Annotated in this window: 103 protein-coding genes and 1 tRNA gene (2 of these 104 cut by a window edge); 66 read left to right on the top strand and 38 right to left on the bottom strand. The window is 70.9% G+C overall.

Translation table 11 applies throughout. The annotated features are described in order from the left end of the window. The 6 genes from BLU02_RS05285 to BLU02_RS05260 all read left to right on the top strand — a co-directional run. A protein-coding gene (locus tag BLU02_RS05285; protein WP_060923055.1) for an ABC transporter permease crosses the window boundary here: on the top strand, positions 1–283 show its end. The gene continues 602 nt to the left of window position 1, outside the view; the window shows 283 of its 885 coding nt (coding positions 603–885); its start codon lies beyond the left edge, outside the window; it ends in the stop codon at positions 281–283. Further along, complete coding sequence (locus tag BLU02_RS05280; protein ID WP_060923056.1) at positions 280–1,908, top strand: dipeptide ABC transporter ATP-binding protein; 1,629 nt, start codon at positions 280–282, stop codon at positions 1,906–1,908. The genes BLU02_RS05285 and BLU02_RS05280 overlap by 4 nt, the downstream gene beginning before the upstream one ends. Beyond that, positions 1,905–2,972 carry a putative FMN-dependent luciferase-like monooxygenase gene (locus tag BLU02_RS05275; RefSeq protein WP_060923057.1) on the top strand — a complete coding sequence of 356 codons (1,068 nt, stop codon included), beginning with the start codon at positions 1,905–1,907 and terminating at the stop codon, positions 2,970–2,972. The genes BLU02_RS05280 and BLU02_RS05275 overlap by 4 nt, the downstream gene beginning before the upstream one ends. Beyond that, positions 2,969–3,658 carry a CMD domain protein gene (locus BLU02_RS05270; RefSeq protein WP_082750138.1) on the top strand — a complete coding sequence of 230 codons (690 nt, stop codon included), beginning with the start codon at positions 2,969–2,971 and terminating at the stop codon, positions 3,656–3,658. The genes BLU02_RS05275 and BLU02_RS05270 overlap by 4 nt, the downstream gene beginning before the upstream one ends. Continuing rightward, entirely contained in the window at positions 3,655–4,263 is a 609-nt protein-coding gene (locus BLU02_RS05265; RefSeq protein ID WP_060923058.1) for an alkylhydroperoxidase domain protein, read from the top strand. The genes BLU02_RS05270 and BLU02_RS05265 overlap by 4 nt, the downstream gene beginning before the upstream one ends. Positions 4,264–4,387: 124 nt before the next feature. Then, positions 4,388–4,891, top strand: coding sequence for a hypothetical protein (locus BLU02_RS05260; protein ID WP_157547018.1), 504 nt, complete (start codon positions 4,388–4,390; stop codon positions 4,889–4,891). 81 nt (positions 4,892–4,972) lie between these two features. Here BLU02_RS05260 and BLU02_RS05255 read toward each other — a convergent pair whose 3' ends face one another. Continuing rightward, positions 4,973–5,917, bottom strand: a complete 945-nt coding sequence (locus BLU02_RS05255) for a quinone oxidoreductase family protein (RefSeq protein WP_060923060.1) — start codon at positions 5,915–5,917, stop codon at positions 4,973–4,975. A gap of 23 nt (positions 5,918–5,940) precedes the next feature. Beyond that, a complete protein-coding gene (hrpA, locus tag BLU02_RS05250; protein WP_083370899.1) occupies positions 5,941–9,954 on the bottom strand; it encodes an ATP-dependent RNA helicase HrpA in 4,014 nt (1,337 codons plus the stop codon). A 66-nt stretch (positions 9,955–10,020) separates the two neighbouring features. On the opposite strand from hrpA, the gene BLU02_RS05245 reads away from it, so the two are divergent. The 7 genes from BLU02_RS05245 to BLU02_RS05215 all read left to right on the top strand — a co-directional run bounded on the left by BLU02_RS05245 (position 10,021) and on the right by BLU02_RS05215 (position 17,870). Then, a complete protein-coding gene (locus BLU02_RS05245; RefSeq protein ID WP_157547016.1) occupies positions 10,021–11,271 on the top strand; it encodes a heparan-alpha-glucosaminide N-acetyltransferase domain-containing protein in 1,251 nt (416 codons plus the stop codon). Between the two features lie 55 nt (positions 11,272–11,326). Next, on the top strand, positions 11,327–12,163 hold the full coding sequence (locus BLU02_RS05240; RefSeq protein ID WP_060923596.1) for an aldo/keto reductase: 837 nt from the start codon (positions 11,327–11,329) through the stop codon (positions 12,161–12,163). 165 nt (positions 12,164–12,328) lie between these two features. Continuing rightward, positions 12,329–12,898: an FMN reductase gene (gene msuE / locus BLU02_RS05235; RefSeq protein ID WP_060923653.1), complete on the top strand. Its 570-nt coding sequence runs from the start codon at positions 12,329–12,331 to the stop codon at positions 12,896–12,898. A 40-nt stretch (positions 12,899–12,938) separates the two neighbouring features. Next, positions 12,939–14,741, top strand: a complete 1,803-nt coding sequence (locus BLU02_RS05230; RefSeq protein ID WP_083370898.1) for a thioredoxin domain-containing protein — start codon at positions 12,939–12,941, stop codon at positions 14,739–14,741. A 165-nt stretch (positions 14,742–14,906) separates the two neighbouring features. Next, a complete protein-coding gene (gene hisC / locus BLU02_RS05225) occupies positions 14,907–15,974 on the top strand; it encodes a histidinol-phosphate transaminase (protein ID WP_060922806.1) in 1,068 nt (355 codons plus the stop codon). Between the two features lie 11 nt (positions 15,975–15,985). Next, a complete protein-coding gene (locus BLU02_RS05220; RefSeq protein ID WP_060922815.1) occupies positions 15,986–17,389 on the top strand; it encodes an amino acid permease in 1,404 nt (467 codons plus the stop codon). A gap of 1 nt (position 17,390) precedes the next feature. Continuing rightward, the gene (locus BLU02_RS05215) at positions 17,391–17,870 is read left to right on the top strand and encodes an Lrp/AsnC family transcriptional regulator (RefSeq protein WP_060922807.1); all 480 of its coding nucleotides are present in this window, start codon (positions 17,391–17,393) and stop codon (positions 17,868–17,870) included. A 28-nt stretch (positions 17,871–17,898) separates the two neighbouring features. Here the strand turns inward: BLU02_RS05215 and BLU02_RS05210 are convergent, their stop codons facing one another. Next, complete coding sequence (locus BLU02_RS05210; RefSeq protein WP_060922808.1) at positions 17,899–19,452, bottom strand: dolichyl-phosphate-mannose--protein mannosyltransferase; 1,554 nt, start codon at positions 19,450–19,452, stop codon at positions 17,899–17,901. 96 nt (positions 19,453–19,548) lie between these two features. On the opposite strand from BLU02_RS05210, the gene rsmI reads away from it, so the two are divergent. From rsmI to BLU02_RS05160, 10 genes are all read left to right on the top strand, one after another. Next, positions 19,549–20,370, top strand: a complete 822-nt coding sequence (rsmI, locus tag BLU02_RS05205; protein WP_060922809.1) for a 16S rRNA (cytidine(1402)-2'-O)-methyltransferase — start codon at positions 19,549–19,551, stop codon at positions 20,368–20,370. A 140-nt stretch (positions 20,371–20,510) separates the two neighbouring features. Then, positions 20,511–21,167: a class I SAM-dependent methyltransferase gene (locus BLU02_RS05200; RefSeq protein WP_060922810.1), complete on the top strand. Its 657-nt coding sequence runs from the start codon at positions 20,511–20,513 to the stop codon at positions 21,165–21,167. Between the two features lie 250 nt (positions 21,168–21,417). Further along, positions 21,418–22,512 (top strand): LacI family DNA-binding transcriptional regulator, encoded by a 1,095-nt coding sequence (locus BLU02_RS05195; RefSeq protein ID WP_082750111.1) that lies wholly within the window; start codon positions 21,418–21,420, stop codon positions 22,510–22,512. Positions 22,513–22,668: 156 nt separating this feature from the next. Then, a complete protein-coding gene (locus BLU02_RS05190; protein ID WP_060922811.1) occupies positions 22,669–24,333 on the top strand; it encodes an ABC transporter substrate-binding protein in 1,665 nt (554 codons plus the stop codon). After that, complete coding sequence (locus BLU02_RS05185; protein ID WP_025105608.1) at positions 24,330–25,310, top strand: ABC transporter permease; 981 nt, start codon at positions 24,330–24,332, stop codon at positions 25,308–25,310. Before BLU02_RS05190 ends, BLU02_RS05185 begins: the two co-directional genes overlap by 4 nt. After that, the gene (locus tag BLU02_RS05180) at positions 25,307–26,239 is read left to right on the top strand and encodes an ABC transporter permease (RefSeq protein WP_025105609.1); all 933 of its coding nucleotides are present in this window, start codon (positions 25,307–25,309) and stop codon (positions 26,237–26,239) included. The genes BLU02_RS05185 and BLU02_RS05180 overlap by 4 nt, the downstream gene beginning before the upstream one ends. 5 nt (positions 26,240–26,244) lie before the next feature. Next, a complete protein-coding gene (locus BLU02_RS05175) occupies positions 26,245–27,945 on the top strand; it encodes an ABC transporter ATP-binding protein (RefSeq protein ID WP_060922812.1) in 1,701 nt (566 codons plus the stop codon). A gap of 41 nt (positions 27,946–27,986) precedes the next feature. Further along, complete coding sequence (locus BLU02_RS05170) at positions 27,987–29,156, top strand: glycoside hydrolase family 1 protein (protein WP_060922813.1); 1,170 nt, start codon at positions 27,987–27,989, stop codon at positions 29,154–29,156. A gap of 49 nt (positions 29,157–29,205) precedes the next feature. Continuing rightward, the gene (gene metG / locus BLU02_RS05165; protein WP_060922814.1) at positions 29,206–30,783 is read left to right on the top strand and encodes a methionine--tRNA ligase; all 1,578 of its coding nucleotides are present in this window, start codon (positions 29,206–29,208) and stop codon (positions 30,781–30,783) included. Between the two features lie 17 nt (positions 30,784–30,800). Beyond that, positions 30,801–31,745 carry a TatD family hydrolase gene (locus BLU02_RS05160; protein WP_083370897.1) on the top strand — a complete coding sequence of 315 codons (945 nt, stop codon included), beginning with the start codon at positions 30,801–30,803 and terminating at the stop codon, positions 31,743–31,745. Here the strand turns inward: BLU02_RS05160 and BLU02_RS05155 are convergent. Beyond that, the gene (locus tag BLU02_RS05155; RefSeq protein ID WP_060922915.1) at positions 31,724–33,010 is read right to left on the bottom strand and encodes an MFS transporter; all 1,287 of its coding nucleotides are present in this window, start codon (positions 33,008–33,010) and stop codon (positions 31,724–31,726) included. The genes BLU02_RS05160 and BLU02_RS05155 overlap by 22 nt on opposite strands. Before the next feature lie 27 nt (positions 33,011–33,037). Between BLU02_RS05155 and rsmA the strand changes: the two genes are divergently transcribed. The 7 genes from rsmA (at position 33,038) to BLU02_RS05120 (ending at position 41,276) form a co-directional block, all read left to right on the top strand. Next, on the top strand, positions 33,038–33,907 hold the full coding sequence (gene rsmA, locus BLU02_RS05150) for a 16S rRNA (adenine(1518)-N(6)/adenine(1519)-N(6))-dimethyltransferase RsmA (protein ID WP_060922916.1): 870 nt from the start codon (positions 33,038–33,040) through the stop codon (positions 33,905–33,907). Between the two features lie 9 nt (positions 33,908–33,916). Continuing rightward, positions 33,917–34,984 carry an L-glyceraldehyde 3-phosphate reductase gene (gene mgrA / locus BLU02_RS05145; RefSeq protein ID WP_060922917.1) on the top strand — a complete coding sequence of 356 codons (1,068 nt, stop codon included), beginning with the start codon at positions 33,917–33,919 and terminating at the stop codon, positions 34,982–34,984. Between the two features lie 7 nt (positions 34,985–34,991). After that, complete coding sequence (locus tag BLU02_RS05140) at positions 34,992–35,924, top strand: 4-(cytidine 5'-diphospho)-2-C-methyl-D-erythritol kinase (RefSeq protein ID WP_060922918.1); 933 nt, start codon at positions 34,992–34,994, stop codon at positions 35,922–35,924. A gap of 119 nt (positions 35,925–36,043) precedes the next feature. Next, a complete protein-coding gene (locus BLU02_RS05135) occupies positions 36,044–37,057 on the top strand; it encodes a LacI family DNA-binding transcriptional regulator (protein WP_082750126.1) in 1,014 nt (337 codons plus the stop codon). 60 nt (positions 37,058–37,117) lie between these two features. Further along, on the top strand, positions 37,118–38,731 hold the full coding sequence (gene mmsA, locus BLU02_RS05130) for a multiple monosaccharide ABC transporter ATP-binding protein (RefSeq protein WP_456264860.1): 1,614 nt from the start codon (positions 37,118–37,120) through the stop codon (positions 38,729–38,731). Continuing rightward, on the top strand, positions 38,728–40,098 hold the full coding sequence (gene mmsB, locus BLU02_RS05125; RefSeq protein WP_025105620.1) for a multiple monosaccharide ABC transporter permease: 1,371 nt from the start codon (positions 38,728–38,730) through the stop codon (positions 40,096–40,098). Before mmsA ends, mmsB begins: the two co-directional genes overlap by 4 nt. 59 nt (positions 40,099–40,157) lie before the next feature. Next, the gene (locus BLU02_RS05120; RefSeq protein WP_060922920.1) at positions 40,158–41,276 is read left to right on the top strand and encodes a substrate-binding domain-containing protein; all 1,119 of its coding nucleotides are present in this window, start codon (positions 40,158–40,160) and stop codon (positions 41,274–41,276) included. A 107-nt stretch (positions 41,277–41,383) separates the two neighbouring features. Here BLU02_RS05120 and BLU02_RS05115 read toward each other — a convergent pair whose 3' ends face one another. Together BLU02_RS05115 and BLU02_RS05110 are read right to left on the bottom strand one after the other, a co-directional pair. Continuing rightward, positions 41,384–42,565 (bottom strand): Cmx/CmrA family chloramphenicol efflux MFS transporter, encoded by a 1,182-nt coding sequence (locus BLU02_RS05115; protein ID WP_060922921.1) that lies wholly within the window; start codon positions 42,563–42,565, stop codon positions 41,384–41,386. Between the two features lie 105 nt (positions 42,566–42,670). Continuing rightward, positions 42,671–44,191, bottom strand: coding sequence for an HNH endonuclease signature motif containing protein (locus tag BLU02_RS05110; protein WP_060922922.1), 1,521 nt, complete (start codon positions 44,189–44,191; stop codon positions 42,671–42,673). Positions 44,192–44,293: 102 nt separating this feature from the next. Here BLU02_RS05110 and BLU02_RS05105 point away from each other — a divergent pair, with 102 nt between their 5' ends. The 6 genes from BLU02_RS05105 to BLU02_RS05080 all read left to right on the top strand — a co-directional run bounded on the left by BLU02_RS05105 (position 44,294) and on the right by BLU02_RS05080 (position 51,670). Beyond that, positions 44,294–45,058, top strand: a complete 765-nt coding sequence (locus tag BLU02_RS05105; RefSeq protein ID WP_060922923.1) for an alpha/beta fold hydrolase — start codon at positions 44,294–44,296, stop codon at positions 45,056–45,058. A 42-nt stretch (positions 45,059–45,100) separates the two neighbouring features. After that, positions 45,101–47,041 carry an ATP-binding cassette domain-containing protein gene (locus BLU02_RS05100; RefSeq protein WP_083370896.1) on the top strand — a complete coding sequence of 647 codons (1,941 nt, stop codon included), beginning with the start codon at positions 45,101–45,103 and terminating at the stop codon, positions 47,039–47,041. Positions 47,042–47,080: 39 nt separating this feature from the next. After that, entirely contained in the window at positions 47,081–48,856 is a 1,776-nt protein-coding gene (locus BLU02_RS05095) for a Na+/H+ antiporter (RefSeq protein WP_060921470.1), read from the top strand. Between the two features lie 102 nt (positions 48,857–48,958). Beyond that, the gene (locus BLU02_RS05090; protein WP_060921471.1) at positions 48,959–49,861 is read left to right on the top strand and encodes a MetQ/NlpA family ABC transporter substrate-binding protein; all 903 of its coding nucleotides are present in this window, start codon (positions 48,959–48,961) and stop codon (positions 49,859–49,861) included. A gap of 106 nt (positions 49,862–49,967) precedes the next feature. Beyond that, the gene (locus BLU02_RS05085) at positions 49,968–51,011 is read left to right on the top strand and encodes a methionine ABC transporter ATP-binding protein (protein WP_060921472.1); all 1,044 of its coding nucleotides are present in this window, start codon (positions 49,968–49,970) and stop codon (positions 51,009–51,011) included. Continuing rightward, entirely contained in the window at positions 51,011–51,670 is a 660-nt protein-coding gene (locus BLU02_RS05080) for a methionine ABC transporter permease (RefSeq protein WP_025105629.1), read from the top strand. Before BLU02_RS05085 ends, BLU02_RS05080 begins: the two co-directional genes overlap by 1 nt. 6 nt (positions 51,671–51,676) lie before the next feature. Here the strand turns inward: BLU02_RS05080 and BLU02_RS05075 are convergent, their stop codons facing one another. Both BLU02_RS05075 and BLU02_RS05070 read right to left on the bottom strand, forming a co-directional pair. Further along, entirely contained in the window at positions 51,677–52,600 is a 924-nt protein-coding gene (locus BLU02_RS05075; protein ID WP_060921473.1) for a pseudouridine synthase, read from the bottom strand. A 106-nt stretch (positions 52,601–52,706) separates the two neighbouring features. Continuing rightward, complete coding sequence (locus tag BLU02_RS05070; protein WP_060921474.1) at positions 52,707–53,456, bottom strand: SDR family oxidoreductase; 750 nt, start codon at positions 53,454–53,456, stop codon at positions 52,707–52,709. Positions 53,457–53,519: 63 nt separating this feature from the next. Here BLU02_RS05070 and BLU02_RS05065 point away from each other — a divergent pair, with 63 nt between their 5' ends. Then, positions 53,520–53,990, top strand: a complete 471-nt coding sequence (locus BLU02_RS05065) for an RrF2 family transcriptional regulator (protein WP_060921475.1) — start codon at positions 53,520–53,522, stop codon at positions 53,988–53,990. A 45-nt stretch (positions 53,991–54,035) separates the two neighbouring features. Here BLU02_RS05065 and BLU02_RS05060 read toward each other — a convergent pair whose 3' ends face one another. Together BLU02_RS05060 and BLU02_RS05055 are read right to left on the bottom strand one after the other, a co-directional pair. After that, a complete protein-coding gene (locus BLU02_RS05060; RefSeq protein WP_025105633.1) occupies positions 54,036–54,530 on the bottom strand; it encodes a MarR family winged helix-turn-helix transcriptional regulator in 495 nt (164 codons plus the stop codon). Further along, the gene (locus BLU02_RS05055) at positions 54,527–55,036 is read right to left on the bottom strand and encodes a GNAT family N-acetyltransferase (RefSeq protein ID WP_060921476.1); all 510 of its coding nucleotides are present in this window, start codon (positions 55,034–55,036) and stop codon (positions 54,527–54,529) included. The genes BLU02_RS05060 and BLU02_RS05055 overlap by 4 nt, the downstream gene beginning before the upstream one ends. 123 nt (positions 55,037–55,159) lie before the next feature. Here BLU02_RS05055 and BLU02_RS05050 point away from each other — a divergent pair. From BLU02_RS05050 to BLU02_RS05025, 6 genes are all read left to right on the top strand, one after another. Further along, a tRNA-Gln gene (locus tag BLU02_RS05050) sits at positions 55,160–55,231 on the top strand. Position 55,232: 1 nt separating this feature from the next. After that, positions 55,233–56,663 (top strand): bifunctional UDP-N-acetylglucosamine diphosphorylase/glucosamine-1-phosphate N-acetyltransferase GlmU, encoded by a 1,431-nt coding sequence (glmU, locus tag BLU02_RS05045; RefSeq protein ID WP_060921477.1) that lies wholly within the window; start codon positions 55,233–55,235, stop codon positions 56,661–56,663. A gap of 7 nt (positions 56,664–56,670) precedes the next feature. Next, positions 56,671–57,705, top strand: a complete 1,035-nt coding sequence (locus BLU02_RS05040) for a ribose-phosphate diphosphokinase (RefSeq protein WP_025105636.1) — start codon at positions 56,671–56,673, stop codon at positions 57,703–57,705. 92 nt (positions 57,706–57,797) lie between these two features. Then, complete coding sequence (locus BLU02_RS05035) at positions 57,798–58,274, top strand: FMN-binding protein (RefSeq protein WP_060921478.1); 477 nt, start codon at positions 57,798–57,800, stop codon at positions 58,272–58,274. Positions 58,275–58,289: 15 nt separating this feature from the next. Next, positions 58,290–59,183, top strand: a complete 894-nt coding sequence (locus tag BLU02_RS05030; protein WP_060921479.1) for an FAD:protein FMN transferase — start codon at positions 58,290–58,292, stop codon at positions 59,181–59,183. Next, complete coding sequence (locus BLU02_RS05025; protein ID WP_060921480.1) at positions 59,180–60,754, top strand: FAD-dependent oxidoreductase; 1,575 nt, start codon at positions 59,180–59,182, stop codon at positions 60,752–60,754. Before BLU02_RS05030 ends, BLU02_RS05025 begins: the two co-directional genes overlap by 4 nt. 33 nt (positions 60,755–60,787) lie before the next feature. Here BLU02_RS05025 and BLU02_RS05020 read toward each other — a convergent pair whose 3' ends face one another. Together BLU02_RS05020 and BLU02_RS05015 are read right to left on the bottom strand one after the other, a co-directional pair. After that, entirely contained in the window at positions 60,788–62,281 is a 1,494-nt protein-coding gene (locus BLU02_RS05020) for a sensor histidine kinase (protein WP_060921481.1), read from the bottom strand. Between the two features lie 26 nt (positions 62,282–62,307). Further along, a complete protein-coding gene (locus BLU02_RS05015; protein ID WP_025105641.1) occupies positions 62,308–63,036 on the bottom strand; it encodes a response regulator transcription factor in 729 nt (242 codons plus the stop codon). Between the two features lie 164 nt (positions 63,037–63,200). On the opposite strand from BLU02_RS05015, the gene BLU02_RS05010 reads away from it, so the two are divergent. The 3 genes from BLU02_RS05010 to BLU02_RS05000 all read left to right on the top strand — a co-directional run bounded on the left by BLU02_RS05010 (position 63,201) and on the right by BLU02_RS05000 (position 66,758). Further along, positions 63,201–64,664 carry an ABC transporter permease gene (locus tag BLU02_RS05010; RefSeq protein ID WP_060921482.1) on the top strand — a complete coding sequence of 488 codons (1,464 nt, stop codon included), beginning with the start codon at positions 63,201–63,203 and terminating at the stop codon, positions 64,662–64,664. A gap of 47 nt (positions 64,665–64,711) precedes the next feature. Next, complete coding sequence (locus tag BLU02_RS05005) at positions 64,712–65,431, top strand: ABC transporter ATP-binding protein (RefSeq protein WP_174521418.1); 720 nt, start codon at positions 64,712–64,714, stop codon at positions 65,429–65,431. Between the two features lie 76 nt (positions 65,432–65,507). Further along, the gene (locus BLU02_RS05000; protein ID WP_082749971.1) at positions 65,508–66,758 is read left to right on the top strand and encodes an FAD-binding oxidoreductase; all 1,251 of its coding nucleotides are present in this window, start codon (positions 65,508–65,510) and stop codon (positions 66,756–66,758) included. Between the two features lie 51 nt (positions 66,759–66,809). Here BLU02_RS05000 and gndA read toward each other — a convergent pair whose 3' ends face one another. Continuing rightward, the gene (gene gndA / locus BLU02_RS04995; protein WP_025105645.1) at positions 66,810–68,264 is read right to left on the bottom strand and encodes an NADP-dependent phosphogluconate dehydrogenase; all 1,455 of its coding nucleotides are present in this window, start codon (positions 68,262–68,264) and stop codon (positions 66,810–66,812) included. A gap of 163 nt (positions 68,265–68,427) precedes the next feature. Between gndA and BLU02_RS04990 the strand changes: the two genes are divergently transcribed. Further along, on the top strand, positions 68,428–69,486 hold the full coding sequence (locus tag BLU02_RS04990) for a D-2-hydroxyacid dehydrogenase (protein WP_060921483.1): 1,059 nt from the start codon (positions 68,428–68,430) through the stop codon (positions 69,484–69,486). A 17-nt stretch (positions 69,487–69,503) separates the two neighbouring features. After that, the gene (locus BLU02_RS04985) at positions 69,504–70,028 is read left to right on the top strand and encodes a gluconokinase (RefSeq protein ID WP_060921484.1); all 525 of its coding nucleotides are present in this window, start codon (positions 69,504–69,506) and stop codon (positions 70,026–70,028) included. On the opposite strand, the gene BLU02_RS17840 is transcribed toward BLU02_RS04985, so the two are convergent. Beyond that, positions 70,013–70,138: a hypothetical protein gene (locus BLU02_RS17840; protein WP_255218687.1), complete on the bottom strand. Its 126-nt coding sequence runs from the start codon at positions 70,136–70,138 to the stop codon at positions 70,013–70,015. The genes BLU02_RS04985 and BLU02_RS17840 overlap by 16 nt on opposite strands. A gap of 224 nt (positions 70,139–70,362) precedes the next feature. On the opposite strand from BLU02_RS17840, the gene BLU02_RS04980 reads away from it, so the two are divergent. Both BLU02_RS04980 and pth read left to right on the top strand, forming a co-directional pair. After that, on the top strand, positions 70,363–70,980 hold the full coding sequence (locus tag BLU02_RS04980; protein ID WP_025105648.1) for a 50S ribosomal protein L25/general stress protein Ctc: 618 nt from the start codon (positions 70,363–70,365) through the stop codon (positions 70,978–70,980). A 96-nt stretch (positions 70,981–71,076) separates the two neighbouring features. Then, complete coding sequence (pth, locus tag BLU02_RS04975; RefSeq protein WP_025105649.1) at positions 71,077–71,658, top strand: aminoacyl-tRNA hydrolase; 582 nt, start codon at positions 71,077–71,079, stop codon at positions 71,656–71,658. Positions 71,659–71,677: 19 nt separating this feature from the next. Here the strand turns inward: pth and BLU02_RS04970 are convergent, their stop codons facing one another. Both BLU02_RS04970 and trpS read right to left on the bottom strand, forming a co-directional pair. Beyond that, a complete protein-coding gene (locus tag BLU02_RS04970; RefSeq protein ID WP_157547012.1) occupies positions 71,678–72,319 on the bottom strand; it encodes a hypothetical protein in 642 nt (213 codons plus the stop codon). A 26-nt stretch (positions 72,320–72,345) separates the two neighbouring features. Beyond that, positions 72,346–73,350 (bottom strand): tryptophan--tRNA ligase, encoded by a 1,005-nt coding sequence (gene trpS / locus BLU02_RS04965; protein WP_082749972.1) that lies wholly within the window; start codon positions 73,348–73,350, stop codon positions 72,346–72,348. Between the two features lie 62 nt (positions 73,351–73,412). On the opposite strand from trpS, the gene BLU02_RS04960 reads away from it, so the two are divergent. Beyond that, complete coding sequence (locus BLU02_RS04960; protein ID WP_231919642.1) at positions 73,413–74,078, top strand: DUF4166 domain-containing protein; 666 nt, start codon at positions 73,413–73,415, stop codon at positions 74,076–74,078. Here the strand turns inward: BLU02_RS04960 and BLU02_RS04955 are convergent. The 6 genes from BLU02_RS04955 to sdhC all read right to left on the bottom strand — a co-directional run bounded on the left by BLU02_RS04955 (position 74,072) and on the right by sdhC (position 79,747). Continuing rightward, the gene (locus tag BLU02_RS04955) at positions 74,072–74,911 is read right to left on the bottom strand and encodes an exodeoxyribonuclease III (RefSeq protein WP_060921487.1); all 840 of its coding nucleotides are present in this window, start codon (positions 74,909–74,911) and stop codon (positions 74,072–74,074) included. The two genes, BLU02_RS04960 and BLU02_RS04955, sit on opposite strands and share 7 nt — an antisense overlap. Positions 74,912–74,920: 9 nt before the next feature. Further along, entirely contained in the window at positions 74,921–76,126 is a 1,206-nt protein-coding gene (locus BLU02_RS04950) for a YihY/virulence factor BrkB family protein (RefSeq protein ID WP_060921488.1), read from the bottom strand. A 130-nt stretch (positions 76,127–76,256) separates the two neighbouring features. Continuing rightward, positions 76,257–77,024 (bottom strand): succinate dehydrogenase iron-sulfur subunit, encoded by a 768-nt coding sequence (locus tag BLU02_RS04945; RefSeq protein WP_025105655.1) that lies wholly within the window; start codon positions 77,022–77,024, stop codon positions 76,257–76,259. Between the two features lie 2 nt (positions 77,025–77,026). Continuing rightward, a complete protein-coding gene (gene sdhA, locus BLU02_RS04940) occupies positions 77,027–78,853 on the bottom strand; it encodes a succinate dehydrogenase flavoprotein subunit (RefSeq protein ID WP_060921489.1) in 1,827 nt (608 codons plus the stop codon). A gap of 19 nt (positions 78,854–78,872) precedes the next feature. Further along, entirely contained in the window at positions 78,873–79,313 is a 441-nt protein-coding gene (locus BLU02_RS04935; protein WP_060921490.1) for a succinate dehydrogenase hydrophobic membrane anchor subunit, read from the bottom strand. Next, positions 79,313–79,747 carry a succinate dehydrogenase, cytochrome b556 subunit gene (gene sdhC, locus BLU02_RS04930; RefSeq protein ID WP_082749973.1) on the bottom strand — a complete coding sequence of 145 codons (435 nt, stop codon included), beginning with the start codon at positions 79,745–79,747 and terminating at the stop codon, positions 79,313–79,315. Before sdhC ends, BLU02_RS04935 begins: the two co-directional genes overlap by 1 nt. Before the next feature lie 165 nt (positions 79,748–79,912). On the opposite strand from sdhC, the gene BLU02_RS04925 reads away from it, so the two are divergent. The 9 genes from BLU02_RS04925 (at position 79,913) to BLU02_RS04885 (ending at position 90,332) form a co-directional block, all read left to right on the top strand. Continuing rightward, entirely contained in the window at positions 79,913–81,028 is a 1,116-nt protein-coding gene (locus tag BLU02_RS04925; protein ID WP_060921492.1) for a mannose-1-phosphate guanylyltransferase, read from the top strand. A gap of 147 nt (positions 81,029–81,175) precedes the next feature. After that, positions 81,176–82,294: a BMP family lipoprotein gene (locus BLU02_RS04920; RefSeq protein WP_060921493.1), complete on the top strand. Its 1,119-nt coding sequence runs from the start codon at positions 81,176–81,178 to the stop codon at positions 82,292–82,294. A 105-nt stretch (positions 82,295–82,399) separates the two neighbouring features. Continuing rightward, on the top strand, positions 82,400–83,914 hold the full coding sequence (locus tag BLU02_RS04915; protein ID WP_060921494.1) for an ABC transporter ATP-binding protein: 1,515 nt from the start codon (positions 82,400–82,402) through the stop codon (positions 83,912–83,914). Beyond that, entirely contained in the window at positions 83,911–85,218 is a 1,308-nt protein-coding gene (locus BLU02_RS04910) for an ABC transporter permease (protein ID WP_060921495.1), read from the top strand. Before BLU02_RS04915 ends, BLU02_RS04910 begins: the two co-directional genes overlap by 4 nt. Beyond that, on the top strand, positions 85,218–86,501 hold the full coding sequence (locus tag BLU02_RS04905; RefSeq protein ID WP_082749974.1) for an ABC transporter permease: 1,284 nt from the start codon (positions 85,218–85,220) through the stop codon (positions 86,499–86,501). Before BLU02_RS04910 ends, BLU02_RS04905 begins: the two co-directional genes overlap by 1 nt. 28 nt (positions 86,502–86,529) lie before the next feature. Further along, on the top strand, positions 86,530–86,928 hold the full coding sequence (locus BLU02_RS04900; RefSeq protein ID WP_025105664.1) for a cytidine deaminase: 399 nt from the start codon (positions 86,530–86,532) through the stop codon (positions 86,926–86,928). Then, a complete protein-coding gene (locus BLU02_RS04895) occupies positions 86,925–88,238 on the top strand; it encodes a thymidine phosphorylase (RefSeq protein WP_060921497.1) in 1,314 nt (437 codons plus the stop codon). Before BLU02_RS04900 ends, BLU02_RS04895 begins: the two co-directional genes overlap by 4 nt. Before the next feature lie 48 nt (positions 88,239–88,286). Continuing rightward, positions 88,287–89,402: an adenosine deaminase gene (locus BLU02_RS04890; RefSeq protein WP_060921498.1), complete on the top strand. Its 1,116-nt coding sequence runs from the start codon at positions 88,287–88,289 to the stop codon at positions 89,400–89,402. Between the two features lie 60 nt (positions 89,403–89,462). Continuing rightward, on the top strand, positions 89,463–90,332 hold the full coding sequence (locus BLU02_RS04885) for a carbohydrate kinase family protein (protein WP_083370895.1): 870 nt from the start codon (positions 89,463–89,465) through the stop codon (positions 90,330–90,332). Here BLU02_RS04885 and BLU02_RS04880 read toward each other — a convergent pair. Genes BLU02_RS04880 through BLU02_RS04850 form a run of 7 tightly spaced genes read right to left on the bottom strand, consistent with a single transcriptional unit; the run spans position 90,329 to position 96,603 of the window. Next, entirely contained in the window at positions 90,329–91,075 is a 747-nt protein-coding gene (locus BLU02_RS04880; protein ID WP_060923502.1) for an alpha/beta hydrolase, read from the bottom strand. The two genes, BLU02_RS04885 and BLU02_RS04880, sit on opposite strands and share 4 nt — an antisense overlap. Before the next feature lie 37 nt (positions 91,076–91,112). After that, positions 91,113–92,267 (bottom strand): mannitol-1-phosphate 5-dehydrogenase, encoded by a 1,155-nt coding sequence (locus tag BLU02_RS04875; protein ID WP_060923503.1) that lies wholly within the window; start codon positions 92,265–92,267, stop codon positions 91,113–91,115. Next, entirely contained in the window at positions 92,264–92,698 is a 435-nt protein-coding gene (locus BLU02_RS04870) for a PTS mannitol transporter subunit IIA (RefSeq protein WP_025105671.1), read from the bottom strand. Before BLU02_RS04870 ends, BLU02_RS04875 begins: the two co-directional genes overlap by 4 nt. Then, on the bottom strand, positions 92,695–94,329 hold the full coding sequence (locus tag BLU02_RS04865; RefSeq protein ID WP_025105672.1) for a PTS mannitol transporter subunit IIBC: 1,635 nt from the start codon (positions 94,327–94,329) through the stop codon (positions 92,695–92,697). The genes BLU02_RS04870 and BLU02_RS04865 overlap by 4 nt, the downstream gene beginning before the upstream one ends. Then, positions 94,326–96,011 carry a phosphoenolpyruvate--protein phosphotransferase gene (gene ptsP, locus BLU02_RS04860; RefSeq protein WP_083370894.1) on the bottom strand — a complete coding sequence of 562 codons (1,686 nt, stop codon included), beginning with the start codon at positions 96,009–96,011 and terminating at the stop codon, positions 94,326–94,328. The genes BLU02_RS04865 and ptsP overlap by 4 nt, the downstream gene beginning before the upstream one ends. After that, on the bottom strand, positions 96,008–96,289 hold the full coding sequence (locus tag BLU02_RS04855) for an HPr family phosphocarrier protein (protein ID WP_060923563.1): 282 nt from the start codon (positions 96,287–96,289) through the stop codon (positions 96,008–96,010). The genes ptsP and BLU02_RS04855 overlap by 4 nt, the downstream gene beginning before the upstream one ends. Further along, a complete protein-coding gene (locus tag BLU02_RS04850) occupies positions 96,286–96,603 on the bottom strand; it encodes a PTS sugar transporter subunit IIB (protein ID WP_060923562.1) in 318 nt (105 codons plus the stop codon). Before BLU02_RS04850 ends, BLU02_RS04855 begins: the two co-directional genes overlap by 4 nt. A 163-nt stretch (positions 96,604–96,766) precedes the next feature. Between BLU02_RS04850 and BLU02_RS04845 the strand changes: the two genes are divergently transcribed. Then, positions 96,767–98,689 carry a BglG family transcription antiterminator gene (locus BLU02_RS04845; RefSeq protein WP_060923561.1) on the top strand — a complete coding sequence of 641 codons (1,923 nt, stop codon included), beginning with the start codon at positions 96,767–96,769 and terminating at the stop codon, positions 98,687–98,689. Positions 98,690–98,692: 3 nt separating this feature from the next. On the opposite strand, the gene BLU02_RS04840 is transcribed toward BLU02_RS04845, so the two are convergent. From BLU02_RS04840 to BLU02_RS04830, 3 genes are read right to left on the bottom strand one after another with little or no spacing between them, the layout of a single operon-like run. After that, positions 98,693–98,956: an HPr family phosphocarrier protein gene (locus tag BLU02_RS04840; protein ID WP_060923560.1), complete on the bottom strand. Its 264-nt coding sequence runs from the start codon at positions 98,954–98,956 to the stop codon at positions 98,693–98,695. A gap of 2 nt (positions 98,957–98,958) precedes the next feature. Further along, positions 98,959–100,629: a phospho-sugar mutase gene (locus BLU02_RS04835; RefSeq protein WP_083370893.1), complete on the bottom strand. Its 1,671-nt coding sequence runs from the start codon at positions 100,627–100,629 to the stop codon at positions 98,959–98,961. Beyond that, entirely contained in the window at positions 100,626–101,459 is an 834-nt protein-coding gene (locus tag BLU02_RS04830) for a purine-nucleoside phosphorylase (protein ID WP_060923622.1), read from the bottom strand. The genes BLU02_RS04835 and BLU02_RS04830 overlap by 4 nt, the downstream gene beginning before the upstream one ends. Before the next feature lie 48 nt (positions 101,460–101,507). On the opposite strand from BLU02_RS04830, the gene BLU02_RS04825 reads away from it, so the two are divergent. Next, complete coding sequence (locus tag BLU02_RS04825) at positions 101,508–102,956, top strand: NAD(P)H-quinone dehydrogenase (protein WP_060923621.1); 1,449 nt, start codon at positions 101,508–101,510, stop codon at positions 102,954–102,956. An 82-nt stretch (positions 102,957–103,038) separates the two neighbouring features. Here the strand turns inward: BLU02_RS04825 and BLU02_RS04820 are convergent, their stop codons facing one another. Together BLU02_RS04820 and BLU02_RS04815 are read right to left on the bottom strand one after the other, a co-directional pair. Continuing rightward, positions 103,039–104,805, bottom strand: coding sequence for an ATP-binding protein (locus BLU02_RS04820; RefSeq protein ID WP_083370892.1), 1,767 nt, complete (start codon positions 104,803–104,805; stop codon positions 103,039–103,041). A gap of 78 nt (positions 104,806–104,883) precedes the next feature. Next, entirely contained in the window at positions 104,884–105,519 is a 636-nt protein-coding gene (locus BLU02_RS04815; RefSeq protein WP_060923518.1) for a Maf family protein, read from the bottom strand. Between the two features lie 23 nt (positions 105,520–105,542). Here BLU02_RS04815 and BLU02_RS04810 point away from each other — a divergent pair, with 23 nt between their 5' ends. Genes BLU02_RS04810 through BLU02_RS04795 form a run of 4 tightly spaced genes read left to right on the top strand, consistent with a single transcriptional unit; the run spans position 105,543 to position 109,734 of the window. After that, complete coding sequence (locus BLU02_RS04810) at positions 105,543–106,787, top strand: class I SAM-dependent RNA methyltransferase (protein ID WP_060923516.1); 1,245 nt, start codon at positions 105,543–105,545, stop codon at positions 106,785–106,787. 43 nt (positions 106,788–106,830) lie between these two features. Next, positions 106,831–107,490: a response regulator transcription factor gene (locus tag BLU02_RS04805; protein WP_060923517.1), complete on the top strand. Its 660-nt coding sequence runs from the start codon at positions 106,831–106,833 to the stop codon at positions 107,488–107,490. Next, positions 107,480–108,715 (top strand): sensor histidine kinase, encoded by a 1,236-nt coding sequence (locus BLU02_RS04800; RefSeq protein ID WP_083370891.1) that lies wholly within the window; start codon positions 107,480–107,482, stop codon positions 108,713–108,715. The genes BLU02_RS04805 and BLU02_RS04800 overlap by 11 nt, the downstream gene beginning before the upstream one ends. Beyond that, positions 108,712–109,734, top strand: a complete 1,023-nt coding sequence (locus tag BLU02_RS04795) for a hypothetical protein (RefSeq protein WP_060923422.1) — start codon at positions 108,712–108,714, stop codon at positions 109,732–109,734. Before BLU02_RS04800 ends, BLU02_RS04795 begins: the two co-directional genes overlap by 4 nt. A 196-nt stretch (positions 109,735–109,930) precedes the next feature. Here the strand turns inward: BLU02_RS04795 and BLU02_RS04790 are convergent, their stop codons facing one another. The 4 genes from BLU02_RS04790 to BLU02_RS04775 form a co-directional block, all read right to left on the bottom strand. After that, positions 109,931–110,173 carry an acyl-CoA carboxylase subunit epsilon gene (locus BLU02_RS04790; RefSeq protein WP_306304915.1) on the bottom strand — a complete coding sequence of 81 codons (243 nt, stop codon included), beginning with the start codon at positions 110,171–110,173 and terminating at the stop codon, positions 109,931–109,933. Beyond that, positions 110,170–111,759, bottom strand: coding sequence for an acyl-CoA carboxylase subunit beta (locus BLU02_RS04785; protein WP_370670667.1), 1,590 nt, complete (start codon positions 111,757–111,759; stop codon positions 110,170–110,172). The genes BLU02_RS04790 and BLU02_RS04785 overlap by 4 nt, the downstream gene beginning before the upstream one ends. 87 nt (positions 111,760–111,846) lie before the next feature. Beyond that, positions 111,847–112,836, bottom strand: a complete 990-nt coding sequence (locus BLU02_RS04780; RefSeq protein WP_060923419.1) for a hypothetical protein — start codon at positions 112,834–112,836, stop codon at positions 111,847–111,849. A gap of 79 nt (positions 112,837–112,915) precedes the next feature. Further along, on the bottom strand, positions 112,916–113,134 hold the end of the coding sequence (locus BLU02_RS04775) for a phosphocholine cytidylyltransferase family protein (RefSeq protein ID WP_060923420.1). 474 nt of this gene lie beyond the right edge of the window; the window shows 219 of its 693 coding nt (coding positions 475–693); the start codon falls outside the window, past its right edge — the gene reads right to left on this strand; the stop codon is at positions 112,916–112,918.

The raw sequence follows: 113,134 nt of genomic DNA, 5'->3' as shown, positions 1-113,134 counted from the left end.
CTTCGTCGCCGTGCTGCGCCGGCATGTGCTCCCGAACGCCCTCACCCCGATCATCGCGCTCGCCGCCTTGCAGTTCGGCACGGCCATCCTCGCCATCTCCACCCTCGGCTTCCTCGGCTACGGGGCCCCGCCGCCCACCCCCGAGTGGGGGCTGCTGATCGCCGAGGGACGCAACTACATCGCGACCGCCTGGTGGCTCACGGCGCTGCCCGGCCTCGTCGTGGTCGCCGTCGTGCTCAGCGCCAACCGCATCAGCCACCGGCTCGGAAGGAGCACCCGATGAGCGCGCCAACCCCCGTCCTCACGGCGACGGACCTGCGGGTCTCGTACGCCGGCCGCGAGGTCGTGCACGGCCTCTCGTTCGCCATCGCCGAGGGGGAGACGCTCGCCCTGGTCGGCGAGTCGGGCTCCGGCAAGTCCACCACGGCGCACGCCCTCCTCGGCCTGCTGCCGGAGGGCGGACGGGTCGAGGGCGGCCGCGTCCGGCTCGGCGACCTCGACATCTCCGGATGGTCGGATCGGGCGTTCCGCGGTATCCGCGGGTCGCAGATCGGGCTGGTGCCGCAGGATCCGACGACGTCGCTCGACCCGGTGCGCCCCGTGGGCGTGCAGGTCGCCGAGGTGCTGCGCCTGCACGGGCATCGCGACCGTCGCTCCCGGAACGCCCGCGTGCTCGAGCTGCTCGAGCGCGTCGGGCTGGACGACCCCGAGCTGCGGGCGCGCCAGTATCCGCACGAGCTCTCCGGCGGCATGCGGCAGCGCGTGCTCATCGCGGCCGCGATCGCCCTCCGCCCTCGGCTGCTCATCGCGGACGAGCCCACCAGCGCCCTCGACGCCACGGTCCAGCGCCGCGTGCTGGACCTGCTGGACGAGCTGCAGCGCGAGGACGGCACGAGCATCCTGCTCGTGACGCACGACCTCGGCGTCGCCGCGGACCGGGCCGCGCGGATCGCGGTGCTGAAGGACGGCCGGATCGTGGAGCAGGGGCCGAGTGCGCAGGTGCTCGCCGATCCGGAAGACCCGTACACGCGGCAGCTGCTCTCCGACGCGCCCGCCTTCACGACCGGCTTCCGGCGTCCGGACGCGCCGCCGTTCCTCCGGGATGCCGCGGCGGTGGCCGCCGAGAAGCCCTATGAGATCGTGGCCGCGGGCCTCGTGAAGGAGTTCCGGGTTGCGGGTCGTGAGCGCTTCCGGGCGGTCGACGACGTCTCCTTCCGGGTACGGCGCGGGACGACCCATGCCCTGGTCGGCGAGTCCGGATCGGGCAAGTCCACGACCGCGCGCCTGGTCACGCGCTTCCTCCGTCCGGACGCCGGGACCGTGGAGCTCGCGGGGGAGGACGCGACGGCCGTCGAGGGGGCGCGACTGCGTGCGCTGCGCCGGCGGATCCAGCTCGTGTACCAGAACCCGTTCGCCTCCCTCGACCCGCGGCAGCAGATCGCCGACATCGTGGCCGAGCCGCTGCACAACTTCCGCATCGGCACCCGCTCCGAGCGTCGGGATCGGGCGGTCGCGCTGCTCGAACGCGTGGCGCTGCCGGCGGATGCGGCACGCCGCACACCGAGCGAGCTGTCCGGCGGGCAGCGCCAGCGGGTCGCGATCGCGCGGGCGCTCGCCGTCGACCCGGAGATCCTCGTGCTCGACGAGGCGGTGTCGGCGCTCGACGTGACGGTGCAGGCACGCATCCTCGAACTGCTCTCCGCTCTCCAGGCCGAGCTCGGACTCACCTACCTCTTCATCTCGCACGACCTCGCCGTGGTGCGCCGCATCAGCCACACCGTCTCCGTCATGCACCGCGGGCGCGTGGTGGAGGACGGGCCGACCGAAGAGCTGTTCCACGACCCGCAGCACGAGAACACCCGGGAGCTGCTGGCCGCGGTCCCCGGACGAACGGAGATCTTCGCATGAGCACCATCCCTCGTCCCACCGTCGCGTTCTTCACGCGGCTCCTCGACGACGCGTCCCCGGCCGATCGCTACCGCCTCGCCCTGACGCAGATCCAGCACGCCGAGGAGCACGGCGTGGGGAGGGCATGGGTGGCGCAGCACCATTTCCGGGCGGCGGAAGGCGGGCTTCCCTCGCCGCTCGTCTTCCTTGCGCACGCGGCGGCACGCACCTCGCGGATCCGCCTCGGCACCGGGATCATCACCCTTCCCCTCGAAGACCCGGTGCGGGTCGCCGAGGACGCCGTGGTGGCCGACCTGCTCGCGGACGGGCGGATCGACCTCGGGCTCGGCAGCGGCGGCACCCCGTCGTCCTTCGCGCCCTTCGGGGAGGACGTGCGCGACAAGGGGCCCACCTACGACCGCAAGCTGGGCGTGCTGCTCGACGCTCTCGCAGGCCGGGACATCGGTGCGGGGAACACGCTGTATCCGGACGCGGGGTCGCTGGCCGCGCGCATCTGGCAGGCGACGTTCTCGGCCCCCGGCGGTCATCGGGCGGGCGTCCACGGTCACGGACTGCTGCTGTCCCGCACACAGCCCCGCCCCCACGACCGGCTGCACGCGCCGCTGTCCGCGCTGCAGGACCCGATCATCGACGCGTACCTCGACGCGCTGCCCGCCGAGGCGACCCCGCGCATCACCGCCTCCCGCACCGTGTTCGTGGCGGACGACCGCGCCGAGGCGCTCCGGTTCGCCGAGGTCGGGTTGCGGCGCGCGGCCGAGGGCTTCCGTCGGCAGGGCCAGACGATCCCCGGAGACGACCTCGACGACCTCATCGCCGCTCTCGACACGCATCTCGGCACGCCCGAGGAGGTCGCCGCCTCGCTCGCCGCCGACGCCACGTTGCACCGCGCGACCGAGGTGGCGTTCCAGGTGCACTCGGTCGACGCGCCGCACGCCCACGTCCTGCGCTCGATCGAGCTGTTCGCGACGGAGGTCGCCCCGGCCCTCGGCTACGCGCTGAGTCCGCCGGATCCCGAGAGCACCCGCACTGCCGAGAACACCCCCACCGTGAAGGAGAACGCATGACCGCCGACATCGTCGACCAGCTGACGGGGGTGACGCCGGAGCTCGATGCGCTGCGGCGCCGCCGCCCCGTGACCAGGGAGCAGCTCCAGGCGAGCTTCGACGCGCTGTTCCACCCGGTCTCCGCGGAGCACGTGTCGCTCGCCGAGCGCGCGCTCATCGCGGCGTTCGCGACCGCTCTCGCCGGTGCCGACGACCGCACGGCGGAGTTCTACGCCGGGAGGGCGCGCGAGATCGACCCGGAGCGCGCCGCGATCGTCGCCCGGGAGGCAGAGGCCGCCGCGACCACCGGACCGTTCGGCGCCTACACCGAACGCGGGCTGGAGGCCGAGAGCACCGACGGCGCGCGGTACGTGCCGGACGAGGCGGCGTCGGCCGCCCTGGGGGAGCGCCTCGCGGCGGCTCTCGCGCACACGCACCTGCTGGTGTTCCGTCCCCGCGAGGCATCGGGCGCCGATCTCGGCCGCCTGCACGACGCCGGCTGGTCGACGGACGGCATCGTGACACTGTCGCAGCTCGTGTCGTTCCTCGCCTTCCAGCAGCGGGTCGTCACCGGCCTGCGGGTGCTCCAGGACGCCGGGCTGACCGCCACCGCCACAGATACCGACACCGACACCGACACGGACACGGACACCGCCACCGACACCGACACCGACACCGCTACCGACACCGCCGAGGAGGCCGCATGACCGCCGCCGACACCGTGCTCCGGCACGACGCCGCCCCCTATCCCGACGCCTTCACCCGCGCCGAGGTCGGCTGGACGCCGCACCTCGCGCCGCTGGCGGAGGAGGATCTCACTCCGCGGCATCTCGACGGCCTCGTCGACGCCGCCCGTGCGAAGAACGAGTACTTCCGGCTGCTCGTGCGCGACCCCGAGGTGCTCCGCGCGCGCACCCTCGTCGACAAGGACATCTTCTACAACACCGCGGAGGGCCTCCCACGCGCCGAGCGGGAGCTCGCGGCCACCGCAGCCTCCCGCCGCAACGGCTGCGTGTTCTGCGCCTCCGTGCACTCCCGGTTCGCGGCGCACCACGGCAAGCGGCCGGGGGACGTCGATACGCTCCTCGCCGAGGGCGTGAACGCGGATCTCGGGGAGCGCTGGAACGCGATCGTCGCCGCCGCGGTCGCGCTGACCGACACGCCCCGCGCGTTCGGTCCCGCGCACATCGCGCGCCTCCGTGCGGCCGGACTGGACGACCTCGAGATCGCCGACGTCGTGCACGGCGCGGCCTTCTTCAACTGGGCGAACCGGCTGATGCTCTCGCTCGGCCGCCCCGTCGCTCCCGCCTGACCGCGGGTCATGGGACCAAGATGATCTTCCCCGAGGCGGCGCCGGTCTCCATGAGCTCATGGACCTGGGCCGCCTCGGCGAGGGGCAGGTCTGGTGCTCCGAGCAGGAGCACTACGATCCGAACATGACGTCTCAGAACCAGCTCGACACCGGGGTGCCTGGTTCACCACACCAGGAGGCCGCGGCCGAGACCGAACGGGATTGGCTCCTGCTGGCGGCGCAGGTATTCTTCACCGGCTTGATCACGTACATAGCGATAGCGATCTGGTCGACCACCGCGGCCGGGTACACGGAGGGCTTGCAGATCATCGGATTCGCGGTCTTCTCCACTCCGCTCACGATCCTGGCGTTCCTGGCCGGGCTGCCTCTGCGTATCGTGCCGCGGGCACGTCGGTGGTGGTTTCGACACGCAGGGTGGTTCTTCGCCTTGTTCGGAGTCGCTGCGGGCGGCCTGCTTCTGTCCTACGTCGTCGGCGAAGCGGGACCGGTTCCCTATGCCCAGAGTGGATGGCCTGTGAGTGACGGTTATGTACCGGACGCGCGACTCTTCGTGCCATCCCTTGCCGTGCTGGCGTTCGCGACCATGCATCTTCGCCTTCCACCGCGCCGGAAGCCGAAAGCCGCCTGACCGATCAGTGTCTCCTGGGCGCGGCAGGACCCGCCCAACGCCGCGTGCGGGGTGCCGCCCGACGCTCTGTCAGGGTCGAGTTCAGGGGACGAGGATGATCTTCCCCGAGGCAGCGCCGGTCTCCATGAGCTCATGGGCCCGTGCCGCCTGGTCGAGGGGCAGCTCCGGGCCGAGTTCGATGGTGAAGTCGCCGGCGGCCAGCAGGTCGACCGTCTTCTGCAGCGCTTCTGCGCGCCACTCCAGCTCCTGCGGCGTGAGCGGCTCGGGCGAGCCGCCGGAGAACGCTCGGATGCCGAAGTCGGCGGCGTCGGGGCCACGGACGATGGTCGCGATGCGGTCGCGGTCGGTGACCAGGGCGAGGGAGGCCTCGATCGCCTCGTCGGTGCCCGCACAGTCCAGGACGACGGTCACGGGGGAGGGGGCCGCCGCGCGGACGCGGTCGAGCAGCCCGTCTCCGTAGGCCACCGGGATCGCGCCGAGCTCGCGGAGCTGCTCGTGCCGGGCGGGGCTCGCGGTGGCGATCACGGTCGCGCCCCAGGCGACCGCGAACTGCACGGCGGCCTGGCCGACCGAGCCGGAGCCCGCGTGCACGAGGAGCACATCGTCAGCCGTCACGGCGAGCGAGCGGAGGGACTGGTAGGCGGTGCCGGCCGGGATGCCGATCGCCGCCCCTTCGGCTGCGGTGACGGTGTCCGGGAGCTTCACGAGCTTGTCGGCCTCGACCGCGAGGGCGGAGGCGTAGGTCCCGAGCGTGTCGCGGATCGCGACGCGGTCGCCGACCTCGAACCCGTCCACGCCCTCGCCCAGCACCTCGATCACCCCGGCGCCGTCGAACCCGACCGGACGCGGCTCGGTGATCGGCGCGGAGGGGCGCTTGCCGCCGCGGAGCTTGGCGTCGATGGGGTTGGCGCCGGCCGCCTCGATGCGCACCAGCGCCTCGCCGCGGACGGGCACGGGGTCAGGCACCTCCATCAGGTGGAGGACAGCGGGGGATCCGAACTCGGTGTAGACGATCGCGCGGGCCATGCCCTCAGGCTACCCGGCGGGGGTCACTTCCCTGCGAGCGCCTTGGTGATCCGCTGCGGCGACACCGGCTGCGCGGTGCCGAGACGCTGGGCGAAGACGCTGACCCGGTACTCCTCCAGCAGCCAGCGCACCTCGACGATCGCGGGCGGAGCGTCGGGCGCGAGGGGGATGGTGCCCCCGGCGTCCGCGAACAGCACGGCCATCCGCTCGAACTCCGTCATCCGCGCGCGGTCCTTGCCCGGCTCGTTCGCGAGGGTCTTCAGCCGGTCGATCATGCCGTCGAGGTACCGGGGGAAGTGGGCGAGCCGGTCGACCCCGGTCGCCGCGACGAAGCCGGGGTGGAGCAGTCCGGAGAGCTGGCTGCGAATGTCGTTCAGCGGGCCGAGCAGCGCCAGCGCGTTCTGCGCCTTGATGCCGCGCTCCACCTCCCGCGCCTTCGTCAGGATGCGCGCGACGAGGGAGACGCAGGCGAAGAGCTCGTCGACGAGCACGGCGGAGACGGCGTCGCGCACCCGCGCGAACTCGGCCTCGGTGCGCACGACGCCGCGGTCCCGGCCGTCGGCGCCGCCGGTCGACGCGTCGATCACGCGACGGGCGACGGCGGCCCGGCAGTCCTCGATGAGCGCGGCCGCCGACGGATACGAAGAGGCGGCGAGTGCGAGCTTCTCCTGGCTGGTGAGGTGCTGCTGCACGTACGAGGACGGCGAGGGCACCGCGAGCAGGACGAGACGGAGCACGCCGTCGCGCGTGGCGGCGGCCGCGGCGTCGGGAGTCGCCTCGACCCGCACCGACACGCTCGTGCCGGCATCGACGATCGCCGGATACCCCCGGACGACGCCGCCCGCGACCTTGGTGTCGATGACCGCCGGGAGGTCGCCGAACGTCCACGCCGTCAGCCCGGTCTGTTCGACCGGAGCGGCGGCCACGCGCTCCGCCCCGCGCGGCCCCGGTGTCTCCGCACGCCCGGGGCGCGCGATGGAGCGGGCGACGCTGCTGCGCGCGCGGTCGGAGAGCTGAGCCTGCAGCGATCGGAGATCGCGGCCGGACCCGACCACGCGTCCCCGCTCGTCCACGGCGCGGAAGTTCATGCGCAGATGCGCCGGCACCCGTTCGTCGTCGAAGTCGGCGGCCGTGACCACCTGGTTCGCGAGCGGCTGCACGAGCCGCGCGAGCGCCTCCTTGAGGGTGCGCGGGGGGAGACCGCCGTGCACCTCAGGACCCTCGTCGGCCAGCGCCGCCCCGAACTTCTCCGCCCAGTCGGCGGCGGGGACGACGTGGCGCCGGATGGCCTTGGGCAGCGCACGCAGCAGTCCGGTGACGAGCTCGGCGCGCAGCCCTGGCACCTGCCAGTCGAAGCCGCGGTCCTCGATCTGGGCGAGCAGCGGCAGAGGCAGCACGACGCTCACGCCGTCGTCCGGTGCGCCCGGCTCGAACCGGTACGCGAGGCCGAGCACCTGGTCGCCCTGCGTCCACCGGGTCGGGAACTCGCGCTGGTCGGCGCGGTCCTCGTCGTCGATGAGGTCGCTCTCGCGCATCACGAGCAGCTTCGGTGTCGTCGTCAGCGCCTCGCGCCACCACTTCTCGAACGACCGCACGTCGAACACGTCGGCGGGGATGCGCTCGTCGTAGAAGCGGAAGACGGCCTCGTCGCCGGCCAGGATGTCGCGGCGCCGCTCGCGCTCCTCGAGCTTCTCGAGGCGGCGGCGGAGCTCGGCGTTGCTCCGCCAGAACGCGCTGACCCGCTTGTCGATGCGGGACGGGTCCCATTCGCCCTCGACGAGCGCATGACGGACGAAGAGCTCGCGCGAGGCGGCCCGGTCGATGCGGGCGAACTGCACCCGCCGGCGCGGGATGATCTCGACCCCGAACAGGGTGACCTTCTCGAAGGCCACGGCGGCTCCGGCGTCCTTGGACCAGTGCGGCTCGGTGACCTGGCGTTTCGCGAGGTCGCCGGCGAGAGGCTCGGCCCAGGCGGGGTCGATGGCGGCGACGGTGCGGGCGAAGGTGCGGGAGGTCTCCACGATCTCGGCCGCCATGACCGCCCGGGGGCTCTTCTTGCGCAGCCCTGAGCCCGGGAAGATCGAGAACCGGATGCCCCGCGCGCCCCGGTACTCCGTGATCCGGCGGCGCGCGTCCTTCGCAGGGGAGTGAGCCTTCCCCGCGGGGGCGGTGCGCTCGTCGAGGATGCCGATCTGCGACAGCAGGCCGGACAGCAGCGCGCGGTGGATGGCATCCGGATCGGCCGCGCCGCCCGGCTCCGCCCCGCGGTCGGGGTTCTTCACGAGCGTCCGGAGCTGGCGGTGCACGTCGAACCACTCGCGGACCCGCACGTAGTTGAGGTGCTCGCTGCGGCACAGCCGGCGGAACGCGCTGGAGCCGAGCTCGCGCTGCTGTTCGCGCAGGTGGTTCCAGAGGTTCAGGAGAGTGAGAAAGTCGCTCGTCGGGTCCACGAAGCGCGCGTGCAGCCGGTCCGCCTCCTCGCGGCGCTCCTCCGGTCGCTCCCGGACGTCCTGGATGGACAGCCCGGCCACGATCGCGAGCACGTCCCGCAGCACCGCCCCCTGGGTCCCTGAGCCTGTCGAAGGGCTTGCCCCCCTCTGGGTCCCTGAGCCTGTCGAAGGGCTTGAGCCCCGCTGGGTCCCTGAGCCTGTCGAAGGGCCTGCCTCGATGAGCATGCGCGCGAACCGCGGGTCCATCGGCATCCGGGCGATGTCGCGTCCGATCCGGGTGAGCCGGGGGCCGTCGTCCGGCCCCCGCGCCGGGCGGAGGGCGCCGAGCTCGGTGAGCAGGTCGAACGCCGCCTTCACGCCCCGGGAGTCGGGCGGGGTGAGGAAGGGGAACGCGGTGATGTCGCCGAAGCCGAGCGCGAGCATCTGCAGGATGACGGAGGCGAGGGAGGTGCGCAGGATCTCGGGTTCGGTGAACTCGGGACGCCGCGCGTAGTCCTCCTCGGAGTACAGGCGGATGGCGATGCCGTCACTCGTACGGCCGGCGCGCCCGGAGCGCTGATTCGCCGAGGCCTGGGAGATGGCCTCGATGGGCAGCCGCTGCACCTTCGAGCGGTTGCTGTACCGGGAGATGCGCGCGGTGCCGGTGTCGATGACGTACTTGATGCCGGGGACCGTGAGGCTCGTCTCGGCCACGTTCGTCGCGAGCACCACGCGGCGACGGACGCCGGCCACGGTGCTGCGCTCGAACACCCGGTGCTGCTCGGCGGCGGAGAGCCGGCCGAACAGGGGGAGCACCTCGGTGGGCGAACGGTCCTTCGCGTAGGCGGCGCGCACGGCGTCGGCCGCGTCCCGGATCTCCGCCTCGCCCGGCAGGAACACGAGCACGTCGCCGGGCGCCTCCCGGTCGAGCTCGCGGAGTGCCGCGACGATCGCGCTCACCTCGTCCTCCGGCTCGCCGACGGCGTCCTGCTCCGCGTCCTCGTCGACGAGCGGGCGATAGCGGATCTCGACGGGATACGTGCGCCCCGACACCTCGATGACGGGCGCGGGGGTGCCGTCGGCGGCGGCGAAGTGCCGGGCGAAGCTCTCCGGATCGATCGTGGCGGAGGTGATGATCACCTTCAGGTCAGGACGCTCCGGAAGGATGCGGGCGAGGTAGCCCAGCAGGAAGTCGACGTTGAGGGATCGTTCGTGCGCCTCGTCGATGATGATCGTGTCGTAGCGCGTCAGCAGCCGGTCGCGGTGGATCTCGTTGAGGAGGATCCCGTCGGTCATCAGCGCGATCCGCGTCTCATCGGAGACCTTGTCGGTGAAGCGCACCTTGTAGCCGACGAGGGTGCCGAGCTCGACCCGCAGCTCCTCGGCCACGCGCTCCGCGATCGTGCGGGCGGCCAGGCGGCGGGGCTGGGTGTGGGCGATGCGCTCGCGGCCCAGTTCCAGCGCGATCTTCGGGAGCTGGGTGGTCTTCCCCGATCCGGTCGCACCGGCGACGATGACGACCTGGTGGTCGCGGATGGCGTCGGCGATCTCGTCCCTGGCCGCGCTGACGGGCAGCTCCGGAGGGTAGGAGATCATGGGGGAGGACATAGCCCTCCATCGTATGCCGGGATGCGCACCGGGGTCGCCGCGATCCCCGCATACGATCATCGGGTGATGACTGCTCTCCGCCCCGTGCGCTGGTTCCGTGATTTCGGGCGGCCGCCGCGCATCCTCGGTCTCGACGTCGCGCGGGGTCTGGCGATCCTCGGCATGGCCGGTGCCCACGTCGGGGTGACGGAGGCGTTCGAGTGGGGCGACCCGACCACCTGGACCGACCTCGTGCACGGCCGCTCCTCGATCCTCTTCGCGCTGCTCGCCGGCGTCTCCATCGCCCTCATGACCGGGCGCGACGTGCTGCCGGAGCGGGAGCGCCTGCCGAGCATCCGCCTCAACCTCGTGGGCCGCGGCGCGGTGATCTTCGTGATCGGCCTCGCTCTGGAGCTCCTCAACACGCCGATCGCCGTGATCCTCACCCTGTACGGCCTGCTCTACGTCGCCGTCATCCCGGTGCTGCGGTGGCGACCGCGGCAGCTGCTCCTCGGCGCCGCCGTCCTCGCCCTCGCCGGTCCGGCGCTGCTCGCTCTGCTCAGTGCGGTGGCGCTGCAGCCGTTCGGCGCGGGCATCGGGTTCGTGCTCTACGGCACCTATCCGATCACCGTGTGGCTGGCGCTCGTGCTCGGCGGCATGGCTCTGGGGCGGCTCCGGGTGCAGGAGGTGCGCACGGCCGTCGTCGCCCTCGTCGTCGGCGTGGTCCTCGCCGCGATCGGCTACGGCCTGGGCGCCCTCGGCGCGGGCGCGGGGCTGGGGGGAGAGACGGGATCGATCGTCTCCTCGACCAGCGCCTCCTCCGGGAGTGAGAGCATCGAGATCCTTCCCGACGAGAGCCTGGACAGCCTCCCCGACGAGAGCCTGTCGTCGTCGTTCATCCCCGACGATGTGATGCCGCCGTCCGGCTGGGAGAGCTATCCCGAGGCGCTCGCCGCGACGGATCCGCTCGGCTCCATGGTCCGCGCGGTCTTCGCTGTCGACCCGCACAGCGGTGGCACCGCCGAGATCCTGGGCTCCGGTGGCTTCGCCCTCGCGGTGGTCGCGCTGTGCCTGCTGCTGAGCCGTCCGCTGCGCTGGCCGCTGCTGCCCCTCGGTGCGCTGGGGTCCATGCCGCTCACGGCATACAGCCTGCACGTCGTCTCCGTCGTCCTCGTCGCGGGTCCCGGCGGCTTCATCGCGGACAACGCCTTCTGGGCGCTCACCGCCGTGGGACTCCTGCTGGTCACGACGCTGTGGGCGATGTTCGTCGGCCGCGGCCCGCTGGAACGTCTCGTCGGGAAGGGGGCCGCCGCGATGGCCGCGGTCCCTCGGCGCTGACGCTTTTCGTCATCCGCACGGGCGCACCTGTCATCACAGGTCCTAGGCTGGGGGGATGACCATTCCTGCACTCGAACTGAACGACGGCAACTCCATCCCCCAGCTGGGCTACGGCGTCTTCAAGGTGCCGCCGGCAGAGACCGAGAAGGCGGTGAGCGAGGCCCTCGAGATCGGGTACCGCCACATCGACACCGCCGCGATCTACGGCAACGAGGAGGGCGTCGGCGCGGCCATCGCGTCCTCCGGCATCCCCCGCGAGGAGCTCTTCGTCACCACGAAGCTGTGGAACGACCGCCACCACGACGACGAGCCCCGCGCCGCCATCGGCGAGAGCCTCGAGAAGCTCGGCCTGGAGCAGGTGGACCTGTACCTCGTGCACTGGCCCACCCCGGCGAAGGACGACTACGTCCACGCGTTCGCGAAGCTCGTCGAGCTGCGCGACGCGGGCCTGACCCGCAGCATCGGCGTCTCGAATTTCCTCGTGCCGCACCTGGAGCGCACGGTGAAGGAGACCGGCGTCGTCCCGGCTGTGAACCAGATCGAGCTGCACCCGGCCTACCAGCGCCGCGAGGAGGTCGCGTGGGCCGAGGCCAACGGCGTCCGCATCGAGGCCTGGGGTCCGCTCGGCCAGGGCAAGTACGACCTCTTCGGCACCCCGGCGATCGCGGAGGCGGCCGCCGCCCACGGCGTGACCCCCGCACAGGCCGTCCTGCGCTGGCACCTGCAGAAGGGCATCATCGTCTTCCCGAAGTCGGTGCGTCCGGAGCGCCTGCGCGAGAACCTGGACGTGTTCGGCTTCGAGCTCACCGACGCCGAGATCGCCGCGATCGACGCGCTCGACCCGCTCGACGGCTCCGGCCGCGTGGGCTCGCACCCCGACGAGGTCAACTGATCCCGCCCTCATACCGGCCGCGGGCTCGGCACTGACGCCGTCACCGAGCCAGCACTGACCGGAGCCTTGCTCCCGAGCCCGCGGCCCGCGGCTCGTCTCCGTTCCACATGACGCCCCGTGTCGCTTCGCGCGACACGGGGCGTCCGCGTGGGTACCGTCGAGCCCATGACAGCTCCGCTCCGCGTCGTCGCCGTCTCGGGCTCCCTCCACGAGCCGAGCAAGACCACCGCCCTCCTCCGTGCGATCACCGCCGCGATCGCCGAGCGTGCCCCGGTCGAGGCGCAGCTGATCGAGCTCACGCAGGTCGGCCCCTCCCTCGCGGGTGCTCTCACCCGTGACCAGCTCCCGCCGGAGGTGGAGGCGAACCTGCGTGCGATCGAGACCGCCGACCTCCTCATCGTGGGCAGCCCGGTGTACCGCGCCTCGTTCACGGGGCTGTTCAAGCACCTGTTCGACTTCGTGGACCAGTACGCGCTGGTCGGCACGCCGGTGCTCCTCGCCGCGACCGGCGGGGGCGAGCGGCACGCCCTCATGATCGAGCACCAGCTGCGCCCCCTGTTCGCGTTCTTCCAGGCGCTCACCCTCCCGCTCGGCGTGTACGCGAGCACGACCGACTTCGACGGCTACGAGGTGGCGACCGACGTGCTGCGTGCGCGGATCGCGCTCGCGGCCGAGCGGGCCCTCCCGCTCGTCGGCTACACCCTGTCGCGCCCCGCGGAGCTGCTCGTCGGCTGACCCGGGTCCGGAGCCGGTGACCCCGGCGTAGCGTGGAAGCATGACGAACCGTCTCGCCGACACCCTCAGCCCTTACCTGCGGGCCCACGCCGACAATCCCGTCGACTGGTACCCCTGGGGGGAGGAGGCCTTCGCCGAGGCCCGCCGCCGGGATGTGCCGATGCTGATCTCGATCGGCTACTCCACCTGCCACTGGTGCCATGTGATGGCGCGCGAGTCGTTCGCCGACCCGGAGACCGCCGCCCGCATCAACGAGGGGTTCGTCGCGGTGAAGGTCGACCGCGAGGAGCATCCGCACGTCGACGGGGCCTACATGGCCGCCGCGTCGGCGTTCACGCAGAACCTCGGCTGGCCGCTCACGGTGTTCACCACGCCCGCCGGTCGCGCCTTCTACGCGGGGACCTACTGGCCGCCGGAGGCGCGACCGCCGATGCCCGCGTTCCGCGATGTGCTGGTGGCCGTCCGCGAGGCGTGGACGACGCGACGGGCGCAGGCCGAGGAATCCGCGGACGCAGTGACCGCGGCGCTCGCCGAGGCCGCGCAGGCCACGGCATCGACCCTGCCGGACACCGCCGCCCTCGCGGAAGCCGCCCGCGGCCTCGCTGCCAGGGAGGACGCGGAGTTCGGCGGCTTCGGCGGAGCTCCGAAGTTCCCGGTGGCCACGACCCTGCGGTTCCTCCAGGAGCCCCTCATCCGCGCGGCCGTACCGGAGGCGGCGGCTGCGGCCGAACGCGCCCTCGCGGCGATGGCGAACTCGGACCTGCGTGACGCCGACGGCGGGTTCTTCCGCTACGCGACCCGGCGTGACTGGACGGTGCCGCACTACGAGCGCATGCTGACCGACAACGCCCAGCTGCTCGAGGTCGCGCTCGACGCCGGCGACGAGGAGACCGCCCGCGGCATCGCCCGCTTCCTGCTCGGCACTCTGCGGCGCGCGGACGGGGGCTTCGGGGCCGCACAGGACTCCGAGTCGTGGATCGACGGCGTTCGCAACGAGGGTGGGTACTACCTCCGTCCGGTTGCGGATCGCACCGCCTTGGAGCCGCCGGCGGTGGACGGCAAGGTCATCACGGGATGGAACGGCCTCGCGATCGCGGCACTCGCCCGCGCGGGCGCGACACTCGGCGAAGACGCGTGGATCGCCGCCGCTGCGGAGGCCGCCGCCGCCGTGCTCGGCACCAATCGCGGGGCCGACGGCGCGCTCGTGCGGGCATCGCTGGACGGCCGGGCCTCCGCCGCGGTCGCCACGGCCGCCGACCTCGCGCTGCTCGCCGAGGGGCTGTTCGCCCTCGCGGCGGCCACCGGCGACGTCGCTCCGGCGGTCACGGCCCTGGGCCTCCTCGACGAGGTGCTGGACGGCGCCGCGGGGGACGACCCGTTGCTCCGCGCGCAGGGCATCGCCGCCTCGCCCGACCACACCGACGGCGACCTTCCCTCGGACACGGCCGCGGTCGCGCAGGCTGCGCTCACCGCCTGGCGGCTCGGGGCGGGGGACCGCTATCGCGCGGCGGCGGCCGAGCGGGTGGAGGCCCTCGCCTCCCGGGCCCTCGCCCAGCCCTTCGCCCACGGCAGTCTGCTGCGGGTCGCCGCCGGACTCGCCGCGGCACCGCGGCAGCTCGTCGTGGTGACGGAGGAGCCGGGTGGGGCGCTCGCCGCCGCCGCCCGCGGGGCCGATGCCGATGTCGTCGCGATCGTCACGCCGGCGCAGGCCGCGGGGTTCGCCGCCGCGGGGTTCGAGCTGTTCGAGGGCAAGGAGGCGACCGCCGAGCGCGCCTACGACTGCCGCGCCTTCGTCTGTCGCCTGCCGGTGAGCGATCCGGCCGCGATCTCGCGCGCACGGTGAGCGCCCTTCTCCGGCGCAGCGCTGTGCATTCTGCCTACCGTGCGGCGTCCGTCTGCCCGTCGAGTGCGCGCGATGCGCAGCTTCGAGTGCACGGTTTGCCCAGCGCCCGCGATCCGTTCTAGGGTGACGCGACCCCTCTCGGATCACAGCAAGGATGCTCTGACGATGACTCTCTCCGCCCGCGCCGGTCTCGACGCCGTGCCCGCCTACCGACAGGGGCGCTCCGCCCCGGCCGGTGCCTCCAAGCTCTCCTCGAACGAGTCCCCGCATCCGCCGCTGCCCTCCGTCGTGCGCGCCGTGCAGGACCGGGTGGCCGGCATCCACCGCTACCCGGACATGAGCGCCTCCGCGGTCCGGGAGGCGCTCGCCGCCCGGTACGCCGTGGACCCGGCGCAGGTGACCGTCGGGGCGGGGTCGGTGGAGATCGCCGCCCAGCTCATCCACGCGGTGGCCGGCGAGGGGGACGAGGTCGTCTTCGCCTGGCGGTCCTTCGAGGCCTACCCCTCGCTCGTCCGGATCGCGGGCGCGACGCCCGTCGCCGTGCCGCTGGACGCCGATCACGGCCACGACCTCGACGCGATGCGTGCCGCGATCACCCCGCGCACCCGTCTCGTCTTCGTGTGCAACCCCAACAACCCGACCGGCACCGTCGTCGACGCCGAGGCCCTGGAGCGGTTCGTCGCCGCGGTGCCGCACGACGTCCTCGTCGTCATCGACGAGGCCTACGTGCACTTCGACCGCACGGACAGTCGCGGCGCCGGCATCGAGCTGTTCCGTCGCCACCCGCACGTCGCGGTGCTGCACACGTTCTCCAAGGCCTACGGCCTGGCCGGGCTCCGCATCGGCTACGCGATCGCCCCCACCGTGATCGCCGAGGCGCAGCGCAAGGTGGCCGTGCCGTTCGGGGTCACCGACCTCGCCCAGGCCGCGGCCCTCGCCTCGCTCGCCGCGGAGGACGAGCTCGCCGTCCGCATCGACGAGGTCGTGGCACAGCGCGATCGGCTGTACACCGTGCTCACCGCCGCCGGCTGGCCCGCCGTGCGCTCGCAGGCCAACTTCGTCTGGGTACCCGCGGGGGAGCGCACCGCCGAACTCGACGCCCTCCTGCACGCCGGCGGCGTCGTCGCTCGCGCCTTCCCCGGCGAGGGCATCCGCATCTCGTCCGGCTCCGTGGAGGACATCGACCGGGTGGAAGCCGCCCTCGAGACCGAGCTCGCCGAGGTGAACGCATGACCGATGGACGCATGACCAACGATCCCGTGACCGAGGTCCCCGTCACCACGACGACCACGAAGGGCCTGCACCCGGGCCTCACCCGCCGCCAGATCTCCATGATGGGGCTCGGCGGCGCGATCGGCGCGGGGCTGTTCGTCGGCTCCGGGCAGGCGATCAGCATCGCCGGACCCGCCGTGCTCATCTCCTACCTCGTCGCGGGCGGCATCGTCGTGCTCGTGATGGCGATGCTCGCCGAGATGGTCGCGGCCCGCCCGAGCTCCGGCGCCTTCAGCTCCTACGCCCAGAAGGCCATGGGGCGCAGCGCCGGCAGCGCGGTGGGCTGGCTGTACTGGATCCAGCTCGTCGTCGTGATCGCCGCCGAGGCGACCGGCGCGGCCGGGATCGTGGCGAACTGGGTACCCGGGATCCCGGCGTGGGTCTGGGTGCTCGTGTTCGTCGTGGCCCTCACCGCGGTGAACCTCTTCGGCGTGCGCAACTACGGCCGCTTCGAGTTCTGGTTCGCGGCGATCAAGGTCGCCGCGATCATCGCCTTCCTCGTCGTCGGCGTGTGCGCGATCGTCGGACTCATCCCCGGCGTGCCGGCGACCGGCATCTCGAACCTCGTGGACCAGGGCGGCTTCGCGCCGCACGGCATCACCGGCATCGCCGCGGCGCTCCTCATCGTGGTCTTCGCGTTCGGAGGTACCGAGGTCGTCGCGATCGCGGCCGCCGAGTCGGACGATCCGTCCCGCAACATCCGCCGGATCGTGCGCGAGGTGCTCGTGCGCATCCTCATCTTCTACGTCGGCTCGATCTTCGTCATCGTCGCGGTGCTCCCGTGGGACGACCCCGCCGTGCAGGCCGGTCCGTTCTCGGCCGTGCTGGACACGCTGAACATCCCGGGCGTCGGCCTCGTCATGGACCTCATCGTCGTGATCGCGCTGCTCTCGGCCATGAACGCCAACATCTACGGCGCGTCGCGGATGGCGTACTCCCTGGGGGAACGCGGGCTGGCACCGCTGTCCGTCACCCGGACGAGCCTCAAGGGCGTGCCGTTCGTCGCCGTCCTCGCCTCGGTGGCGTTCGGCTTCGTCACCGTCGGACTCAACTGGGCGTTCCCGGACGTGGTGCTGCCGGCACTGCTGAACGTCGTGGGGTCGACGCTGCTCGTGATCTGGACCGCGACGGCGATCTCGCAGATCGTGCTGCGCCGGCGGGCCGACCGCGCCGGTGAGGCGATGCCCATGCGGCTCTGGGGCTTCCCCTGGGTCTCGTGGCTCTGCCTGGTGCTGCTCGCGGCCGTGATCGCGCTGGCGATGATCGATCCGGCCGCGCGCATCCAGCTGCTGCTCACGCTCGGGCTCACCGCCGTGCTGCTGGTCGTCGCCCGCGTGACGCGGGGTGTGGCCCGCCCCGGGATCGTCAAGGAGTGACGTGCGGATCGACCGCCTCGACGCCGCGTTGATCCGGCTGCTGACGGAGTCGCCGCAGCTGCCCCTGCTGGAGTGCGCACGCCGGCTGGGCATCGCGCGGGGGACGGCCACCAGCCGTCTCGCGCGCCTGCACGAGGGCGGGGTGATCGAGGCGATCGTGCCGCGCATCGACCCCGCCGGCTTCGGGTACGGCGTCGTGGCGTTCTGCCTCGTCGAGATCGATCAGAAGGTCGGACACGACGACGTCGCGACCGCCCTCGCGGACGCGGTGCTGGAGATCGTCGACATGCACACCGTCACGGGCGCGAGCGACATGCAGCTCCGGCTCGTCGCCCGCGATGCGACGCGGCTCCAGGAGGTGCTGGACCGGGTGGCCCTCGTGCCGGGCGTCGCGCGGACCGCGTCCTCCATCGCCATGCGCACGCACCTCTCCGGTCGCGTGCTCCCGCTCGTGGAGCACGTGGCCGACGAGACCCCCTGACAGGGCGCGGGGGCCGCCAGCCCGTCGGTCAGACCCAGCCGGGCAGCCAGTTGTGCAGGCGCCAGAAGTCGTAGGGAACGCTCATCCCCGTCCACAGCGGCAGGAAGAACGCCGAGACCAGGACGACGACGCCGAGGTAGATCAGGACGGTGCGCTCTCCCGACTGGCGGCGCGGGAGCGGATCCTCCCGGCGCCCGGCGATGATCCGCAGCGTGACGGTGAGCGCGAGCACGAGGAACGGCATCATCACGACCGTGTAGAACTGGAAGATCGTGCGGTCGGGGAACATCAGCCAGGGCAGATACGTCACCGCGAGCCCCACGAGCGGCAGGCTGAGCGCCGGGCCGACCGGCTGCCGCGTGATCCAGCGGCGGACGAGGCGGTAGAGCAGGTACACGCTGGCCGCGACGCCGCCGTACCAGATGAGCGGGTTGGGGATCGCCGAGATCACGCCGATGCAGCGGTCGACGCCGCAGCCGGTCGGATCGCTGTCCACCCACACCGCGGTCGGGCGGAGCAGGAACGGCCACTCCCAGGCCGGGCTCGCGTAGGGGTGCCCGCGGGTGAGGCCCACGTGGAAGCCGAGCATCGCCTCGTGGTAGTTCCACAGGGCGACGAGCGGGTTCGGGTCGCTGCCGCGGTCGTAGCCGTTCGCCGTCACCAGCCACCCGGTCCAGCTCGCGAGGTACACCGCGAGAGCGGGGAAGACGAGGAGGACGAACGACACCGGCCCCTGGCGGAAGACCGCGGACGCCGGCCACACGACGACCCCGCCGCGGCGCCGGGCGAGGGCATCGGTGATGACGACGTAGAGTCCGAAGCCCGCGAGCACGTACAGCCCCGACCACTTCACCGCCGAGGCGGCGCCGAGCGCGAGGCCCGCGGCGACGAGCCAGGGACGGCGCCAGAGGATCGGTCCCCACAGCGGGTGCTCGTCGTCGGGGTTCCGGCGTTCGAGCAGCGGGATCGTGCGCTGGCGGTCGATGAGCACGAACAGCACGCCCAGCAGCACGAAGAAGGTGAGGATGCCGTCGAGCAGCGCGATCCGGCTCATCACGATGCTGAGGCCGTCGATCGCGAGGAGGGTGCCGGCCACGGTCGCCGCCACGACCGAGCCGGTCAGGCGCCGGGCGATGAGGAACACCAGCAGCACCGATCCCGCACCGAGGAGGGCCGTCGCCAGACGCCAGCCGGCGCTGTTGTCCGGGCCGCCGATGGCCATGCCGAGCGCGATGAGCCACTTCCCGAGCGGCGGGTGCACGATGAACGCGCCCTTGTTCGTCAGCGGGAGCTCCTGCAGGGTGACGAAGGCGTCGTTCGCGTTCTCGCCCCACACCCCCTCGTAGCCGAGACTCCACAGCGACCAGGCGTCCTTGACGTAGTAGGTCTCGTCGAAGGCGAGCTGGTGCGGGTGGCCGACGTTCGCCAGGCGCAGGACCGCCGCGAGAGCGGTGACCAGCAGCGGGGCCAGCCAGCCGATCGCCCGGCCCCAGTCCGGCGCCTGCAGCACACGGTCGCGGAGCCGCTCGTAACGCGTGAGGCGCTCCTCGGGGAGGGGCAGGAGGGGCTCGGGCGCGGTCACCGGTCCAGCCTAGACACACTCCGCTCTGCGCTCCCGGTATGCCGGCTCCGGTCCCGTCTCGAGGGTCCACCAAGGGGCCGCGCCTAAGCTGGGCGGGTGATCATCCTCGCCGCGACCCCGATCGGAAACCTGGGCGATGCGTCGCGGCGCCTCGTGGAGGTGCTGGAGAACGCGGAGATCGTCGTCGCGGAGGACACCCGCACGACGCAGCGCCTTTTGCAGGCCCTCAAGATCGACAACCGGCCCCGGCTGATCGCGCTGCACGACCACAACGAGAAGCAGAAGGCCGCGGAGCTGGCCGCGCTCGCCGCGGAGACCGACCTCGTGGTGCTGAGCGATGCGGGCATGCCGACCGTGAGCGATCCGGGATACGGCCTCGTCGCCGAGGCGGTGGCGCAGGGGGTCACGGTGACCGCGATCCCGGGGCCGAGCGCAGTGCTCATGGCCCTGGCGATCTCGGGGCTGCCGACGGATCGCTTCACCTTCGAGGGGTTCCTGCCGCGGAAGCCGGGGGAGCGCCGGGCGACCCTCTCCGCCCTCGCCGCCGAGCCGCGAACGATGGTGTTCTTCGAGTCGCCCTCGCGCCTGGCGACGACCCTCACCGACATGGGGGCCGCCTTCGGCGCGGACCGCCGGATCGCCGTGTGTCGGGAGCTGACGAAGCTGTACGAGGAGGTCCGTCGTGGCACCGCGTCCGAGCTCGCCGCCTGGGCCGCCGACGGGGTGAAGGGCGAGATCGTGGTGGTCGTCGAGGGTGCGCCGCGGCGGGACGCCTCCCCGGAGGACGCCCTCGCCCAGGTGCAGGCCCTGGTCGCGGACGGCACCCGCCTGAAGGAGGCGGCCTCCGAGGTCGCGGCCCTGACGGGCTTGTCCTCCCGGGATCTGTATCAGGCGGCCCTCGCCGCCCGGTCGCGGTGACCCCCGTCGCAGATTCGCACCGGGGTCGCAGTGACCCGCGGGACGGCTGCGACATGAGCCCGGATCTGCGACCTCCCGCGGGGCAGGAGTCGGTCGCAGATTCGCACTCCGGTCGCAGGGATGCGGGGGACGGCTGCGACATGAGCCCGGATCTGCGACCTCCCGCGGGAGCGGACTCGGTCGCGCGCGCCTACGACGCGAGGGCTGAGGAGTACCGGGAGGTCGCGGGAGACCTGGGGCTGACGGATCCCCGTGACCGAGAGCTCATCCGGAAGTGGCGCGACGAGACCCCGGGACGGCTGCTCGACGCGGGGTGCGGCCCCGGCCACTGGACGGCCTTCCTGCACGGGGATGACGGCGCAGAGTTCGGAACCGGGCGGGACGTCGAGGGGATCGATCTCTCCACGGCCTTCATCCGCGGGGCGAGGGTGCAGTATCCGCACCTCTCGTTCCATCACGGGTCGTTCCGGACGCTGCCGCAGGCATCGGGCACCGTCGGCGGCGTCCTCGCGTGGTATTCCGTGATCCACACCCCTCCGGCCGAGCTCCCGGACGTATTCGCCGAGTTCGCTCGGGTGCTCGCCTCCGGCGGAGGACTACTCCTCGGCTACTTCGTCGGCGAACCCCGGGCGGTCTTCCCTCATGCCGTCGCACCCGCGTTCTTCTGGACCGCCGAGGCCCTGGCCCCGCTGCTCGCCGCGGCCGGTCTCGAGCTGCAGTGGTCCGAGACCCGCGAGCGCGAAGCCGGCGAGATCAGTTCTCGCCCCCACGGAGCCCTCCGCGCCCTCCGCTCCTGACCCGCCGCGTCCAGGCACACTCTCGCAGATCCGCACCCCGTTGCAGGTCTGCACCGTGTCGGACATATGCACTGTGTCGGACATTTGCACTGTGTCGGACATACGCATCGTGTCGCAGGTTCTGGCCCCGTCCCTGCGACACCGACGGGAATCCGCGCCCGCGCGCGGGAGGGGGCACCGGGAGAGACTGTCCTACGCTGACAGGACCAGGACCAGGACCAGGACCAGGACCGCGACGAGAGGAGTCCGCGTGAGCAAGGCCGCGACGGTGTACGACGTCGCCGATCGCGCCGGAGTGTCGATCGCGACCGTCTCGCGGGTGCTGCGCTCGCCGGAGGCCGTCCGTCCGGCGACCCGGGAGCGGGTGCTCGACGCGGTCTCCGCGCTGGGGTACGTCCCCAGTGGGAGCGCGCGGGGTCTCGCCGAACGCCGGACCGGGGTGCTGGGGCTGTACTTCCCGGGATTCGACGCCGCCGAGGACGCTCCGCCCCTCGACGTGCTGTCCGCCGCCGCCCGACCGCCGTTCACGGTGGTGTCGGAAGACCAGGACCCGCCGCACTCCTCGATGCTGTTCCTCGACGAGGTCCTCCGCGGCGCCGAGCTGGAGGCGTGGAAGCAGGGGTTCGTGCTCATGGTGGGCGTCGGCCGCGACGATCCCGACCGCTCCACCGTCCGCGACATGGCCGGCCGCGTGGACGGGCTCATGGTGCTCGCCCGCAGCGTGCCGGACGACGTGCTCGCCCGACTGGCCCGTCGTATCCCGGTGGTCGTGCTGTCCGGCCCGCCGCGCGGCGATGCCTACGACCACGTCACGGTGAGCAACGTCGAGGCGATGGGGGAGCTGACCCGCCACGTGCTGTCCCAGGTCGGGGAGGGGGAGATCGCGTTCCTCGCCGGCCCGGCCGACTCGCCCGACGCCGAGCAGCGGTGGGGGGGCGTGTCGACCGCGCTCGCCGCGGCGGGGCGCGACCCGGCAGCCGTGCGCGTGCTCCGGGGCGATTTCACCCGGGCCTCCGGTCGCAGGGCCGGGGAGGACCTCCTGCGTGATGGCGTGCCCGCCGCTCTCATCGCCGCCAACGACCAGATGGCCCTCGGGGCGATGGACGTGTTCCGAACCGCGGGCGTGCGGGTGCCGGACGACGTCCTCGTCACGGGGTTCGATGGCATCGAGGCGGCGACCCTGGTGTCGCCGCCACTGACCACGATCCGGCAGCCGATGATCGAGCTCGGGCGTGCGGCGGTGCAGGTGCTCGCGCGACGGCTGGAGCAGCCGGACGCCCCGCCGCTCACGACGCGTCTGCCCCTCCAGATCCTCCTCCGCGAGAGCTCCACGCGCCCGGCCTGAGTCGCCGCGACCGCGCCTCCCCGGAGGACCCCCTGGCTCACCACGGGGTTGCCGATTCAAAATGTATGCGCTTACAATCTGGTGTACGGCTTCGGCCGGCAGGACTCCCCACCCCCCGGGGCGCCCTTCATGACAGAGACGACATGAGGTCATCCAGTGGCAGAGACGCACACCTTCCGACGCTGGCGCCGCGCCGCCGTCGTGGGGCTCGCGGCCGCAGCGGTCGCGCTCAGCGGCTGCAGCATCCAGATCAGCTCGCAGCCCGACCCCTCGATCGGCGACGACACGATGCTCATCAACGCCGACAAGGGCAACCCGTTCTTCACGCAGAACTTCAACCCTTACCTCACGAACACCCGGACGGCGTCGCGGTGGATCTACGAGCCGCTCATCCTCGTGAACCCGCTCGACGGCGAGCTCACCCCGTGGCTCGCGTCCGAGTGGACCCAGCCCGACGCCCGCACGATCGTGATGACGGTCCGCGACGGCGTGGAGTGGAGCGACGGCGAGCCCCTCACCCCGGAGGATGTGGCCTTCACGTTCCAGCTCATCAAGGACGAGCCTTCGCTCGACATCAAGGGCGCATGGCAGCACATCGACCGCATCGAGGTCGACGGCGACGACGTGGTGTTCCACCTCCAGGGCGAGGACGCGCCGTCGCTGTCGATCCTCGGGCAGACCATGATCGTGCCCGAGCACCTGTGGGCCGACGTGGAGGACCCGGCCACCTGGCGCAACGAGGAGCCGGTCGGCACCGGCCCGTTCGTGCTCGGCAACTACAACGACCAGCAGTACTCGATGGACCGCAACCCGGACTACTGGCAGGCGGACAAGATCGAGATCGAGCACATCATCCTGCCGGCCACGAACACCCAGCTCGACACCGTGACCCGCGGCTACGACTGGGCCTACTCCTTCATCTCCGACGTCGAGGGCACCTGGGGAGCGGCGAGTCCCGACAACACCTGGTGGTTCCCGCCGGGCGGCGTCATCTCGCTCGTGCCCAACCTCGAGGTCGCCCCGTTCGACGACGTGAACGTCCGTCGCGGCATCGCGCTGGCGCTCGACCGGGAGGAGATCGCCGAGACCGCCTCCGAGGGCTACATGCAGCCCGCCGGACAGACCGGCCTCATCCTGCCCAACCAGGAGAAGTACCTCGACCCGGAGATCCCGGACCAGGGCATGCTCGCCCAGGACCGCGACGCCGCGCTGGCGGCGTTCGCCGAGTCCGGGTACACCCTCCAGGGCGATCAGCTCGTCGGCCCGGACGGCGAGCAGCTCGCGTTCTCGCTGACCACCGCCAACGGATACTCCGACTGGACGCGCGCCGCCCAGACCGTGCAGCGCCAGCTCGCGGACGTCGGCGTCAAGGTGTCGCTCAAGCTCCCGCAGCCCGCCGGGTATCAGAGCGCGATCGGCACCGGCGATTTCGAGATGGCGATCGGCGGCATGGGTAACGGCGACGTGTACCAGGCCTACAACAGCCTGCTCTCCAGCGACTTCTACGTGCCGGCCGGCGAGGTCACGACCAACAACTTCGAGCGCTACCGCTCCCCGGAGGCCGACGCCCTGCTGGAGGAGTACCGCGCCACGATCGATCCCGACCGCCAGACCGAGATCGTGCACGAGCTGCAGAGCATCGTCTACGAGCAGGTCCCCGTGATCGGCCTGTACTACGGCGGGATCTGGGGCCTGTTCAACGACGCGAAGTTCACCGGCTGGCCCTCCGCGGACGATCCGTACATGATCCCGCAGAACTACGATTCGGCGCCGCTGGGCATCTTCACCCACCTGAAGCGCACGGACGGAGGGGACCAGTGAAGTACGTCCTCCAGAAGATCGGCCTGTTCCTGCTCACCCTGTGGGCCGCGATCACCCTGAACTTCTTCCTCCCGCGACTCATGCCCGGCTCTCCCGCCGACGCCGCGATCGCGAAGCTCTCCCAGAACGGTCCGGTCTCGGACGCCACGCGCGCCGCGATCGAGGCGCAGCTCGGAGTGCCGACCGGTTCGATGTGGGACCAGTACGTGGCCTACCTCGGCCAGGTCGTCCGGCTCGACTTCGGCGTCTCGTACACGTTCTACCCGCAGACCGTGTCGAGCATGGTCTCCACCGCGCTGCCCTACACGCTCGGCCTCGTCGGCATCGTCACGATCCTCGCCTTCGTGATCGGCACCCTCATCGGCGTGATGGCCGCCTGGCGGCGCGGCACCTGGCTGGACTCCCTGCCGACGCTGACCGGGTCGTTCCTCAGCACGTTCCCGTACTTCTGGACGGCGCTGCTGCTGCTGTTCTTCCTCGGCTACGTGCTGCACTGGTTCCCGACCACCGGCGCCTACTCGGCGACGACCACCCCGGGATTCACCTGGGACTTCATCGTCGACCTCGTCCGGCACGCGTTCCTTCCGGCGCTGACGATCCTGCTCACGTCGCTCGGCGGCTGGATCATCGGCATGCGCAACGCGATGATCAACACGCTCGGCGAGGACTACATCACCTTCGGCGAGGCGAACGGCCTCCGCGGCCGCACCATCGCCCTCCGGTACGCGGCCCGCAACGCGATCCTGCCGAACCTCACCGGCTTCGGGCTCACGCTCGGCGGCGTGGTGGGCGGCTCGATCCTCGTCGAGCAGGTGTTCGGCTACCCGGGCATCGGCTACCTGCTCTTCAACGCCGTGATCGGGCAGGACTACCCGCTCATGCAGGCGCTCTTCCTGATGATCACCGTGAGCGTGCTCATCGCCAACTTCCTCGTGGACATCCTCTACGGGGTTCTCGACCCGAGGACTCGCCGATGACGACCCCGAACCCCACCCCCAGCACCGTGACCGTCAAGGTCCCCACCGCCCGCATCGCGGCGCCCAGCCCCTGGCGCGCCTTCGGCCGCATGGTCGGCACCCTGTGGTCCAACGGCAAGGCGCGTATCGGACTCTGCCTCCTCGCGTTCTTCGTGCTCGTCGCCGTGTTCGCCCCGCTCCTGGCTCCGTACGGGCCGAAGGAGAACGGGTTCCCGCGCAATGCGGATGCCTCGTGGGAGCACTGGCTCGGCACAACCGCGGCCGGGGAGGACGTGCTCAGCCAGCTCATCTACGGCGCCCAGGTCAGCCTCCTCGTGGGCTTCGCGGCCGGGCTCCTCTCCACGATCGTGGCCGTGCTGATCGGTCTGAGCTGGGGCTACATGCGCGGTTTCGCGGGCGAGGTCGTCGGGTTCATCGTGAACCTCTTCCTCGTGATCCCGGGCCTGCCGCTGATGATCGTGATCGCGGCCTACCTGCAGAACGGCGGCATCCTCATGATCATCGCCGTGATCGTCGTGACCGGCTGGGCCTGGGGCGCCCGCGTGCTGCGCAGCCAGACCCAGTCCCTCCGCGGCAACGACTTCGTCACCTCGGCGCAGTTCTCCGGCGACAGCAGGGCGCGGATCGTCTTCCGCGAGATCCTGCCGAACATGACGTCGATCATCGCCGGCACCCTCTTCGGAGCGGCGACGGCGGCGATCCTCGCTGAGGCGGGCCTGGAGTTCCTCGGCCTCGGCGACTCCAGCATCGTCAGCTGGGGCACGATGCTCTACTGGGCGCAGAACTCGAACTCCCTGCTCACCGGCCAGTGGCTGCTGCTGTTCGCGCCCGGTCTGTGCATCGCGCTGCTCGCCCTCAGCCTCACACTCATCAACTTCGGCGTGGACGGCATCTCCAATCCGCGCCTGCGCGAAGGGAAGGGCCGATGAGCGCCATGGAGCACGATGACATCCTCCTCGACGTCCAGTCGCTGTCCGTGGAGTACGCCTCCCCGGGGCAGGAGCCGGTGCCTGCCGTGCGCGACGTGTCGTTCGCGCTCCGGCGCGGCGAATTCGTCGGGCTCGTCGGCGAGTCCGGGTCGGGCAAGTCCACGCTGGGCTTCGCGCTGACGCGGCTGCAGAAGCCGCCGGCGCGCATCAGCGGCGGACGCATCCTCTTCGACGGCCGCGACATCCGCGAGCTCGACGCCGAGGAGCTGCGGCGCCAGCGGCAGGGCGGCTTCGCGATGGTGCTGCAGTCGGGCATGAACGCGTTGAACCCCGTGCGGACCGTGGGCAACCACTTCCGCGACATCTTCGCCGCGCACGGTCATGTGCCCGCCGAGCAGCGCCAGGCCAGAGCGCGGGAGCTCGTCGGCAAGGTGGGGCTGAAGCCGGAGGTGCTCGACCGGTACCCCGGGGAGCTCTCCGGCGGCATGCGGCAGCGCGCCTCGATCGCCCTCGCCCTCTCGCTCGAACCCCAGCTGATGGTGTTCGACGAGCCCACCACGGCACTCGACGTGCTCGTCCAGCACGCGGTCATGGACACGATCCAGGAGCTGCAGCGGTCCGAGCGCTTCACGGCGATCCTCATCAGCCATGACCTCGGCATCGTCCTCGAGGCGACCGACCGGGTGATGGTCATGCACGAGGGCCGCATCGTGGAGGACGCCCGCAGCCAGGACATCCTGCACCGCCCGCAGGACGAGTACACCCGGATGCTGCTGAGCCACTACGCCGACCCGCGCGCCGAGAAGATCGAGATCCCCGGATTCGTCGATCTCGGCACCCGTCGCCGGGAGGGACGCAGCCGTACGGACGTCACCGAGACTCTGCCGACCGTGTCGCCGCGGGACGCCAGGCGGGCCGATGCCGCGATCGTCGTGGAGGGCGTGACCAAGCGCTATCCGGCACCGCGCCGCGGCCAGGATCCGGTCGTCGCGGTCGACGACGTGTCCTTCCGGCTGGAGCCGGGGGAGGCGCTGGCCTTGGTCGGTGCCTCCGGCTCTGGCAAGTCGACGATCGCGAAGATGCTCACCGGGGTCGAGAAGCCGACCTCCGGCCGCATCCGCTTCGGCGACACCGATGTGGCGTCCCTGAAGCGCCGCGGACTGCGCGACCTCCGCAAGGACGTGCAGATGGTGTTCCAGGATCCGTACGCGGCCCTGAACCCGCTGCACACCGTCGAGTACGCCCTGACCCGCCCGGTCCTGAACTACACGAGGCTGCGCGGGGCGGAGGCCAGGGCCCGTGTGCTCGAACTGCTGGAGACGGTGGGCCTGACGCCCGTCGAGCAGTTCGCCGCCAAGCTGCCGCACCAGCTCTCCGGCGGGCAGCGGCAGCGCGTGGTGATCGCCAGGGCGCTCGCGAGCGACCCGCAGGTGCTCATCGCGGACGAGCCGGTGTCGATGCTCGACGTGTCGCTCCGCGCCGGCGTGCTCGCGCTGCTGGAGGACCTCCGTGAACGGTGGGGCATCAGCATGCTCTACATCACCCACGATCTGCTGAGCGCGCGGCTCGTCACCGAGAACATCCTCGTGCTCAACAGCGGCCGCGTCGTCGAGCGGGGCGAGACCTCGCAGGTGCTGCAGCATCCGGAGGACCCGTACACGGTCGAACTGCTCGACGCCGTGCCGAACCCCGCCCGCGCCCGCTGACGCGCGCCGGACGACTGCAAGAAAGAGAGAGGAGCGCATCCGTGCTCGCATTCCCCGACGGCTTCCTCTGGGGCGCCGCGACCGCCGCCCATCAGGTGGAGGGCAACAACACCACGAGCAACTGGTGGGCGATGGAACACGCCCCCGACTCGTCCATGGTCGAGCCCTCCGGTGACGCCGCCGACCATTTCCACCGCTACCCGGAGGACATGCGGCTGCTCGCCGAGGCGGGGCTGAACTCCTACCGGTTCTCGGTCGAGTGGGCGCGGATCGAGCCGGAGCGCGGGTTCGTCTCGCGGGCGATGCTCGACCACTACCGCCGCATGATCGACACCGCCAGGGAGAACGGGCTGGACCCGACGGTCACCCTCATGCACTTCACGGTGCCGCAGTGGTTCCAGAAGGACGGCTTCTGGCGTGCCGACGACGCGGTGGACCTGTTCTCCCGCTACGTGGAGACCGTGCTGCCGATCCTCGACGGCGTGCGCTACGTTTGCACCATCAACGAGCCGAACATCGCGGCGATGCTGGCCGGGGGAGAGGACGCGGCGAACCTCGTCGCCTACGGCCTGCCGAATCCCGACCTCGGCGTCGCGGACACCCTGCTGACGGCCCACCGGCGCGCGTCCGAGATCCTGCACACGGTGCCCGGGGTGCAGGCGGGCTGGACGATCGCCACCCAGGCCTTCCACTCCACCGGCGAGCCCGGCGCCGACGAGATGCTCGCGACCTACGGGGACCCGCGCGACCACTGGTACCTGGAGCAGTCCGCCGGAGACGACTTCGTGGGCGTGCAGGCCTACACCCGCACGTTCATCGGCCCGGAGGGACCGCTGCCGGTGTCGCCCGACGTGGAGACGACGCTGACGGGCTGGGAGTTCTTCCCCGAAGCCCTCGAGCTGGGTGTGCGCAGCGCGTGGGAGCGCAGCGGCGGTGTCCCCGTGCTCGTCACGGAGAACGGCATCGCGACGGCCGACGACACCCGCCGCATCGCCTACACGCAGGGCGCGCTGGAGGGGCTGCACCGCGCCATCAGCGACGGCATCGAGGTCCGCGCCTACCAGCACTGGAGCGCGCTGGACAACTACGAATGGGCGAGCGGATTCCGGCCGACGTTCGGTCTCATCGGCTTCGACCACGAGACCTTCGAGCGGTTCCCGAAGCCCTCGCTCGCCTGGCTCGGCGAGGTCGCCCGCCGCAATGGGCTCTGACGAGCCGCACGGCGTAACCACGGGCATGGGGGCACCTAGAATTGTCCCCATGCCCGCTGGCGACTCCTTCTACATCACCACGCCCATCTACTACCCCTCCGATGTGCCGCACATCGGTCACGGGTACACGACGGTGGCCGTCGACACGCTCGCACGGTGGCACCGTCAGGCGGGCGACGACACCTGGATGCTGACGGGCACCGACGAGCACGGTCAGAAGATGCTGCGGGCCGCAGCCGCCAACGGCGTCACCCCGCAGGAGTGGGTCGACAAGCTCGTCAGCGAGAGCTGGTTCCCGCTGCTGAAGACCCTCGACGTCGCGAACGACGACTTCATCCGCACCACGCAGGAGCGGCACGAGACCAACGTGCAGACGTTCTTCCAGCGGCTCTACGACCGCGGGTACATCTACGCGGGCGAGTACGAGGCGCTCTACTGTGTGGGTTGCGAGGAGTTCAAGCCGGAGTCGGAGATCGTCGACGGCACCGGTCCCTTCGAGGGGCTGAAGGTCTGCGCCATCCACTCCAAGCCGCTGGAGCTGCTGCAGGAGAAGAACTACTTCTTCAAGCTCAGCGAGTTCCAGGACCGCCTGCTCGAGCTCTACAAGACCGAGCCCGACTTCGTGCGGCCCGATTCGGCGCGCAACGAGGTCGTCTCGTTCGTGAGCCAGGGCCTCAAGGACCTCTCGATCTCCCGCTCGACCTTCGACTGGGGCATCCCGCTGCCGTGGGACGAGTCGCACGTCATCTACGTGTGGGTCGACGCGCTGCTCAACTACGCCACGGCCGTCGGCTACGGCTCCGACGAGGAGACCTTCGCACGCCGCTGGCCCGCCTACCACGTGGTCGGCAAGGACATCCTGCGCTTCCACGCCGTGATCTGGCCGGCGCTGCTGATGGCGGCGGGGCTCGACGTGCCGAAGGGCGTGTTCGCGCACGGCTGGCTGCTCGTCGGCGGCGAGAAGATGTCGAAGTCGAAGCTCACCGGCATCGCGCCGACCGAGATCACCGACGTCTTCGGCTCCGACGCCTACCGCTTCTACTTCCTGTCCGCGATCGCGTTCGGTCAGGACGGCTCCTTCTCCTGGGAGGACCTCTCCGCCCGGTACCAGGCCGAGCTCGCGAACGGCTTCGGCAACCTCGCCTCGCGCACGACCGCGATGATCGAGAAGTACTTCGAAGGCATCGTGCCGCCGGCGGCCGACTACACCGATGCCGACCTCGTGATCCAGCGGATCGTCGCGGACGCCGCGACGAAGGCGGACGCCGCGATCGGCCAGTTCCGCATCGACGAGGCGATCTCCGCGATCTGGACCATCGTCGACGCGCTCAACGGGTACATCACCGAGAACGAGCCGTGGGCGCTCGCCCGCGACGAGGACCAGCGGGAGCGTCTGGGCACCGTGCTCTACACCTGCGCCGAGGGGCTGCGGGCGCTCGCCGTGCTGCTGTCGCCGGTGATGCCGCAGTCGACCGAGAAGCTGTGGATCGCGCTCGGCGCCGCGGAGACCCTGGGCCGGTTGCAGGACCAGCCGATCCGCGAGGCGGGCTCCTGGGGCGTGCTGAAGCCGGGCACGAGCGTCAACGGCCTCGCGCCGCTCTTCCCGCGTGTGGAGTCCACGGCCTGACGACCGGGCAGGACACCATGGCGGAGATCTACGTGCGCGAGCGCTCGGGCGACGGGCGCAAGGACCGGACCTATCCGGCGGCCCCGGAACCCCTCGCTGTGCCCGTCTACGACAACCACGCGCACCTCGAGATCGCCGATGGCCCTTCGACAGGCTCAGGGACCCAGGCTTCGACAGGCTCAGGGACCCAGGCTTCGACAGGCTCAGGGACCCAGGGGCTGTCTCTCTCCGAGCAGCTCGACCGGGCGGAGGCGGTCGGCGTCGTCGGCGTCGTGCAGGCATCCGGAGACATCGAGTCGTCCCGCTGGGCGGTCGAGGCCGCCGCGTCCGACCCCCGGGTCCTCGCCGCGGTCGCCATCCACCCGAACGACGCCCCGACGTACGCGGAGGAGGGTCGCCTCGACGAGGCGCTCGCCCTGATCGACGAGCTCGCCGCGCATCCGCGCACGCGCGCGATCGGCGAGACCGGGCTCGACTTCTTCCGCACCGAACCGGAGCGCCGTGCGCCGCAGTTCGCCTCCTTCGAGGCGCACATCGCGCTCGCGAAGAAGCACGGCATCGCGATGCAGATCCACGACCGGGATGCGCACGAGGCCGTGCTGGAGACGCTTACGCGGGTCGGGGCCCCCGAGCGCACCGTGTTCCACTGCTTCTCCGGGGACGAGGCGATGGCCCGGGTGTGCGCCGACGCGGGCTACTACCTGTCGTTCGCCGGGAACGTGACGTTCAAGAACGCGCAGAACCTGCGCGACGCCCTGAAGGTCACCCCGCTCGACCGCCTCCTCGTCGAGACGGACGCGCCATTCCTCACGCCGGTCCCGCTGCGGGGCCGTCCGAACGCGCCGTACCTCGTGCCGCTCACGGTGCGCTTCCTGGCGGCGGAGCTCGACCTGGACGTGGACGAGCTCGCCGCGCAGCTCGCCGAGAACACCCTCCGCGTCTACGGCTCGTTCGCCGACTGACTCTCCGGCTCGACGTCCTCCGGCCCCGTCTCGGCGACCGGCCTCGCACTGACGATGTGCGAGATGGGCTTCCACACCAGCACCAGGGTGATCGCCGCCCCGCCGAAGGCGAACCACCAGGGCGCGGTCAGGCCCCAGGTCTGCGCGATGACGCCGCCGAGGGCCTGGCCGACGATCATGCCGCCGAAGACGCCGACCATGTTGACCGAGGCGACGCGCCCCTGCAGGGAAGCGGGGACGAGCCGCTGCCGGACGGTCGTGGAGATCGTGCCCCACACGAAGGCGTACGCCCCGAAGAAGAACATGATGACGAGGGCCACCATGCCCGTGGTGGTGAGGGCGAACGCGAGGTGCATGAGCACCTCGAGCGACAGGACGATACGCATCAGGCTCGCGAACGACACGTGCCGCTCCAGCCAGCCGAAGCTCAGCGTCGCGAGGATGCCGCCCGCCGCGGACGCCGTGGTGAGCGCGCCGTAGCCCACGGGGCCCATCTGCAGGTGCTCGGTGGCGTAGAGCACGAGCACGCCCCAGGGCGCGGCCCAGGTCACGTTGAAGACGAGGATGATGAGCACGAGCATCCGCACCGGCGGGTTGTGCCACAGCCAGCGCAGTCCCTCCGCGATGTCGGTGTGCACCGGCGGGTGGGTCTCGGTCTCCCGGGGTGGGACGGGCGTGCGCGCCATGCGGGAGATGAGGACGATCGCGAGCGTCACGCACAGCACCTCGACGAGGAACGGCCACGCGCTCCCGGCAGCGAAGAGGAACGCGCCCAGCGGCGGCCCGGCGAACTGGTTGGCGACGAGGTAGCCGGCCTGCAGGCGGGCGTTCCCGATGCCGAGGTCGGCCGGCTTCACGAGCATCGGCAGCAATGTGCTCCCCGCGGTGTCGACGAAGACCTCCGCGGTGCCGTAGAGGAACGCGACGGCGAGGACGATCCCGATGTTCGCGGTTCCCGTCACGAGGAACACGCAGAGCGCCGCGAGCACGACGGCGCGCACGGCGTTGGCGGTCATCACCAGGCGGCGCCGATCGAAGCGGTCGGCGATGGCCCCCGCGTGCAGGCCGAAGAGCAGCCACGGCAGGAACTGCAGGATGGCGCCGGAGGCCACGAGGATCGGCGACGACGTCATCGACGCGATGAGCAGGGGAGCGGCGGCCAGCGCCACGCCGTCTCCGATGTTGCTCGTCCACGACGATGCGAGCAGCCAGCGGAAGTCCCTGCCCAGGCGCCGCGGAGCGATCAGTTCACCGAGGGAGGGCACCCCCGAAGGATACGGGAGAATGGGTGCATGACCGTCACGTTGCTCGGGGCCACCGAGATCCGCCGTCTGGCCGCCGAGCTCGATGTCACCCCCACGAAGAAGCTCGGACAGAACTTCGTCGTCGACGCGAACACCGTCCGCAAGATCGTCCAGGCCGCCCGCGTGCAGCCGGGGGAGCGGGTGGTCGAGGTCGGACCGGGACTCGGATCCCTTACCCTCGCGATCCTGGAGGCGGGGGCCGCGGTCACCGCCGTGGAGATCGACCATCGCCTGGCCGCCCGCCTGCCGCAGACCGCGGCCGAGCACGGCGTGCCGGAGGGGATGCTGACGGTGGTCGACGCGGACGCGCTCCGCGTGACGGAACTGCCGGGGGAGCCGACCGTCCTCGTCGCGAACCTGCCGTACAACGTGTCGGTGCCCGTCCTGCTGCACTTCCTGGAGACGTTCCCGTACCTGCAGCGGGGCGTCGTGATGGTGCAGGCGGAGGTGGCCGAGCGGCTCGCCGCGAAGCCGGGGTCGAAGATCTACGGCTCGCCCAGCGTCAAGGCCGCCTGGTACGGCGAGTGGAAGCTCACCGGGAACGTCTCCCGCCAGGTCTTCTGGCCGGTGCCGAACGTCGACAGCCTCCTCGTCGGCTTCGACCGCTCCGAGGGCGAGCGCGGCTCGGTGGAGGAGCGCCGGCGCACCTTCGCCATCGTCGACGCGGCCTTCAACCAGCGGCGCAAGATGCTCCGGCAGGCCCTCTCCGGCCTCTTCGGCAGCTCGGCCGCGGCGACCGAGGTGCTCACCGCCGCCGGCGTCGCCCCGACCGCCCGCGGGGAGGACCTCACGGTCGACGACTACCAGCGGATCGCCCAGCACGCAACGGCGATCGAGGGTTCCGGCGTCAGCGGCTAATCTGGCACGGTGACCGACTCCCCCCGCTTCCGCCCCGACGTCCCCGAACTGCACCGTCCGTACGCCGCCGACGAGGGCCGCTACGGACGGTTCGCCTACCGTCAGGTGGGCGCCTCCGGCCTCTACCTGCCCCCGATCTCGCTGGGCCTCTGGTGGAACTTCGGCGACAACATCCCCCTCGACAACCAGCGGGCGCTCCTGCGTCACGCGTTCGACAACGGGATCACGCACTTCGACCTGGCGAACAACTACGGCCCGCCGTACGGCTCGGCCGAGAAGAACTTCGGCCGCATCTTCGCGGAGGACCTGCGTCCCTACCGCGACGAGCTGATCATCTCATCGAAGGCCGGCTGGGACATGTGGCCCGGACCGTACGGCGACTACGCGAGCCGGAAGTACATCCTCGCGAGCGCAGAGCAGTCGCTCACCCGCATGGGGCTGGACTACGTCGACATCTTCTACTCGCACCGTGTCGACCCGGTCACCCCGATCGCCGAGACCGTCGGGGCGCTGGACACCCTGGTCCGCCAGGGCAAGGCCCTCTACGTCGGCATCTCCTCGTACAGCGCGGAGCGCACGGCCGAGGCCGTCGCCGTGGCGAAGGAGCTGGGCACGCCGCTCGTCATCCACCAGCCCGCGTACTCGATCCTCAACCGCTGGATCGAGGACGGCCTCACGCAGACCCTGGAGGAGTCGGGCCTCGGCGCCATCGCCTTCACCCCGCTCGCCCAGGGCCTCCTCACCGACAAGTACCTCGGCGACGGCACGGCCGAGCGCGCGCAGCAGCGGGGTTCGCTGCCGAAGGGCAAGCTGACCGATGAGGCCGTCGAGACGCTCCGGGCGCTGAACGAGGTCGCGCAGGGCCGGGGGCAGTCGCTCGCGCAGCTCGCGCTGCAGTGGACGCTGCGCACTCCGGTGGTCGCCTCGGCGCTCATCGGCGCCTCCCGGACGGAGCAGCTCGACGAGAACCTCGCCGCCCTCGACGGTCCTGCGTTCACCGACGAGGAGCTCCGCCGCATCGACGAGCTCGCCGGCGCCATCGACGTCAACCTGTGGGCGACCTCGTCGGACCTGTGACCCGCTCATGAGCCTCGCCGCGTCCTCCGGGTCCGTGCACGTGCGCGCGCCGGGGAAGATCAACGTCTACCTCGGCGTCGGCGGGCGCCACGACGACGGCTATCACGCCCTCGCGACGGTCTTCCAGGCGGTGTCGCTGTACGAGGACGTGATCGCCAGGGCCGCCGACGACTTCTCGATCACGGTGACCGGGGTGGAGGACGACGGCTCGGTTCCGCTCGACGACCGGAACCTCGCGATGCGGGCCGCCAAGCTGCTGGCGATGGCGACGGATCATCCGGGCGGGGTGGCGTTGCAGATCCGGAAGAGCGTCCCGGTCGCCGGTGGCATGGGCGGGGGCTCCGCGGATGCCGCGGCCGCTCTGGTCGCCTGCGACGCTCTGTGGGGCACGGGACTCTCCGCTGCGCGGCTGCACGACCTCGCCGCGCGGCTCGGTGCCGATGTCCCCTTCGCGTTGCATGGCGGCACTGCCGTCGGCACCGGTCGCGGCGATCAGCTGAACCCGGCGCTCGCCCGCGGGCGCTTCGACTGGCTGCTCGTGACCAGTGACGACGGGCTGTCCACCCCCGCCGTGTACACCCGGCTCGACGAGCTGCGCGAGGAGGAGGGGGCTCTCGCCGACGATCCGCCGCTCTCGCTCGACGTGCCGATCCCGGTGCTGCAGGCGCTGCGGACCGGAGACGCCTGGCAGCTCGCCGACGCACTCCACAACGATCTCCAGGCGGCCGCGCTCGACCTGCGACCGGATCTGGCGCGGACCATCGAACGCGGGGTCGCGGCCGGTGCGCTGCACGGTCTCGTGTCTGGCTCGGGGCCGACCGTGGCCCTCCTCTGCGCCGATCCCGAGTCCGCGCAGGCGGTCCAGACGGCTCTCCGCGAGGGCGGTCTCGATCCGCTGCATGTGCACGGCGCCGTGCCGGGAGCCCGCATCGTCGGCTGAACCTGCCCCATTCCCGCGCGTCCGAGCCGCGAGGAGCGTATCGCGGTCGAGGTGCACCCGGCGGGTCATCACAGACATAATGAAGTAGTCATGTGACCGTGCACACGCGAGGAGGCTGGATGTCCACCTCCTCCGAGCGTGCCCGCATGCCGAGCATCCGCGACGTCGCCCGCCTCGCCGGCGTCTCGCATCAGACCGTCTCCCGGGTGCTCAACGACCATCCCAGCATCCGCCCGGAAACCAAGGCGAAGGTGCTCGACGCGATCGCCGTGCTCGACTACCGTCCCAATCTCGCGGCGCGCGCGCTGGTGACGAGCAAGTCGAACATGCTCGGCATCCTCTCCGCGACGATCGGCGAGTTCGGGCCGACGTCGTCCATCGCCGGCATCGAGGACGCGGCGCGCGAGGAGGGCTACTCGGTCTCCACGCTCAACCTTCCCGCGACCACGCCGGAGGCGATCGGCAACGCGGTCCGCCAGCTCGAACGTGAGCAGGTCGACGGCATCGTGGTGCTCGCGCCGCAGGTGCGGGTCTTCCATGTCCTGCGCGGCATGAACGTCACCATGCCCTTCGTGACCCTGCAGACCGCCTCGGGGTCGGACGGCGTCAGCCTCTCCGCCGACCAGGTGGCGGGGGCGAAGGCGGCGACCGAGCACCTGATCGCGCTGGGCCACAGCGACATCCTCCATCTCGCCGGGCCGCAGGACTGGATCGAGGCGGAGTCCCGGATGCGCGGGTATCTGGATGCGCTCCGGGACGCCGACCTGCCCACGTTCCCGCCGATCCGCGGGGACTGGACGGCCGACTTCGGGTACTTCGCCGGCAAGGAGCTCTCGCTGCGGCGCGACTTCACGGCGGTGTTCGCGGCCAACGACCTCATGGCCATCGGGCTGCTGCACGGGTTCCGCGACGCCGGGGTGCGCGTGCCGCACGACGTGAGCGTGATCGGGTTCGACGACATCCCCGTCGCCGCGCACGTGGCGCCGACGCTGAGCACGGTGCACCAGGACTTCCCCGAGCTCGGGCGGCGTGCCGTGCGTATCCTCCTCGCCGAGATCCGGGGCGAGAAGGCCCCCGCGTTCGGCCCGCTGCAGACCCTCTTGCGGGCGCGCGAATCCGCTGCATCACGGTAGCGACACGAAAACACGCCGCGGACTTGACACCGCTCCCGCGGAAGACGACGATATACCGATGTGAACGGTCACATCGAAGGTGACCGCACGTCGCGAGGAAGATCCGTGAGCACCACAGCAACGTTGCCGACCGTGTCAGGCCCGATCCTGGAGATGCGCCGCATCACCAAGGAGTTCCCGGGAGTCAAGGCGCTCGCCGACGTCTCGATCACCGTCCGCGCCGGCGAGATCCATGCGATCTGCGGCGAGAACGGCGCCGGGAAGTCGACGCTGATGAAGGTCCTCTCGGGGGTGTACCCGTACGGCACGTACGACGGCGAGATCCTCCTGTACGGCCAGGAGCAGCGCTTCAAGGACATCGCGGCCAGCGAGCAGGCCGGCATCGTCATCATCCACCAGGAGCTCGCGCTCATCCCGGAGCTCTCGGTCACCGAGAACATCTTCCTCGGCAACGAGATCCGTCGCTTCGGCCGCATCGACTGGCAGGCACAGAAGGAGCGCACCATCGAGCTCCTCGCCCGCGTCGGTCTGGACGAGGACCCGGACGTGCCGATCAAGACCCTCGGCGTCGGCAAGCAGCAGCTCATCGAGATCGCCAAGGCGCTGAACAAGGACGTCAAGCTGCTCATCCTCGACGAGCCCACCGCCGCTCTCAACGAGAACGACTCGCAGCACCTCCTCGACCTGATCCTCGGGCTCAAGGCCAAGGGCATCGCGTCGATCATGATCAGCCACAAGCTCAACGAGATCGAGCAGATCGCCGACGAGATCACGATCATCCGCGACGGCCGCACGGTGGAGACGCTGGACATCTCCCGCGGCGAGATCAACGAGGACCGCATCATCCGCGGCATGGTCGGCCGATCGCTGGAGAGCCGCTACCCGGACCGCACGCCGGAGATCGGCGAGGTGTTCTTCGAGGTCAAGGACTGGTGGGTCCAGCACCCCACCGTGCCCGAGCGCATGGTCGTGAAGGGGTCGAGCATCAATGTCCGTCGCGGCGAGGTCGTCGGCATCGCCGGCCTCATGGGCGCCGGCCGCACCGAGCTGGCGATGAGCATCTTCGGCCGCTCCTACGGCACGTTCCTCTCCGGCACGCTCGTCAAGGACGGCCAGGAGATCGAGCTCCCCGACGTCGCCGCCGCGATCAAGCACGGCCTCGCCTACGTGAGCGAGGACCGCAAGGTGCTCGGGCTCAACCTGCTCGACACCATCAAGCGGTCGATCGTCGCGGCGAAGCTCTCCAAGATCGCGCACAACGGCGTCGTCGACTCCCGCGAGGAGTTCGCGGTGGCGGAGCGCTACCGCAAGACGCTGCGCATCAAGACCCCGTCGGTGGAGGAGGGCGTCGGCAAGCTCTCCGGCGGCAATCAGCAGAAGGTCGTGCTGGCGAAGTGGATGTTCACTGACCCCGACCTGCTGATCCTCGACGAGCCCACCCGTGGCATCGACGTCGGAGCCAAGTACGAGATCTACGCGATCATCAACGAGCTCGCCGCCCAGGGCAAGGGCGTGATCGTGATCTCCAGCGAGCTGCCCGAGCTGCTCGGCATCTCCGACCGCATCTACACCGTGTTCGAAGGCCGGGTCACCGACTGCATCCCGGCCGACCAGGCGACCCCCGAAGACCTCATGCGCAGCATGACGTCCGCGACCCAGAAAGCATCCGCATGACCACCGACTCGACCACCGCGAAGCGCGGCTTCCACTTCAAGGACATCACGAAGATGTTCGGGGGAGGGCAGTCGACCCTCCGTCAGTTCGGCATCCTCGGCAGCCTCGTCGTCATCCTCGTCGTCTTCCAGGTGCTGACGTGGATCTTCAAGGGCACCGGCCTCACGCTGTCCTCCGGCAACCTCATCAACGTCGTCAACCAGTACTCGTACATCCTGATCCTGGCGATCGGCATGGTGATGGTCATCATCATGGGGCACATCGACCTCTCGGTCGGCTCGGTGGCGGCGTTCACCGGAATCGTCGTGGCGAAGGCCATGCAGGACTGGAACCTCCCCTGGCCGCTGGGCATCCTCCTCGGTCTCGGTGTCGGCGTGCTCGTCGGCGCCTGGCAGGGGTTCTGGGTCGCCTACGTCGGGGTGCCGGCGTTCATCGTGACGCTGGCCGGCATGCTGTTCTTCCGCGGCGCGAACCAGGCGGTGGGCGACTCGCAGTCGGTACCCGTGCCGGAGGGCTTCAAGATCATCGGCGCCGGCTATCTGCCGGAGATCGCCCTGCCGCTGCCGTTCAACATCCCGACCATGCTGCTGGCGCTCGCCGGCGTCGCATGGATCGTGTTCTGGGAGATCCGCACCCGGCGCATCCAGCGCAAGATGGGCTCCGACATGGCGCCGCTCTGGGTGAGCGTGACGAAGGTCGTCCTCATCTCGGCCGTCATCCTCGTCGCCGGCTGGCTGTTCGCCACGGGGCGCGAGGGCACGAGCTTCCCGATCTCGGGCGTCATCCTCCTCGCTCTCGTCATCCTCTACTCGTTCATCACGAACAACACCGTCTTCGGCCGCCACATCTACGCGGTCGGCGGCAACCGGCAGGCCGCGCGCCTCTCGGGCGTGAAGGACCGCTGGGTCGACTTCTTCGTGATGATGAACATGTCGGTCCTGGCCTCGCTCGCCGGCATGATCTACGTCGCCAGGGCGACCGCCTCGGGCCCGCAGGACGGCAACGGGTGGGAGCTCGACGCGATCGCCTCCGTCTTCATCGGCGGCGCGGCCGTCTCCGGTGGCATCGGCACGGTGATCGGCTCGATCATCGGTGGTCTGGTGATGGCGTTCCTGAACAACGGCCTCGCGCTACTCGGCGCCGGTGCCGACGTCGTCTCCATGATCAAGGGCCTCGTGCTCCTCTTCGCCGTCGGCGTCGACGTGTGGAACAAGCAGCAGGGCCGTCCGTCGATCATCGGCTTCCTCACGCGCCGTCTCGGCCGCAAGCAGGATCCGGCCACCGACACGTTCGATCCCACGAAGACGAACTACCCCACCAGTCAGAAGTACGAAGCCCCCGCCGTCGAGGAGACGCGCGGAAAGTAAGGGCCGCGTCGCGCAACGCAGGCGCGACGGGACCTGCACACACCAGAGAAAGAGATCACATGAAGAAGATCCTTCTGTCGGCGACAGCGCTTGTCGTCGCGGGCGCATTCGCCCTCACCGGCTGCTCCTCGGAGCGCGGCGGTGACTCGGGTTCGGGGTCGGGCGAGGAGACCGCCTCGGGCTTCGACGCCGGCTCCACGATCGGTGTCGCTCTGCCGGACAAGACCTCGGAGAACTGGGTCCTGGCCGGTCAGCTGTTCACCGACGGCCTCGAAAAGGCCGGCTTCAAGGCGGACGTGCAGTACGCGCCCGCCAGCAACACGGTCGCCGAGCAGCAGAACCAGATCCAGGCGATGGTCACCGGTGGCGCCAAGGTCATCATCATCGGCGCCAAGGACGGCAAGCAGCTCACCACGCAGGTGGAGGCCGCGCGCGACGCCGGTGTCGCGGTCATCGCCTACGACCGTCTCATCGAGAACACCGACGCCGTGGACTACTACGTCGCCTTCGACAACTTCGAGGTCGGCAAGCTCCAGGGCCAGGCGTTGCTCGACGGGCTCGCCGAGCGCGCGGATCACGAGGCGCCGTACAACATCGAGCTGTTCTCGGGCTCGCCGGACGACGCCAACTCGGCGGTGTTCTTCAACGGGGCGATGGAGGTGCTGCAGCCGAAGATCGACGACGGCACGCTGAACGTCGTCTCCGGGCAGACCGAGATCTCCCAGACGGCGACCGAGGGCTGGAAGCCGGAGAACGCCCAGCGCCGCATGGACTCGATCCTCACGTCGAGCTACGGCTCGGAGACGCTCGACGGCGTCCTGTCCCCGAACGACACCCTCGCCCGCGCCATCATCACCTCGGCGCAGCAGGCCGGCAAGCCCGTCCCGGTCGTCACCGGTCAGGACTCCGAGGTCGAGTCGGTGAAGTCGATCATGGAGGGCGTGCAGTACTCCACGATCAACAAGGACACCGCGCTGCTCGTGGAGCAGGCCATCAAGATGGTCGGTCAGCTCCAGAAGGGCGACGAGGTCGACGTCAACGACACCGACCAGTACGACAACGGCAAGAAGGTCGTCCCGGCCTACCTGCTCCCGCCGGTCATCGTCACCAAGGAGAACGCGGCCGAGGCCTACGCCAACGTCCCGAGCCTCCTCGAGATCGTGAAGTCGTACGAGTAAGCCGTAGCGCGAACATCCGGGTTCCCAGAGAACACCGGACACGACGAGCCGTCCGGACCCTCGGGTCCGGGCGGCTCGTCGCCGTTGCGGCGCGTCACCGTCTGCCCTCAGCCGACGGGCCGCCATCGCCGCGTCGCCAGGGCGAGGAGGAGCGCCGCCATCGTCAGCGTGGCCGCGAGAGTGACGGGGGAGAGCGGACCCGCCCCGCTCGCGAGGGTCCACGCTCCCGACGCCGGTCCGATCACGGCGCCGAGGTTCAAGGCCGCCGTGGCGTAGGACCCACCCATGGTCGGGGCGCCGGAGGCGGCGTACAGCACCCGGGTGATCAGTGTGCTTCCGACGCCGAACAAGGCCATCCCCTGCACGAAGACGAGGAACAGCAGCGGTATCGGCTGCGTCGCGACCGCCGCCAGGACGATCCAGCCGCCGAGGAGCAGCGGGCCACCGACCGTGAGGAGCGCGCCGGCGTGTCGATCGGCGAACCGACCCGCGATGGTCACCCCGAGGAACGAGCCGATGCCGAACAGGACCAGCGCGAGGGGGACCGCAGCGTCGGGCAGGCCCGCGACCTCGGTGACGATCGGCGCGAGGAACGTGAAGACCGCGAAGGTCCCCGCGTTCACCAGGGCCGCCACGGTCATCGCGAGGGCCAGGCGCGGTGTCCGCAGGAGCGCGAGCTCCGCACGGAGGGCCGGTTCCTTCCGGGGGAGTGGTGCCGGAGCAGGGTCGGACTCCGTGCCCCGGATCGTCGGCGGCACGCCGTGGAGGATTCCGAGCAGTGCGGGGAGGCAGAGGAGCGCGACAGCGGCGAAGGTGGCGCGCCAGCTCAGCCCGGTGCCGAGGATGGCGCCGACAGGGACGCCGACGATGGTGGCGACGGTCGTCCCGGAGAGTAGCACCGCGAGCGCTCGTCCCGTGCGTTCGCGGGGGACGAGGAGAGCCACCGTACGCAGCGCGACGGCGAGGAAGCCCGCGTTCGCGAGGGCGCTGAGTACGCGCGTGACGAGCAGAAGCTCGAACAGGGACGTCACCGCGCCGACGGCATGGCACGCGGCGAAGAGCGCGAGGCAGGCGACGAGCGTGCGGCGTGGGGTCCAGCCGCGCGCGAACGCGGCCATGGCGGGTGCGCCGATGACCATGCCGACCGCGAAGGCGGAGGTGAGGAGGCCCGCCGTGCCGACCGGGACGTCGAGCTCGTGCGCGATCGCGGGGAGGAGTCCCGCGAGCATGAATTCGGAGGTGCCCATGACGAAGACCGCCAGGGCAAGGGCATAGAGGGGGAAAGGCATCGAGTGCTCCGAGGTGAGAGGGAAGGGGTAGCTTCTCGTCACCACGGTCAGCGCCCGGGTCACCGGCGCGCGCCCGCCGAAAGGGCGGACGAAGGGATCAGCGGTTCACGGGGCTGACGGTGTGACGGGCAGCCCCCGACCTGTCTGATTCGGGACTCGACATGCCCTCCACCATAGGGCTGATCGGTGTGCAGGCGTGATCGGTGTGCAGGCGTGATCGGTGTACCTGCGTGATCGGTGTGCAGGCGTGATCGGTGCGCTCGCGTGTTCAGCCGGTGGTGGTCCTGGCGTCGGGCCAAGACCACGGGGTTCCTCGGCGAAGGTCACGGTGTGCGGAGGCGGCGGTCGGTCGATGTAGGTCCGGCCGGTGGGGCTCGTCCACTCCAGAACACCGCCCGGCCCCTGTTCGACGTGCCACGGAGAGTGGTGTTTGAGCATGTGATGTCGTCGGCAGAAGGTCGCGAGGTTGTCGTGCACGGTCTCGCCGCCGAGCGCCGCATCGTGATTGTGATCGAGGTCGCACTTCCGCGGCGCGAGGCCGCAGCCGGGGAAGCGGCAGCGTTGATCGCGGGCCCGCAGGTGCCGGCGGAGGTCTTCGCTCGGGCGATACCGGTCGACGGCCAGCAGCGCCCCGCTGATCGGGTGGGTCAGCACCCGGTCCCAGCCGCTCGCCGCGCCGGCCAGTCGGCGGGCCGTGGCTGGATCGATCGGAACGACCCCGTCCAGCTCGGCGGCGAGGATCGGAGTACCGTCCGTCGTCCGTTCCTGCTCGCCGTGCATCAGCTCGCCGTGCATCAGCGTCAGCACCGGCACGGCGACCTCGACGCGAGCTTGAAGCTCCGAGAGCAGCCCCTCTTCCGAGTCATGGCCCGCCGGAGCGCCGGTCAGGACGAGGTCGGCGAGCAGATCCGCGCGCAGCTGATCCACGGTCCTGTCGTCGAGGATGCTCTCTTCCGACTCTCGACGCCGTGCCTGTGCGTTCTCCTCCCGCACGGCATGCGCCATCTGGGAGAGCCGGTCGTACATCCCGTGCACGAGCGCCGCGGGGCCACGCGCGCCGAGCTCGGCCATGCCGTCTTCGAGGTCGGTCACCCAAACCCGCCGCAGCTCCCGGGCGTCACGATGTCGCTCGACGAGCGTCCGCTCCTGGAACCGGTCGGCCAGTCGGCGCACGAGTCGGCGTATCCGGTTCGGAGACTCTGCAGCGGCCACCTCGATCGCCTCCGTCGCGAAACGCGAACGGTCGTCCGGGTCATCGAGTTGTGCCCCCGCCTCCACGATCACGCGTGCATGCGCGGCGCTGATCCGGCCGGCGCCCTGAGCCTCCCAGACGGCGGGGAACCGTTCGACCAGCCAGGACGCATCGGACATCCGCCGCTCGATCGTGCGGTCGCTGACGCGCTGTGCGGCCCCGATCTCCGCGGCGACCGTGCGGATCGCCATGTCTGCGCCGTCTGGGTGACGCGCCTGTCGGGCGATGTCGACCGCCAGTCGGCCGGCCATCGCGAGCAGTCCGTCGCGGGCCGCCTGCATGCTGCTCAGCGTCTTCTCCGCCGCTTCCAGCCCCTCCACCAGATCGGCGAGAATCGCCATCTGGGAGTCAGTCGCGTCGAGCAGTGCGGGCATGGCGCCAGTCCATCATCGACCACCGACATTCGAACGAAGATTCGAAGGAATCTGGCCGAAAGTCGTATCACGAAAGGATAACGACCGTGGTTGACTGGCTCCGTGCTCCTGAACGTCATCGAAGCCGGGGAGGGCGACCGTGTCGCCGTGCTGCTGCACGGCATGATGGGGTCCGCCGAGAGCTGGCACCGCGTGGTCCCGCTGCTCGTGGAACGCGGCTTCCGCGTGCTTGCGCTCGATCTGCCGGGCCACGGCCTCTCTCCGCGTGACCCGGAGCTCACGGTAGAGACGGCGGCCGATGCCGTCGTCGAGACTCTGGCGCATACGGCTCTCCTTCCGGGGGTAGGGTCCGCCGCGGGGGACAGGGCCACCGCCCCGCCCGCCGTCGCCGTCGGGCACTCCTTCGGCGCCACCGTGCTCGCCGCCGCCGCGCCCCGCCTCGACCCGGCCCTCGCGGTCTACGTCGACGCGCCGCTCGCCCTTCAGGGCGGGCAGGACCGCGCCTCTCTCATCTCGCAGTACGAGCACGACCGCCGCGCGCGTATGTCGCCCGCCGAGCTCCGCAAGCTCCGGCCCTTCTACTCCGTGGACGACGCCTCGGTCGAGGCGCGGGCGGCCGAGCGCTTCGATCCGCCGACCGCGGCCTCCGTCTCCTGCGGGGAGGACGGCCATTGGACCGCCGCGCCCGGCTCCATCGTCGTCCGCGCAGAACCCAGTGCCTGGGTCACCGACGAGGACGCGCGGCGGTTCGAGCACGGTGGGGTGACGGTGCGCAGCATCCCCGGGGCCGCCCACACGGTCTGGTACAGCCACTTCGAGGTCTTCACCGCCGCGCTGCCGGAGCTCTTCGCCCCGTCGCTGGTCTGACCGGGAGACCGTCCGACGCGGCGCGACTACCCTGGAGAGGACATGGCACATCTTCTCGGGGCCGAAGCCCTGCACCTCGAATACCCGACCCGCGTCGTCTTCGACGCCGTGACCCTCGGCATCGAGGAGGGCGACCGCATCGGCATCGTCGGCCGGAACGGCGACGGCAAGTCGAGCCTTCTCGGCATGCTCGCCGGCACGAAGGAGCCGGACTCCGGCCGCGTGACCGTCCGCGGCGGCACCCGCATCGGCGTGCTGGACCAGGCCGACACCCTCCCCGACGACATCACGATCGGCGCCGCCGTCGTCGGCGACATGGCCGAGCACGAATGGGCCGGAGACGCCCGCGTCCGCGACGTGATCGAGGGGCTGCTGACCGACCTTCCCTGGGACGCGCAGATCGGCTCCCTCTCCGGCGGTCAGCGCCGCCGCGTGTCGCTCGCGAAGCTGCTCACCGGAGACTGGGACGTCATCGCTCTCGACGAGCCGACGAACCACCTCGACGTCGAGGCGATCACCTGGCTCGCCGGTCACCTCAAGAAGCGCTGGCCCGCGAACGCCGGAGCCCTCCTCGTCGTGACCCACGACCGGTGGTTCCTCGACGAGATCTGTACCGAGACGTGGGAGGTGCACGATCGCATCGTCGAGCCCTTCGAGGGCGGCTATGCGGCGTACATCCTGCAGCGGGTCGAGCGCGACCGCATGGCGGCGGCGACCGAGGCGAAGCGGCAGAATCTCGCTCGCAAGGAGCTCGCCTGGCTGCGTCGCGGTGCCCCGGCCCGCACCAGCAAGCCCAAGTTCCGCATCGATGCGGCCAACGAGCTCATCGCCGACGTGCCCGAGATCCGTGACAAGGTCTCGCTGCAGTCGCTCGCCGTCTCGCGGCTGGGCAAGGACGTCGTCGACCTGCTCGATGTGGGGGTGACCTACCCTTCGACAGGCTCAGGGACCCACCCTTCGACAGGCTCAGGGACCCAGACTTCGACAGGCTCAGGGACCCAGGCGGGCTCAGGGACCCAGACTTCGACAGGCTCAGGGACCCAGACTTCGACAGGCTCAGGGACCGGCGGGAAGACCGTGCTCAAGGACGTGGAGTGGCGGATCGCCCCGGGCGAGCGCACGGGCATCCTCGGCGTGAACGGCGCCGGGAAGTCCACACTCCTGGGGCTCATCTCCGGCACGGTCGAGCCCACCGAGGGGCGGATCAAGCGCGGGAAGACCGTGCAGGTCCGTACGCTCACGCAGCGCCTCGACGAACTCCTGCCGCACTGGAACGACCCCGTGCGCGTGGTCATCTCGGGTCTGCGCACCTCGTACACGCTCGGCGCCGGGTCGAAGACGCAGGACCTCACGCCAGGACAGCTCCTGGAGCGACTCGGGTTCTCCTCCGCCCAGCTCTCGACGCCGGTGAAGGATCTCTCCGGTGGCCAGCAGCGTCGGTTGCAGCTGCTGCTGGTGCTGCTCGACCAGCCGAACGTGCTCATCCTCGACGAGCCCACGAACGACATGGACACCGACATGCTCGCCGCGATCGAGGACCTCCTCGACTCCTGGTCGGGCACGCTCCTCGTCGTGAGCCACGACCGGTACTTCCTGGAGCGGGTGACGGATCAGCAGTACGCGATCCTTCCCGGTCCGGACGGCGCGGGGCGCCTGCGGCATCTCCCGGGCGGCGTCGACGAGTACCTGCGCCTGCGGCAGCGCGTCGAGAGCGCCCCGGCGACCTCGACGGCGGCGTCGGCCCCCGCAGCGAGCGGTCTCGACGGCGCGGCTCTCCGGGCGGCGCAGAAGGAAGCGGCCGCCCTCGAGCGTCGCATCCAGAAGCTCACGCAGCAGGTCGACGCGGCCAAGCACGCCCTCGCCGACCATGACCAGTCCGACTACGCGGGCCTCGGCGAGCGGATGAAGGCGATCACCGCGCAGGAGGCCGAGATCGAAGAGCTGGAGCTGCGCTGGTTCGAACTCACGGAGCAGATCGGCTGACGGAGGAATATCCTTCTCCCACGACTGTTGGGAGTAGCGATGGAAGGCCTCGAAGTAACCGTCCTGCTCGGACTCACGATCCTCGTCGGAACCCTGATCGCCCCGCGCGTGCGTCTCGCGCTGCCGCTCGTCCTCGTCATCCTCGGTCTGGCGCTGGGATTCATCCCGCCGCTGCGTGAGGTCCAGCTGCCGCCGGAGACCGTGCTGCTGCTGTTCCTGCCGGTGATGCTGTTCTGGGAGAGCCTCACGACATCGCTGCGGTCGATCCGCCGCGACTTCCGCTACATCGTGCCGATGAGCACCCTCCTCGTCGTCGCCTCTGCGTTCGCGGTGGCCGGCATCGGCGTGCTGTTCGGCATGCCCTGGGAGATCGCCCTCATCCTCGGGGCCGCGGTCGCGCCGCCCGACGCCACGGCCGTCGCCGCCCTCGGCCGGCTGCTGCCGCGTCGGATGTTCATGAAGCTCAAGGCCGAGAGCCTGACCAACGACGGCACCGCGCTCGTGCTCTACGCCATCGCCGTGTCCCTCGCCCTGGGCGGCCAGGTCACGCCGCTCTCGGTCACCTGGGACGTGCTGGTGTCGTACGTGGGTGGAATCGCCGCGGGGATCGCGGTCGCGGCCCTGGCCACGCTGCTGCTGCGCCGCATCTCCTCCACCATCGTCATCAACGTCACGCTGCTGCTCGTGCCGTTCTCCGCCTTCCTGCTCGCCGAGCTCGTCCACGCATCCGGGGTGCTCGCCGTGGTCGTCGCCGGACTCATCGTCGCCTGGGTGTCGCCGCGCGTGACGACCGCGGCTTCGCGCCGGCAGGCCGACGCCGCGTGGCCGTTCGGCGTCTTCCTCCTCAACGGGGCGCTGTTCGTCCTCATCGGCCTCGAGGTGCAGTTCGTCGCGCACGAGATCTCCGCCGCCGCCATCGGCCGTCTGGTGCTCGTGACGCTCGCCGTGTGGGTGACGCTGTTCGCCGTGCGGTACGTGTTCCAGCTCCTCAACGCCCTGTTCCAGCGGCGGCCGTCCGAACGCCCGCCCCGCGGAGCCCGCTCCCGTGCCCGGCTCGTGTCCACGGTCGCCGGCATGCGCGGCGCGGTGTCGCTGGCGATCGCGCTGTCGGTGCCGACCGGTGTCCCCGAAGGGAGCATGGTGGGCGGGCGTGACGAGATCGTCTTCGTGACAGCCGGGGTGATCCTGCTCAGCCTCCTCGTGCAGGCGCCTCTCCTTCCCGCGCTCGTGCGCTGGGCGCGATTCCCGGTCGACCATGCCGAGGACGAGGAGTACGAGCTCGCCGAGCGGGCGATCTCCGGAGCAGCCCTCGCCGCGCTCGACGACCTCGCCGCGGAGCACGGCATCGGCCAGGAGGTGCGCGACCGGGTGCGTGCTGAGGGGTACCAGGCGCTGGAGTTCGCGAACGCCCGAACACTCGCGCGCGAGCAGGCGCTCATCGATGCCGAGGCCGACGCGCTGGACGAGATGCTCGGCCAGCCCGATCCCTACGGCACCGGGGGAGAGGCGCGCCCGGCGGAGGAGGAAGCAGGCGACGTCGCGGTCTCGGCCGGGACCGCCCCCGACCCCGAGGCCACGGACGGCACGACGCTGCAGATGATCGCGACCTCCGCCGACGTCGACCTCGCCCAGCGCTCGCCGCTCGTGCGGCACGAGGAACACACCCGGCTCAAGCTCGCGCTGCTCGACCGCAAGCGCGAGGTCCTGCTCGGGCTCCGCGGCGCCGGCACCGTGGACGACATGGTGGTCCGCCGGATCTCCGCCCGTCTCGACCTGGAGCAGGTGCGTCTGCAGGGCATCGAAGAGTTCGACTGACCCGATCCCGCACGGCTGTGACGCCGTGTGACATACCGATTCCGCGACAGCGCGCCCTCCTGCCTAACGTTGTCGAGTCCCGCCAGGAAGGAACCCCTCATCATGTCCCGCCGCACCACCTCCGCCCTCGCCGCGCTCGCCGTGGTCCCGCTGTTCGTCGCCCTCGCCGGGTGCGCCACCTCGTCCGACGCGGGCTCCGGCGACGGCGGCTCCGAGAACGAGACCGTCAAGATCGGTGTCGTCGGGAAGGGCGACGCGCAGTGGGCGCCCTTCGTCGAGGCCGCCGCCGACGAGGGCATCACGGTCGAGCTCGTCGACTTCGGGTCCTACGAGCAGCCGAACCCGGCGCTGACCGAGGGGGAGATCGACCTCAACCAGTTCCAGCACATCGTGTACCTCGCGGAGTACAACAACGCCTCGGGCTCCGATCTCACGCCCATCGGCTCGACCGCCATCTACCCGCTCGGCTTGTACTCGACGAAGTACGACGACGTCGACGACATCAAGAAGGGCGACACGGTCGCGGTTCCCGACGACGCGTCGAACCAGGCACGGGCGCTCAACGTCCTGCAGCAGGCGGGTCTGCTCGAGCTCAAGAGCGGCGGCACGCCGTACTCCGACCTCGCCGACATCGACGCGGACAAGTCGAAGGTGAAGGTGACGGCCCTCGAGGGTGCGCTCATCCCGACCTCGCTCCCGGATGTCGCCGCCGCGATCATCAACAACGACTTCGTCGAGGACGCCGGACTGACGTTCGACGACGCGATCGCGCAGGACGACCCGGAGGACCCGAACGCCCTCCCGTACGTCAACATCTTCGCCGCGCGTGCGGAGGACGCGGACAACGAGACGTACCAGAAGCTCGTGGAGATCTTCCAGACGAACGAGGATGTGCAGGCGGGGCTGCTCGAGTCCTCCGGCGACACCGCGGTGGCGCTGCGTACTCCGGTCGAGGACCTCGTGGCCTCGCTGGAGAAGGTTCAGAAGGACGCCGAAGAGAAGTAACCGGACGCCGGGGTGTGATCCGCCCCCTGTTCGATGAGGGAGAATCGGGTGGCGCTTCGTGCGCTGCCCGATTCTCCGTTTCCCGAGAACCAGACCGGAGCACCACATGCCGATCGTCACCCTGACGAACGTCTCCAAGACATACCCCTCCCGCAGCCAGGGCGATCGCGAGATCGTCGCCGTCGACGACGTCACCCTCTCCATCGACAAGGGCGACGTCTTCGGCATCATCGGATACTCCGGTGCGGGGAAGTCGACGCTCGTCCGTCTCATCAACGCGCTCGAGCCGGCCACCCGCGGCACCATCACGGTCGACGGCGTCGACATCACGGCGCTCAAGGAGAGCGAGCTGCGCGCCGTGCGCGGCGGCATCGGGATGATCTTCCAGCAGTTCAACCTGTTCTCGTCGCGCAGCGTCAAGGCCAACATCGCGTATCCGCTCAAGCTCGCCGGCTGGTCGAAGCCGGATATCGAGGAGCGCGTCGCCGAGCTGCTGTCGTTCGTGGGGCTCTCCGACAAGGCGAAGGCGTACCCCGAGCAGCTCTCCGGTGGACAGAAGCAGCGCGTCGGGATCGCCCGCGCGCTCGCCACCAAGCCCGCCATCCTCCTCGCTGACGAAGCGACGAGCGCGCTCGATCCGCAGACCACGCACGAGGTCCTCGACCTGCTCAAGCGCGTCAACGAGGAGCAGGGCGTCACGATCGTCGTCATCACCCACGAGATGGATGTGATCCAGACCATCGCCACCCGCGTCGCCGTCATGGAGAACGGACGGGTCATCGAGCAGGGCGACGTCTTCGATGTCTTCTCCGCCCCGCGGAATCCGGCGTCCCAGCGGTTCGTCGGCACGGTGGTGAAGGGGGTGCCCTCGCCGTCGGAACTCGCGGTGCTGCGGGACCGGCACACCGGACGCCTGGTGACCCTGTCGTTCCGCGACGGCGACTCGTCGCAGGCTCAGGTGTTCCTCGACCTCGCTTCGGCGGGTCTCGACTTCGAGCTCGTCTACGGCGGGATCAACGACATCCGGGGTCGTGCGTTCGGCCACCTCACGCTCGCCATCCGGGGTGACCGCGCGGCGATCGACACGGCGCTGGGGCGTATCGCGGAGCGGGTCGAAGTCACCGTCATCGCCGGAGAGGAGGGACGCTGATGGACCGTCTGAACGAACTGTGGCCGGAGTTCTGGCAGGCCGCGCTCGAGACCCTGTACATGACGTCGTTCGCGCTCGTGCTCGGCGGGATCCTCGGCCTTGCCGTGGGCGTCCTGCTGTACGTGACGCGCCCCGGCGGACTGATGCCGAACCGCGTCGTCTCCGGGCTCATCAACTTCGTGGTGAACTTCTTCCGACCGATCCCGTTCGTCATCTTCATGGCGGTGGCGCAGCCGTTCGCGCGCCTGGTCGTCGGCAGCGGCATCGGCACCACCGCCGGAGCGTTCATCATCGGTCTCGCGGCGGCGTTCGCGATCGGCCGTATCGTCGAGCAGCATCTCGTCTCCGTATCGCCGGGCGTGATCGAGGCGGCGCGGGCGATGGGGGCCGGGCCGTGGAGGATCCTCTTCACCGTCGCGATCCCCGAGTCGCTCGGCCCGCTCATCCTCGGTTACACCTTCATCGTCGTCGCGCTCATCGACATGACCGCGATGGCCGGACTCATCGGCGGCGGCGGGCTCGGGGCCTTCGCGCAGATCTACGGCTTCCGGCAGTTCGAGCCGCTCGTGATGTGGGCGGCGATCATCCTCATCGTGGTGTTCGTGCACCTCGTGCAGCTTCTCGGCACCCGGCTCGCGCGGAAGGTCATGCGCCGCTGAGGTCGATCAGCGTGCCGGGGCCTCCTGCAGGCTCCGGCGCGTGGTGAACGTGCGCTCCTGCCCGCTCAGCGGATCGGTGAACCGGAGCTCGCGTGCGAGGAGCTGGAGCGGGCGGGTGAAGTCGTCCGGACGCTCCGGCTGCAGCACGGGGTAGAAGCCGTCGTGGAGGATACCGAGCCCGAGGGCGGCGAGGTGCACACGGAGCTGGTGCATCTTCCCGCTGTGCGGACGGAGAAGCGTGTGCACGACGCGATCGTCGGCGGCGATGACCTCGATGAGCGTCTCGGAGTTCGGCTCGCCGTCCTCATCCACCTGCACGCACACCTGACCGCGGAGCTTCTCGATCCGGTTGCGGTAGACGAGGGGGAACCGCGACGGATCCCAGTCCGCCGGGCGTGCCGAGACCGCCTCGTACACCTTCTCCACACGGCGGTCCTCGAACAGCAGCTGGTAGGCGCCGCGGGTGGCTGGACGGGCGGAGAACATCAGCAGCCCCGCCGTGGCCCGGTCGAGGCGGTGGATGGGCGTGAGATCCGGGTTGCCGAGGCGATTGCGCAGCCGGACGAGGGCGGAGTTCTGCAGGTACTTGCCGCCCGGCGTGGTGGGGAGGAAGTGCGGCTTGTCCACCACCACCAGATTCTCGTCCTGGTGCAGGATCTCCTCGGTGAACGGGATCTGCTTCTCGACCGGAGGCTCCCGGTAGTACCAGACGAACTCCTCGGCGCCGAGAGGCGTGTCCCGGGAGAGCGGCCGGCCGTCGCGCGCGACGATCTCCCCGCGGTCGAAGCGCACGAGCAGCCGCTCCGGATCGAGGTGGAAGAATCGCTCGACCATGTAGGCGGCGACGGTGGGCCACGCACCCGTCATCGGCACGTGCAGCCGGGTCGCGCCGACCCCGTCGCGCACGGGAAGCGGGGAGGGCATGCCCATGTCTCGGCCTTCGGAGCAGGGGTCGCGGGGCTGCGACCGGGTGCTCCCAGCCTAGGCGACCGGCCAGGCCTGCCCGGGGCCCCGCGCCCCGGAACCGGTCGGGGTGTCAGCGGGTTTCGGCAGCTAGCCAGTCGTCGAAGGTCGTCGCCGCCGTTCGGGCGTCGCCCCCGGGAAGCAGCACCTCGCCCGCGAACTCGACGCCGAGCGCGGCACCCTTCCACGCGGCGCGCAGCGGAAGGTCGCGGCCCCACGCCGCGAGAGTGCGGCGCGCCATGTCGACGGCGTCCTCCGTGCGGGGTCCGGCGATGTCGAAGGAACCACCGAGCGCCGGCGACTCCGCCGCGTCGACGAGGGCGGCGGCCACGTCCGCGGGCGCGATGGGCTGCAGGAGCAGCGGGGGCACGACGCCCTCACCGTCCTCGATGCTCCACTCGGCGATCATCGCGGGGAAGTCGTGGAACTGCGTCGCCCGCACGATGGTGAACGGGACGGGGCCACGAGTGACCTCTCGCTCCTGGGCGCGTTTGCCTGCGTAGTGGGGGTTGCCGCGCACGCGATCGAGCGCCGCGATCGAGAGGGCCACGTGGTGGCCGACCCCGGCTTCGCCCTCGGCGGTGAGCAGCGTGCGGCTGAGCGTGGTGAACACCCGCTCGGCCTCGGCGACGTCGGATACCGGGGGATTCGTCGCATCGACGACCGCATCCACCCCGCGCAGCAGGGCGGGGAGGCCTTCGCCCGTGGTCAGATCGACGCCCTCGCTGCGGCTGAGCGACAGCGGATCGTGCCCCCGACGCCGGGCCTCCTCGACGACCAGCCGCCCGATCCGTCCCGTGCCTCCTGCGACCGCTATGCGCATGCCCGCTCCTTGAATCATGGATATTGTGTGTCCACAATAGGGCGGTCCCGGTACGATGGGCAAGTGAAACTCCCCGAGACCTCCGAATGGGTGCTGCACACCGTCGCGGTGATCGCCCAGCTCCCCGCCGGGTCGACGGTGTCGGGTGCGCAGCTCGCCGAGCACTTCGGCGTGCCGGGGCCGTACCTCTCGAAGCAGCTCGCGAAGCTCGTCCGCGCCGGCATCCTCACCGGAAGCACGGGGCCCCGCGGCGGCTTCCGCCTGGCCAGGGAGCCCGAGAACATCAGCGTCCTCGATCTCGTCACCGCGGTCGACGGCGCCGCCGACCCTTACATCTGCCGCGAACTCCGTCAGCAGGGGAGAGGTGCCGCCCGTCCGGAGGACTGCACCGCGCCGTGTGGACTCGCCGTCGTGATGCGCCGTGCCCACGAGGCCTGGCGGGCTTCTCTGGAGACGGTGTCGATCGCGGAGGTCGTCGGCACGCTCCCGGACACCGTCCCCGCCAAGAACCGGCGCCTCCTCCTCGGCCCCTGACCTGCCTGAACAGGACGGACCGTACCGAAGAGGACCGAGCCCGGGTCAGGTGTCGAAGCTGAGGCTCAGTTTCCGTAGCAGGGCGGCCAGCCGGTCGCGGTCGGCGCGGGAGAGGGCGCGCAGGAGGTCGGCCTCGGCGTCGACGAGCCGGGTGATCGCGGCGTCCACCCGGACCCGGCCGTCGTCGGTCAGGGTCACGAGCACGCTGCGGCCATCTGCCGGGTCGGCCTCACGGCGCACGAAGCGACGGCCGACGAGACGGTCGATGCGGTTGGTCATGGTGCCGCTCGACACGAGCGTCTGCTGCAGGAGCTGCTTGGGCGAAAGCTGGAACGGCGACCCCGCCCGGCGCAGCGCCGACAGCACGTCCCACTCCCAGGGCTCGAGGTCGCTCCTGCGGAACACCTCGCGGCGCGCGCGGTCGAGGTGCCGGGAGAGGCGGTCCATGCGGGACAGCACCTCGAGCGGGGAGAAGTCGAGGTCGGGCCGCTGCGTGTTCCACGCGCCGACGATCCGATCGACCTCATCCGCCTCGCTCATCCGTTCATTATCGCTCCCGGCGGCGTCGCGACCGCGGAGGACGCGGGGAGCAGCATCGTGAGGAACGCGCTGTGCGGGTCGGGGAGGTAGGAGCCGAACGGCGGACCCTCCCGGAAGCCGGCGGCGGCGTACATCGCCCGGGCCGGATCGAAGAAGGGGTCCCGGCCGGTTTCGAGCGACACGCAACCGATGCCGCGCGCGCCGGCGTCGTCGAGCAGATGACCGAGCATCGTCCGCCCGAACCCGCGTCCGCGGAAGGCGGGATCGGTGCGCATCGACTTCAGCTCCTCATGTCCGTCCTCGACGACCGCGAGGGCGCCCGTCGCGGCGATCCGTCCGTCGACCCGTCCCGTGAAAAACCGGACGCGTGGAGTCAGCAGCCGGTCGAGCGGAAGCGCATGCTGGCTCTCGGGCGGAGCAGTGCCGTCCATCTCCGCGTGGTGTGCGGCGATGAAGGCCGCGATCTCGGGGGTGGCGACGGTGACACGGTCGATCACGAGGCTCATCGTCCCAGCATCGCAGAGCCGTGTTTCGAGCGGATGACGAGCCCACTCGGCGTGCGCCTCACGCACAGGAAGACGGGCGAGGACGTGGCAGACTTATCGGGCGGTGCCCCGGGGGCAGCGCGGTCCGCCGTGGTGTAATGGCAGCACGACAGCCTTTGGAGCTGTGAGGTCTAGGTTCGAGTCCTGGCGGCGGAGCATGACTGAGAACAACCTCGCCGTCGTCGTCCTCGCCGCGGGCCAAGGCACGCGCATGAAGTCGCGCCTGCCGAAGGTGCTGCACCGGATCAGCGGGCGGCCTCTGGTCGGACACGTGCTGACGACGGCGACTCGGCTGCACCCGTCGCACATCGAGGTCGTCGTGCGGCACGAGCGCGATCAGGTCGTCTCCGCGCTGCGTGAGGACTACCCGGACGCCGTCTTCATCGACCAGGACGAGGTTCCGGGCACGGGCCGCGCCGTCCAGGTCGCCGTCGACGCGCTCCCCGCAGACTTCGACGGCGACGTGCTCGTGCTCTCCGGCGACTGCCCGCTGGCCGATGCCGAGACGCTCTCGACGTTCCTCGCCGAGCACCGCGCCTCCGGAGCGCCGGCGACCCTCATGACCGCCCTCGTCGACGACCCCACCGGCTACGGGCGGGTCATCCGCGATGCCGACGGCACCGTGGACCGCATCGTCGAGCAGAAGGACGCGACGGCGGAGGAGGCGGCGGTCAGCGAGATCAACGCCGGCATGTACGTCTTCCGTGCTGCCACACTGCGCACCTACCTGCCCCGGATCGGCGTGGACAACGCCCAGGGGGAGATGTACCTGACCGACGTGCCCGGCCTCGTGCGCCGGGACGGCGACCGGGTCGCGGCGTCGATCGTGTCGGACGTCGAGGTCACGTTCGGGGTCAACGACCGCGCCCAGCTCGCCGAGGTCGGCCGTCGTCTGAACGCCCGCATCGTCCGGCGCTGGCAGCTCGAGGGCGTCACCATCGTCGACCCGGCCACGACGTGGATCGACGACGACGCCACGCTCGCCCCCGACGTCACGATCCTGCAGAACACGCAGATCCTGCGCGCGACGACGATCGCCGCGGGCGCGACGATCGGACCGGACACGACTCTCGTCGACTGCGAAGTGGGAGAGGATGCGGTCGTCCGTCGCACCGACGCCACTCTGGCCGTGATCGGCGCCGAGGCGACCGTGGGCCCGTTCTCCTACCTCCGCGCCGGCACCGTGCTCGGCCCGAAGGGCAAGATCGGCGCCTACGTCGAGACGAAGAACGCCGAGATCGGCGAGGGGAGCAAGGTGCCGCACCTGTCGTACGTGGGCGATGCGACGATCGGCCGTGGCGTCAACCTCGGCGCGAGCACCATCACGGCGAACTACGACGACGTCAACAAGCACCGCACGGAGATCGGCGACGAGGTGCACACCGGCTCGCACACGGTGCTGGTCGCGCCCGTTAGGCTTGGTCCTGGTGCGAAGACCGGCGCCGGCGCCGTCGTCCGCAAGGACGTCCCGGCCGGTGCCCTGGCCATGAGCGTGGCCCCCCAGCGCAACATCGAGGGGTGGGTCGAGAAGAACAGAGCAGGGACGGGCGCGGCGGATGCCGCGGCCCGGGAGAATTCGGCGGAATAGGCGGAGCATGGCCCGGAAGAAGAAGACGGTCGACCTGGATCGCGACAACGGCGTGGCCCCCGGCCTCGTCGCCAAGACGAAGAAGCGTCTGGTCATCGCTGGTGGTCGATCGCATCCCGAGCTGACGGCGGCCGTCGCCGCTTCGCTCGGCACCGAGATCGCTCCGGTCGAGCACCGCACCTTCGCCTCCGGCGAGATCTACGCGCGCTTCGAGGTCTCGATCCGAGGCTGCGACCTCTTCCTCGTGCAGACCTTCGGGGAGCCGGTCAACGAGTGGCTCATGGAGACGCTCATCATGATCGACGCCGCCAAGCGCGCTTCGGCCAAGCGCATCACCGTCGTCGCGCCGTACTATCCGTATTCGCGTCAGGACAAGAAGGGCCGTGGCCGTGAGCCCATCAGCGCCCGCCTCGTCGCCGATCTGCTGAAGACGGCAGGCGCCGACCGCGTGATGAGCGTCGACCTGCACGCCGCCCAGATCCAGGGCTTCTTCGACGGCCCCGTCGACCACCTGTTCGCCAAGCCGGTGCTCCTGGACCACTTCGAGCGCACGCTCACGCCGGAGGACCGCGAGATCCTCACGGTCGTCTCCCCGGATATGGGGCGCGTTCGCGTCGCCGACACCTGGTCGGACAGCCTCGGCGCGCCGCTCGCGATCATCCACAAGCGCCGCGACCCGAAGGTCGCCAACCAGGTCTCCGTGCACGAGATCGTCGGCACCGTGGAGGGACGCACCTGTCTCCTCGTCGACGACATGATCGACACCGGCGGCACGATCGTCAAGGCGGCGCAGGCGCTCAAGGCGAACGGCGCGCACCGCGTGATCGTCGCGGCGACCCACGCGATCTTCAGCGACCCGGCCTCCGAGCGGCTGCAGGACGCGGCGATCGACGAGGTCGTCGTCACGGACACCATCCCGCTCTCCGCGTCGCGTCGTTGGGAGAACCTCACGGTGCTGCCGATCGCGCCGCTGCTCGCGCGGGCGATCCATGAGGTCTTCGAAGACGGCTCCGTCACGAGCATGTTCGGCGGAGACGCGTAACTCATCGGGACGGCACAGCCCGTGCATAGCCGGGCTGCTTACGGTCGAGTCATCGACGGAAGAGTCGACCGACGACGACCACGGAGGACCCCATGATCCGCACGACCGTTCCGACCTCTGTCCGCACCGGCACTGCCCTCCTCGGGGTCGCAGGGCTGTTCGTCCTCGCGGGATGCTCGTCGACCGGCGACGCCGCAGACACCTCGACCGGCACCGACGAGACCGCGGGGTCGAGCTCCTCGTCCTCGTCGAGCGGGGGTGACGCCTCCGGCACCTACACCGACGGCACGTACACCGCCGACGGCTCGTACCAGACCCCGGAGACGGTGGAGGAGATCACCGTCACGCTCACCCTCGCCGACGGCGTCGTGACGGAGGTCGAGGTGACCGGCGACCCGAAGGCTCCGGAGACCGAGCGGTACCAGGGCGAGTTCATCGACGGGATCGCCGACGAGGTCGTGGGGAAGCCGATCGACGAGCTGAACGTCAGCCGCGTCGCCGGGTCGTCGCTCACGAGCGGCGGCTTCAACGACGCCGTGGCCTCCATCAAGGAGCAGGCCGCCGCCTAGGCGCGAGGCGTCCTCATGGGGGAGTGGCGATTCGAGGCGATCGGCACCGGGTGGGAGATCGAGACCGGTGCCCCGCTCACGGATGACGTCCGCGCGTCCGTGACGGCCGAGATCGAGCGCTTCGATCGCCTCTGGTCCCGCTTCCGCGACGACTCCGACGTGGTGCGTCTCGGCCGGTCGGGCGGCTCGCTGACCGCTCCGGACGCGGGGCCGATGCTCGGTGCCTATCGCGAGCTCGATGCCGCGACGGCCGGTGCGGTGAACCCCCTGGTCGCCGACAGCCTGGAGGCCCTGGGCTATGACGCCGCCTACTCGCTGCGGGCGGGGGAGCCCCGCCCCGCTCCCGCCTCCTGGACGTCCCGGCTGACCTGGGCGGCGGACACGGTCGAGGCACACGAGCCCGCCCTCCTCGACGTGGGCGCCCTCGGCAAGGGGCGTCTCGTCGATCGCGTGATGGCGGTGCTGGCCGACGTTCCCGGGGACGTGGTCGTGGATGCCGGCGGAGACATCCGGGTGCGCGGCGCCGGCGTGCGCGTCGCTCTCGAGCACCCGTTCGATGCGCGGAAGGCGATCGGCGTGGTCGAGATCACCGACGGCGCGCTGTGCGCCTCGGCCGTCAATCGACGGGCCTGGGGCGAGGGCCTCCACCACGTGCTCGATGCGCGGACGGGACGGCCCGTCCGCACCTGGGCCGCGACGTGGGCTCTCGCCCCGGTGGCGATGACGGCGGATGCCGTGGCCACCGCGCTGTTCTTCGACGGCGGCCCGGAGCTGGCCGCCCGCTGGGGCGTCGAGTGGGTGCGCATGACCACCGACGGCCGTGTGCAGCGCTCGCCCGGTTGCCACGCCGAGCTCTTCACCGCGGCACCCGCCGCTGCTGCCGGAACCCGGGGAGACAGGAACCCATGACCACCGCCTTCGCCGCCGCCCGCCAGCGCGTCCTCGCCGTCCTCGGCGCGCTGTCGATGTACCGCCTCGTGCTGTTCGCGCTGACGGCACTGGCCATCATCGCCCTCGTGCTGTCCCTGTTCGGGGTGATCGTGTCTCCGACGCCGGGGGAACTGGTGGCGTCCTTCCTCGTGCTCGCGGTCGTGATCTCGGCCGTGGACGCGGTCGCGCAGCGCCTGCTCCGCCTGCCCTGGCGCGTGGAGTCCTCACTCGTCACGGCCCTCATCCTCCTGTTCGTGCTGCGTCCCGGCATCGAGCCGTCGGCGCTGCTCGGCCTCGCCATCGCGGGCGCGGTGGCCAGCGTGTCCAAGTACCTCATCGCCTGGCGAGGGCGGCACATCTTCAACCCGGCGGCGTTCGGTGCCGCGGTCGTGTCGATCCTGGGGGCGTTCGGGGCGTTCAGCTGGCTCGGTACCTCGTCCTCCTGGTGGGTCGGCACCCCGGTTCTCGTGATCCCCGTCGTCCTCCTCGGGCTCGCCGTGCTCTGGCGTACGGAGAAGGTCGGGGTCGTCCTGCTCTTCCTCGTCGTCGCCGTCGCCACCTCGATCGTGCGGCAGGCGGTGCAGGCCGTGCAGTTCGACGTCTCCTTCGACGTCGTGACGGCGCTGTCGTTCGCGGTGCTCCAGTCGCCGTTCCTTTTCCTCGGCGCGTTCATGCTGTCGGAGCCCTTGACGCTCCCGCCGCGTCGTCGGCAGCAGCTCGTCGTCGCCGTCGTGGTGGGCGTACTCGCGGGGTGGCCGATCTCGGTGGCCGGTCTGTTCACGCTCGGACAGGAGCGCGCTCTGCTCATCGGGAACCTCGTGGCCTTCGCGTTCGCGCTCCGCGGGTCCGTGCGTCTCGTCCTGGAGAGCCGCGCCTCCGTGACGCCGACTGCCCAGGAGCTCACCTTCCGGGCGAAGGGCCGCGTGCGGTTCCTCCCCGGGCAGTATCTCGAGCTCGACGTGCCGCACCGACGGCCGGACGCGCGCGGGACGCGCCGCGAGTTCAGCATCGTGTCCGCTCCGGCCGACCTGCCGATCCTCCGCATCGCGTACAAGAACGGCGACCAGCAGCACCCGTCGAGCTACAAGCGGGCTCTCGCGGCAGCCGAGCCCGGTGCGACGTTCGCGGTGACCGGAACCTGGGGCGACTTCATCCTCCCGCGCGGTGAGCAGCCGGTGCTCATGGTCGCGGCCGGCATCGGCGTGACCCCGTTCGTGTCGCAGCTCCGGCAGCTCCAGGCGACGGGGGAGCGGCGCGACATCGTCCTCGTCTACGTGGCGTCCTCGGCGGAGGAGCTCGCCTTCCGCGACGAGCTCGCCGCGACGGGTGTGCGCACCGTCGTGTTCACCCGCGACGAGCCGGACGACCTCCCCGCGCACTGGACCTGGGCGCAGGGGGCCCGTCTGGACACGGAGACCCTGGAGCACGCGGTGGGGGACCTCTCGGCGCGGCACGCCTTCATCTCCGGGCCGCCGCGGCTCATCGCCGACCTCGCGCCCGCGCTGCAGAAGGCCCGTTCGCTCACCACCGACGCCTTCGCCGGCTACTGACCTGACCCTCTTCCTCCCTTTCGGGGCTCCGGGTCAGGCGTCGGGCGGAGTCTCGCCGGGAGGAGTCATCGGGATCCGGACCGTGAAGGTCGTGTCGCCGGGCTCGCTGTCGACCGAGATGCGGCCGTGGTGGCCCTCCACGATGGCCTTGACGATCGCGAGACCGAGTCCGGTCCCTCCGGTCTGCCGGGCGCGGGAGCTGTCTCCGCGGGCGAACCGGGCGAAGAGCTCGTCGCGGAGGGCGGGATCGATCCCCGGGCCGTCGTCGTGCACGCGGAGCACGGCCTCGTCGCCCTCCCGGGCCACGCTCAGCGTCACCGTGGTCCCCGCAGGGGTGTGGGTCCTGGCATTGGCCAGCAGGTTCGCGACGACCTGATGCAGCCGCCCGGCATCACCGACGACGGTGACCGGCTCATCCGGCACCTCGATGTTCCAGTGATGATCGACCGCCGTCGGCCGCGCATCCGAGAGGCCCTCGAGGGCGAGCTGGGCGAGGTCGACCGTGCCGTACACGAGTTCTCGTCCCTCGTCGAGACGGGCGAGGAGCAGGAGGTCCTCCACGAGCCGTGTCATGCGCAGCGACTGCGCCTGGATGCGCTCCAAGGAGGAGGTCGTGCCCTCGATGACCGCGTCTTCCTTCGTCGCCTCCGGTGCCTGACGCAGCGCTCGCAACGAGAGCTCCGAGTAGCCGCGGATCGAGGCCAGCGGCGTGCGCAGCTCATGGCTCGCGTCGGCGACGAACCGGCGCATCTGCTCCTCGTTCTTCTGGCGCGCCGCGAGGGACGTGTCCACGTGGTCGAGGAGCTTGTTGAGCGCGGCGCCGACGAGCCCGGTCTCCGTCCGCGGATCGGTCTCGCTCGCCGGTACGCGCTCGGTGATGCTGACCTCGCCGCGGTCGAGCTGCTGATTGGCGACTCTCGTCGCGGTCGCTGCAACCGCCCGCAGCGGCCGAAGCCCGACCCGGATCGTGACCGCCGTCGTCAGGGCGAGGAGGATCAGGCCGCCCGCCGTCGCGAGCAGGATCACGGTGAGGAGCTGCGTGAGCTGATTCTGGACGTCGTCGCGGGGGAGCCCCGTGACGACGACGACGCCGTTGCTCGCGGTGGTCGCGACGACCCGATACGAGCCGAGGCCGTCGAACGAGACCGTGGCAGGGGTGCCGAGCGCGACCGTGCCGTACAACCTCTGCAACTGCTCGGGAGTGAGCGACTGCGGCGTGCTGTTCAACGCCCCACGGCTCTCCTGGAACGTGACGCCGCTCGGTCCGGCCACGGGGCTCCCGAGCGAGAGCAGCAGCCCGGGGACGCGGGTGTTGAGGAGGGGGAGGATGTTGTCGACGGTCGCCTCGGAGGGCGCGACCCGCTCCACGATCCCGTCCCGGATCGTCGCAGCGTAGGTCTTCACCTTGTTGTCGAGCTGGTCCTCGAGCGTGCTGCCCAGGGTGGCGCTGGTGATGACGGCGACGATGACGAGGATCAGCGACACGAACCCGATCACCGCGGTCATCAGCCGCGTCTGCAGGCTCATGGGCCGCCGCGTCACCGTCGCTCCGCTCACTGCGGGGCCTTGATCATGTAGCCGACGCCGCGCACGGTGTGCAGGAGGGGCGTGCGGCCGGCGTCGATCTTCTTCCGAAGGTACGAGATGTAGAGCTCCACGACCGACGACTTGCCACCGAAGTCGTAGCTCCAGACGCGGTCCAGGATCTGCGCCTTGGACAGCACCCGGCGCTCGTTGCGCATGAGGTAGCGCAGCAACTCGAACTCGGTCGCGGTCAGCTCGATCTCCACGCCGTCCCGGACGACCTCGTGGCTGTCCTCGTTGAGCGTGAGATCGGCGACGCGGAGGATCGACTGCCCGTCGTCGGCGCTGGCGTGTCCGGTGCGCCGGATGATCGCGCGGAGCCGGGCGATCACCTCCTCCAGGCTGAACGGCTTGGTCACGTAATCGTCGCCCCCGGCGGTGAGCCCGGCGACGCGGTCGCCCACGGCATCCTTCGCCGTGAGGAAGAGGACCGGGACGAGGTTGCCCGCTTCGCGGAGGCGCTTCAGCACGGCCATCCCGTCGAGGTCGGGCATCATGATGTCGAGCACGAGGGCGTCCGGTTCGAACTCCTTCGCGACCTGGATCGCCTCGAGGCCGGAGGAGGCGGTGCGCACCTCCCAGCCCTCCATGCGCAGGGCCATGGCGAGCAGATCGGTGAGCATCTGCTCGTCGTCCACGGCGAGGATGCGCAGAGGGGAGCCGTCGGGGCGGCGCAGTTCGGGCAGGTCGCTGGTCATGCCTCTATTCTGCGGAATTTCCTATGTGATTTCTATGGAGCGGGCTATGGGTTCTCTGGGAGATGTCCGCCTCATAGAACCCTCATCATCCGTCCCTCGAATCCGCATAACGGTCGTCCCTAGCGTCGGTTCCGCGCCGCGATCGTCGCGGCGGGAGGAGAGACATGTACGGACGATATCTGCGGCGCGAACTCGCGGGCCGCAAGAAGCAGACGGCGATCGTGGCCATCGGGCTCGCGATCGCGATCGGACTCGTGATCGTGGTGAACGCCCTGACGACCGGTGTGCGCGACGCCCAGGCGCAGTCGCTGGCAGCGGTCTACGGAGTGGGGACGGATCTGACCGTCACGGGTGCCGCCGCGGAACCGGGCGACGGGACAGGACCGCGGTTCGAGTTCGACGAGGACGCGGGGGAGAGCGACGGCGAGACCACGACCCTGGAGCAGTCGACCCTGCGCACGGACTTCGGCCGGACGACGCTCGACGCCGCGGTGCTGGACACGGTGGCCGGTACCGATGGCGTCGCCGCCGCGACCGGTGCGCTGAGCCTGACGAACTCGACCTTCTCCGGTGAGCTGCCGAGCAGCGGCTTCGGCGGGCAGGACGGTGCGGAGGGCGGCGAGGCGCCTGCGGAGGGCCAGGCGCCTCCGCAGGGTGGCGGCGGGGGCGGAGGCGGTGCGTTCGGCATCGACTCGTTCACCGTCCTCGGCATCGACCCGTCCGCGTCGGAGGTCGGCCCGCTGGCCTCCGCCGAGATCGGCGAGGGGCGTGGGCTGGACGCCGACGACAGCGGAGCCCTCGTCGCGCTGGTGGACAGCACGTACGCCGCGAGCGAGGACATCGCCGTCGGCAACACCCTGGACGTCGCGGGCTCCGACGTCGAGGTCGTCGGCCTCCTCACCTCGGCGTCGGATGCCGCAGACACCGCGGCGGACGTCTACCTCCCGCTCGACACCGCGCAGGAGCTGGCCGGCGTGGAGGACGTGATCTCCACGGTGTACGTGCAGGCGGATTCGGCGGCGTCCATCGACGAGGTGCAGACGGCCCTGGCGGAGGAGCTTCCCGACGCCACCGTCTCCTCGCAGTCCGAGCTCGCTGCGACCGTGTCCGGCTCGCTCTCGAACGCGACGGCGCTCGTCACGAATCTCGGCACCTGGCTGTCGATCATCGTCCTCGCCGTCGCCGTGCTGCTCTCGGTGCTCCTCACCCTCTCCGGCGTCGGCCGCCGCACCCGCGAGTTCGGCACGCTCAAGGCGATGGGGTGGTCGAACGGCCGCGTCGTGCGCCAGGTCGCCGGGGAGTCGATGGTGCAGGGACTCCTCGGCGGAGCAGCAGGCCTCGTGCTCGGCCTCGCCGGGATCCTGATCATCACCGTCGTGCAGCCGACCGTGGCCGCCGGATCCACGGCCGTCGGCGGAGGCCCGGACGGAGGAGGAGGCTTCGGCGGCCCCGGCGGCATGGCCCCGGGCGCGGAGACCGCCGACATCGTGCTGCAGGCACCGCTGACCCCCTGGGTGCTCGTCGCCGCCGTGGGTCTCGCGGTGCTGGGCGGACTCGTCGCCGGCGCCTTCGGAGGCTGGCGGGCGGCGCGACTGAGCCCGGCCGAGGCCCTGCGGTCCGTCGCATGAGCGACGTCGCGAACCACGCAGGAGAGAAGGAGACCGAGATGACCACGATGACGGATTCCGAGGCCCGCGTTCCGGCCTCGTCTGCGGCGACCCCGCTGTACCGGGCGACGGGCGTCACCCGCACCTATACGCGGAGGGGACGGACGGTGACGGCGCTCACCGGCGTCGACCTGGAGATCATGCCCGGCGCCTTCGTCACGATCCAGGGGCCGACCGGAGGGGGCAAGTCGACGCTGCTGCAGCTGCTGGGGGCGCTCGACACCCCGACCTCCGGGACGCTGCAGCTGGACGGCCGTGAACTGTCGTCGGCGTCGCCGTCGGAGCTGGGACGGATCCGGGCGCAGGAGATCGGCTTCGTCTTCCAGGGGTTCAACCTGATCCCGACGCTGACGGCGGCGGAGAACGTCGACATGGCCCTGGAGCCGCTCGGCATCTACCGGGCGGAGCGACGGACCCGCGTCGCCGCCGCTCTCGCGCACGTCGGCCTGGAGGACCGCGGAGACCATCGCCCCGCGGAGCTGTCCGGCGGGCAGCAGCAGCGCGTCGCGATCGCGCGGGCGATCGTCAAGCGCCCGCGGGTGCTGCTCGCGGACGAGCCGACGGGCAACCTCGACGAGAGGATGCGCGACGAGATCCTCGACCTCCTCGAGCGGCTGTGCGCGGAGGGCATCACCATGGTCGTGGTCACGCACGACTCCGCGGTGGCGCGACGCGCGACGAAGCGGCTGCGTCTGACGCAGGGGACGGTGAAAGACATCACCCGATAGCCGGCGGCGCGGGGGAGGGGCGGACGGCGAGCCGCCCCTCTTCCGCGATGTCCGACCCCGGGTCTACCGTGTGCTCATGGTCGACCACGTCGAATCCGCACAGCCCACCGTCCACCGTCCCTCCACCGTCTCCGAGGTGGCCGCGCTCGTCCGCGCCGCCGCGCAGGAGGCGGTCCCCCTGACCGTCGTCTCCGGCGGCCACGGGCCCTGGTCCCACGCCTCCGCCCCCGGTCTGCGGCTCGAACTCGGGGAGCTCTCCTCGATCGAGGTCGACGGCACCGCCGTACGCATCGGTGGCGGTGCTGTCTGGGGCGATGTCGCGACAGCCCTCGCCGCCCACGGCCTCGCCCTGAGCTCCGGCGACACGGCCAGCGTCGGTGTCGGCGGCCTCACGCTCGGCGGCGGCATCGGCTGGATGGTGCGCGCCTGGGGCCTCGCCGTCGATCAGCTCGTCGGCGCCCAGGTCGTCACCGCGAGCGGAGACGTGGTGGAGGTGTCGGCCACGCAGCATCCCGACCTGTTCTGGGCGCTGCGCGGCGGTGGCGGCAACTTCGGCATCGTCACCCGTTTCGATTTCGAGGCGCATCGTCTGCCGGGGATCGCGCTGGCCGAGTCCATCGTCGAAGGTGACGCGACGGCCGTGCTCCGGGCCGCGCGCGAACTCCTCCGCGACGCCCCGCGCGAACTGACCGTCACGTACATGGACGTGCCGCCCATGGACCCGAGTGCTCCGGCCGGTGCCCGGCTGACCGCCGTGTGGGCAGGGCCCGACCCGGAGGCGCTGCGTGTGGAGCTCGCGCCGATCACCGCCCTCGACGGTGTCACGACGGAGATCACCGAGCCCGCCTACCGGGACATCCTGATGGAGATGCCGCAGCCCGAGGGCGGCGAGGCTCCCGCCCCTCCCGGGTTCCTCGGCGGGAACGGGCTCGTCGCCGACCTCGACGATGAGACGATCGATCGGCTGGTGGCCTATCGGCGGGAGTACCCCGCCTCGGTCGTCTTCCTCCGGTCCCTCGGCGGGGCGTTCGGCGCCGTGCCGCAGGAGGAGACGGCATTCCCGGCGCGCAGCGCGACCTGGTTCGTCATGGCCGGTGCCTTCGACGTCCCCGGACTGCTCGACGAGCAGGGGCGTGAGAAAGCCGCCGCCGACGCGCAGCGGATCGTCGAGGGCCGCCTCGCCGAGTACAGCAACTTCGTCGACCGCGAGCGACCGGACGCGGGGTCCGGGATGTACGGCCGTGACGGCTACGCGCGTCTGCGGGCGGTGAAGGCGCAGTGGGACCCGCAGAACGTGTTCCGCCGCAACCACAACATCCTCGTCTGACGCACGAAGGGCCGGGCACCGTACGGTGCCCGGCCCTTCGCAGACCCGAGGTCAGTGCGTGTCTTCGGCCTCGATCTCGGAGCGGTCGCCCGACCACAGCGTGTGGAAGGTGCCCTCCTTGTCGATGCGCTTGTAGGTGTGCGCGCCGAAGAAGTCGCGCTGGCCCTGCACGAGAGCAGCCGGAAGGCGGTCGGCGCGGATGCCGTCGTAGTACGACAACGACGACGAGAACGCCGGAGCCGGGATGCCGGACTGCGCCGCCGTGACCACCACGCGGCGCCATGCCGCCTGGCCGCGGGTGAGCGCCTCGGCGAAGTACGGAGCCGTCATCAGCACCGGCAGGTCGGGGGTCTCGGCGTAGGCGTCCGCGATCCGGTTCAGGAACTGTGCGCGGATGATGCAGCCGCCGCGCCAGATCTTGGAGATCGCACCGAGATCGATGTTCCAGCCGTACTCGGCGGCGCCGGCGCGGATCTCGTCGAAGCCCTGCGAGTAGGCGACGATCTTGGAGGCGTAGAGCGCCAGGCGGACGTCCTCGACGAAGGCGTCGACCTCGTCGGCCGGGACCGTGAACTCCTCGTCCGGGCCAGGAAGCGCCGCGGCGACCGCGCGCTGCTCGGGGTGCGAGGAGAGGGAGCGGGCGAACGTCGCCTCGGCGATACCCGAGACCGGAACGCCGAGCGAGAGCGCGGTCTGCACGGTCCAGGCACCGGTGCCCTTCGCGCCGGCCTGGTCCAGGATGACGTCGACGAGCGGCTTGCCGGTGGACGCGTCGACCTGCCGCAGCACCTCGGCGGTGATCTCGATGAGGTACGACTCCAGCTCGCCGCGGTTCCACTCGGCGAAGATCTCGGCGATCTCCGCGGGCGTCTTGCCGGTGCCGCGACGGATGAGGTCGTAGGCCTCGGCGATGAGCTGCATGTCGGCGTACTCGATGCCGTTGTGCACCATCTTGACGAAGTGGCCGGCGCCGTCGTGGCCGACGTGCGTCACGCACGGCTCGCCCTCGGCGACCGCGGCGATGGACTTCAGGATGGGTCCGAGCGTGACCCAGGACTCGTCGGAGCCGCCCGGCATGATGGAGGGACCCGTGAGGGCCCCCTCCTCGCCGCCGGAGATGCCGGCGCCGACGAAGTTGATGCCGGTCTCGCGGACGGCCTTCTCGCGGCGGATGGTGTCCGGGAAGTAGGCGTTGCCGCCGTCGACGATGATGTCGCCCGGCTCGAAGACCTCCACGAGGGAGTCGATCACGGCGTCGGTCGGAGCTCCGGCCTTGACCATGATGATCGCGGTACGCGGCTTCTGCAGCGAATCGGCGAACTCCTGGTAGGTCTTCGCCGGAATGAAGCCCGCCTCGGGATGCTCGTCGAGGAGGGTCTGCGTCTTCTCGTAGCTGCGGTTGAAGATCGCCACGGTGTTGCCCTCGCGGCTCGCGAGGTTGCGGGCGAGGTTCGACCCCATGACGGCGAGTCCGACGACTCCGATGTTCGCTGATGCTTCGGGCACGGAAGGCTCCTCGGTCGTGAAGAAGGGTTGAGTTCAGCGTATCGCTGTAGGGCGGATCGAGGCGCACCCGTGACGCGGCCCTGTCATCGTCCGCGGTGCCGGGCGGCCGGGACGCTCGGGACCTCTACGCTGAAGGGAGCACAGGAGCTGGAGGGAGTCGGTCGTGACGGAGTCCGAGAAGAAGGTCCGCGCTGTCGTCGCGGTGCCGTTGGCGGAGGAGCTGTGCGGGCTCATCGAGGAGCTCGAGCCGCGGCTCGAGGTCGTCCACGATGCGGCGCTCGTGCCTCCTATGCGCGGCCCTGCAGACTGGTCGGGCGACCCTGGCTTCACTCGCACGCCGGAGCAGCAACGGGCGTTCGACGACCTCGTCGACTCGGCCGACGTCCTCTTCGGCATCCCCGACGTCGACCCCGACGCGCTGGCGCGAACGGTGTCCGCGAACCCGCGGCTGCGGTGGGTCATGACCACGGCGGCCGGCGGCGGGAGCACCGTGAAGGCCGCGGGGCTCGACCGGGCGGATCTCGACCGCATCGTCTTCACCACCAGCGCGGGCGTCCACGGCGGCACGCTCGCCGAGTTCGCCGTCTTCGCGGTGCTCGCCGGGGCGAAGGACCTTCCACGCCTGCGGACGGATCAGGATCGCCGCGTCTGGCCCGACCGCTGGGAGATGCGTCAGGTCGACGAGATGACCGTGCTGGTGGTGGGGCTCGGCGGCATCGGCGCGGAGTGCGCCCGCCGGTTCCACGCGCTCGGCGCGCGGGTGTGGGGGACCAGTCGCTCCGGCGGTGCGGTCGAGGGTGTCGACCGTCTCATCGCGCCCGACGAGCTCGTGGGCGCGGTGGGCGAGGTCGACGCGATCGTCGTCACGCTGCCGGGCACCGAGCAGACCAGGCATCTCATCGGCGAGGAGGTCCTGCATGCGGTGAAGCCCGGGGTCATCCTCACCAACGTCGGACGCGGCAGCGTCGTCGATGAGACGGCGCTTCTCGCCGCGCTCGACGACGGCCGCGTCGGCTTCGCCGGGCTGGACGTCTTCGAGCAGGAGCCGCTGCCCGCCGAGTCCCCGCTGTGGGCGCACCCCCGCGTCCTCGTCAGTCCGCACACCGCGGCGCTCAGCTCGAAGGAAGAGGAGCGCATCGCGCGGCGATTCGCCGAGAATGCCACCCGGCTGCTCGACGGACGCGAGTTGCGTGCAGTGGTCGACACGGTCGAGTTCTACTGAGCCGGGAGACGACGGGCATGAGCATGCGCATCGTCGTGATGGGGCCCAGCGGCTCCGGGAAGTCGACGGTGGGCGCGGCGCTGGCCGAGGATCTCGGGGCGCGCTTCGTGGACGGGGACGACCTGCATCCGCTCACCAACGTCGAGAAGATGGCGGCGGGTATCGCCCTCGACGACGAGGACCGGACGCCGTGGTTGCGGGTGGTCGGACGGACGCTCGCCGCGGAGGCGCACATCGTGGTCGCGTGCTCCGCGCTGCGGCGGCGCTACCGGGATGCCATCAGGGCGGAAGCGCCGGACGCCGTTTTCGTCGAGCTCGGCGTGGCACGGGAGACGCTCGCACGGCGGGTCGGCGGTCGCTCCGACCACTTCATGCCGGCCTCGCTGCTCGATTCTCAGCTCGACGCGTGGGAACCGCTGACGGACGACGAGTCGGGGCTCCGGGTCGATGCCGCGCTTCCGCTGAGGCGCGAGGTGGCGGCGATCCGGAAGGCGCTCACCGCGGTGACGGGAGCGCCAGGGGGCGCTCAGTCCTTGCGGTAGCCCGAGCGGCCGAGGGAGAACAGGGCGGCGCCCGTTGCGACGGCGGCGCACAGCGACATGGCGCCGATCACCCAGAGGAGGACGTGAGAGAGGAACGCGGCGTCGAGCATGGAGGTACTCCGAATTTCTGCAGAGGGGACCGGTGTCCTCAGCCTATCGGGTCATCCGGTACCATGGAGTCGTACCTCGGCGAGGGACGCTTCTGCGCGTGCGCGGACGTCCGTGATCGACGCGGCGAAGCAAGCCCGGTGGCTTTCCTCACGCGTCCGCGTTCGAGTCCACAATTCCAAGACCACCGCGCGGCGCCTTCGCTGCGTGCCCGAAGGAGAACCTCATGTCTGAAGACACCACGGTCCACGCCGAGCTGCGCAGCAGCTTCGGCAAGGGCTTCGCCCGTCGTCTGCGCGCCGCCGGCAAGATCCCCGCGGTCATCTACGGCCACGGCACCGAGCCTGTGCACGTCGCGCTGCCGGGTCACCAGGTCTCCCTGATCATCCGTCGCGCCAACGCGCTGCTCGACCTCGACATCGAGGGCACCTCGCAGCTCGCGCTCGTGAAGGACGTGCAGAAGGACCCGGTGCACCAGATCATCGAGCACATCGACCTCCTGGTCGTGAAGAAGGGCGAGAAGGTCGCCATCGACGTCCCCGTCGTCGTGACCGGCGAGCCGGCTCCCGGCACCATCGTCAACCTCGACGCCACGACCATCCAGGTCGAGGCCGAGGCCACGCACATCCCCGAGAACATCGAGGTCTCGGTCGAGGGTCTCGAGGAGGGCGCGCACATCACCGCCGCCGACGTCACCCTCCCGAAGGGCTCGACGCTCCTCACCGACGCCGAGGTCCTCGTGGTCGCCATCTCCGTCCCGGCCGCTCCGGTCGAGGACGAGGAGACCGAGGGCGAGTCCGCCGAGGGTGCCGCCGAGGCGTCCGAGGAGGCCGCCGCGGAGTGATCTCCGCCTGCTTCATCACGGAGGGGACGCGATCGGATCGCGTCCCCTCCGTCGTATCCTGACCGGGGTGACGGCTCCGGCGAGAGAGGACGAGGAATGGCAGCGACCTGGCTCGTGGTCGGTCTCGGCAACCCCGGACCCCGCTATGAGGCGACCCGCCACAACATCGGCCAGATGGTCGTCGACGAGCTCGCGGCCCGGCGCGGCGAGAGCTTTCGGGAGCACAAGGGCGGCGCGCGCGTCGTGGAGACCTGGCTCCGCCCCGGCGCCGACAAGCTCGTGCTCGCGAAGCCGAACACGTTCATGAACGTCTCGGGTACGCCCGTCGCGGCGCTCGCCCGCTTCTACTCCGTCCCCCTCGATCACGTGGTCGTCGTGCATGATGAGCTCGACATCCCGTTCGACACGGTCAAGCTCAAGACCGGGGGAGGCCACGGCGGGCACAACGGCGTCCGCGACATCGCGCGAGCGCTCACGAGCCCGGACTTCCCCCGGGTGCGCGTGGGCATCGGCCGGCCGGTGGGGCGTCAGGACCCCGCCGACTGGGTGCTCTCCCCGTTCGGCAAGGACGAGCGCGCGAACCTGCCCCTCCTCGTGGGCGACGCGGCCGACGCCGTCGAGCTCCTCGTCGACGAGGGGCTGCTCGCCGCGCAGCAGAAGCACCACGCCCCTCGCTGAGGACGCGGCGCGCCGCGTGTCAGGTGGTGAAGGTGGCGTACCCCGCCGCCCCGCCGACGGCGACAGCGGTGAAGACGGCGACGAAGAAGATGATCGCGCCGAGGACGGCGACGATGAGCGCGGCGATGCCCGCTCCGCGCCCCTGCTTCCGGCGGATCGCGATGATCCCCAGCACGATCGCGGCGATGCCGAGCACCGTCCCGGCCCAGAAGGACAGCTCCGTCCACAGCACCTGGTCGCGCGCGGGGGACAGGAACCCGAAATCGCCCGTGGAGCCGCCGAGGCCCTGCGGGATGCGGCGGCCGACCTCGAACGCGCTGACGCCGCCGATGATCGGCATGACGACGGCCGCGAGGATCGAGAGGCCGAGAGCGAGCAGGCCGAGGAATCCCGAGGGCTTCGGCGCGGCGTCCGGCGCGGTGTACGTGCCGGACGGTGCCGCGTAGCCGCCCACGGGCACCTGATACGCCCCGGGAGGCGCGGCAAGGGGTGCCGGCTGGCCGTATCCGCCGGCGGGCGGGTACGTTGCCGGAGGAGCAGGCGGCGCCGACGGATACGCGGGCGGCGGGACCGCACCGGATGCCGGCTCCTGCGAGACCGAGGTCGCCGGGGGCAGGGGTGGCACGGCGCCGGGCGGAGGGGGCAGCTGCGGATCGGTCACGATGTCATCCTAGGGTCGGCTGCGGCTCACACCCGGCGCAGCAGTCCGACGCGGTCGTACACGTCGGACAGCGTGCGATCGGCGACGGCGTCGGCACGGGCGGCGTTCTCGGCGAGGATCCGGTCGAGCTCCGCCGGGTCGTCGAGGAGCTCGAGGGCACGGTCGCGCACCGGGGCGAACTCCTCCACGACGACCTCGGCGAGGCCCTTCTTGAAGTCGCCGTAGCCGCGGCCCGCGTACTCGTCCTCGATCGCCGGGATCTGACGGCCGGTTAGGGCGGCGTAGATGGTCAGCAGGTTCGAGACGCCGGGCTTGGCCTCCCGATCGAACCGCACGGTGCCCTCGTTGTCGGTCACCGCGCGCATGATCTTCTTCGCCGACTTCGCCGGGTCGTCGAGCATCCACAGCACACCGGCGTCGCTCTCGGCCGACTTCGACATCTTCGCCGTCGGGTTCTGCAGATCGTAGATCCTCGCCGTCTCCTTCTGGATGACCGGGACCGGCACCGTGAAGGTCTCGCCGAACCGCGAGTTGAAGCGCTCCGCGAGGTCGCGGGTGAGTTCGACGTGCTGCTTCTGGTCGTCGCCGACCGGCACGACGTCGGTCTGGTAGAGCAGGATGTCGGCGGCCATGAGCACCGGATAGGTGAAGAGGCCGACGCTGGTCGCATCGGCGCCGTAGCGGGCCGACTTGTCCTTGAACTGGGTCATGCGTCCGGCCTCGCCGAAGCCGGTGATCGTGCTGAGGATCCAGGCGAGCTCGGCGTGCGCACGGACGTGCGACTGCACGTACAGCGTCGACTGCGACGGCTCGATGCCCGCGGCGATGTACTGCGCGGCGGTACGGCGGGTCTTCTCGCGCAGCTCGGCCGGGTTCTGGGCGACCGTGAGGGCGTGCAGGTCGACGACGGAGAAGAACGCGTCGTACGAGGTCTGGAGCTCCCGCCACTGCAGGAGCGCGCCGATGTAGTTGCCGATCTGGAGGGAGTCGGCGGAGGGCTGCATTCCGGAGTAGAGACGAGGCTTGTTCACCCGTCAATCCTATGCGTCCGCGCGGCGAAGCCCGGCGTCGCCGCATCCTCTACGCTGACGTCATGACGGACGGCATGCCCCTGAGACGCGGACAGGTGTTCCTCGACGCCCTGGGCGCGGAGGCGGAGCGCCTCCACCCGGAGATCCTCGCGCAGTACCGTGCGCCCGTCTCGGCGGGGCACGCGGAGGGCGAGTTCGCGATCGCGGGGAGCCGGTTCGGCCGCTGGGCGGCCCTCGCCCGTCCGATCGTGGGACCGGGGCTGCTGGTGCCGACATCGGGACGAGACGTCCGGTTCGTCCTCCGCACGACGACCGGACGCGCGGAGACCGGCCGCGCGACGCTGGACTCCACCCGCGAGTTCCTCTTTTCCGGGCGGACCGCACGGATCGTGGACCGGCTGACGGTGAGCGTGCGGCCGGGACTGGTCCGGAATCTCCTCGGCGCCCGCGGCCGCGTGGAGCTCATCGAGGAGTGCAGTGTGACGGCGGAGGGCTTCCTGCGGATGCGCACCGTCCGGGTCGCGCTGCGGCTGTTCGGTCGGCGGTTCGCTCTGCCCGGTCCGCTCGGGGTGCACGTGGACCTCGTCGACGGCTGGGACGCCGAGCACCGCCGTCGCACGATCGACATGCGCGCCGTGAACCCCCTGCTCGGCACCGTTCTGGAGTACCGCGGATGGTATCGCGAGTCGCCGCCGTCGCCCTCCGAGCGGCCGGAACCGGGTCAGTAGGTGTAGTCGACGACGACCGGCGCGTGGTCGCTCCAGCGCTGGTCGTACGCGGCCGCACGGGCCACGTGATACGCCTGGACGCGCTCGGCGAGAGCGGGCGTGGCCAGGTGGTAGTCGATGCGCCATCCCGAGTCGTTGTCGAAGGCCTTCCCGCGCATGGACCACCAGGTGTACGGCCCGTCCACCTCGCCATGGAAGCGGCGGCCGACGTCCACCCAGCCCAGACCGGTGCCGACCGAGCCGTCGACGCCGGTGACCGAGGCCCCGGCCTCACCGAGGAAGCGATCGAAGTAGGCGCGTTCGCGCGGCAGGAAGCCGGCCTTGGTGCGGTTGCCGCGCCAGTTCTTGATGTCGAGCTCGCGGTGCCCCACATTGAGGTCTCCGGTGACGAGCGCGAGGGCGCCGTCGGTGTTCAGACTCGCCAGTCGAGCCTCGAACGCATCGAGGAACTTCCACTTCTCGTCCTGCTTCGGGGTGTCGGCCTCGCCGGAGTGCACGTAGGCGCTGACGACGGTGAGCGGACGGTCGCCGATCAGGAAGTCGGCCTCGATCCAGCGGCCCTTGGAGTCGAAGTCCTCCGGGCCGAAGTCCACCCGGGAGGCGAGCGCGGGGAGGCGGCTGGCGATCGCGACGCCCGCTCGCCCCTTGGCCGTGGCCTCATCGTGAACGAAGGTCCAGCCGGGAAGGGCGGCCTCGATGTGCTCGTCCTGCCCGCGCACCTCCTGAAGGGTGAGGATGTCGATGTCCGCGGCATCCAGCCACGTGCTCATCCCGTTGCGGGCGGCCGCCCGGATCCCGTTGACATTGACCGAGGCGATACGCAGGTGAGGCATTCCTCCAGCCTAACGAGCACCGCCGACATCGCGGTTCTGACGGTGGTCGAGCTCGGAGAGCAAGCGCTGCGCGAGAGGGGAGGTCGGGGGTGCGGGCGGGGGAGCGGAGGCCTCCAGTCGCGCGACCTCGTCCTCCGCCGCGCGGACGGCGTGCCCGGCGGTCCAGCTCCGGTACCACGGGGCCTCGTCGCGCGCGGCCCGGGCGTCGCGCAACCGGATCCGTGCCGCGGAGAGCAGCGTGGCGTGTTCGGCCACCCGCCGCTCGGCCTCCGTCGGCAGCAGGAGCGGGAGGTCGCGGTCCTGGGCGGCGACGGCGATCCACGAGGCGGCCACGAGCATGACCACCCCGTTCACCCGGAACCACAGCAGCAGTCCGACGAAGATCGCGAAGGTCGCCAGCAGCGGGTTCGACGGCGTGTAGCTCAACAGGAACCCGACCCCGAACTGCAGCACCGTCATGGCCGCGCCGCCGAGGAGGGCGCCGGGCCAGATGGTGCCCCAGTGCAGCGAGGTGCCGGTGAGGAAGCGCACCATCGCCGCCAGCGCTCCCGTCAGCAGGACGAACGACACCAGGACGGTGCCGATCCGGATGCTGATGTTGAGGCCGTCGGAGCCGGCATCCCAGCCCAGCAGCGACAGCACCCAGCTGAGGACCGCGGCGCTGGCCGAGCTCAGTGCGGAGCCGACGATGAGAGCGACTCCGAAGATGAGAGCGGCGAGCAGGTCGCGCGCCTTGAGGAGGAGGTAGCTGCGCCGGTCGGGCTCGAGGCCGAAGATGTCCCGCACGGCCCGCCGGGAGAAGGTCACCCACCCGATCGCGGTCCAGATCACCGTGCCGAGGGCGATGAGACCGGTGATGCCGAGGAACCCGCTGGTGTTCGACGCGATCTCCTGCACCTGCGCGGGGGTGAAGACGCCGCCCTCGTCGAGGATGAGGTTCGGGATGTAGTTGTTGATGATGTCGATGAGGCCGTTCACCGCCTCCTCGCTGCCGCCGAGCCAGAGGCCCGCGATGGCGAACGCGAGGTAGATCGCGGCGAAGATGGCGAACAGCGCCTGGTAGCTCACCCCGGCGGCGAGCAGGAAGCCGTTGTGCTGCAGGAAGTGCCGCCACACCCGCACCGGGAAGAGGCCGAGGGTACGCCGGGTCAGCGCGGTCGCGCGCTCGACCGCGGCATCGAGGCGACCGTCGGTCGCCGAACCGGGCTCGGACACGCCCCCACCCTACCCAAGCGCGGGCCCCGCCTTCGCGCGCCCTGCCTGCCTCCGCGAGAACAGGCGCAGACACGAGAACAGGCGGCCCCGTCCGGGACCGCCTGTTCTCGCGTGAATGCCTGTGTCGGCGTCAGGGACGGCCGCGGAGGACCGCCTGCTTGACCTCGGCGATGGCCTTGGTGACCTCGATGCCACGGGGGCAGGCCTCGGAGCAGTTGAAGGTCGTGCGGCAGCGCCAGACGCCCTCCTTGTCGTTGAGGATGTCGAGACGCACCGCGGCGTTGTCGTCGCGCGAGTCGAAGATGAAGCGGTGCGCGTTGACGATCGCGGCCGGGCCGAAGTACTGCCCGTCGGTCCAGAACACGGGGCACGACGAGGTGCACGCGGCGCAGAGGATGCACTTCGTGGTGTCGTCAAAGATCTCGCGGTCGGCGATGGACTGCGTGCGCTCCTTGCCCTTCTCCGGCACGGAGTTCGCGACGAGGAACGGCTGCACCTCGCGGTACGACGCGAAGAACGGCTCCATGTCGACGACGAGGTCCTTCTCCAGCGGCAGGCCCTTGATGGCCTCGACGTAGATCGGCTTCGAGATGTCGAGGTCCTTGATCAGCGTCTTGCAGGCCAGGCGGTTGCGGCCGTTGATGCGCATGGCGTCGGAGCCGCAGATGCCGTGCGCGCAGGAGCGGCGGAAGGTCAGCGAGCCGTCGACCTCCCACTTGATCTTGTGCAGGGCGTCGAGGACGCGGTCGGTGGAGTAGAGCTCCACGTCGTAGTCGACCCAGTGCGGCTCGGCGTCGACCTCGGGGTCGAACCGGCGGATGTTGAAGGTGACGATGAAGGACTGGATCCCGGTGTCTTCGGTCGTCTCGGCCGGCGCTTCGGCGATGGCGTTCGACATGCTCAGTACTTCCTCTCCATCGGCGGGTAGTTCAACTCGCCCTTGTCGTTCTTGGTGAAGACGACCGGCTTCCAGTCGAGCTTGATGTGGTCGCTCGGGTCGGAGGAGTGCGGGTCGCCCGTGAGGTACGCCATGGTGTGCTTCATGTAGTTCTCGTCGTCGCGCTTCGGGAAGTCGTCGCGCATGTGGCCGCCGCGGCTCTCCTCGCGGTTCTGCGCGGCGTAGACGACGACCTCGGCGATGTCGAGCAGGAAGCCCAGTTCGACGGCCTCGAGCAGGTCGGTGTTGAACCGGTGGCCCTTGTCGTCGACGTGCACGTTCTTGTAGCGCTCGCGGAGCTCCGCGATCACGCCGAGGACGTGCTGCAGCGACTCGTGCGTGCGGAAGACCTGCGCGCCCTTGTCCATCTCGTCCTGCAGCGTCTTGCGGAGGACCGCGATCCGCTCGGTGCCCTGGTTGTTGCGCAGGCCCTCGAGCATGTCGGAGACGAAGGCGGCGGGGTTCTCCGGCAGCGGGACGAACTCGGCCGTCTTGACGTACTCGACGGCGTTGCGGCCGGACCGCTTGCCGAACACGTTGATGTCGAGCAGCGAGTTCGTGCCGAGGCGGTTGGCGCCGTGCACCGAGACGCAGGCGCACTCGCCGGCGGCGTAGAGGCCGGGGACGACGGTGTCGTTGTCCGCGAGCACCTCGCCGTTGTTGTTCGTGGGGATGCCGCCCATGGCGTAGTGCGCGGTCGGCATGACGGGCACCGGCTCGACGACCGGGTCGACGCCCAGGTAGGTGCGGGCGAACTCGGTGATGTCGGGGAGCTTGGTCTCCAGCACCTCGGCGCCCAGGTGCGTGCAGTCCAGCAGCACGTAGTCCTTGTGGGGACCGGCGCCGCGGCCCTCCGCGACCTCCTGGACCATGCAGCGCGCGACGATGTCTCGGGGCGCCAGGTCCTTGATGGTGGGGGCGTACCGCTCCATGAAGCGCTCACCCGAGGCGTTGCGCAGGATCGCACCCTCGCCGCGGGCGCCCTCGGTGAGGAGGATTCCGAGGCCGGCGAGGCCGGTCGGGTGGAACTGGAAGAACTCGAGGTCCTCGAGGGGGAGGCCCTTGCGCCAGACGATGCCGACGCCGTCGCCCGTGAGGGTGTGCGCGTTGGAGGTCGTCTTGAAGATCTTGCCGAAACCGCCGGTCGCGAAGATCACGGCCTTGGACTGGAAGACGTGCAGCTCGCCCGTGGCGAGGTCGTAGGCCACCACGCCGGCGATCTGGGTCGCGCCCGCCGCGTCCTTCACGGTGATGAGGTCGAGCACGTAGAACTCGTTGAAGAAGTTGATGCCGAGCTTGACGCAGTTCTGGAACAGCGTCTGCAGGATCATGTGACCGGTGCGGTCGGCGGCGTAGCAGGCGCGGCGGACCGGGGTCTTGCCGTGCTCGGCCGTGTGACCGCCGAAGCGACGCTGGTCGATCTTGCCCTCGGGGGTGCGGTTGAAGGGGAGACCCATGTTCTCGAGGTCGATGACCGCGTCGATGGCCTCCTTCGCGAGGATCTCCGCCGCGTCCTGGTCGACGAGGTAGTCGCCGCCCTTCACGGTGTCGAAGGTGTGCCACTCCCAGGAGTCCTCCTCGACGTTCGCGAGGGCCGCCGCCATACCGCCCTGCGCGGCACCGGTGTGCGAGCGCGTCGGGTACAGCTTGGAGATCACGGCCGTCTTCGCGCCGGGGCCGGCCTCGATGGCCGCCCGCATGCCGGCGCCGCCGGCGCCCACGATGACGATGTCGAACTGGTGGTAGTGCACGCCGTCACGGACGACGGAATCCTGCGTCTGGGTAGTCACTTCTCGTTTGCCTCTTCTTCTAGCCCTGCGCCTGGCAGGTCTCCCACAGCGTGCTCGACTCGGTCACACCCAGGCACGGGTCGAACGTGAAGACGACCAGGGTGCCGAGGAGGATGAGCAGGCCCGCGGCCAGGCCGAGGGCCCAGACGAGCGCCTTGCGCGCGGTGGGGTTGGTCACGTAGTCGTTCACGATCGTCCGCATGCCGTTGGCACCGTGGATGAGCGCGAGCCAGAGCATCAGCACGTCCCACCACTGCCAGAACGGCGTGGCGAACTTGCCGGCGATGAAGGCGAAGTCGAGGGCGTGGATGCCTTCGCCGACCATGAGGTTGACGAAGAGGTGGCCGAAGATCAGCACGACGAGCACGACGCCCGAGACGCGCATGAAGACCCAGCCCCACTTCTCGAGGTTGATCCCGCGCTGGCGGCGGGCGGGGGCGGCGACGGTCTGGGCGGTCATCAGTGTCCTCCTCCGAAGCCGGCGAACGCGAGCATCAGGTGGCGCGGCACGAAGCCGGCCATGATGATGCCCCACACGAGCAGCACGCCCCAGAAGAGCTCGCGCTGGTACTTGGCGCCCTTCGACCAGAAGTCGACGGCGATGATGCGCAGGCCGTTCATGGCGTGGAACACGATGCCCGCCACGAGCACGACCTCACCGATCGCCATGACCGGGTTCTTGTATGTGCCGATGACCGCGTCGTACGCCTCCGGCGACACCCTGATCAGCGCCGTGTCGAGCACGTGCACCAACAGGAAGAAGAAGATGGCGACTCCGGTGATGCGGTGAAGCACCCACGACCACATGCCTTCGCGACCCCGGTAGAGGGTGCCGCGGGGGGTCTTGGACGTGGTTTCCGAAATCGACGGTGTCAAGCGAGCGCTTGTGGACACGGTCGTCCTCCCTGGATCGATGTGTTTCGGTCGCGTGCGCTGCTTCGTCCACATCTGGCCTGGAGGAGGGTCAGGCACGCCCGATCGGTGTCCATCCTATTCCCGCGCGGACGCCCCGGGCGACGAAGGGGAGCCTAAGTCGGACCCGCCGCTACGCTGGCCTGCATGAGCGAGCCGATCGAAGACTTCTACGCGGTCATCCCTGCCGGCGGCATCGGCAGTCGGCTGTGGCCGCTGTCCCGGGCGGACGCCCCGAAGTTCCTGCACGACCTCACCGGGTCCGGGCATTCGCTGCTGCGCGACACGTGGGACCGTCTGGAGCCGCTCGCCGGTCCGGACCGGATCGCCGTGGTCACCGGGCGTGCGCACCGAGCGGCGGTGGAGGCGGAGCTGCCGGGCATCGCCGACCTCAACGTCTTCCTGGAATCCGAGCCCCGCGAGTCCGCGGCGGCGATCGGGTTGGCGGCGGCCGTGCTGCACCGGCGCAACCCGGACGTGATCATCGGCTCGTTCAGTGCCGACCACGTCATCCGGGGCACGCGGGTCTTCGAGTTCGCCGTCCGCGACGCGGTCGAGGTGGCGAGGGAGGGCTACATCTGCACGATCGGCATCGCGCCGACCGAGCCGGCGGTCGGCTTCGGCTACATCAAGAAGGGGCCGGAGCTGGTCGTCGAGCGCGCCAGGGAGGCGGCCCTCGTCGAGAGCTTCGTCGAGAAGCCGGATCTGGAGACAGCCAAGGCCTACCTCGCCGAGCGCACCTACCTGTGGAACGCGGGCATGTTCATCGCGAAGGCGAGCGTCCTGCTGGACGAGCTCGCCGCCAACGAGCCCGCGCTGCACGCCGGTCTGCTCGAACTCGCCGAGGCCTGGGACGACCGGGAGCTCCGCGGGCCCGCCGTCGACCGCATCTGGCCGCGGCTGAAGAAGATCGCGATCGACTACGCCGTCGCGGAGCCGGCGGCGCGGCGGGGGCGCCTCGCCGTGGTCCCCGGGCACTTCGACTGGGACGACGTGGGGGACTTCGCGTCGCTGACGAAGCTCATCACGAACGGCCGCAAGAACGACCTCGCCGTCCTCGGGCCCCGTGCCCGGGTACTCACCGACGCGGCCAGCGGCATCCTCGTCAGCCAGACCACGCGCGTGATCAGCCTCGTCGGCGTGCAGGACATCGTCGTGGTCGACACCCCCGACGCTCTCCTGGTCACGACGGTCGAGAACGCGCAGCGGGTGAAGGGCGTGGTGGAGTCGTTGAAACTCAACGGACAGGGCGACGTGCTCTGATGAGCATCGGCGCGTGCTCATCGGCAGGGTTGATTTCAGCTTTGTAACCATTGGCCCGGCCGCCCGGGGCCGGCGTGCACGAACGTCGAAACACTAGGTAACTTTGATCGATCCGCGATGGCCGCGGGTTCGTTGAGGGAGGCATCCGTGACCATCTCCACCACCAAGAAGCTGCTCGGCGCGACGGTCGCCGCCGGTGTCGTCTTCGCTCTTGCCGGCTGCGGTCAGGCGCCGACCGACGAGTCCGAGGGCGGATCCGCCCCCGTCGACTCCGACTTCAAGCCCTGCCTCATCTCCGACGCCGGCGGCTGGAACGACAAATCGTTCAACCAGTCGGCCAAGGAGGGCATGGACAGCGCCGCCGACGAGCTCGGCATCAAGCCGCTGGAGTTCGAGTCCGCGAACGACAACGACTACGCGCCGAACCTCGAGACCGCCGTCTCCGAGGGCTGCTCGCTCATCGTCTCGGTCGGCTTCAAGCTGTCCGCCGCCACGGTCGAGTCCGCGCTCGCGAACCCCGACATCGACTACGCGATCATCGACGACTGGGCCGACAACGACTTCGACGGCACCACCGACGCGCCGAACATCAAGCCCCTCGTCTTCGACACCGCCCAGGCCGCCTACCTCGGTGGCTACGCGGCGGCCGCCTGGTCCGCTGAGGCCGGCGTGAACAAGGTCGGCACCTTCGGCGGCATGCAGATCCCGTCGGTCGCGGTCTTCATGGACGGCTACCAGCTCGGCGTCGAGAAGTACAACGAGGACAAGTCGGCCGACGTCCAGGTCTTCGGTTGGGACGCCGCCACCCAGAAGGGCTCCTTCACGGGCGGCTTCGACGCCAACGACACCGCCAAGCAGACCGCCCAGGGCGTGCTCGACCAGGGTGTCGACGTCATCCTCCCCGTCGGCGGCCCGGTCTACCAGAGCGCCGCAGCGGCGATCAACGACAGCGGCAAGGACACGCTGATGCTCGGTGTCGACAGCGACCTCGCCGTCGCCGACCCCAGCGTCGCCGACATCACGCTCGTCTCGATCATGAAGGCCATCGACGTGGCCGTCCGCGACGCGACGCTCGCGGCCGCCGCCGGCGAGTTCGACCCGGAGCCCTACATCGGCACGCTCGAGAACGAGGGCGTCAAGCTGTCCGGCTTCGGCGACTTCGAGGCGGACCTGCCCGAGGGCCTGACGGACGAGCTGTCCGCTCTGCAGGAGCAGATCATCTCCGGTGACATCACGGTGGAGTCCGAGAACTCTCCCACCCGCTGAGTCGGAGCCGTACCCAGCACGGGGCGAGTGGCGCAGGCTGCCACTCGCCCCGCACTGTGGGCGGCGACGATTCTCCTCGGTGACTCTTCTGGATAAGGTGCAGATATGAAGCTCGAACTTCGCGGCATCACCAAGCGATTCGGCAGCCTCGTGGCGAACGACCACATCGATCTCGTGGTCGAACCCGGTCAGATCCACGCTCTCCTCGGCGAGAACGGCGCAGGCAAGTCGACGCTGATGAACGTGCTCTACGGCCTGTATCAGGCCGACGAGGGCGAGATCCTCCTCGACGACGTCGTGCAGCACTTCCGCGGCCCGGGCGACGCGATGGCCGCCGGCATCGGCATGGTGCACCAGCACTTCATGCTCGTGCCGGTGTTCACGGTGGCCGAGAACGTCATGCTCGGTCACGAGCAGACCAAGGGCCTCGGCACGCTGGACATCGCGAAGGCCCGCGAGCACGTGCGCGCGGTCGCCGCACGGTTCGGGTTCGACATCGATCCGGACGCCGTCGTCGGCGACTTGCCGGTGGGTGTGCAGCAGCGCGTCGAGATCATCAAGGCGCTGTCCCGCGACGCCAAGGTTCTCGTCTTCGACGAGCCGACCGCCGTGCTGACGCCGCAGGAGACCGACGAGCTCATGGCCATCATGCGCCAGCTCCGGGACGAGGGCACCGCGATCGTCTTCATCACGCACAAGCTGCGCGAGGTGCGCGAGGTCGCCGACCGCATCACGATCGTCCGGCTCGGTCGGGTGGTGGGGGAGGCCTCGCCGACCGCCACCAACGCCGAACTGGCATCGCTGATGGTCGGCCGCGCGGTCGAGCTGACCGTGCACAAGGAGGCTCCGCGGCTGGGCGAGGGCGGCCTGGAGGTCCGCAACCTCCGCGTGCTCACCGCCTCCGGAGCCATCGTCGTCGACGACGTCGACTTCACCGTGCGACCCGGCGAGGTCCTCGCCGTCGCCGGTGTGCAGGGCAACGGCCAGACCGAGCTCGTCGAGGCCATCGTCGGCCTCGCCGCACGCGTCGAGGGGGACATCATCCTCGACGGCACCGAGCTCGTGGGCAAGAGCGTCCGCGGCATCCTCGACGCCGGTGTCGGGTTCGTCCCGGAGGACCGCACCGAGGACGGCCTCGTCGCCGGATTCTCGGTCGCCGAGAACCTCATCCTCGACCGCTCAGACGATCCCGCGTTCAGCCGGGCCGGGACGCTGCGCCGCGGCGCCCTGGAGGACTTCGCCAAGGAGCGCATCGCGGAGTACGACATCCGCACGCAGGGCCCGGACACCCCCGCGGGCACCCTCTCCGGAGGCAACCAGCAGAAGGTCGTGATCGCGCGCGAGATGAGCCGCGAACTGCGGCTCTTCGTCGCCGCGCAGCCGACCCGCGGGGTGGACGTGGGCTCGATCGAGTTCATCCACAAGCGCATCATCGAGACGCGGGACGCGGGCATCCCCGTGATCGTCGTCTCGACCGAGCTCGACGAGGTCGCCGCCCTCGCCGACCGGATCGCGGTCATGTACCGCGGCACCATCGTCGGCATCGTCCCCGGTGACACGCCCCGGGAGACACTCGGACTCATGATGGCCGGAGCGGCCGATGCGGAGGTGACCGCGTGAGCGGCGCGACACCCGGTGCAGGAGACGTCACGAAGGGTCTGCCTCCCGAGCAGCTCCCGCCCAGCACGGGGCTCGCGGAGGAGGTGCCCCCGCCCCCGCGCGGCAACGTCGTCCTCAAGGAGATCCTCCGCGGCAGCGCCGTCACGACGATCCTGGCGATCGTCCTCGCGCTCATCGTCGGCGGCATCCTCATCGCGTTCACCAACGAAGACGTGCAGAAGGCCTCCGGGTACTTCTTCGCCAAGCCGAGCGACACGTTCGTCGCGGCCTGGAACGCGGTCTACAACGGCTACGAGGCGCTGTTCCGCGGAGCGATCTTCAACGCCCGCGGCGCCGACTTCGCCGCGCAGATCCGTCCGCTGACGAACACGCTGGGCTTCGCGGCTCCGCTGATCGCCGCCGGTCTGGGCGTCGCGCTCGCCTTCCGCGTCGGTCTGTTCAACATCGGCGCCCGGGGTCAGATGCTTGTCGGCGTCGCGGTCGCGGCCCTGCTGACCTTCAACCTCGACCTGCCGATCTGGTTCCACCTCCCCGTCACGCTGCTGGCCGGTATCGCCGGCGGGGCGCTCTGGGGCGGCATCGCGGGTCTCATCAAGGCACGCACGGGCGCGCACGAGGTGATCCTCACGATCATGCTCAACTACATCGCGTACTACCTGCTGCTGTGGATGATCCGCACGCCCGGGCTCCTGCAGAAGCCGGGGACCAACCAGGCGCTCGGCTCGGCCACGCCGGAGAGCGCGCAGTTCCCGACCCTGCTCGGCCCGCAGTTCCCGCTGCTCGACCTCGGCTTCGTCATCGTGGTCATCGCGACGGTGTTCGTGTGGTGGCTCATCGAGCGCTCCTCGCTGGGTATGCGCATGCGCGCGGTCGGGGAGAACCCGCACGCCGCTCGCGCCGCGGGCATCAGCGTCAAGCGCGTCTACGTCTACGCGATGCTCTTCGCGGGTGCCCTCGCCGGCCTCGCCGGGATGAACCAGCTCCAGGGCGCCGTCACCACCGGCGTCACCGAGACCATCGACGCCGGCATCGGCTTCGACGCCATCACGGTCGCCCTCCTCGGGCGCAGCCGCGCGTGGGGGACCTTCGCAGCCGGAATCCTGTTCGGTGCCCTCAAGGCGGGCTCGTTCTCCATGCAGGCGCAGGACATCCCCGTCGACATCGTGCTCGTCGTGCAGTCGCTCGTCGTGCTGTTCATCGCCGCCCCGCCGCTGCTGCGCACGGTGTTCTTCCTCCCCAAGTCCGACGCAGAGAAGGCGGCCAAGGCGAGAGCCAAGGCCGCGAAGAAGGCGGTGACGGCATGATGTCGCTCGTGCAGACCGAAGCCGCCGACGGCACGGTGCAGCTCGCCACCGTCCGGGAGCGCCACCTCAAGGCGCCGATCAGCCTCGCGGTCGTCACCGCGCTGCTGGCGGTGCTCTTCCTCGCCGTGCCGCGCAGCGGTATCAGCACCTTCCGGCTCGGCGACCGCACGTCGGCCTTCGAGCTCCCCGACGTGGAGCTTCCCACCGCGCCGACCTTCTGGGTGGTCTTCGCCGTGCTCGTCGTCCTCACGGTCGGGGCCTTCCTCCGGGCATGGACGTACCGTGCGCCGTCGATCTGGCTCATCGTGGCGTACGGCGTACTCGCGGTGTTCGCGTTCCTCGTCTGGGCCGCGGCCGGGGGCCTCGTCCCCGTCACGAGCCTCCTCTTCGGTGCCGTGTCGCTGTCGGTGCCGCTCGTGTTCGGCGCGCTCGGCGGTGTCATCGGCGAGCGGGCCGGTGTCGTCAATGTGGCCATCGAGGGACAGCTGCTCCTCGGCGCCTTCTCGGCGGCGCTGCTGTCCAGCATCACCGGCAACGCCTTCGTGGGCCTCATCGGCGCCATGATCGGCGGTGTGCTCGTCGCGAGCGTGCTGGCGGCGTTCGCGATCAAGTACCTCGTCGAGCAGGTCATCGTCGGTGTCGTGCTCAACGTCCTCGTCACGGGCCTCACCGGATTCCTCTACGGCGCGCTCCTCGCCCCGAACGAGGCCGAGCTGAACACCCCGGTGCGCTTCTCCCGCATCGAGATCCCGGTGCTGAGCGACATCCCGATCATCGGTCCGGTGCTGTTCAACCAGACCTTCATCGTGTACCTCATGTTCATCACTGTGGCCGTCGTCGCGTGGGGCCTGTACCGCACCAAGTGGGGCCTGCGCCTCCGCGCAGTGGGCGAGCACCCGCAGGCGGCCGACACGGTCGGCATCCGGGTGAACCCGACGCGGTTCTGGAACGTGCTGCTCGCGGGCGCGATCGCCGGCATCGGCGGCGCGTACTTCACCCTCGTCTCGGTCCCGCAGTTCGGCAAGGAGATGACGGCCGGGCTCGGCTTCATCGCCCTCGCCGCGGTGATCTTCGGACGCTGGGACCCGATCCGCGCGACGCTCGCGGCCCTGCTCTTCGGCTTCGCGACGAACCTGCAGAACCTGCTCTCGATCCTGAAGACGCCCATCCCCGGCGAGTTCATGCTCATGCTGCCGTACGTGGTCACGCTTCTCGCGGTCGCCGGGTTCGCCGGACAGATCCGGGGTCCTGCCGCCAGCGGCAAGCCGTACATCAAGTCGTAGAACCCGCAGGGAAGAAGGAACCATCACCATGACGGACATCGACTGGGACGAGCTGCGCCAGGTCGCCGCGGAAGCCATGACCAAGGCGTACGCGCCGTACTCGCGTTACCGCGTGGGGGCGGCGGCTCTCGTCAGCGACGGGCGGATCGTCGCCGGCTGCAATGTCGAGAACGCCTCGTACGGCGTCACGCTGTGCGCGGAGTGTGCGCTCGTGGGCGACCTGTTCATGTCCGGCGGCGGGCAGCTCGTCGCCTTCGTGTGCGTGAACAACGACGGCGAGACGATCATGCCCTGCGGCCGGTGCCGGCAGCTGCTGTTCGAGCACGCCGTACCCGGCATGCTGCTGGAGACGGTCTCCGGCATCCGCACGATCGACGAGGTGCTACCCGATGCGTTCGGGCCGCGCGACCTGGAGGAAGCACGATGACCGCTGGACAGGCTCAGGGAGCCATCGAGCAGTTCGACGCGATCGACGTGATCCGCGCCAAGCGGGACGGCGGGGCGGTGCCGGAGCCGGCGCTGCGCTGGATGGTGGACGCCTACACGCGCGGCTACGTGTCCGACGCGCAGATGGCGTCCTTCGCGATGGCGATCTTCCAGCGCGGCATGGAGCGCGACGAGATCCGCGTGCTCACCGACGCGATGATCGCCTCCGGCGAGCGGATGAGCTTCGCGACGCTCGGCAAGAAGACCGTGGACAAGCACTCCACCGGCGGTGTCGGCGACAAGATCACCCTGCCGCTGGCCCCGCTGGTCGCCTCGTTCGGCGTGGCGGTCCCGCAGCTCAGCGGTCGCGGCCTCGGCCACACCGGTGGCACGCTCGACAAGCTGGAGTCGATCCCCGGCTGGCGCGCCGCGCTCAGCAACGAGGAGATGTTCGCGCAGATGCAGGGCGACGTCGGGGCCGTGATCTGCGCCGCGGGCTCCGGTCTCGCTCCCGCCGACAAGAAGCTCTACGCGCTCCGCGACGTGACCGGCACCGTGGAGGCCATCCCGCTGATCGCCTCCAGCATCATGTCGAAGAAGATCGCCGAGGGGACCGACGCTCTCGTCCTGGACGTGAAGTTCGGCTCCGGCGCCTTCATGCAGGACATCGACCGCGCCCGCGAGCTCGCCCGCACGATGGTCGCGCTCGGCACCGACTCCGGCGTCGCCACCACTGCACTTCTGACCGACATGAACGTCCCTCTGGGACGCGCGATCGGCAACGCGAACGAGGTCCGCGAGTCGGTCGAGATCCTCGCCGGCGGAGGACCCGCCGACGTCCGGGAGCTGACCGTCGCGCTCGCCAGGGAGATGCTCGCCCTCGCCGGGCAGCCCGACGCGGACGTGGAGGCAGCGCTGGACGACGGCCGCGCCATGGACGCCTGGAAGGCGATGATCCGCGCCCAGGACGGCGACCCCGATGCGGCCCTCCCGGTCGCGCGGGAGACGCACGTCGTCACGGCGCCCGCGGACGGCATCGTCACCCGGATGGACGCGCTCCCCTTCGGCATCGCCGCCTGGCGTCTCGGCGCCGGCCGTGCGCGGGCCGAGGACCCGGTGATCTTCGAGGCGGGCATCGACCTGCATGCGAAGCCCGGTGACCGGGTGGCCGCCGGGCAGCCGCTGTTCACGCTGTCGGCGGCGGACGAGGCGCGCTTCCCGCGAGCCATCGAGGCGCTCGAAGGGGCCTGGGAGCTCGGCGACGAAGCGCCGACCGTGGGGCCGATCGTCCGCGAGCGCATCACGGCGTGAGGCCCGGGCGCTAGCCTGGACGAACACCCCGCGACCGAGAGGATCCCCATGTCGATCGATGCGAGCGGCGACGTCGCCATCCAGGGCGTCTCCTTGCGGAGCCTGCCGAAGGTGTCGCTGCACGACCACCTGGACGGCGCCGTGCGCCCGGCCACGATCATCGAGCTCGCCGACGCGATCGGTCTCGACCTCCCCGCCTCCGACCCGGCGGCGCTCGGCTCCTGGTTCGCGAAGAAGAGCGACTCCGGATCGCTGGTGGAGTACCTGAAGACCTTCGAGCTCACCACCGCGGTCATGCAGACCCGGGAGGGGCTGACCCGTGTCGCGCGCGAGTTCGTCCAGGACCTCGCGGCCGACGGCGTCATCTACGGCGAGGTGCGCTGGGCACCGGAACAGCACCAGGCCGGCGGTCTCTCGCTGGAGGATGCCGTCGAGGCCGTGCAGCAGGGGATCGAGGAGGGCGAGGACGCGGCGGACCGGGACGGTCGCAGCATCCGCGTCGGACAGCTCCTCACCGCCATGCGGCACACAGACCGTGCCAGGGAGATCGCCGAGCTCGCGGTGGACTTCCGCGGACGCGGCGCCGTCGGCTTCGACATCGCCGGTCCCGAGGACGGTTTCCCGCCGTCGGACCACCGCGCGGCTTTCGACTACCTCGCCGAGAACTTCTTCCCGGTGACCGTGCATGCGGGGGAGGCGGCCGGGCTTGCCTCGATCCGCTCGGCCCTGCTGGACGGTCGTGCGCTCCGCCTCGGACACGGCGTCCGGATCGCCGAGGACCTCGAGGTCGTCACGCAGGAGGGCGACGAGGTGCAGGTGCGCTTCGGCGACCTCGCGCGCTGGGTGCGCGACCGGGAGATCCCGCTGGAGCTCTCCCCGTCGTCGAACCTGCAGACGGGTGCCGTCGCCGCGTGGGGCAAGACGCTCGCCGATCACCCGTTCGACCTGCTCTACCAGCTCGGCTTCGCGGTGACCGTGAACGTGGACAACCGCACCATGAGCGCCACCTCGCTCACCAGGGAACTTGCCCTGCTCGTGCAGACCTTCGAGTACGACCTCGACGACCTCGAGGCCTTCCAGTTCAACGCCGCCGCAGCCGCCTTCCTCCCCGTCGAGGAGAGGGAAGAGCTCGTCGAGATGATCGCCGAGGGCTTCGACGCCTGAGCCCGGGTCGACACGACCGATCCGCGCGCCGGAACGGAGGCGGCGCGCGAGGATGGACACATGCCCGCCTCCGTCTTCCTCGCCGGTCCCGCGTCCTGGAACCGCATGGTCCTTCTCGACCGGCTCCCCGAGCCGGTGCCGCATATGCAGTTCGCGCAGGCGAGCTGGGAGACGATCGGCGGCACGAGTGCGGGCAAGGCGCTGAGCCTGACGGCGCTCGGCCGATCCGTCGTGCTGCATGCGATCGCCGGGGACGACGAGGATGGGCTCCGGGTGCGTGCGGCGCTGGAGGAGGCCGGGGTGGTCGCGCAGTGGACGGACGGAACCACGGAGCGGCACCTCAACCTGATGACTTCGCAGGGTGACCGGGTGTCGCTGTACCTCTCCACACCGGCGGAGACGACGGGGACGGAGGACGCCGCGTACGCCACGGCGATGACCGCCGCCGACGCCGTCGTGCTCGATCTGGCCGCGGAGCCACGGCGGTTGCTCCCGCTCGCGGCGGCCAGCGGCACGCCGCTCTGGGTCGACGTGCATGACTACGACGGCATCGACGCGTACCACCGGCCGTTCCTGGAGGCGGCCGCGGCGGTGTTCTGCAACGCGGATCGGCTGGCCGCGCCGGTGGAGTTCCTCCGCGCCGCCGTCGCGGACGGAGCGGAGTTCGCCGTGTGCACCCTCGGCGCCGAGGGAGCGGTCGCGGTGGGGGAGGACGGGGCCGAGCTGCGGGTGCCCGCGCTGCCGACCACCGTCGTCGACACCAACGGCGCGGGCGACGCGTTCCTGGCCGGAGTCCTCGACGCGCGGCTGGCCGGTGCGGACCTGGCGTCGGCGCTCTCGGCGGGTGCGCGCTCGGCCGCCGGCGTGCTGACCACCCGGCACCTGCATCCGCTGCTCGATCCCATCCTCGGGGATCCGCGGGCGGCTTAGGGCGCGACCTGCTCCAGGAAGCCGCCGACGACCTCGGTGATCTCGGCGTGCATCTCGTCGTCGTCGATGGTCGGGGTGCCGTCACCGGACTGGGATCCGTAGTCGCCGAAGGAGGCGTGGGAGGCGCCGTCGATCTCGACGAACTCGGCGTCAGCGGGGAGTTCGGAGCGCGCGTCCGCGATCTTCTCCGGCGTGGAGAGGCCGTCCTCGCTGCCGGAGACGCTCAGTACAGGGAGGTCGGTTCCGGCGAGGTCGGTCGCGCAGTAGGAGGCGAAGAGGACGAGGGCGTCGGCGTCCGTCGCGAGCTGACAGGCGCGCACCCCGCCGAGGGAGTGGCCGCCCACGGCCCAGGTGTCCACGTCGGGCGCGGCGCTCGTGAACGAGTCGAGGCCACGCGGATCGAAGAAGGCGAGATTGAGCCAGGGCCGGGTGATGACGACCGTGGTGCCCTCCTCCGCGAGTCCCTGCAGGATCGACGCATAGGCCCAGGGGTCGACCTTCGCTCCCGGGATGAAGACCAGTCCGCGGTCTGACGCGCCGTCCGCGGGCTCCAGGACGATCCCCTCCTCGGCATCGGTCACCGTGATCGCGGGGTTCTCACGGACGGCGGCGAGCGGTTCGGGCTCCGCGGCCATGACGCCGACCTGGCTCCAGACGAGGATGCCGCCGACGGCGAGGAGGAGGACGATCGCCCCACCCCACAGGATTCTCTTCAGGACGCGGCGCCCGGGCTTGTTGTGCACAGCAGCAACGCTACTCCCGCCCGGACGCCGCGTCCTCTCAGCCGGCGAGGGCCGCCTGCCGGAGCGCCACCGCGTCGCGGACGGCAGGGAAGAGCGGGTGCTCCGGATCGAGGCCCGTGGTGCGGACGGTGAATCCGCCGGCATCCTCGGTGCGCAGCAGGGTCTGCAGCTCGACCGCCTGCTCGTCGGCGGGGTCGTCGAACTCCAGCGCGGCGGCGACGGCCGCCACCAGGGCGTCCGTCGACAGGCCGTGCTCGGCCGCCATCGCCGCGGGACCGATGAAGCGCTCGTGCCGGGAGATCTTCCGCAGCGGCTGACGGCCGACGCGCTGCACGGTGTCCACGAGCGCGGGATTGCGGAACCGCTCGAGGATGGTCGCGCGGTACTGGGCCAGCTCCGCGGGGTCGAGACCGTGTTCGACGACCAGCACCGCCGAGGTCTCCTCCAGCGCGGCGGAGACCTGCGCGGCGATCGCCTCGTCCGCGAGGGCGTCCGAGATTCGCTCGACGCCCGCCCGCGCACCGAAGTACGCGGTGGCGGCATGACCGGTGTTCACCGTGAAGAGCTTGCGCTCGATGTACGGCGCGAGGTCGTCGACGAAATGGGCGCCGGGGATGCGCGGCGGGGTGTCGCCGAACGGCCGGGCCTCGATCGCCCACTCGAAGTACGGCTCCACCGTGACGTCGATGCCGCCGCCCTCCGGCTGCGCGGGCACGATCCGGTCGACGGCGGTGTTCGCGAACACGGCGCGGCCGAGCAGCGTATCGGCGTCCGGCCCTGCCGCGGCGACGATCTCCTGCCGCAGCTGATCGGTGGCGCCGATGGCGTTCTCGCAGGCCATCACCTGCAGCGGCGCGGCCTCGGGGGAGCGCAGCGCGAGCCCGGCGACGATCGACGGGGCGACGAACCGCAGCACCGTGGGGCCGACGGCGGTCGTGACGACGTCGGCCGTCGCCACCTCCTCCGCCACCACGGCGGGGTCCGTGCGGCTGTTCACCGCACGGAACCCGGAGACGACGTGGTCGGTCCCTCCGGGGCCGGCTTCGTGCACGGTGTACGAGTCCGCCCGGTCGATCGCCTCCACGAGCGCGTCGGCGACGTCGCTGAACACGACCTCGTAGCCGCCCTCGTGCAGGAGCAGGCCGACGAAACCACGCCCGATGCTGCCCGCCCCGAAGTGGACCGCCTTCATCCCTCGTTCACCTCCGAGAGGAGAGCGAACAGCTCGTCCGGCGTTGCCGCCGCTTCCAGCCGCGCGACGTCGTCCTCCTCGGAGAAGAGGATCGCGATGCGCGACAGGATGTCGAGGTGCTCGTCGCCGACGCCGGCGATGCCGATCACGAACCGCGCCTGCTCGCCGTCCCAGTCGACGCCGCCGTCGTAGCGGACGACGGAGAGGGCGGAGGCGAGGATGGCGTCCTTCGCCTCGTTCGTGCCGTGCGGGATGGCCAGCCCGTTGCCCATGTACGTCGACACGGTCTCCTCGCGCTGGCGCATCGCGTCGACGTACGCCGGGGTCACCGCGCCGGCGGCGACGAGGATGTCCGTCGCCTCCTGGAGCGCGTCGTCGCGCGACGCGCCTCCCGGGTGGATGCGGACCTGCTCGGCAGTGAGAACGCTCATTCTTCGTCCTTTCGCTGTTCCTTGACCATCTCGACGACCTCGTCGTACTTCGGCGAGTTCATGAAGTTGTCCACCGAGACGTGCAGGGAGTCCGGCGACTTCGCCGTGGCCCGGTCGGTGAGCTGCTGCTGCGTGATGACCACGTCGGCGGCGCCGTCGAGGTTGGCGATGGCGGCGTTCGTGACGGTGACGCCCTCGATGCCGGCCTTCTTCAGCTTGTTGCGGAGCACGCTGGCACCCATGGCGGACGAGCCCATGCCGGCATCGCACGCGAACACGATGGTCTCGATGGGGGCCGCCGCGACCGCGGTGGTGGCGGGAGCCGGCGTGGTCTCCGGAGCCGTCGTCGCGGTCGAGGTGCGCAGGGCGTCCATCGCCGCGGACGACTTGCCCTTGTTCGCCTCGGTCTGCGCGATGGCCGCGCCGAACGCGTCGCCTTCGGCAGCGAGGTCGCGCTTGCGCGAGGCCCGCAGGATGACGCCGGTGATGAGGAACGTCACGGTCGCCGCGATGATGACCGACAGGTAGACGACGAGGAGGTTGGCGACGCCCGGGCCGATGGCCGCGGCGGTCACGGCGATGATGCTGCCCGGGGCCGCCGGGAAGGCGAGTCCGCCGCCGAGCACCATGTTGGTCGTCACACCGGCCGCTCCACCCGCGATGAGCGCGAGGATCGTGGTCGGCTTGCTGAGCGCGTACGGGAAGTAGATCTCGTGGATGCCGCCGAAGAACTGGATGATGGCGGCACCGGGAGCCGAGGCCTTCGCCGCGCCGACCCCGAAGAAGGTGAAGGCGAGCAGCAGACCGAGGCCGGGGCCGGGGTTCGCCTCGATGAGGAAGAGGATCGACTTGCCCGTCTCGGCGGCCTGCTCGATCCCCAGCGGCGTGAACACGCCGTGGTTGATGGCGTTGTTGAGGAACAGCACCTTGGCCGGCTCGACGATGATCGACACGAGCGGCAGCAGGTTGAGCGAGACGAGCCAGTCGACGGCCGCCCCCAGCGCGGCGCTGATGCCGAGCATGACCGGGCCGAAGGCGAAGAACCCGACGATGGCGAGGATCATGCCCAGGATGCCGGCGGAGAAGTTGTTGACGAGCATCTCGAAGCCGGGGCGGATCTTGCCGTCCCACAGCTTGTCGACCTGCTTCATGATCCACGCGGCGATCGGGCCCATGATCATGGCGCCGAGGAACATCGGGATGTTCGTCCCGACGATCACCCCGACGGTCGCGATCGTCGCGACCACGCCACCGCGCTCGCCGTAGACCATGCGTCCGGCCGTGTTCGCGATCAGGAGGGGCAGCAGGTAGGTGACCATCGGCCCGACCAGGCCGACGTAGGCCAGGATGTTGCCGTCCGCGCCCTCAGCGACCGCGGTCATCGCGCCCTGCCAGCCGAGGACGGCGGAGTCGCCGCCGCCGCCGATGATCTCGGCGACGCCGGCCCAGTGCCAGCCGAACGGGCTCTCGGCCCCGAAGAAGCCCTTCGGGATGAAGAGCATCGTGATGAAGCCCCAGGCGATGAAGGCCGCGATGTTCGGCATGATCATGCCGGAGAGGAACGTGCCGAAACGCTGCACGCCCACGCGGAGGCCACCGGGGGCGGTGGCGGCGGGTGACGTCGTCGTCATGATGTGGTCTCTTTCTGATGAGGGGGGAGTGCCGCGGCGAGGGCCGCCGCAGCGGTGCGGGCGGAGGGGGCGTCGTCCGCGCCGAGCGCGGCTTCCGCGAGACGGAGGGCATCGTCGCGAGTCCGGGTGGCGAGCGCCTGACGGACGTCGGCGAGGGCGGACGGTGCCATGGACAGGCTCGTCGCACCGAGGCCCACGAGGACGACGGCGAGCAGCGGATCGGCCGCGGCCTCGCCGCAGATGCCGACCGGCTTGCCGAGACGGGCACCGGCCGCACCGACCTCGCGCACCAGGCGCAGCACCGCGGGGTGCCAGGGGTCCTGGAACGACGCGACGGAACCGAGCAGCCGGTCCGCGGCCATCGTGTACTGGGTGAGGTCGTTGGTGCCGATCGACGCGAAGTCGGCGTGCGCGAGCACCCGGTCGGCGAGCAGGGCGCTGGAGGGCACCTCGACCATGACGCCGGCCGTCTTCAGCCCGTACTCGCGGGCGAGGCCGGTGAAGTACACGGTCTCCTCGACGGTGGCCACCATGGGTGCCATGACCCACAGGTCGGCGTCGGTCGCCGCGTCGGCCTCGGCCAGCGCGGTCAGCTGCTCGCGGAGGATGTCCTCGCTCGCGCGGAGTGCCCGCAGGCCGCGCAGTCCCAGGGCCGGATTCTCCTCGTGTGCGTCGTTGAGGAAGGCCAGCGGCTTGTCGGCCCCCGCGTCGAGCATCCGCACGACGACCTTCTTGCCGGGGAACGCCTCCAGCAGCTCGCGATAGGCGTCCCGCTGCTGGGCGACCGTCGGCGCCTGCGACGCCGAGAGGAACAGGAACTCCGTCCGGAACAGGCCGACGCCCTCGGCCCCCCGAGCGACCGCGTCGGCGGCATCGGCAGGCTTCCCCAGGTTCGCGAGCAGCGCGACCGGTGTGCCGTCGGCGAGCGCACCGGGGGTGAGCGGGGCGTCGTCGGCGGCGCGGCGGGCGGCGGCGCGCTCGGCGGCGCGGGCGCGCTCGTCGTCGGTCGGCTCGCGGGTGATGACACCCGCGGCCGCGTCGACGATCACGGTCTCCCCGGTCGTCAGGGCGTGCCCGTCGCCGACGCCGACCACGGCCACGATGCCCTTCTCCCTGGCGAGGATCGCCGTGTGGGAGGTCGGGCCGCCGTCGGTGGTGACGAGGGCGAGCACCTGGTCGAGGTTCAGCAGCGCAGTGTCGGCGGGCGCGAGGTCACGCGCCACGAGGACGAACGGGTGCCCAGGATCGGGGACGCCGGGGGCCTCCACGCCGCGCAGCCGGGCGAGCACCCGCTGCGCGATGTCGTCGAGATCGGCGGCGCGCTCGCCGAGGTAGCCGCCGACGGCTTCGAGCGTGGCCCGGAAGCCGGCGAAGGCGTCGTGCACGGCCCACTCCGCGGTGGCGCCGGCGTCGATCCTGCTGTCGACCTCGTCCTGCAGGGTGGGGTCCTCGGCGATCATCGCCTGCGCCTCGAGCACCTCCTGCGCCGCACCACCGGCGGCCTCGCCGCGCTGGGTCAGCTCCTGCGCAACGACGGCGACGGCCTCGCGGACCCGCGCGCGCTCGGCATCCGCCCCCGCGGTGCTCGGTGTGTTCTCGGGCGCGGGCAGCGCCTCGGTCATGCGGACGACCGGTCCCTGCGCGACGCCGAGACCGATCCCCACCCCTCGCAGCGCGCTCATCCGGCGGCGTCCTGGTCGTGGTCGGTGGTCAGCAGCTCGGTGAGCGTGTCCAGGACGCCCTCCGCGCCGTCGCCCTCGGCCGTGAGCGTCACGTAGTCGCCGCGCTCGATGGCCAGGGCGATCACCCCGAGGATGCTCGCGGCGTTGACCGGCTTGCCGGAATCCTTGGCGATCGTGACCGCGAGGCCGGAGTCCTTCGCGGCCTGCGCGAAGATCTTGGCGGGCCGGGCGTGCAGTCCGTGCGAGGAGCCGATGCGGACGGTGCGGGTGGCGGTCATGGTGTTCCTTTCGGGGCCCCGCCGGCAGCGGCGAGGGTCGACTGGGCGAGGAGAAGCGTGCGGCCGCCGTCGCGATCGGCGAACACGTCGTCCGGCAGGACCGCGACGGGCGCGCGGGTCAGGTCGCGGATGGCGCCGAGGCGCTCACGGAGGTGCGGACCCACGAGGACGAGGTCGTGCCCGCCGACGGGGACGGTGCTCTCGACCCCGGCGTCCGCGTCCCAGTCCAGTCCCGCCGCGGCGGCGGCGGTGCGCAGGCGCTGTGCGACGAACGTGCTCGACGCGCCGGCGCCGCAGACCACGAGAATCCTCATCGATGTCACCTTCCTGAGAACAGTCTGGGAAATCAGGCCGCGGTGGCACCAACACGTTCTCTTCCGCCCCTGCGGAACCCTGCTCGCCGCGCCCGTGTCGCCGGAGGCTGTCATCATGGAGAGCAGTCGGACAGTGCCGTCAGCACGGGAACTCGGAGGGATCATGTCGCGCCAGCGTCAGGACCAGCTCCTCGCCGCCCTGCTGCGCGAGGAGGGCTGGGCGACCGCAGGCACGCTGGCCGACCTCCTCGGCGTGACGCCCCGGAGCATCCGTTCCTACGTCGCGGCCCTGAACGCCCGCACGCCCGGCGCCGCGGTCGTCGAGTCCGGCCCGGCGGGCTATCGGGCGGGCCCCGGCGCCCGTGGTGCGCTCCGGGTGCGGCAGGGCGGCGACTCCGCGCCCCGCGAACGGCTGCACGCCCTGGTCCGGCTGCTGCTGGACGAGGAGGAGGGGATCGACGTGTTCGACACGGCGGACGCCCTGCACGTGAGCGAGGCGACGCTGGAGGCGGACCTCGTGCGGGTGCGCGGCCTCCTCGACGGCACCGACCTGGCTCTCGAACGTGCACGGGAGCGGGTGCGGCTCCGCGGAGACGAGGCTGCCCAGCGCCGGCTGCTCAGCCGCCTCGCGCACGACGAGATGGACGACGCCTCGTTCCACCCCGAGATCTTCCGGCGAGCCCTCTCCGGGACCGCGGTCGATGCGCAGGCAGTCGGACCCTTCAAGTCCGCCCTGGTGGGAGAGCTCGGCGAGCTCGGCTACTACGTCAACGAGCTCGCGATCGCCGACGTCCTGCTGCACATCGCGATCGCCGCCGAGCGAGTAGCCGCCGGGCGCGCCCTCGACGCGCCGCCGGTGGGAGCCCGACCGGAGATCCCGCGGGTGGGAGCGGTGATCGCCCGCCTCGCGGCCGAGCACTTCGCCGTGGTCCTTGGCGAGGGGGACAGCGGTCACCTCGCCTCCCTGGTCCTCACCCGGATCGTCGCCCCCGGTGGCGAGGCGGCGCAGGAGCTCGCCCGCAGCGGCGTCGCCCCGGACGTGGAGGCGGCGGTCCGAGCGGAGATCGCGCGGGCCGCGGAGGACTACCGCGTCGACCTCGTCGACGAGACCTTCGTGCTCCGTCTCGCCCTGCACGTGCAGAACCTCCTGCGTCGTGCCGAGGAGAGTGCGCTCACCCGGAATCCGCTCACCCGCTCGCTGAAGACGACGTACCCGATGATCTTCGAGGTCGCGGTGTCGATCGCGAGCGGTCTGCACGACCGGCTCGGCACGCCCATCCACGATGACGAGATCGCCTACATCGCCATGCACGTCGGTGGCCGGCTGGAACGGAGCCGCAAGGCGGAGTCCATCCTCACCGCGACCATCGTCTGCCCCGGCTACTACGAGCTCCACGAACTCCTGCGCTCGAGCGTGGACCGTTCCCTGGGCTCCGCGATCGAGGTCACCAGCGTCGTCACGAACGTCGACCCGGACTGGGCGTCGTTCGACACCGACCTCGTGCTGAGCACGATCGAGCCCGGGGCCGCGGGCGACCGCTTCGTGCGCATCCAGCCGTTCCTCACCGACGCGGACGTCGACCGCATCCAGCAGGCCGCGGGGCGCCTGCGCCGGGGGCGACGGCTCGCCCGGCTCCGGGAGGAGCTCGCGCGCTACTTCCACCCCGACGCCTTCGTGCATCCCCTCCCGGATGACGGCGAGGATGCCATCATCCGGCGGCTCGGCGCGCCGCTCGTGCGGGCCGGCCTGATCGGTGACGACTACGTGGAGAACACGATCGTCCGGGAGCGCATGTCCTCCACGGCGTTCACCGACGCGCTGGCCGTGCCGCACGCGCTGCAGATGACCGCGGCCCGCACGGCGATCGCGCTCGGCGTGGCGGAGGGGTCGGCGGCCTGGGGCGACGGAAGGGTGCAGGTCGTCGCGCTGGCCGCCTTCAGCGAGAGCGACCGCGCCGCCTTCCAGACCGTCTTCGAGCAGCTCGTGGAGGTGTTCAGCGAGCGCGAGAGCGTGCAGCGGATCGTCCGGCGCAGCGCGACCTTCGAGGGTTTCCTCGACGAACTCGTCGCCGTGATCGACGGCTGAGGCTCAGGCGTCGGGGGCGAGCACGAGGACGAGCTGGTCGAGGACGCTCTCCGAGGCCGGGCTGGCCGGCGTCTCCAGGGTCACGGCGTCGCCGGATGCGAGGGCGAGGTCCATCACCGCGAGGACGCTGCGCAGATCCACGGACGTGCCGTCCGCGGTGCGCAGCGTGACGGGGAGCTCGTGCGCCTGCGCGAGGCGCACGAGCTCCGCGACCGGTCGTGCGTGCACGCCGTTGTGGGCACTGACGACGACATGGCGGACGGGCATGGTCAGGAGCGCTCGTCCAGGAGGACCCGGACGCCCGCCTCCAGCTCGGCGACGGCCGCCGCGGCCGCCTCGGCGGAATCACCCGTGGCGTCGATGTACACCTTGAGCTTCGGCTCCGTGCCGCTCGGCCGGACGATCACCCGGGATCCGTCCGAGAGCCGATACCGCAGCACGTCGCCGGAGGGCTGCCCGGGAGCGCTCTGCAGCAGGTCCTCGGCCGACGTGATCGAACGCCCCGCGATCTGCGTGGGCGGAAGCGAGCGCAGCGACAGCATCACCGTGCCGATGAGCGACAGGTCCGCCACCCGCACCGACACCTGCGCGCTCGCGAAGTGCCCGTACGTGTCGCCGACCTCGCGGACGAGATCGGCGAGGGTGAGCCCGCGCTCCTGGGCTTCGGCGGCCAGCCCGAGCACGGCGACCGCGGCGGAGATGCCGTCCTTATCGCGCACGGTCTCGGGGTTGACGAGGTAGCCCAGAGCCTCCTCGAAGCCGAAGACGATGCCAGGCGCCCGGGAGATCCACTTGAAGCCGGTGAGCGTCTCGTGGAAGTCCAGCCCGTGCTGCGCGGCGATGGCGCCGAGCCCGGGGGAGGAGACGAGCGAGCACGCGAGCGAGGCCCCGGGAGTGCCGGCCGCGGCGCGCGCGGCGCGGGCACCGAGCAGCAGGCCGACCTCGTTGCCCGTGAGACGCCGCCAGCCGTCCGCGGCGGTCTCGTCCGGGAAGGCCACGGCGAGGCGGTCGGCGTCCGGGTCATTGGCGAGGATGAAGTCCGCCTTCGCCCTCCTGGCCGTGGCGAACGCGAGATCCATGGCCCCCGGCTCCTCCGGGTTCGGGAAGGACACCGTGCGGAACGTCGCGTCCGGATGCAGCTGCTCGTCGACCACGACGGGCCGCGGGTAGCCGGCGGCGTCGAGGATGCGGGCGACCGTCTCCCAGCCGACGCCGTGCATCGCCGTGTAGACCCAGCGCAGGCGGCGGGCCCCCGCGGGCGCCGGGGCGACGGCGGCGGTGGCGGCGACGTAGGCCTCGATGAGGTCCTCGCCCGCGGTCTCGTAGGCGGTGGACCGCGGCAGAGCCCGCACGTCGCCGCTGTCCGCGACCCGCTGGATGTGGGCGGCGATCTCGGCGTCGGCGGGAGCGACGATCTGCGAGCCGGCATCCGCGCCGCCGAGGTACACCTTGTAGCCGTTGTCGTCGGGCGGGTTGTGGCTTGCGGTCACCATCACGCCGGCATCGGCGCCGAGGTGACGCACGGCGAAGGCCAGCACGGGTGTCGGCAGCAGGCGGGGGAGCAGGATCGCGCGCAGGCCCGCCCCGGCGAACAGCTCCGCGGAGTCCTGGGCGAACACCCGGGAGTTCCGGCGTCCGTCGTAGCCGATCACGACCGTCGGCGTCGCCCCGGCGGCCCGCTCGCGCAGGTACGCCGCGAAGCCCGCGGCGGCCTGGGAGACGAGCACCCGGTTCATCCGGTTGCTTCCCGCTCCGAGCGCGCCGCGGAGCCCCGCCGTGCCGAACGCGAGACGACTGCCGAAGCGGTCGTCGAGCTCCGCCGCGGCGGCCTCGTCCCCGGAGGCGGCCCGTGTGACGATGCCGGCGAGCTCGTCGCGGGTCTGCGGGTCGGGGTCCTGGCGCAGCCAGGCGCGGGCCTGGGCGAGCCGCTCCTCGCTCACAGGGCCTCGACCACCCGGGCCAGCAGGGCGGAGATCACCGGCTCCGCCTCGCGACCGGCTTCGATGACCTCGGCGTGGCTGAGCGGCGTCTGCTGGATGCCGGCGGCGAGGTTCGTGATGAGTGAGAACCCGAGGATCTCCATGCCGGCCTCGCGCGCGGCGATCGCCTCGAGCGCGGTGGACATGCCGACGATGTGGCCGCCGATGTGCTTCGCCATCTGCACCTCGGCCGGGGTCTCGTAGTGCGGGCCGCGGAACTGCGTGTAGACGCCCTCGTCGAGCGTGGGGTCGACCGTCCGGGCGATGTCGCGCAGGCGCTTCGCGTACAGGTCGGTGAGGTCGATGAACGTCGCGCCCTCCAGTGGGGAGTCGGCGGTGAGGTTGATGTGGTCGCTGATCAGCACCGGCTGACCGGGCTTCCACGTCTCGCGGATGCCACCCGCGCCGTTGGTGAGGACCATGATCTTCGCGCCGGCAGCTGCGGCGGTGCGGACGCTGTGCACGACCCGGCGCACGCCGTGGTTCTCGTAGTAGTGCGTGCGGGCGCCGATGACGAGGACGTTCTTCCCGCCGGGGGTCCGGATGCTGCGCAGCGTGCCGACGTGGCCCTCGAGAGCGGGCTTCGAGAATCCGGTGACCTCGGTCGCGGGGATCGTCGCCACGGTCTCGCCGATGAGGTCGGCCGCCTTGCCCCAGCCGCTGCCGAGCGTGAGGGCGATGTCGTGCTTCTCGACGCCGGTCAGCCGCGCGATGTCGGCGGCGGCTTCGGCTGCGACCTCGAACGGGTTCGCAGCGGGGTCATCGAGGGGGTTGCTGTGGGTTTCAGGCATGGATCCACTCTAGGAAGTGGCAGGCTCCGGTGCCAGGATTGCGGAAGAATGGAGAGCATGTCTTCCACCACTTTCGAGCGCACTCAGCGCGTCGCCGTCCTCGGCGGCGGACCCGGCGGTTACGAGGCGGCCCTGGCAGCCGCCCAGCTCGGAGCGGAGGTCACCCTCGTCGAGCGCGTCGGTGTCGGCGGTTCGGCCGTGCTCACCGACGTCGTGCCGTCGAAGAGCCTCATCGCCACGGCGGACGCCGCGGTCGCCATCTCCGAGGCCAGCGACCTCGGCGTGAACTTCTACGCCAAGGGCGAGAACGGCAAGCCGCTCAAGCCGGAGATCGCCATCAACCTCGCCGCCGTGAACAAGCGCCTCGTGGCGCTGGCCGGTCAGCAGTCCGAGGACATGCGCACCACCCTCCTCGATGCGGGCGTGCGGATCCTCTCCGGTCACGGCCGTCTGGAGGGTCCGAACGCCATCGTCGTCTCCACCGGCGAGCGCGGCACGGACTTCGACCGCGTCGAGGCCGACACCATCGTCGTCGCGGTCGGCGCCTCGCCGCGCGAGCTCGACTCCGCCAAGCCCGACGGCAAACGCATCCTCACGTGGACTCAGCTCTACGACATGAAGGCGCTGCCCGAGCACCTCATCGTCGTCGGCTCGGGCGTGACCGGTGCGGAGTTCGCCTCCGCCTACATGAACCTCGGTGCGAAGGTCACGCTCGTCTCCAGCCGCGAGCAGGTGCTCCCCGGCGAGGACCAGGATGCGGCGCGCGTGCTGGAGAAGGTGTTCAAGCGCGGCGGCATGCAGGTGCTGTCCAAGTCGCGGGCCGAGAAGGTCGAGGTCGTCGGGGACGGCGTCACCGTGACCCTGTCGGACGGCCGCACGGTCGAGGGCAGCCACTGCCTCATGGCGGTCGGCTCCATCCCGAACACTGCGGGCATCGGCCTGGAGGAGGCCGGCGTCGAGCTCGACGACTCCGGTCACGTCCGGGTGAACCGCGTCGCGCGCACCTCGGTGCCGAACGTGTACGCGGTGGGCGACTGCACGAACTTCTTCCCGCTGGCCTCGGTGGCCTCGATGCAGGGGCGGACGGCGGTGTTCCACGCGCTGGGCGACATCGTCATCCCGCTCGAGCTCATCAAGATCACCTCCAACATCTTCACGGCGCCGGAGATCGCGACCGTCGGCTACGGCGTCAAGGACGTCGAGGACGGCCTCGCCGACGGCATGGTCTACAAGCTCCCGCTCGCCGCCAACCCGCGCGCGAAGATGATGGGCATCAAGGACGGCTTCGTCAAGCTCATCGCCCGCAAGGGGTCCGGCACCGTCATCGGCGGCGTGATCGTGGCCCCGAAGGCGTCGGAGCTCATCTACCCCATCGCGATCGCGGTCGAGCGCCGTCTCACCGTCGACCAGGTCTCCCGCGTGTTCGCCGCGTACCCCTCGCTCTCGAGCAGCATCACCGATGCGAGTCGCGCGATGCACCTCGTGAACATCTCCTGACCCGAGACCCCCCGCAATCGCCGAGACCCCGGGCTGCAGACATCTGCAGCCCGGGGTCTCGGCGTGAAAGCGGGGTCTCGTGTCAGGAGATCGTGAGGAGCTGGTGACCGGCGGAGACCGTGGTGCCCGCGGCGGCGTCGATGTTGCCGACGACGCCGTCCTTGTGCGCCTGCAGCGGCTGCTCCATCTTCATCGCCTCGAGGACGACGACGAGGTCGCCCTTGACGACCTGCTGCCCCTCCTCGACCGCGACCTTGACGACCGTGGCCTGCATCGGCGACTTCACCGCGTCGCCGGAGGCCCCGGCGTTGGCGACCGTGGCGTGGCTGCGGCGCGACGGCGGGACGGCCGCCGGGCGGCCGGTGGTGCCGGGCGCGACCGCGACGCGATCGGGCAGGCTGACCTCCAGGCGCTTGCCGCCGACCTCGACGACCACGGTGTGCCGGGCGTTCGCCGGAGCCGGAGCCTCCAGCTCGCCGTCCCACGCGGGGATGTCGTTGTCGAACTCGGTCTCGATCCAGCGCGTGTAGACCCCGAACGTCCCGTCCTCCGCCGTGAAGGCGGGGTCGCGGACGACCTTGCGGTGGAACGGGATGACGGTGGGCAGACCCGCGACCTCGAACTCGTCCAGAGCCCGCCGCGCGCGCTCCAGGGCCTCGGCGCGGTCCTTGCCGGTGACGATGATCTTGGCGAGCAGCGAGTCGAACGCGCCGGACACCGCGTCCCCGGCGGTGACGCCGGAGTCGAGGCGGATGCCGGGGCCGCCGAAGGTCTTGAAGACGTGGATGGGGCCGGGCTGGGGGAGGAATCCGCGACCCGGGTCCTCGCCGTTGATGCGGAACTCGATGGAGTGACCCTGCGGCTGGGGGTCGTCGTAGTCGATCGTGCCGCCGGCGGCGATGCGGAACTGCTCGCGGACGAGGTCGATCCCGGTGACCTCCTCGGACACGGGGTGCTCGACCTGGAGGCGGGTGTTCACCTCGAGGAAGGAGACCGTGCCGTCGGCGCCGATGAGGAACTCGCACGTACCCGCGCCGACGTAGCCGACCTCCTTGAGGATGGCCTTGGACGCCGAGTAGAGCTTCTCGTTCTGCTCGGGCGTGAGGAACGGGGCCGGCGCCTCCTCCACGAGCTTCTGGTGCCGGCGCTGCAGCGAGCAGTCGCGGGTCGAGATGATGACGACGTTGCCCTCGGCGTCGGCGAGGCACTGGGTCTCGACGTGGCGGGGCTTGTCGAGGTACTTCTCCACGAAGCACTCGCCGCGGCCGAACGCGGCGACGGCCTCGCGGGTGGCGGATTCGAACAGCTCCTCGACCTCGTCGAGCTCGCGGGCGACCTTGAGGCCGCGTCCGCCGCCGCCGTAGGCCGCCTTGATCGCGATCGGCAGACCGTACTCCTGCGCGAAGGCGACGACCTCGTCGGCACCGGAGACGGGGCCGGGGGTGCCGGGCGCGAGGGGCGCGCCGACCTTCTCGGCCACGTGGCGGGCGGTGACCTTGTCGCCGAGCGCCTCGATCGCCTCCGGGGAGGGGCCGATCCAGATCATCCCGGCGTCGATCACCGCGCGCGCGAACTCGGCGTTCTCCGCGAGGAAGCCGTAGCCGGGGTGCACGGCGTCGGCACCGGCGCGGCGGGCGACGGAGAGGATCTTCTCGATCTGGAGGTACGTCTCGGCGCTGGTCGCGCCACCGAGCGCGTACGCCTCGTCGGCCAGGCGCACATGCAGTGCGTCTCTGTCCTGGTCGGCGTAGACGGCGACCGAGGCGATCCCGGAGTCACGAGCGGCACGGACGATGCGGACGGCGATCTCGCCGCGGTTGGCGACGAGCACCTTCGCGATTTCAGGCATGGTTGCCAGCCTAGCGAGTAGCATCCCGATACTTTTGACGACTCTCGACAAGAAAGAGGGAAAAACGTGGAGGGGAGTCTACGACCACAGATCCGTCCACCGGACCCCGAGGTCGGCGGCGAGGCGGCGCACGGTGGATAGCGACATGCCCACCACGGTGGAGGGATCGCCCTCGACCCGGGTGATGAAGGCGCCGCCGAGGCTGTCCACGGTGAAGGCTCCCGCGACGTGCAGCGGCTCCCCTGATGCCACGTACGCGGCGATCTCCTCATCGCTGATGTCATCGGCGAACGTCACGGTGGCCTCCGCGACGGCCGTCGCCTCGACGAGAGCCGCGCCGGGGGAGACGCGGAACACGGAGTGTCCGGAGTGCAGCACTCCGGTCGCGCCGCGCATCTCCTGCCACCGGCGCGTGGCCTCCTCCGGCGTGTAGGGCTTGCCGTACACCCGGTCCCCGAGGGCGAACATCGAGTCCCCGCCGATCACGATGCCGTCGAACACGCCCTCGGCGGCCAGCCGTTCGGCGACGGCGGCGGCCTTGGCGCGGGCGAGCAGCAGCACGAGGTCGGCGGGTGCGAGGGGACCCATGCGCTCCTCTGCTGCGGCGGCCAGGGCGTCCTCGTCCACCTCCGGCGACAGCGTGAGCGGTTCGACGCCGGCCTGACGCAGCAGCATGAGCCGGGCGGGGGAGGTGGAGGCGAGGCAGACGCGCATGGAGACCACCGTATCCTCGAAGGATGACTTCCTCCGCAGCCGACGTGCTCGATCTCGACATCACCGGCATCGCCCACGGAGGCACCTTCATCGCCCGTCACGAGGGACGCGTGGTCTTCGTCTCGGACGCGATCCCGGGCGAGCGCGTCCGTGCCCGCCTGCTGGATCCGTCCCCCGCCGCCGGGGAGCCGGACACACGGAGCTTCTGGCGCGCCGAGACGCTCGAGGTCCTCGACGCCTCCCCGCATCGCCGGCCGCACATCTGGCCGGAGGCGGACGTCGCGCACGACCCCGCCCAGCGACCCGGCGGCGCCGACCTCGGGCACATCGAGCTCGACCACCAGCGCGCGCTCAAGCGACAGGTGCTGGCAGAGGCGTTCGACCGCTTCGCCGGTCCCGGGCTCGAGGCCCCGGAGATCGAGGCCGTGGAGTCCGGCGACGGGACGGGGTGGCGCACGCGGGTGACCCTGCACGTCGACGATGCCGGGAGGATCGGTCCCTTCGCCGCCCGCAGCCACCGCGTCGTGCCTGTCTCGACCTACCCGCTCGCCCGCCCCGCGATCGCCGAGGCCGCCCTGGCCCTGCGGGGCGAGAAGCCCGGGCGCATCGAGCTCGTGGAGCCCGCGGACGGCCGCGTGCGCATCCTCCGGCACCCCGAGGCCGAGCGCCGGGATCCCAGGGACCGCCGCCCCCGGCCGAAGCCCGAGGTGGTGCAGGAGCGCGTCGGCGACCGCACGTTCGACGTCGACGCCGGCGGATTCTGGCAGGTGCACCCCCGCGCCGCCTCCGTCCTCGACGGCGCCGTGTACGGGCTGCTCGACGGACACGTGGAGCCGGACGCGACGCACTACGATCTGTACGGCGGTGTGGGTCTGTTCGCGCGGACTCTCGCGGATCTCGGCGGCACCGACGTCGTGACGGTCGAATCCAGCCGCCGCGCGACGCAGCACGCCGCCGCGAACCTGGCCCCGCTCGAGGTGACCGCCGTCACGGCCCGGGTCGACCGCTTCCTGCAGCAGCCGCGACGCGGGGGCGCGACGGGGGCGGTGGTGCTCGACCCGCCCCGGTCCGGCGCCGGACGCGCGGTCGTGGAGGGCGTGCATGCGCTTGCTCCGTCCGCGATCGCCTACGTCGCCTGCGACCCCGTCGCCCTCGCGCGCGACCTCGGTACCTTCCGGGGCCTGGGGTGGCGGATCGACGCGCTCCGCGGGTTCGACCTGTTCCCGCACTCGCACCACTTCGAGGTCGTCGCCCTGCTCACCCGGTGAGCGCATTCCCGGTCCCCGGTCCGCGACTCACTAGGCTGTGGGCATGAGCACCGTCGCCCTCATCGACGACCACGAGTCCGTCCGCCTCGGCCTCGAGGCCGCGTGCGCCAGGGACGGGCAGACCGTCGTGTTCACCGGGAGCACGGTCGGCTCCTACCTCGTGTGGCGGTCCTCCACGGGCGCCCCGCCGGCCGACGTCGTCGTGCTCGACCTGACGCTGGGGGACGGGACGACGGTGACGGAGAACGTCGTGTCCCTCGTCGCCGACGGCGCCAGCGTCGTGATCCACAGTGTCGCCGACCGGCCCGCAGCAGTGCGAGAGGCCCTGGCGGCGGGGGCGGCCGGTGTCGTCAGCAAGTCGTCGGCCCTCGACGACGTGCTGGACGCGATCCGCACCGTGGCGCAGGGCGAGGCGCTGAACAACGTCGAATGGGCGAGTGCGGTCGACGGCGACCGCGCGTTCGCCGACGCGCAGCTGTCCAGCCGCGAGCGGGAGGTGCTGCGTCTGTACGCGACGGGCCTGCCGCTGAAGGCCGTGGCCGAACGTCTCGGCGTCGCGTACTCCACGGCGAAGGAGAACATCACCCGGATCCGGGTGAAGTACGTCGAGGTCGGTCGGCCGGCGCCCACCAAGGTCGATCTGCTGCGGCGCGCGATGGAGGACGGCATCGTGACGGCCGACGGGGCGCCGAGTGCCCGCTGAGCCGCTGAGCGTCCGCGACGCCTGGAGCAAGATCCCTTCTCCCGGCAGCGCGGAGAACGGCTTCGAGCGGTTCACCGGCAAGCGGATGGAGCGCATCCTCGCGATCGTCGTCGCCCTGGGGTCGGCCGTGCTCGGGGCACAGGCCCTGATCGCGGCCGTGCAGACGATGTCCCGCGCAGACGCGCCGCACATCTCGATGCTCGTTGGCGTCTTCGTACCGCTGACGGCGATGCTCGTCGCCTGTCTGATCGGACGCGGCGTGCGCCTGGCCGCGGGGGTGTTCGCCGTTGTGTATCTGCTCGCGCTCGCAGCGTGGCCCATCGTCGTCGACCCTACGGACAAGGTGGCGGGCGACCAGCCGTGGATCTTCTTCCTCGTGAACGTGGGCGTGGTGGCGGCGATGCTCGCCTTCCCCGTGCGGCTGCAGTTCGCGTGGGCCGTCGGCGTGCCCTTCGTGTACGGATACGTGCGTCTGGTGCAGGGGGAGTTCTCCCGGGAGTTCTGGGTGACGACGGCGTTCGACGTCTCCTTCACCCTGATCCTCGGTGTCGTGATCGTCTCGCTCGGCTGGATGTTCCGCTCGGTCGCCGCGGGCGTCGACGAGGCGCGGGGGACCGCCGTGGCCTCGTACGCGACGGCGGCCGCGACCGCGGCTGCGGAGGAGGAGAGGGTCGCCATGTCGGCGCTCATGCACGACAGCGTCCTGGCCGCTCTCATCGCCGCCGAGCGCGCGGAGGGCGAGCGCGCACGGGAGCTCGCCGTGGCGATGGCCAGGGAGGCCCTCACGCGGCTCGCGAACACCGAGGCCGCGGTCGCGGAGGAGGGCAGCGACGAGCCGGTGGGGGCCGCGCAGATCGTCGTGGAGCTGCGACGAGCGCTCTCCGAACTGGGCGCGGACGCCATCGTGGAGGAGCGCGGCGGCAGCGGCCTCATCCCGGGGCGTGCCGCGCGAGCGCTCGTGCTCGCCGCCCGCCAGGCGATCGGGAACGCGGTCGCGCACGCCCACGGTCGAGGTCTGCACATCCTCGTCGTCGGTCACGGTGACGAGGGCATCGCCGTGACGATCTCGGACACGGGCGGCGGCTTCGACGTCGACGCCATCGGTCCCGACCGGCTCGGCATCCGCGCCTCGATCCTCGCCCGCATGGCCGGTGTGGCCGGGACCGCGCACATCTCCTCGGATGCGGAAGGCACCGTCGTGACCCTGGGGTGGGAGCGCTCATGAACCGGACCGTCCGCAGCGTCGCCACCACGCTCGCCGTCGGCTTCGCGCTGTACTTCGTCGCACGCGGGATCTGGTGGATCGAGCAGCCGACGGCTCCGCTGCTCATGGTCCTCGCCATCGCCGTGTACCTCGTGGTGGTGAACATCGCGATCCTCGGGAGTCCGGCCACGGTACGCATGCCGCTGTGGTCGGCGCTCCTCGCCCTCGGAGCGAGCACGATCATCCCGGTGCTGGTCACCCTCTCGTTGGACCCCGACGATCGGACGGCGCCCTTCGCCACCTGGTACATCGGCGCCCTCGGTCTGCTCGGCATCGTCTGCGTGGTCCGTCGCCGCGCGTGGGCGGGCTGGGCGGCGCTCGCTGTGCTCGTGGTCGCGGCATCCCTCGCCCTGGGCCTGGGGGTGGCGATGAATCTCGGAGTGGTGGGGTCGATCATGTGGGTCGCGGTCGCCCAGCTCCTGGTGATGTTCTGGGACCGCGCCGTGAGCGACACGGAGCGCCTGTCGGAGATCCAGCAGGCGGTCTCGGCCTGGCACGCGACGCAACGGGTGCGCCAGCGCGAGCGTCGCCTCCGCACCCAGTTCGCCCTCGCCGTCGCGGGCCCCGTGCTCAGCCGGGTGGTGGCGTCACGCGGCCAGCTCGACGACGATGAGCGGCTGGAGGCCCGGCTCGCGGAGGGGCGTCTACGCGACGAGCTGCGTGGTGCGGACCTCCTGAACGACGACGTCCGTAACGCGATCGACGCCGCGCGCCGCCACGGCGCCTCCGTGACGGTGTTCGACGAGGGGGGTCTCGACGGCGTCGACGAGGGCCGACGCATGGAGATCCGCGACGAGCTCGCGTCGGTGCTCCGTAGCGCCGGGACCGGGCGCATCATCATCCGCTCCGCACGAGACCCGCTCGTCGCCGTCACCGTCGTCGGTCGCGCGGGTCTGCGGGCATCGGACGACGATTCCGTGGACCTGTGGCACGAGATCACGAGGGAGCGGCGCGGGACGACGTCCGACGCGCGGAGCTGAGAGTGGGCGAGGGGCGGCGAATCCGCCTGCCCCTCGCCGTGCGGACAGTTACCCGAAAACCGTCCGCTGGTGGCCGATCAGCGTCTGTCTACCCTGGGACAGAGAGACCAGCCGAACGCGAAGCGTCTCCTCTAGTCTGCGGTCCCGTGCAACGGTTGTCTGTAGGTATTTTGGGGGACAAAGTCCGCCACCGGCCTCAGCCGGCGAAACGTCCCCAGGGGATGTCCCGGCGCAGCGGCCGACGCAGCGGACGCTGCGTGCGGGTCCACGCGGAGACCCGCGGCTCCTCGACCGTCGCCTCCGCCTGCTCGTTCGCATAGGCGTCCCCCAGAACCGCGATGAGGGCAGCGAGCTCCTCCTCGGTCGCGGTGCCGCGGGTGACCTCCAGCATCACGGGCGCGGGCGCCGCCCCGTCGACGGCAGGTTCCTGGCCGCTCACAGCGGGATGTTCCCGTGCTTCTTCGGGGGCAGTTCGGCACGCTTGCCCCGCAACGCCCGCAGGGCCTTCGCGATGGCCACCCGCGTGTTCGCCGGCTCGATGATCCCGTCGAGCTCGCCGCGCTCGGCCGCGAGGAAGGGCGAGGCCACGTTGTAGGTGTACTCGTTCGCGAGGCGCGTGCGGACCGCCGCCACGTCTTCGCCCGCTTCCTCCGCCTTGCGGATCTCCCCGCGGTAGAGGATGTTGACGGCGCCCTGGCCGCCCATCACGGCGATCTCCGCGGTGGGCCAGGCGAGGTTCACGTCGGCGCCGAGCTGCTTCGAGCCCATGACGATGTACGCGCCGCCGTAGGCCTTGCGCAGGATCACCGTCACGAGCGGCACGGTGGCCTCGGCATAGGCGTACAGGAGTTTGGCACCGCGGCGGATGACGCCGGTCCACTCCTGGTCGGTTCCCGGCAGGTAGCCGGGGACGTCGACGAGGGTCACGATCGGCAGCGAGAACGCGTCGCAGAAGCGCACGAACCGACTCGCCTTCTCGCCCGCCTCGATGTTGAGCGTGCCCGCCATCTGCGAGGGCTGGTTGGCGATGATGCCGACCGAGCGGCCCTCGATGCGTCCGAAGCCGATGACGATGTTCGGCGCGAACAGCGGCTGCACCTCGAGGAAGTCGCCGTCGTCCACGACGTGCTCGATCACGGTGTGGATGTCGTACGGCTGGTTCGGGGAGTCCGGGATGAGCGTGTTGAGCGTGCGGTCCGCGTCCGTGGTCTCGAACTCGAACGCGCTCTCGTAGGAGGGCAGCTCCGCCATGTTGTTGTCGGGCAGGAAGCCGAGGAGCGTGCGCGCGTAGTCGATCGCGTCGTCCTCGTCCTCGGCGAGGTAGTGCGCGACGCCGGAGCGGGTGTTGTGCGTGTAGGCGCCGCCGAGCTCCTCCATGCCGACGTCCTCGCCGGTGACGGTCTTGATCACGTCGGGTCCGGTGACGAACATCTGGCTGGTCTTGTCGACCATGATGACGAAGTCGGTGAGGGCGGGGGAGTACACCGCGCCACCGGCCGCCGGGCCCATGATGATCGAGATCTGCGGGATCACGCCGGAGGCACGGGTGTTCAGGCGGAAGATCTCGCCGTACTTGCCGAGCGCGACGACACCCTCCTGGATGCGGGCGCCGCCGGAGTCGAGGATGCCGATGCACGGCATCCCGCCGGCCAGGGCGAACTCCATGATCTTCACGATCTTCTCGCCGGCGACCTCGCCCAGCGACCCGCCGAAGGTGGAGAAGTCCTGCGAGTACACGGCGACGGTGCGGCCGTGGATGGTGCCGACGCCGGTCACCACGGAGTCGCCGTACGGACGCGAGCGGTCCATGCCGAACGCGGTGGTGCGGTGGCGCACGTACTCGTCGAACTCGACGAAGCTGCCGGGGTCGACGAGGAGCTCGATGCGCTCGCGGGCGGTCATCTTGCCCTTGGCGTGCTGCTTCTCCTTCGCCTTCGCCTCGGCGTCGACGACGGCCTCGGTGTAGCGAGCGCGCAGGTCCGCGATCTTTCCGGCGGTGGTAAAGGGGTCGGGCTTGTCCGTCACGGATTCCACCCTAGCGTCGGCTTCGCGCCGTCCGTTGGATGATCGGCACAACGGGGCGGCGGATCCTTTGGCGAGGTGCGCGCTCGCTCACCCCGCGGTCGTGTCCGAACCCGGTCGCGGCGGCAACCCATGATCGCCATCGGCGGGACCGGCGTCGAGTTCCTCCGCTGGGTGCTCGCGTCGGCGACCGGCGATCTCGCCGACGCGGTGCCCGACCCAGCCTGCGCCGCGTGCCACGGTGCCCGCGGCTCCCGCGACCGCGTTGCCGGCGTAGCGCGCTCCGCGCAGCATCCGCAGCTCCACCTTCTCGGCGCCCGGCACGGGTTCCAGCTCCGCGGGGAGGGTGAGCGGTGCGGCTCCGAAGGCCCGGTGGGAAGTGGTGAGCACGCGGCGTCCGAGGATGTGGTTGCCCGCGCCGCCGATCGCCGCGCCGATCCCGAACGGCATCGCCTTGCCGATGAAGGAAGCCCCGCCCTTGGCCGCGAACTGCTTCACGAACATCCCCTTGAGCTGGTCCACGAGCGGCCCCACGGCGGCGCGCGGCAGCGACTTCGTCACCAGCTCGCCCCAGTACGCGGACCGGCTGCTGCCGCGACCGGTGACCTGCCGCGCGAGCTGCCCGACGAGGTCGACGCCCTCCTTGCCGAGCATGAGGGTCATGACCAGTGCGCGAGCGCGGTCGGGGTTTCCCACCGCGATGCCGTGCACCTCGGCGACCGACTGCGCGAAGAGGGCCGTGGATTCCACGAATCCCACCGTCTCGACCCCGGAGAGGGCGAGCGTGATGCCTGTGCCGATACCGGGGACCACCGCGGTCGCCCCCACCGCGGCCCCGCCCGTCGTGACGGCTGCGAGATAGCGGCGCTCCAGGATCCGGATGATCTCGTCGGGGGTCGCGTGCGGGTTGCGGAGCCGGATGCTGCGGATGTGGGCGAGCACCAGCGGGCGCTGGATCGACAGCACCCGATCGAGCCCGCGGACCATCATCGGGTGTTCGGGGGAGCCGACCGGCGGCACGCCCTTGTCCCACGGGGCGTCGTCCGGCAGGGAGTGGATCTTGTGCACCTTGGGGGCCATGTGCCGATCCTATGAAGCGCGACCGCGAAAACACCGAGAGCCCCGGTCCGTGGCGGAACGGGGCTCTCGGAGGGGATCGTCACACGAAGAGGTTCGCGCGCTCCAGGTCTTCCGCGAAGTCGACTTCGACCGCGTACAGGTCGGAGACATCCATCGGCTCGAGCAGCAGGCCGTCCTCGGCGATCGCCAGCTCGAGACCCCGCTCGAAGTAGTCCTGATCCTCAACCCGCTGCAGCTGGCGCATGAACGCCTTCTTGAAGCCGGAGGAGATGTAGTTGATGCCGACGGCCTCGCCGAG

The sequence above is a fragment of the Microbacterium paraoxydans genome (assembly GCF_900105335.1).
Classification (GTDB): Bacteria; Actinomycetota; Actinomycetes; order Actinomycetales; family Microbacteriaceae; genus Microbacterium; species Microbacterium paraoxydans.
This window is presented reverse-complemented; position numbering and strand designations above follow the sequence as displayed.

What these genes read in the sequence shown, in the direction of transcription:
- BLU02_RS05140 (WP_060922918.1), top strand. Translation starts at nt 34,992, where the DNA reads ATGAGCCTCGCCGCGTCCTCCGGGTCCGTGCACGTGCGCGCGCCGGGG.
- BLU02_RS05030 (WP_060921479.1), top strand. Translation starts at nt 58,290, where the DNA reads ATGGGGGAGTGGCGATTCGAGGCGATCGGCACCGGGTGGGAGATCGAG.
- BLU02_RS05135 (WP_082750126.1), top strand. Translation starts at nt 36,044, where the DNA reads ATGTCCACCTCCTCCGAGCGTGCCCGCATGCCGAGCATCCGCGACGTC.
- hrpA (WP_083370899.1), bottom strand. Translation starts at nt 9,954, where the DNA reads ATGTCCTCCCCCATGATCTCCTACCCTCCGGAGCTGCCCGTCAGCGCG.
- BLU02_RS05090 (WP_060921471.1), top strand. Translation starts at nt 48,959, where the DNA reads ATGTCCCGCCGCACCACCTCCGCCCTCGCCGCGCTCGCCGTGGTCCCG.
- BLU02_RS04795 (WP_060923422.1), top strand. Translation starts at nt 108,712, where the DNA reads ATGAACCGGACCGTCCGCAGCGTCGCCACCACGCTCGCCGTCGGCTTC.
- BLU02_RS04890 (WP_060921498.1), top strand. Translation starts at nt 88,287, where the DNA reads ATGTCGATCGATGCGAGCGGCGACGTCGCCATCCAGGGCGTCTCCTTG.
- BLU02_RS05015 (WP_025105641.1), bottom strand. Translation starts at nt 63,036, where the DNA reads ATGACCAGCGACCTGCCCGAACTGCGCCGCCCCGACGGCTCCCCTCTG.
- BLU02_RS05280 (WP_060923056.1), top strand. Translation starts at nt 280, where the DNA reads ATGAGCGCGCCAACCCCCGTCCTCACGGCGACGGACCTGCGGGTCTCG.
- BLU02_RS04820 (WP_083370892.1), bottom strand. Translation starts at nt 104,805, where the DNA reads ATGCCTGAAATCGCGAAGGTGCTCGTCGCCAACCGCGGCGAGATCGCC.
- pth (WP_025105649.1), top strand. Translation starts at nt 71,077, where the DNA reads ATGGCAGCGACCTGGCTCGTGGTCGGTCTCGGCAACCCCGGACCCCGC.
- BLU02_RS04845 (WP_060923561.1), top strand. Translation starts at nt 96,767, where the DNA reads ATGTCGCGCCAGCGTCAGGACCAGCTCCTCGCCGCCCTGCTGCGCGAG.
- BLU02_RS04865 (WP_025105672.1), bottom strand. Translation starts at nt 94,329, where the DNA reads ATGACGACGACGTCACCCGCCGCCACCGCCCCCGGTGGCCTCCGCGTG.
- BLU02_RS05245 (WP_157547016.1), top strand. Translation starts at nt 10,021, where the DNA reads ATGACTGCTCTCCGCCCCGTGCGCTGGTTCCGTGATTTCGGGCGGCCG.
- ptsP (WP_083370894.1), bottom strand. Translation starts at nt 96,011, where the DNA reads ATGAGCGCGCTGCGAGGGGTGGGGATCGGTCTCGGCGTCGCGCAGGGA.
- BLU02_RS05075 (WP_060921473.1), bottom strand. Translation starts at nt 52,600, where the DNA reads ATGGGCATGCCCTCCCCGCTTCCCGTGCGCGACGGGGTCGGCGCGACC.
- BLU02_RS05025 (WP_060921480.1), top strand. Translation starts at nt 59,180, where the DNA reads ATGACCACCGCCTTCGCCGCCGCCCGCCAGCGCGTCCTCGCCGTCCTC.
- BLU02_RS05115 (WP_060922921.1), bottom strand. Translation starts at nt 42,565, where the DNA reads ATGCCTTTCCCCCTCTATGCCCTTGCCCTGGCGGTCTTCGTCATGGGC.
- BLU02_RS04875 (WP_060923503.1), bottom strand. Translation starts at nt 92,267, where the DNA reads ATGAAGGCGGTCCACTTCGGGGCGGGCAGCATCGGGCGTGGTTTCGTC.
- BLU02_RS04780 (WP_060923419.1), bottom strand. Translation starts at nt 112,836, where the DNA reads ATGGCCCCCAAGGTGCACAAGATCCACTCCCTGCCGGACGACGCCCCG.
- rsmA (WP_060922916.1), top strand. Translation starts at nt 33,038, where the DNA reads ATGACCGTCACGTTGCTCGGGGCCACCGAGATCCGCCGTCTGGCCGCC.
- BLU02_RS04945 (WP_025105655.1), bottom strand. Translation starts at nt 77,024, where the DNA reads ATGTCGAACGCCATCGCCGAAGCGCCGGCCGAGACGACCGAAGACACC.
- BLU02_RS04830 (WP_060923622.1), bottom strand. Translation starts at nt 101,459, where the DNA reads ATGCCTGAAACCCACAGCAACCCCCTCGATGACCCCGCTGCGAACCCG.
- BLU02_RS05035 (WP_060921478.1), top strand. Translation starts at nt 57,798, where the DNA reads ATGATCCGCACGACCGTTCCGACCTCTGTCCGCACCGGCACTGCCCTC.
- BLU02_RS05010 (WP_060921482.1), top strand. Translation starts at nt 63,201, where the DNA reads ATGTACGGACGATATCTGCGGCGCGAACTCGCGGGCCGCAAGAAGCAG.
- BLU02_RS04825 (WP_060923621.1), top strand. Translation starts at nt 101,508, where the DNA reads ATGGAGAGCATGTCTTCCACCACTTTCGAGCGCACTCAGCGCGTCGCC.
- BLU02_RS04850 (WP_060923562.1), bottom strand. Translation starts at nt 96,603, where the DNA reads ATGAGGATTCTCGTGGTCTGCGGCGCCGGCGCGTCGAGCACGTTCGTC.
- BLU02_RS04885 (WP_083370895.1), top strand. Translation starts at nt 89,463, where the DNA reads ATGCCCGCCTCCGTCTTCCTCGCCGGTCCCGCGTCCTGGAACCGCATG.
- BLU02_RS04905 (WP_082749974.1), top strand. Translation starts at nt 85,218, where the DNA reads ATGTCGCTCGTGCAGACCGAAGCCGCCGACGGCACGGTGCAGCTCGCC.
- BLU02_RS05220 (WP_060922815.1), top strand. Translation starts at nt 15,986, where the DNA reads ATGACCAACGATCCCGTGACCGAGGTCCCCGTCACCACGACGACCACG.
- BLU02_RS05110 (WP_060922922.1), bottom strand. Translation starts at nt 44,191, where the DNA reads ATGCCCGCACTGCTCGACGCGACTGACTCCCAGATGGCGATTCTCGCC.
- BLU02_RS04815 (WP_060923518.1), bottom strand. Translation starts at nt 105,519, where the DNA reads ATGCGCGTCTGCCTCGCCTCCACCTCCCCCGCCCGGCTCATGCTGCTG.
- BLU02_RS05055 (WP_060921476.1), bottom strand. Translation starts at nt 55,036, where the DNA reads ATGAGCCTCGTGATCGACCGTGTCACCGTCGCCACCCCCGAGATCGCG.
- BLU02_RS05080 (WP_025105629.1), top strand. Translation starts at nt 51,011, where the DNA reads ATGGACCGTCTGAACGAACTGTGGCCGGAGTTCTGGCAGGCCGCGCTC.
- BLU02_RS04895 (WP_060921497.1), top strand. Translation starts at nt 86,925, where the DNA reads ATGACCGCTGGACAGGCTCAGGGAGCCATCGAGCAGTTCGACGCGATC.
- BLU02_RS05070 (WP_060921474.1), bottom strand. Translation starts at nt 53,456, where the DNA reads ATGCGCATAGCGGTCGCAGGAGGCACGGGACGGATCGGGCGGCTGGTC.
- BLU02_RS04870 (WP_025105671.1), bottom strand. Translation starts at nt 92,698, where the DNA reads ATGAGCGTTCTCACTGCCGAGCAGGTCCGCATCCACCCGGGAGGCGCG.
- BLU02_RS05100 (WP_083370896.1), top strand. Translation starts at nt 45,101, where the DNA reads ATGGCACATCTTCTCGGGGCCGAAGCCCTGCACCTCGAATACCCGACC.
- BLU02_RS17840 (WP_255218687.1), bottom strand. Translation starts at nt 70,138, where the DNA reads ATGCTCGACGCCGCGTTCCTCTCTCACGTCCTCCTCTGGGTGATCGGC.
- BLU02_RS04900 (WP_025105664.1), top strand. Translation starts at nt 86,530, where the DNA reads ATGACGGACATCGACTGGGACGAGCTGCGCCAGGTCGCCGCGGAAGCC.
- mmsB (WP_025105620.1), top strand. Translation starts at nt 38,728, where the DNA reads ATGACCACCGACTCGACCACCGCGAAGCGCGGCTTCCACTTCAAGGAC.
- BLU02_RS04985 (WP_060921484.1), top strand. Translation starts at nt 69,504, where the DNA reads ATGAGCATGCGCATCGTCGTGATGGGGCCCAGCGGCTCCGGGAAGTCG.
- BLU02_RS05260 (WP_157547018.1), top strand. Translation starts at nt 4,388, where the DNA reads ATGACGTCTCAGAACCAGCTCGACACCGGGGTGCCTGGTTCACCACAC.
- BLU02_RS04925 (WP_060921492.1), top strand. Translation starts at nt 79,913, where the DNA reads ATGAGCGAGCCGATCGAAGACTTCTACGCGGTCATCCCTGCCGGCGGC.
- BLU02_RS04855 (WP_060923563.1), bottom strand. Translation starts at nt 96,289, where the DNA reads ATGACCGCCACCCGCACCGTCCGCATCGGCTCCTCGCACGGACTGCAC.
- BLU02_RS04935 (WP_060921490.1), bottom strand. Translation starts at nt 79,313, where the DNA reads ATGACCGCCCAGACCGTCGCCGCCCCCGCCCGCCGCCAGCGCGGGATC.
- BLU02_RS05270 (WP_082750138.1), top strand. Translation starts at nt 2,969, where the DNA reads ATGACCGCCGACATCGTCGACCAGCTGACGGGGGTGACGCCGGAGCTC.
- BLU02_RS05005 (WP_174521418.1), top strand. Translation starts at nt 64,712, where the DNA reads ATGACGGATTCCGAGGCCCGCGTTCCGGCCTCGTCTGCGGCGACCCCG.
- BLU02_RS05180 (WP_025105609.1), top strand. Translation starts at nt 25,307, where the DNA reads ATGACGACCCCGAACCCCACCCCCAGCACCGTGACCGTCAAGGTCCCC.
- BLU02_RS04915 (WP_060921494.1), top strand. Translation starts at nt 82,400, where the DNA reads ATGAAGCTCGAACTTCGCGGCATCACCAAGCGATTCGGCAGCCTCGTG.
- BLU02_RS04955 (WP_060921487.1), bottom strand. Translation starts at nt 74,911, where the DNA reads ATGCCTCACCTGCGTATCGCCTCGGTCAATGTCAACGGGATCCGGGCG.
- BLU02_RS05175 (WP_060922812.1), top strand. Translation starts at nt 26,245, where the DNA reads ATGGAGCACGATGACATCCTCCTCGACGTCCAGTCGCTGTCCGTGGAG.
- BLU02_RS04810 (WP_060923516.1), top strand. Translation starts at nt 105,543, where the DNA reads ATGACTTCCTCCGCAGCCGACGTGCTCGATCTCGACATCACCGGCATC.
- BLU02_RS05255 (WP_060923060.1), bottom strand. Translation starts at nt 5,917, where the DNA reads ATGGCCCGCGCGATCGTCTACACCGAGTTCGGATCCCCCGCTGTCCTC.
- BLU02_RS04980 (WP_025105648.1), top strand. Translation starts at nt 70,363, where the DNA reads ATGTCTGAAGACACCACGGTCCACGCCGAGCTGCGCAGCAGCTTCGGC.
- BLU02_RS05160 (WP_083370897.1), top strand. Translation starts at nt 30,801, where the DNA reads ATGGCGGAGATCTACGTGCGCGAGCGCTCGGGCGACGGGCGCAAGGAC.
- msuE (WP_060923653.1), top strand. Translation starts at nt 12,329, where the DNA reads ATGACAGCTCCGCTCCGCGTCGTCGCCGTCTCGGGCTCCCTCCACGAG.
- BLU02_RS05265 (WP_060923058.1), top strand. Translation starts at nt 3,655, where the DNA reads ATGACCGCCGCCGACACCGTGCTCCGGCACGACGCCGCCCCCTATCCC.
- BLU02_RS05000 (WP_082749971.1), top strand. Translation starts at nt 65,508, where the DNA reads ATGGTCGACCACGTCGAATCCGCACAGCCCACCGTCCACCGTCCCTCC.
- BLU02_RS05240 (WP_060923596.1), top strand. Translation starts at nt 11,327, where the DNA reads ATGACCATTCCTGCACTCGAACTGAACGACGGCAACTCCATCCCCCAG.
- BLU02_RS04960 (WP_231919642.1), top strand. Translation starts at nt 73,413, where the DNA reads ATGACGGACGGCATGCCCCTGAGACGCGGACAGGTGTTCCTCGACGCC.
- BLU02_RS04805 (WP_060923517.1), top strand. Translation starts at nt 106,831, where the DNA reads ATGAGCACCGTCGCCCTCATCGACGACCACGAGTCCGTCCGCCTCGGC.
- BLU02_RS05200 (WP_060922810.1), top strand. Translation starts at nt 20,511, where the DNA reads ATGAGCCCGGATCTGCGACCTCCCGCGGGAGCGGACTCGGTCGCGCGC.
- BLU02_RS05060 (WP_025105633.1), bottom strand. Translation starts at nt 54,530, where the DNA reads ATGAGCGAGGCGGATGAGGTCGATCGGATCGTCGGCGCGTGGAACACG.
- BLU02_RS04840 (WP_060923560.1), bottom strand. Translation starts at nt 98,956, where the DNA reads ATGCCCGTCCGCCATGTCGTCGTCAGTGCCCACAACGGCGTGCACGCA.
- BLU02_RS05230 (WP_083370898.1), top strand. Translation starts at nt 12,939, where the DNA reads ATGACGAACCGTCTCGCCGACACCCTCAGCCCTTACCTGCGGGCCCAC.
- glmU (WP_060921477.1), top strand. Translation starts at nt 55,233, where the DNA reads ATGACTGAGAACAACCTCGCCGTCGTCGTCCTCGCCGCGGGCCAAGGC.
- BLU02_RS05095 (WP_060921470.1), top strand. Translation starts at nt 47,081, where the DNA reads ATGGAAGGCCTCGAAGTAACCGTCCTGCTCGGACTCACGATCCTCGTC.
- BLU02_RS05120 (WP_060922920.1), top strand. Translation starts at nt 40,158, where the DNA reads ATGAAGAAGATCCTTCTGTCGGCGACAGCGCTTGTCGTCGCGGGCGCA.
- BLU02_RS05020 (WP_060921481.1), bottom strand. Translation starts at nt 62,281, where the DNA reads ATGAGCCTGCAGACGCGGCTGATGACCGCGGTGATCGGGTTCGTGTCG.
- metG (WP_060922814.1), top strand. Translation starts at nt 29,206, where the DNA reads ATGCCCGCTGGCGACTCCTTCTACATCACCACGCCCATCTACTACCCC.
- hisC (WP_060922806.1), top strand. Translation starts at nt 14,907, where the DNA reads ATGACTCTCTCCGCCCGCGCCGGTCTCGACGCCGTGCCCGCCTACCGA.
- BLU02_RS05040 (WP_025105636.1), top strand. Translation starts at nt 56,671, where the DNA reads ATGGCCCGGAAGAAGAAGACGGTCGACCTGGATCGCGACAACGGCGTG.
- BLU02_RS05275 (WP_060923057.1), top strand. Translation starts at nt 1,905, where the DNA reads ATGAGCACCATCCCTCGTCCCACCGTCGCGTTCTTCACGCGGCTCCTC.
- BLU02_RS05085 (WP_060921472.1), top strand. Translation starts at nt 49,968, where the DNA reads ATGCCGATCGTCACCCTGACGAACGTCTCCAAGACATACCCCTCCCGC.